The organism is Acidicapsa ligni, assembly GCF_025685655.1.
GTDB lineage: Bacteria > Acidobacteriota > Terriglobia > Terriglobales > Acidobacteriaceae > Acidicapsa > Acidicapsa ligni.
This window is the reverse complement of record NZ_JAGSYG010000003.1, coordinates 287,869-403,211: the sequence shown is the minus strand read 5'-3', so window position 1 is coordinate 403,211 and position 115,343 is coordinate 287,869. Positions and strand designations below refer to the sequence as shown.

The window sequence follows — 115,343 nt, the reverse complement described above, 5'->3', positions numbered from 1 at the left end:
GAGGCCGGCTCCGTGCTGGGCGGTGTCGTGAATGTCGTAACCAAGTCCGGTACGAATTCTCTTCATGGCACGTTGTGGGAATACATACGCAACGATGCTTTCGACGCCAGCTTGCCACTTACTCAGACTAACCCTCCTTTTCGTCAAAATCAGTTCGGCGCTTCTGCTGGTGGTCCTGTTGTGTTTCCCAAGCTGTACAACGGCCGAAATAAGACATTCTTTTTCGGCGCATATCAGGGCCTGCGTTATACACAGCCCAATGACAATCTACTGCTCGTTCCTACTGAGGCTCAGCTATCCGGAGATGAGAGTGCTTCGGCCTCTAATATTTACAACCCTTTTTCTACTCGCCCCGATCCAGCTAACCCAGGGCGATATATTCGCGATATTTTTCCTGGCAAACAGATTCCGAGCAACCTGATCGATCCGGCGATGGTGGCCTACGCTCAGTTTGTCTTTCCGAAAGCTGGAGCGACCATCGCAGGCACCCTGGATAATGCGATTGATAGTACCCCTGTGGTGCAGACGCAAAATGAGTGGACTGCGAGAGTCGATCAAACTTTCGGTGCGAGCAACTCGGCATGGTTCCGCTACAGCTTTATCAACTCCACGACTACGCAGTCCGGCGGTGTTCCGGGCTTGCCTAGCACCACCGCGATTCCAGCTCGTAACTGGGGTGGAAGTTATGTGCATACCTTTGGCCCGAGCCTGATCGTTCAAATCGATGCTGCGCACACAACAGTCCAGCATAATGAGACAACGCACTTTGCTACACCTTCGACTAATATCTTTACCCAAGTGGGATTTTCCACGGGTTTTGCTGGCTCTTTCAACGCAGCGAATGGAGGCAATCTGCTTCCTGATCCTGGGATTTCCGGGTATGCCGATGGTGGAGAAAGTGTTCAGAATACTCCAAAAGCAACTGACAGTACGCAAATCAGCGGCACGGTTACCAAGATCCTTGGAGATCATGAATTGCACTTCGGAGGCGGTTACATCAGCAACTCCTTCGCAAGTCCGATTGCATATGCCAATCTAGGTTTTCAGGCGCAGCAAACGGGAAATCCAGAAGACTCCAGCCAAGTAGGCGATTCGCTTAGTTCCTTTCTTCTTGATGTTCCCAACAGCGCAAATCGTCGTAATGTGAGTGAAACGACGCGTCCAGGAGGAGTGCTCAGTGCGTTTGTTCAGGACACGTGGAAGGCATCACCAAAATTGACGTTCAACATCGGTCTGCGCTACGATCTGACCTTCATTCCTCCCTATGGTACCGATGCCACAATAGGCAAAAATGGCGGCATCGAAACCGGAGATATGGACTTTAGCAATGGCACATATGTGCTGCAGAAGCTTCCACCATCGTGCGCTCAGCGAGGCTTCGCACCTTGTATCCCCGGTGATGGTACGTTGCCCGCTCACGTTGTCCTGGATCCACGCGGCAAGATCGCACACGACACATTCACTAACTTCGGCCCACGCTTTGGGTTTGCCTATCGCTTCGACGAAAAAACAGTTGTTCGCGGCGGCTTTGGAATTGTTTATGACAACTGGGCCGCGATCAGCCAGATGGCGCAGAACATTGAGGGCTCATGGCCTGATATCGGCCAGCTCATCAACAACAGCCTGAATATTCCTAGCACCGCTTCAGCGACGCCGACGGCAACTGCGCAAAATCCCTTTGCAGGTAGTACGAGCGGGCTTTTCCCAGCTCCGACGCCCTTCCAGCAGGTGCAATGGTTCTACGATCCGCACATCAAGAACGCGTACTCTGAACAATGGACTCTTGGTATTGAACGCCAGCTGGGTACATCAACCACCATTGGACTGAATTATGTCGGTTCAGTTTCCCGTAGAAATGATGTTGGCGGGTACTATAACACCGCTCTTACTCCCGGACCGGGAGATGCTCAGGCGCGAGCCTTGTATCCGTACATAGCTCCGACGTTCTATGACCGCAGCATCGGTTCTTCCAACTATCATGCCATGCAGTTCCAGTTAAACAAGCGCTTCAGCAATGGATTTTCGTACCAGGTAGCATATACATGGTCGAAAGATATCAATGTAGGCGGCGATGGATGGTTTGGTGTTGAGGGAACTGTCCCGCAGGATCCTTACAACCCATCCGGTTTCGGGAGCCGCTCGGTATCTGGAACGGATCTTACCAATGTTCTATCGGTCAATACTCTCTATCAAGTTCCCGTTGGTAAGGGGAGGATGTTCTCGACAGGGAATCGACTCTTCGATTACGTCCTGGGCAATTGGCAGATAAATAACATCTTTGTAGCTCATACTGGCCAGGTCTTTACTCCAGTTACCAGTAGCGATATTGCCAACACCGGCAATGGAACTACTTACGAAACATTGGACGTGATCGGAGATCCCAACAAAATAACTAAGCGGACAAGCCACGAGTACTTCAATAAGGCTGCTTACGTAACTCCTGACGCATATACGTACGGAACAGCGGGAAGAAACTCTCTTAGAACTCAGAATTTTTGGGAATTGGATGGGTCTGTATTCAGGCAATTTCCTATCCACGATTCGTTGAGTTTTGAATTTCGTGCGGAAGGCTTTAATCTCATGAACAACGTCGTCCTCGGTACGCCGGATGCGAACATCAATGACGGCGGTAACTTTGGTACAGTCAACAACACCGCTAACAAACCACGCATACTGCAATTTGCCGGAAAGATCATCTTCTAGGGTGGTCTAAATTCAAACGCTACAAATTTCGTGTGTCCATCTTTGTGCAAACTCATCGCACAAGGATGGACACACGATTATTCTTTCTGACGATCGTCAGTAAATTCAAAATGACCGGCGCGGGTACTGGAAGCACGTTCCCATATCAATTTTGCTATGCCTGTTAAGGCATGCACAAAAAATAGTTATTCTACGCAAATCTAAATTTCAGAGAAAAAAGTAACATGCGGCAAATTCGCTGAGCGTGATTAGCACACTTATGCTTGCTCAGAATGTTCCACGTGGAACATTCCCCAGTTAGAGGCTCACCTGTAGGTGCGATGCCTGGCAGAGTTGTGACTGAATGGGTTTTGATTCAGCCGTGCAATCTCTTACAGCGTTCTGAGTGCGACGACACTTGCATTCACGTCGGGTGCCTGAGCAGGGAGATCGATCTGAACTCCAGTTTCTGTCTGTTTGAATTTCAGTGGCTGGCCGGTGGCCAGCAGATGAGCGGAGATCACTTTCTTCTTCAACCCTGGAATATCCAATGGAGTGGATGGCCAATCGAAGATGCTGACATAAACTTTGTCGTGCTTCGCTGTCGTTCGAATGCCGTTGACGCCCTGGACAGGTCCATAGGTGGTGCCATAAATTGAGTCGCTATTGACAGCCATCCAATCACCTATGGCACGCAACCGTTCCTGGAACTCGGGTTGAATTTGTCCATCGGGCTGCGGTCCGACGTTGAGCAGAAAATTTCCTCCGCGACTGGCCACTTCAACGAGACCGCGGATCAATGTTTGCGACGACTTATAGTCATGGTCGTGCATGTTGTAGGCCCAGGTGTTGTTGATGGTCATGCAGGTCTCCCACAACTGGAAGTCTTCGGGGCGAGGTATTCCGATCTTCAACTCTTTTTCAACGTTTTGATCGGTGGCAAAGAAATGAGCTTGCTTGATGGGAATTGACTTCGGAATAAATTGCTCTGGAGTTACATAGTCGCCTGGCACACCAATGCGATCATTTACGAGTGTGCCCGACTGGAGCGAGCGGATTAGTTTTATGAATCGCTGGCCATCGTATTTTTCCTGATGGTACAGTCCGTCGAACCAGATAAGAACTACCGGGCCATATTTCGAAAGCAATTCCGTTAGTTGAAGCTGCATGTATTCGAGATATGTGGGCCATTCGGGGCGCTCCGGTTCGCCGTTCCAGTTAGTCGCGGCGAGCTTTGATGTATCGCGGAAGTCGGGGTGATGTAAGTCGGGCGGCGAGTAATAGAGGCCGAGACGCATGTCTCTTGCAGCACATGCGTCGGATAGCTGTTTCACAATATCTTTTCCGTATGGTGTCTTCGTGATCTTGTAGTCGGTGTAAGAAGAATCGAACATGCAGAAGCCGTCATGGTGTTTCGATGTGAAGACCATGTATTGTTGGCCAGCAGTGCGGGCAAGGTCTATCCATGCATCGGGATCAAACTTCGTTGGGTTGAAGCGTGCGGGGAGCGCGCGATAATCCGCTTCGCTAATGCCGTCGGGTTTGGGGCGCATGATAGGCCACGAAGCTTCGACGCTGGCGAGAGAATATGGACCCCAATGAATAAACATGCCGAATTTAGCCTCACGATACCATGAGGTGCGCTCGTCCTCAATCCCCGTTCCGAATGCAAATCTCGGAAAAAGCGGAAGCGAAGATGCTGCAAGTGCAAGCTGAAGAAAGTCACGGCGGTTTTTCTGTTGAGCGCTCATATATGGAAAACTTAGTATTTCCAAAACACGACTGTCAAGCAGTATTAAAGTGATTTTTTAGCTGTTTCAACTTGGGATGTATGCATTTTAAATTTCTATTTATTGAAATCTTTATGGCTCAATTTAAGCGCTTATTTGTATAATCACTTCAATTCGATATCAAGGAATTTATTCAGATCGTAGGGCTATGTTCATCAAAGAAGTCAGTACCCGCGATGCACGATTTCAGCTTGAGCCTGGCGAGGGTTCAGATGCAGTTCACTCTGCTCCGGAATATTCTTTTGCGGTAACTCAGATCACTCTCGACAATGGGTTAAGTGGAACTGGTCTTGTGCTTACCATGGGAGCAGGGAACGATCTGGTATGTGGCGCGATCGGTATGCTGGCGCAGCGCCTGGTTGGATTAGAACTCGAAGAGCTCATGGCCGAGTTTGGTGTGATGTTTCGTAAGCTGGCTGACGAACCGCAGTTGCGTTGGCTGGGCCCGCATAAGGGCGTGGTTCATCTCGCTCTCGCTTCGATTACGAATGCATGTTTTGATTTATGGGCAAAGGCCAGGCAGGAGCCGCTGTGGAAGGTGCTACTCGGTTTGTCGCCAGAGGCGTTCGTCGATCTACTTGATCTTAGTTTTCTTGAGGATGTACTCGATCGAGAGACGGCAATCCTTATGCTTCGCGAACAGCAGAGCTATCGGGAGAGCCGCGCAGGTGTGCTCGATCGTGGGTATCCGGGCTACGATACAAGTGTTGGCTGGTATCAATATGACGATGCACAGATTCGAGAGAACGTGCGGCGTAGTCTCGATCAGGGCTTTGGCGCATTCAAGTTAAAAGTAGGCGGATCGCTTGAGCGCGATTTAAAACGGGCTCAGGAACTCAGGCGTCTTGTTGGTCCAGAGGCAACGCTGATGTTCGATGCGAATCAGCAATGGTCATTGCCTGCCGCGTTTATTGCATGCAGAGAGCTGGCGAGCGTTAATCCTCTGTGGATTGAAGAGCCAACGCATCCGGATGATATCGAGGCCCACCGCAAGCTCGCTTTGGAGATCGCTCCGATCTCGCTTGCATTGGGGGAGCATGTGCCGAATCGTGTTGTCTTCAAGAATTTTCTTGAGGCAAAATGTGTTGGTTTTCTGCAGCCCGATTGCACGCGTCTTGGAGGCGTGAGCGAATTTCTCACTGTCAGTCTGCTGGCGCGCAAATATAACATCCCTGTAGTTCCTCACGTTGGAGATATGGGGCAGATTCATCAGCATCTTGTGTTGGTGAATCATATTGCCCTGGGACATCCTGAAATATTTCTCGAACATATTCCACACCTTAGTCGTTATTTCACTCAGCCGGTGCAATTGTCCGGAGGGCGATACCGCACACCGCAAGAGCCTGGAAGCAGTTCGGATCTGCTATGAGCAGCAGTGTTATTGGCATACTTCTCACGCTGTTCGGCGGATTGCTTGCGGGTAATTGCATGTTGCCGCTGAAGCGTGTTCGTACATGGCCGTGGGAATGTACGTGGCTTGTATTCAGCCTGGTATCGCTGGTTGCAATGCCGTACATGATCGCGGGTTTTACTATTCCGGAGTGGCCGCATCTCTATGCTGCGCTGCCTCTTGCTGCATGGCTTCCTTCTTTACTGTTGGGCTTTGGATGGGGTATTGCCCAGGTGTTGTTTGGCCTGGCAGTAGTGCGCCTGGGTATGTCTCTCGCCTTTACAATCATCATCGGTTTAGGCACGGTCTTTGGAACATTGATTCCATTGATTACGCTACATCGGGCGGAGCTTTATAGCCGGAACTCTGCGATTCTTTTTGCGGGCTGCGGTCTTACGATCGTTGGTGTTGCGCTTAGTGGATTTGCAGGAAAGCTGCGCGAGCGTCGAGTTGTAGATGACGGTGCGGGGCAGAGAAGTGTTCGCGGTGCAGATGGTGTTTATCTTATTGGACTTGGGATTGCGGTACTGTCCGGTGTTTTGTCATCCATGCTCAATCTCTCATTGACGTTTGGAGAGCCTATTGCACAAGCGGCAATACATGTTGGGGCGGAGGCTTCGAAGGCCGCGTTTGCGGTGTGGCCTGTGGCTTTAGCGGGCGGGCTCATTCCTAATCTCGGTTATGCAGCATGGCTGCTTTGGAAGAATCGTAACTGGAGGCTGCTCACTACTGGATGGGGAGATGCTTTTCTTAGCCTATCGATGGGGTTGCTTTGGTTCGGTGCAGTTGCTGTCTATGGCGTTTCGGTTCGCTACCTGGGCAGGCTTGGCGACTCGGCAGGATGGGCTATTTACGAGATTACTATCATGCTGACGGCGAATGTTGCAGGACTGATGACCGGTGAGTGGAAGCGCGCTTCGCGCCTCTCTATTGGTGTGCTTTCTTCTGGAGTGTTTATATTGATTATTGCGATCATTACGATCGCATTCTCCACGAGCTAAAATCACGCGCTTCCACAAGTAGGGTGGTCCGCGATATATATGAACGAACCTGTCTTATTCGAAAGCCTATGGTTCGTATTCAAAAAACAAATCGTGAAGAGTCGTCACTGCTGGTCAAACAGACGCTTGCCAAAAAGCTGCGTGAAGAGATTATTCGCGGTAGTCTTGTGCCCGGGCAGAGGATTATCGAGGGCAGTTGGGCTAGACAATTTGGAGTGGCGCAGACGTCTGTGCGAGAGGCGATTAACCTGCTTATTGGTGAGGGCTTCGTTACCAAGGCATCAGGGCGCAGTGCTCGTGTTACGTCTTATACGGAAGCGGACATTGCAGAGATTTATGAGTTGCGTGGAGCTCTTGAAGGACTAGCTGCTCGTCTCGTTACGCAGCGCAAGGTGGATCTGGCGCCATTGCAGGAAGCTTTAAAAGAAATGCGCAGAGCTACCAAGGCGGGCGAAATTCGACGGCTCATTGAGGCTGATCTGCGCTTTCATCTTTGCCTTTGCGAGTTGAGCGGAAATGGTTTTCTACAGGCGCAGGTCAGTACTCTACTGGTGCCGCTCTTTGCATTCGTCTCCATGCGTGCGGTTCAAGTACATCAAACGGCGAAGGCATGGGAGTCGGATCTGGGGCGTCATAAACGAATCATAGAGCTCATCAGCGAGGGCGATCCTGCTGCGGCTGAGTTTACCGTTCGGGCTACTATGCAGCAGTTTGCTGCCAGGGCATATGGGATATGGCAGGAGGCACGGTAGGACTGCGCAGATGTTCAAATCGATGTTCAGATAGTGAGAGACTGTCCATTCAATTATTGAAAGTGAATGTTCTTTTCAAGTGCAGTTTGCTGGGCTCGCTTGAGAATGGAGCTGGAGGATTCGTCGGTGTGCAATGCATCCACGATGATCTGATTTACGATCTCGGCAAACTCGGGTAGATCGGGCGAACGCGGCAGTTGGCGTGCGCCGTGCGAGATGGACTCAATCTCTCGGAAAGCGGGAACTGTGCGCTGTACCTCTGGATCTCGCCAGGTGGAGAGACGTACTCCTACGACGCCGTGACGCACTGCTTCGCGATCGCTCTCTGGCTGAGCGAGGAATCGTAGAAAGTCGTATGCGGCTTGCTTGTGCTTTGATCCGCTGCTGATGGCAATGTTCCAGAAGACGGATAATGAGGCAGGCAACAGGCCAGGATCACGGGGTATGGGAGCGAGAGAGACTTTGCCGTCCAACGCTCCTCCTGCGCAGCCTGCACGTGAGGCAAAGCCAAACCAGTTCACCATCATGGCGATGGTTCCGGAGAGAAAATTGTCTCCTGATTGTACTGAGTCGAAGTTTATTGAGTGAGGGTGGCATAACGCAGGATCGCGCACGATGCGGCGATAAAAATCGAGCGCCGCGACTGATTGATCGGTAAACAAAGAAGGCTTGCCGGAGTTATCGTGTAATTCACCTCCACGACTCCAGACTTGCAATGCGAAGTCATATAGCGTGTTGTGACCGTCCGGGTAGCAGGCGAACAGAGTGCCATAGAGCGCTGCCTCAGGACGGGTAAAAAAGCGGGCTATATCTTCAAACTGCTGCCAGGTTTGAGGTGGTTGCAGATCGTAACCGTAGGTTGTGCGAAAGGTCGCTTGTTCAGCATGAGACTCGAAGAGATCGCGGCGATAGATGAGGCTTTCTGGTCCATCATGCCAAGGGATGCAGTAGTATTTGCCTTCGAAATCAAGCGGCTTAATCAGTGAGCGAGCCCAGCCATCCGGCCAATCCGGGAGCGGGTTTGTATCCATGTACGGAGCAAGATTTTCAATGATGCCCGAAGCAACTGCATCGGCGAGCCAGTCGGTTACGACGAAAGCCATATCCCACTTACTTGAGGGGAGACCATCGCCGTTGAATAGTTCTGCGTAGAGCGTTTCGAGATCGAGTGGGACAGCTTCGATGAGGATGCCTGGGTTATCTGCTGTGTATTTTTCGATCAGGGCTGCCATCGCGTTTTCGAAATCTATATATTTACGAAGAGCAATTCGCAGAGTGGTCATTGATAGGGCTCCTGCATGAATGCATGCGCTGAAGTCAGGCCAAGTGCTGAGGTAATGCGGTCCGCATAGCTTTGAATGATGGGAATGAGTTCACGCTCTTTCCCATCATTTGCGGAGCCGGGCAGGAAAGGTACTCCGAGAGCTGCGAGCACTCCTATCTGCGGGTTGCCAACGATGCAGGAGGCGTCGAGTCCGGTGCGGCGGGTGCTGGTGGCGAGCAGGAAGCCTTCTCGCTGAATTTGTTTTAATTGCGTGGCTAGTTCTGCCCGTTCTTTTTTGCTTCGTGTTGTATACGTTGCATCTGCGGAGAGCAAACGCGTTTGCTCTGCTTCATCGAGAAAGGCAGTAAGGACGCGGCCTGAGGCGGTGCGCAATGGTTGAACCCGGTCGCCAACTTCGACTGATAATCGGACGGGTTCAGGGCTCTCGGCCTGGGCGATTACGACCAGCGTGGTGCCATTTAGAACGCATAGATGACATGACTCATGAATCTTTTCCGCGAGCTCGTACATGGGGATCATTGCGGCTTTCAGGAGTTGATCAACGGGAGAGTGCGTATGTGCAAGTTCATAAAGTTTGAGCGTGAGGTGATAGCCATCGGAGATGGGATCACGAGCGATGAAGGAACGTTTTTCGAGCGTGTCCAACATGCGAAATAACTCGCTGGGTGTGCGCTTTAGACGCCGTGCGAGCAACGTTAATGATTGCGGAACATGGGCTGATGCGAGGGCTTCGAGGATGTCGAGGCCCTTTTCGAGTGCGGGTACAGAGTAGGTGGATTTTTTGCCGGATTTCATCTCTTCAGGTTTTGCATGGGACGCTATGGAGGCATTTTTACGAGTGGATCTGGTTGTGCTCATGAGAGTCCAAACTCCTTGCGCAGTGCATCGGTATCCGCACCTAAACGGGGTGCTCCGCGCGAACTTTTCAATACTCCTCCATCGATCCGAATTGGGCAGCGTGTGGTGGTCATGGTCACTGCTTCGCTGCGGCCTACGGTCTGCAGCATATCCAGAGCCTGAAAGGCGGGATGGTCCATCAGCGTTGGCCATGTGAAGACATCGGCGCACCAGTAATCATTGGGTTCGAGTCGGGCTAGCCAATACTCAGTCGTGTGTTGCCGCAGGTGTTCGGTGAGGAGAGCCTTGATCTCATCGCGCTGATCAAATGCATCCTTTGGTCCGCTGTAGGAGAGTAGGGCGGGCAGTTCCAGCAGGGTTGATAGTGTTGTAAGCGAGCCCATGGCGAGCGCGAGATAACCATCTTCTGTGGCATAGATGCCGTATGGCGCGCCTAGATATGCATGGGCATTGTTGTGATGGCTACGCTGCGGTAGTTTGCCGCCATCATTGAGAAATGTTGTGAGTACTTCAAACTGAAAATCGAGAGTCGATTCAAGCAGGCTTACTTCAACCTTGCCGCCTTTACCGGTGATTCCTCTGCGTACGAGGCAGGCGAGAATTCCCTGGCATAAGTGCGCGCCTGCATAGAGATCGGCGATGGCAAGGCCGAAGGGAACCGGGGGCTGGTCAGCATCTCCGTTTAACCATGCAAGTCCAGAGAGTGATTGCACGAGAAGATCCTGCCCGGGCTTTTTGGACCATGGGCCGGTGCGACCGTATCCGCTGATCTCTCCATAAATGAGCTTTGGATGATGGATGCTCAGGCTTTCATAGTCGAGGCCTAGTTTCTCAATTACACCTGGGCGGAAGTTATGAAGAACTACGTCAGATTTTTCGATGAGGCCCAGTACAGAGGCCAGGCCTGCAGCCTCTTTGAGGTCAGCGACAAAGCTCTCTTTGTTGCGATTAATGGAATGAAAGAGTGTGCTGTCGCCATCTAACTCGAGGTTGGAGATATAGAGGTGACGGCATAAGTCGCCGGTGTCCGGACGTTCAATCTTAACGACACGGGCACCTAGATCTGCCAGGCGCAGCGAGGCCGAAGGGCCGGAGAGAAATTGACTCAGGTCGATAACCAGAAGACCTTCCAGTGGTTTCATCGGGTCTCATTTCTTTGCGAACTACGCGCCTTTTGCAATAGGTTGTTCATCTCTGCCAGGACATGTTCTTCGTTTCCGCCATGACGCAAATAATTATGCAGCAACTCGCCGGCGTCCGATTGAAAGTCAAGATAGCCGTCAAATCTGGGACGAACCCAGGCTCGATCCAGAGTGGGCAGTGTGTTCTTGAAGAATCCATTTGACCGCCGGTTTACTTCCTCATCGAGCCATGCTGTGCGATGCCCTGGTTGACCGCCTGCGTCGAAATACAGAGTCTTCTGGCATTGTTCTGCGGCAACGTATTGTGCATATGCTATGGCGGTGGTTATATCGCTGCACTGACTGGAGATTGCGAGACCGGCTCCGCCGAGCGTTGACTGCAAAGGCTTGCCATCGAATGTCACGAGGTCTCCGGCTTCGATCCCATGCTCTGCATAGCCTGCTCTGCTGTAGTTCGAATAGCCATAAGCGAATGGACAATAAACTACGTGATCGCTTTTCGCGAGCATGTTCCAGATCGCGATTGGATTCGCGTCCATGCATTCTGCGGGGCAGAGTTGGAGGAGATTTCGCAGCAGCCGCATCGCTTCTGCTCCAGTTGATGCGCTGACTACATGGGCCTGAGTTGTAAAGGGAGTTTCGCCCAGGGCGAGGCAGAGCATGAAGAAGTTCATCAGGCTATCGATGGCTAATCCAGGTGCAACAACCAGGCCCTCTTGTGCGAGCTGCATCAGCTCTTGCCATGTCGATGGGGCAGCGCACCCGGCCTTTTGGAGCAAGTCAGGACGATATGCGCTGATGGGTGCTGCGGTATCAATTGGGAGTGCCCATAGATGTCCCTCGTAGTCGTAGCTGGCATAACTTTGTCCGACGGAATGCTGCTCCTGATCGAGCAGGAACGACGCTGAAATTACTTCATCGAGAGGTGTAAGAAATCCCAAGGCTGCGGCGCGCCCGCAGGAGGGATGGTCGATGACCAACAGATCGTAATGTCTTGCCAGTACCTCCAGGGGCTCGTCGGCAAAGGATTGTAGAGATCGCGTCTCCCATGTGATCTGCACATCGGGGTTCATCTCTTCGAAGCGTTGTGCCGTGGCGAGCATGGGGAGCAGTCCACGGGTGTGTTTCCATGTGATTCCACGCAACAGGTTCGGTGAGGACTTGGTCATTGTGGATGCCGATTTCAGGTGTTAAAGTGGCTGCGTGATGATTTTATCAGCGAAAACACATTTCACAAGTAATTTGCTCAAAATCCTATTGATGAAAAGAAAGTGATAGCGATGAAGGTGCAAGAGATTTGTTTTGATGAGTACAAGATTGGAGAACAGCGAGTTACAAGCGGTAGAACGATTACCGAGGCGGATATCGTTTTACATGCAGGACAGACGGGGGATTTCTATCCGCATCACATGGATGAAGCGTGGTGCAGGACGCAGCCATTTGGACGCAGGATTGCGCATGGAACGTTGATTCTGAGTGTTGCTGTAGGCATGACTGCTGGCGACATCAATCCAATGGCAATGTCTTATGGCTATGATCGTGTGCGGTTTGTACGGCCAGTCTTTTTGGGTGACACGATCTATGTGACTGCGACTATTCGCGAGAAGCGTGACGATTCGAAGCGTCCAAAGCATGGCATTGTGGTGGAGCTAGTTGAAGTTAGAAATCAGGGACAGCAAATAGTTCTGGCCTGTGAGCACTTATATCTTGTAGAGAGGTGAATGAGGGTTGACAAATGGTAGTCTCGGCGTTCAAATCGCTGTGCAGTTCACGGCAGGAATATAGGTGCTCTTCTGTGTTGCGGCTCCGCTCAACGGAATGATGGCGTGCACAGATAACGATCGGCTTAATGAGAAGTGCGTATACGATTTCAAAAAGAGAGCTTGCACAACAGAGGACTTGCATGAGATTGACGAGACGGAAAGCACTGCAACTTATCGGCGGTACCATTCCTGCATTTGCAATGCGCGGCGTATTGGCGCAGGCATCGAACGATGCGATTCATCCAATGAGCGGTAAGTACACCAATACGCGTGAGTCTTTGAAGACTTACAGTATTCCGGATTGGTTTGCGGATGCGAAGTTTGGGATATGGTCGCATTGGGGTCCGCAATCGGCGATTGGCGCTGGTGATTGGTATGCGCGCAACATGTATATGGAGGGATCGCCGCAGTACGAATATCACGTCAAGCGTTTTGGGCCACAGTCGAAGTTTGGTTACAAGGACGCGATTCCGCTGTTTACGGCCAATAAATGGGATCCCGATCATTTGATGGATCTCTATGTGAAGGCTGGCGCGAGGTATTTCTTCAGCATGGGCGTTCATCATGATAACTACGATCTTTGGGACTCGAAGTTTCAGCCATATTGGAATTCCGTGAGTACTGGTCCGAAGAAGGATGTTGTTGGGATGTGGGCGGCGGCGGCGCGAAAGCGTGGCCTGAAGTTTGGCGTGAGCGAGCATCTATCAAACAGCTATGATTGGCTGGCTCCGGCACACCTTAGCGACACGAAGGGGCCGTTTGCAGGTGTTCCGTATGATGGTGCGAATCTCAAGTATGCCGATCTCTATCATGACTATTCGCAGGAATCACCTGACTTTGCGAAACATGCTGAAGCTATGGGGCGAGTGGCGCCGGATAGCTGGAAGAAACAATATTTTCTGAGAGTGAAGGATCTGGTAGATCAGCATCAACCGGATTTGCTTTATACGGATGGGCATATTCCGTTTGAAGAGTATGGGCTTGGCACTGTGGCGGAAGCTTATAACGTCGGTGGCGTGAGTTATCGCGGTGGCACGGAATCTGTCTACTTCAGCAAAACTGCGGAAGACTGCACTGTGGGAACCTGTGTTCTCGATCGTGAGCGCGGTGTTTCAGATGACATCTGGCCTACTCCGTGGCAGACGGATACGTGCATAGGCGACTGGCATTACAAGGCGGGACAAAAATATAAAACTGCGAAGAAGGTTATCGATCTTCTTGTCGATATCGTGAGCAAGAATGGCAATCTGCTGCTTAACTTTCCGTTGCCAGCTTCTGGAGAGTTGGATGCGGATGAAGTACGCACTTTGAATGGAATCACGAGTTGGATGGCGGTGAATGCAGAGGGCATTTATGCGACTCGTCCGTGGAAGATTTATGGCGAGGGAGCATCGACGAAAGTGGTGCAGAAGTCGGTGAGTTTCAATGAGGACGATAAGCCTGATCTGGGACCGCAGGATATTCGTTTTACGACTAAGGGCAAGACGCTGTATGCGTTTGTGCAGGGATGGCCAGCGGGTGAGGTCGTTATCAAGTCTCTGTCAGCGACTGGTCCACAGCAGTCAGAAAAGATAGTGGATGTGCGTATGCTGGGCAGGGATGCTGCGTGCAAGTTTGTGCAGGATGAGTCGGGGTTGCGCGTAACCCTGGTTGGGGAAAAGCCACAGACGGCTGATATTGGAATAGGGCTGCGGTTGAGGCTGGTGTAACTAGTCCGTATAAGTTTTAAGTTATAAAACGGAGCTGGAATGTATTCCTAAAGTCGGGAATACATTCCAGCTCTTTTACGATTCAATCGCTCTATCGGTAGATAGATTGGATATTGATCAGAATGCGTAATGCAGGCCGAACTGCATTACCCTTGGCTTGCTCAACGTCTGCGAATAGTAGCCTAGGGACGGTGCATAGAACAGGTAGTTGCTCAAAGAGCCAACATCCATGCGTACGGAGTTCGTTACGTTGAATGTATCCCAGGAGAAGCGAAGCTGCTGATTTCTCCATGTCTTCCATACTTTGCCAAGGCTGCCATCTATGCCGAAGTATCCGGGGCCGCGCAGATTATTTCGTTGTCCTGCCTCGCCGGGATAGGCATTGCGGAATGAGCTGATGGCCTTTATGCCGTTCTGGAAGACATTGGGATTTCCGGCGGCGTCATAATAAACGCCGGTCTTTGGTTTGGGGCCAGTCAGTACGGCTTTGCCATCCTGCTCGAAGTCGGTAGCAAAGGCGTAAGTAGAAATGCTGAAGGGATAGCCGCTGGACCAGCGTGTCAACCCGCTGAGTTGCCAGCCGCCTACGATTCCATCTATCAGGCGGCTTGATTCTGAGCCCCAGTGTTTACCTCGGCCGAAGGGCAGATCGTAGATCGCGTTGGCATTGATCTGATGCCGCGTATCGAAATCGGACGGGGCGTAGAACTGATTGGGGCTCCATGCGTTTACTACCTGTCCGCTGAATGCAACAGCAGCACCGCTGCCGTTTTCAAACTCGTTTACACGTTCGGCGTTGGAGTTTTCATCCAGTGATTTTGACAGGGTGTAATTGAAATCGGCGAGGAGTGATCCGACCTGCCTGCGAACGGTAAGTTCAAATGCGTTATAGCTACTGACGCCGGTTGAGCGCCATGAGTACAAGCTGGAGAATTGGTCGTCGTAGTAGGCGAATTGTCCGAGCTTGGAGCAGGCTGGAAAGCACTGCGTATCCATGCTTTGCAATGCCAGCGCGGCATTATCCGCGTAGCCGTAGTAGAGGTCATAGATGTTTTGAGTTGCGGTTGGATTTCCAGGCGCTCCGGGAGCGTATCCCGATGCTCCGCTTGCACCTGCGGCATTTGGGAACATGTTTTCCCAGTATGCAATCTTGCCCACACGATTCTCCGGTGTACCGGCATCGGCCATCTTTGTGATCAGAGTTGCGGCCTGGAAGTATGTCATTCCGGATTGCGGATCCTTGATGTTGAGTGGCGTGGCGAGATCGACCTCTTGCAGCAGGCGGCGTCCCAATCGCCCTACATACGAAAGTTCGAGCACGATGTGGTTGGGCATTTCGCGTTCGAACGATAGATCGAAGCCGTAGGAATAAGGAGTCTTCAACTTATCGTCAAGCCCAAAGCCAATTGCAAAACTGCCGTTGGTGTTCATACCCGGCGGCGTGTAAGGGAACCCTGCCATGGGGGGAGCGGGCAGCTCTGGTACGGGCGGACCGCCGAGCGAGGATGGGCATCCATTGGTACCGGGGATGGTGGTCAGACTTACAAAACGGACGGCGCAATCGGTGGTCGATATGGTGGATGGATTGGTCAGCGAGGTGGTAAGACCGAGCGAACCCTGTCGATCGAAGGTATTCACGATTCCTTCGCCGAAGTGATCGTAATAAATACCAAAGCCGGCGCGGATGGAGGATTTTCCTTTGTCTCCAAAGATGGTGTGCGCAAAGCCTGTGAGCCCGTTTGGCGAATAGGCAAGCGCTACGCGGGGCGCGATGTCTTTGTAGTCGTATTGCCAGTAGGGCAGGCTGCCATTGGCTTTGCCACTTGGAGTAAATGTGATGAGAGGACGATAGGTCTGTCCGAGTTCCATTGCCTCGCCACGCTTTTCGAAAAAGCTATTGAGACTCGGCGAAGGGGCAACCTGGTTTCCTTGTGTCTCATATGGAGGCTGGAGAAGCGTATAGCGTAGACCAAAGGTTATCTGTAGATTGGGCGACGCACGCCAGTTATCCTGCGCGTAAAACTCCAGTTCGTTGGCCTTGAAATGGCGCGGTACGAGCGCTTCCTGCGGGAGCAGTCCGTCCTTGGTCTGGTTGTAGGTGGCGGTGATGGAACCCAGAACTCCGGTTACAGCCGTGATAGCCGCATCATAGGATGCTCCGAAGTCGGCCCCGACAGGTTGCAGGTTTGGATTGATGGCAGGGTCGAGATCCTGGCCGGTGTTGGCGATTCCGCCTTGCTGCAGCCAGGTGGGATGAAGAGATGCGGATGTGAAGTTCTGCGCGTTCGAGAAACGATTGTTCTCAATGATGCGCCAATTCGCACCGAACTGAAAGGTGTGATTGGATACGGTCTTGGTCACATCTTCAAGGAACTGATTGACGGGTACATTCACATTTGTTGTTGGTGTGAAGGCAATCTGATTGCTGATGTCCCAGAAACTGACGTATGGATATTGATTCTGGCCGCCGGTGTTTACGCCTTGCCGCACGTAGGCATAGCGCAGATTGTTGATGAGCGTTGGACTTATAACTGAAGTGAATCCAACTGCGATGCCCTTGTTATTTGTGCGAATGATGCTGCTTGGCGCTTGCCCGGGAAACTGCGGGGGCGTGGATTCCGTGTCATCCTGAAGATTACCGCGCACAAATATTCGCTGGCTGCTATCCCCGGTCAGACTGTAATCGAGACGAGCTACAAATGTGTTCTGGTCGATTGGGTGAGGAGCGGCGAAGTTATAGCCCTGAATGTTAAGTCCGTCGGCACCGGATACGCTCGCGGAAAGATTGTTGGGCATTGGATAGGCGGGGATTGCCATGCCATTGGGTAGGCTGGCTTTGCCGGCCCACAACTGTAATACCGATTGATTGACGCCGTTGCCACTGGGGCATGTACCACTCGACAGGCAGCCTTGATCGATGCTGGCGATATCCGATTGGTTTAGAGTTGCTATACCGCCGTTATCGAGATCGTAGCTGACCAGGCCTTGCCGCAAGGCCGCACTTGGAACAGTTTCTGCAATCTGCTGTGTCTCGCGCAGGCGCTGTCCTTCATAGTTACTGAAGTAGAACAGTCTGTCTTTGCGAACAGGCCCGCCGAGAGTAGCGCCGAAGGTGTTGCGAATCAGCTTGCCTGGAATATCCGGAAGGCCATTCTGTAGCTCGGTATTTTTATTGAACCAGTCGTTTGCCTGGCCAATTGTCGACCGGTTGTATTCATAGAAAGAACCATGCAGTTGATTGGTTCCGGTCTTCGTCACGAGGGTGACCTGTGCTCCGGAAGAGCGGCCTGCGTCTGCATTTGCATCGGTGGTCGTAACGCGAAACTCCTGCAGTGATTCCATCGGAATGCGGAGTACACCGGTGAATGCGTTTCCAAGCAGTTGGTCGTTATCATCCAGACCATCGACTGTGATGTTGGTCTGGTCGCTGCGAGCTCCATTCACAGCGCCGCCTCGCGAATCGGCGGCGGTATCTACGTTGTTGCCGACGTAGCTTACGCCGGGTTGCAGGCTTAATAGATCGACAGCGTTTCGGCCTTCGGAGGGCAGTTCCAGGATTTGCTTTTCATTGAAGTCGTTGCCGAGAGATGCATCCGTGGCATTGACTGCCAGTTCGTCCTGCACCTGAACCTCGACTGTCTGGGTGCCTACCTTGAGATGAAAATCAAGCGTGGCCGGTGTGTTGACAACGAGTTTTATGCCTTTGGATGTAGTCGTTTCAAACCCGGCCGCTGTGACCTGAATAGCATATGTTCCAGGCGTGATTTGAAGGAACTGGTATGCGCCTGCGGCATTGCTTTTATTCATCTGGGTGAAGCCGCGTTCTGCTTCAAGCAGCGATATCTCAGCGCCGGGGATGACTGCTCCGGCGCCGTCATAGACTGTGCCACGCAGCGAGGTTGTTGCGGTTTGACCTAAGACAAGGGTGGTACTGAAGATCAGGAGAAATAAGATCAGAGGTAGTTTTTTCATCATCACTGGTATCCTCTGCGCACGGGCCTCTGTATGGGCCCGCGCGCTGCTCACGAGTAATTGCATAAGTTCCGCTCTGGTAAAACCGGCGGTCTAAGTAATCGGATTACTTGCCCGAAGACTGCGCAGATGAGCCCAGAACGCTCTGGATTGCGGGCGCAGCTTCGGGAACGTCGTGACGGAAATCCTGACCGAGAAATGCGGCGATTGTCGCAGCGATCTGAGCCTGAATTACAGGGGAAGTATTTGAACGCTCTCCGAGCGCTGGGGTGTCAGGGCCGATGATGCCCATCCAGATATTTTCGGAGCCTTTCTCTTCGACGCCATGTTCCTTCCATTCCGTGAGGCCATGTCCGCGGCCGTGATCGGTGGTGATAATGAAGGTGGTCTGGTCGTGATACTCGGGCATCGCCTGCATTGTGTTCCACAACTCTTCTACGAAGTGATCGAACTTGTTTGCGCTTTCGAGTACGAGGTCGTATCGTCCGGAGTGCGCCCAGTTATCAGTCTCTCCATAACCGACGAAGAGCACTTTGGGATGCTTGTTGCGCACGTAATCCAGCAGCGGAATCTGAAGAAACGAATCAAACGTATCGTCGGCATCGAAGCGGGTGGTGGTCTTGAACAGCTTTTCCAAGAGCTGCTGCTGGGAGGCATCGCCGCCAGGCATCTGCTTCAAATTCCATCCAGCCTGCATCACCAGATTGCTGCGCTTCTCGTTGAAGATGTCTTCGAAGACGTTCCATGTTGCGAATACTGCGACTTGACCGTGGTACTCCGGCTTGCGATTGAGCCACTCGAAGACGGTCAGGTTTGGATTCGTTCCGAACTCGTTACTGTCGATGCGAGGATCGGGATGGCCGGTCGTCATCTCGTTGTATCCGGGATAGGAAAAGGCGAGGCCGTTGCTGACTTGCGCTACGCTGCCGCGATGCTGGTTCCCATAGATCTGTCCTTCTTTGGCTACGGTTCCCCACAGAAAAGGCAACAGCATCTTGCGCCGCTCAACCGGGTCGTTGTTCCAGAACTGCTGGTTGAGAACTTTGGGATCGGCCCAGATGCCGCCGTCTTTTTCATTCATGAGAGTGGCGTCGGCGCCGGTGAATACATCTTCCCAGCGGAGGCCGTCCGTTACGATGAGCACAACATTTTTGGTCTTGGTCTGAGCCGTTGCAGCGGTTACGAATAATAGTGAGGAAAGGGATAAAAATGAGACGTACAGGAAACGTCGGATGCAGATTTTGGGGTTCATGCGAAGGGCACACCATTCTCATTCATTAATTACAGGCTCTTGATTGACAATGGGGGAGATTATCAATTCAGCGCTCTGAGTTCTCCATCCTTTGTAGAATGTTTCGTTTATCCTGTAAGTAAAGGAATGAGAATGCTGTGTTAATTAATGCCAGATGAAAAGCACCGTGCGGCTGGGAGCCTTGCGCACGAGTCGTTTCTGCTCTAGTTCTGAGGTCCAGTCTTTGAGAAGTTGACTGCTTTGATTGGCTCTCCTGACCCGCTTATTTAAATAGAGCTTTTATCTTTTTGAAGGAAGTTGTACCTGTCTTCGAGAAGGCAAGGTTGCCGGGAACTGCCAGTGTAATTTCAGTTCCAGTTATAGGAGAGCTTACCAGGGTAAATGTGGCTTCAATTCGCTGAGCACGCTTTCGCATGCCTTGTAACCCGATATGTCCCACGCTTCCATTGTTCGCTACGATCATATCTATGCCTACACCATTGTCACTTATCTTCATGCACAGGCCATGAGCGTAAATGAGCTCCACTGCTATGCGAGTTCCCAGGGAATGTATGCAGGCGTTACGAATGGCTTCGTACCCGATCCGATAGATCTCATCTCTGACAACTGGATGTATCTCTCTCGCGATGCCTATTACAGAGAATGTGGCCTGTATAGAGCCATTAGACGCGCACTCATCCGCTGCTCGCGTAAGAGCTTCGACCAGATCGTTTCTTTGCGTGGTGGGTGTGCGAAGAGAGTTTAGCGCGGCCTTTCCTTCCTGCATGGCCTGCCCCAGCCAACCAGACAGACGCTCAAGGGCTTGATGCATGCGAATGGGATCCGGAGACTGATCGAGTGCATCGTCGGCTACCATCTTGCTGCCCTGGATGGTCTGGAGAAGCGTATCGTGAAGTTCCCGCGCCAGGCGGGTGCGTTCAACCAGGCGCTCGTCAAGTTGTAGATTGATAGCTCTTGTAATCTGTCGAACTCTCAATATATGGAAGATGCAAATAAGCAATGCTCCGGCAGCAATGAGGATGAGGCGGAACATTGCCGATCGATCTTTGGCAGGCTTGGGGCTTGTGTTCTGGTTCGCACCCGCGTTTCGCGAAAAAGCGTTGTTGTCATACGCAATGAGGTGGAATCTGTAATTCGCGAAGCTGCGGTCATTCACAATATGCACCGGTGGTAGTCTTCGATGCGTTATCAGATATATGGGAGCCAGTGCGATGGTGGTCTCGGAAAGCTGTGCAAGTAGAGTGTCGTCCCATGTAGAGTCAGCATGGCGAGTGATGTGCAGGCCTGGATTGAGCACATAGATCGCGCTCACCCAGAGGAGGGATAGAGCAAGCGGAGGAAGCAATCGTATGCTACACAACGATCGCTCTATGACGACAAAATATGTGTGCTGCTTCTTTACAATATTCATAACTGGCCCTAGCTACCTCGCGAACAAGCTACGCATAACTGAACAAGCTAGAGGATCTTCAGGCTCACCGATGAGATCTACATTAAGCGGCATACTGTGCCTAGGATTTGCCTCCAACTGTAATGGATGCGCAGTTTTCGGGACACTCAGATATCTATAGTTCCTGACCTGTTGTTTTCTGCAGGACTGCTATTGCCGTTATGTTCGGGATAACTCAGGAGCTAGACGAGCGAAACTCCAGGTGAATGGCTAGCTATTTCCGTACACGGGTACAGCCGCGCCGTGAATCACTTTGGAGGCGTCGCTGCAGAGGAACAAGACAACTTTTGCGATGTCTTCAGGCTTCGGCCAATCTGCGAAGTTCGACCCGGGCATTGCAAGCCTGTTTGCATTCGTGTCGATGATGCTTGGGAGGATGGAGTTGACGCGTACTCCGGTGCCTTTGGTATCTCCTGCGAGTGAGTCCGTGAGGGCCAATGCTGCCGCTTTGGATGCGGCGTAGGCACCTGCTCCTGCACCGTGGTCCAATGCAGCTTTGGCTGAAATATTGACGATCGATCCATGACTGGCCTTGAGCATTGAAGGCAATACTGCCCGCGACAGGGCATAAACCGAGCGCAGATTGAGTGCCAGCATCTGATCGAATACTTTCGTACTCGCGTCCCACAACTTGACTCCGCCAGAGTAGCCACCGACCGCGTTTACAAGCGCGTCCAGTTTGCCATGCTTCGCGAGAATGGTGTTGATTAGTGCGTTGGCAGCGGCTTCGTCCGTTACGTCGACGGGATATCCTTCAAGAGCGGATTGGTTTATGCCCGCAGCGTTTTTTAAAGAAGCGAACTCGTTCTCATTGCGATAGGTCGTTATCACCTTTGCGCCCTCTTCGAGAAACGCAAGACTGATAGCGCTGCCCAGCCCGCCAGTGCCGCCTGTCACGAGCACTGCCCAGCCAGAAATATCGATTTTCATATTGTCTCCATTCTGAAAGTTATCTGACAATAATACTCACGAAAGCCGACTATCGTTTCCATGCATCAAGAGACTAGTATTTGAGAGAGAATGATTCACAATATACAAAGACATTTCTCTTGAATTAAAAGTTTCATGGGACTGAGAATTCAAGCAGGGAATTAGATCAAGTTATAAGGGTTTCGAATACTCATTCTTCGCATGCTGTAGAAAAATGCAGGATAAAATCTGCGGTTTCAATGGATGCATGTAAGTCATGGCTGACCTAACATTGCGCATGGATGTCTGCGCTACTTATATGCTGCCTGAAGCAGGCTGTAGCTATAAATGTTCCGAACCCAGTCTCATCGATTGCCGAGGAAATCGAGAATTAAAGGGGGAAATCTACGAGTGTGTTGAGCGAGAAGGTTGCCATCGTTGCGGTGGGCGCTCCGGCATTGCGTTTCCTGATTCAAATGCCGAGTGGATGGCTGGTCTTATGTCAGATCTGAAGAATGCCACGCCGGAGTGCGATGGACACTGCGTGTGTTCGATCATTCGCCTGAAGTTTGTCCACGAGATTTTTGATATGAAAGTTGACTGTGGTCTCGGCAATTGCGAGCTGATCTGCAATCTGTTTGTTGCGATATCCATCTCGAATGAGCCGGAGGACTTCCAACTCTCGCGATGTTAGATTGTCTTCTCCCATATGCTCGGCGAGGCGAGCGGCTACCTCAGGTGGGATATAGCGTCGACCGGAATGAACCGATCGGATCACGTCCAGGAGTTCTCCCTTCGGCATACTTTTGAAAACATATGCTGCGGCACCGGCTTGCATGGCACGTTGAATTTCTCCATCACTGTCCGAGGTGGTCAGCATGATGATACGAGTTTGCGGAAACTCTCCGCGGATTGCTATCAGGGCGTCTGTGCCGTTGGTACCGGGAAGCCGAAGGTCCATGAGTGTGATGTCGGGACGATGACGGCGGAATTCTGTGACGGCCTCTACTGCATTGGATGCTTGCGCAACAAGAACCATATCCTGCTGCGATCCGATAATCGTGCTCAGTCCTTCGCGGAAGACGGGGTGGTCCTCGACGCTCAGGATTCGAATTGATTGGAGTGAAGCCATGATTGACTGTCCTTGTCCCGCGAACTTTGCGGATACACTTTATGTTCTCATTCGGACACTAAATTGATCCGATATTCTCAATGATTATATTGATGCCCCCGAATTCGTCTTAATTTAAAGACAGGTAGTGAATCCCGCTATATCTCTTGAACCTGCAAGAGCAGGAAAATCTCAATGGAGCCGATAGGCAACGATCTCGGATTGCGAAGCGCTGCCGTTGAAGTTTCGTGATTCGAGGAGAATTTCAAAATGGGGAATTGAACCATCGGGGAGCGCTATCTTCGCGAGAAAAGAATCCAGGGATTTATCGACAAAAAGGAAGTCGCTGATCGCCTGGGTTCCTGCCACCGAGGTTCCCTCTACCAGCAGTACATTGCCCGTATTGCTCAGGTTGGGCAGGTACGAAAGAACGCCGTATTCGTATGGTCCGCAGGTATAGAGGGCCTGCTCTCCGGGATTCGGTTTTCGATTGGAGAAGGCGCGAACATGATTGATCAGGTCGTCGTGGAGGACGAAGTTCATCTGCGGTTCAAACAACTCAAGCCACGGGTTGGCGTCTTGCGAACCGGACAGAATGGCATTCGAACTCTTGAGGTCGTTGACGCTGATGTCTCGGGCATAGCGAATGCTGTAGCTACCAGCCAGGGCCTCGGGCAGATGCGTCAACCTATCGAAAAATTCGAGGTCCACGAACGAGGTGTAGCGCCGATTGACGATCGATAGGGCTGCCTCAGGGCGCATGCTGGTGGCATCTGGAATCTCTTTGCTGAAGTCTCTGGCGAGATATTCGGACAGTGTTGTGTTGTGCATTGTGGCGCCATGAAACATCGCGAGCCCGCTGTCGGCTGCTACGAGCATGGTGCCTGAGCTATTCCCGAAGAGGCCTTTCCAGAGCTGATGCCGGCTTGCGCTCCCGTGGATATTTCCTCGCTGCAGCAGAGGTCTCTTCAGTATCAATAATGTACCGAGGAGTATGCAGAGAAGAGTCAGGGCTATGCACGCTGCGATGAGACTCAACTGAGCGAGCCTGGATCTGAACCCGAATCTGAGCCCGGATCTATCAATATTGGCGGGAGCTGGCTTCGATGTGGGATGAGGCAGAGCGGAAGTTGGCGGCTGATGTGACGGGGCTGCAACTGCCGGGCGTACCTGCTCGAATGCGGGGACATATCCGCCCTTTGGCACGGAAATCTTTAGAGCTTCACCGGCTCCTTCATCCAGAAAATATACTTCCAACTTTTGCCGAAGCCGAAGCATGTGGGATCTGACGATTGTGTCGGCGGTGGGATCGAACTTTCCCTTTCGATCAAATACGACGGCAGCGATTTGTTGTTCCGTGAGATGGATGCCGCCATTGAGCACGTGCTCCTCGCAGAGATACAGGAGCAGGTGTGAAAGCCGAGGAGAGCGGGCAAACGTTACAGATTCGGATATCCGTTTGGCTAGAAGCCAGCGATGGTCATCGTGCGCGCGTGCTCTGGACGAATCTTGTTCTTCGGTACTGATAATAGAGGCGGCCATTCGAAGTGGTAGATGCATAAGTAGTAGAACGTATGGCAATTAAAATTTGATGAACGCCCTAGGTTCTCAAAAATCGAACATCCTTTGTTTTGTGTGATGTACGCGCATGTTACTTCATGTTTTGCGACATGTTTGCGCTGTGATTTGACGACGGTTCGTCTTTTGACCCTGCTACCAATGTGCCTGTAGCCGACGTACAACGCCATTTGTGGATGTGCAGAAGCTGTGCGGCCAAGCCTGGAATGATGCGGTTCTCTCTTCATCTGAAGAGGTTCTGGTCCGAAGCCGCTTTGTCATACGGTCTTGAAAAACGCATTCGAGTGCCTTTGCGAATAGCTTGCGAAGGGAAGGGAAACGTCCCCACGCGGGTGGTAACGGTCTTCTATGTTTCGATTTTGAGGGTGATGATGCGAAATAAACGATCTACCAATTCGATTTCCGGAGCGGTTCGAAGTGTGCTTCTGGTTCTTGGCCTCCTGCTTGTCTGGTCGTCGGCCAACGCACAGGAGTTCCGTGCGACTCTGACTGGAAGAGTGAGCGATTCGGCTGACAGAGTTTTAGTCAAGGCGACGGTCACGGCGGTCAACAATGAAACTCAACAGATGTATACGGCCACGACCTCGAAAGAGGGAGTCTATTACGTTCCCTATGTTCTTCCCGGGACGTATACGGTGAGCGCCACTGTAAATGGTTTTAAAACCGGTGTGCAGGATAGCGTTCTGGTTCAGGCTACAGAATATCGGAGTGTGAATTTTAAACTTCAGGTCGGTAGCATTTCCGAAAATGTAGTTGTGACAGACGCGCTTCCGCTGCTCGATATGGCGAGCGGTTCAGGGGGAACGGTCATTTCTCAACGTGAGTTGGAGAGTGCTCCGCTGAATGGCCGACAGGTTTATATGCTGCTTGGCACGACTCCTGGATCTCAGTTCACGACGACATCCTTCGGAGCATCGGGCAATTCCGGTACGCGTGGTTGGGATGTCACGAATGCATACATCGTTGGCGGCGGAGCCCAGGGCTACCAGCAGTTCACACTGAACGGCACCAACATTACAGAGCAGAGCACCGGCGGCAAGGGAAGTTGGGAGCTGGCCCCGAACGTGGATGCTCTTCAGGAAGTGAATGTGATGACATCCACTTACGATGCGCGTTATGGGCGCACCGGGGGCGGAACGGTGAACATGGTAGTGAAGTCCGGCACAAACGCGTTGCACGGAACGCTGTATAACTATCTTGAAAATGGCGACTTCAACGCCAATAACTTCGAGAACAATCGCGCCGGCATGCCACGCGAAGGCATGCATCAAAATCAATTTGGCGCAACGGTCGGTGGACCGATCATTCATAACAAGGTCTTCTTCTTTGGAAGCTATGAAGGATTCCGCGAGTCGATCGCATTCACGACACTCACCAGCGTACCGACGGCAGAGCTTCACCCGTCGAACGGGGGCGATGTTAATTTCACATCTACCGGTTACACCGTGTATGACCCCGCCACGACTCGTTGCTCGGTTGCAGGCGGCATGATTGGGAATTGCAGCGGAACTTATATTCGCGATCCTTTTCCGAATGACACAATCCCGGGTAATCGAATTAACTCTATTGGCGCGGCTGTTTTGAATTTGTATCCCCTTCCGAACATCAACACAACTTCAATTCAGAACAATTTCATTGCTAACACTCCGGATCAGTATGCCTATGACCAGGAGATGGGACGCGTTGACTACAACACCTCGGATAGAACGCGCTGGTATAGCTTGTTTGCTTATCAGAGCGGGAGTGAGTATCGCAACAGCAGTGGTTTTCCGTCGCCTGCAATGAATGGCAATATCAATGTCAGGCATCAGACGATGACCGCATCGCAGGATATGACGCACACCTTCTCACCGACGTTGATGCTTGATTTGAAAGCATCCTTTGCGAGATATGCGCTCTTTTCTCCTGATGGAGATTTGTCTCATCCTGTCGATCCAGCGACGATTGGGCTGAACATGCCAAGTCTTCCTACGACGAACCTCAAGCAACTGCCTGAGTTCACAACTTCTCAGTTCTATCCTCAAGTTGTGGGTAACGTTTTGACATCGGGTGTTTACAACGATATTTCCTTCAATGGCGATCTAACTAAGGAATTGAATACGCAGGCATTTCACTTCGGTGGCGAATATCACATGCTGCAGCATGGCACGCCTGGGCAGGCTGGGCATGCTAACGGAGACTTCTCCTTTGGAACATTTGCCACGCAACAGAACCCGCTGACTCGCAATGGTCTTGATGGTTTTCCGATTGCGGATATGCTCCTCGGTACTCCACAAAGCGGCGGAGTAGATTGGAATGCCAACGATTTCGTCTACTTTCCAACATGGGCTATCTACGTACAGGACGATTGGAAAGCAACCAAGAAACTGTCGCTTAACCTGGGCCTTCGTTATGACGTAAACGTCGGTGCTCGTTCTCGTCAGAATGGTTTGAATCGCGGAATGTGTCTCACCTGCGTTAATCCGACCACGACTAACCCGACATATCAGGCGAATCTTGCAGCAGCATCGGGTGCTCTTTCTGCAGCCGGAATCAATCCGTCGAGCTTGTCCACGGTTTACGGTGGTATTCAGTTTGCGGGAGCGAATGGGCAGCCTAGTGATGCCTATAACACGGACTTTGGGAATATAGCTCCGCGTATAGGCTTCGCTTATCAGATCAACTCCAAGACGGTGGTTCGAGGTGGTTATGGCTTGATGTATTCGATTGGCCTTGAAAACGGAACCTTCTCAGGATCGTCAGAAACGACGAGTTATAACGCATCGCTCAACGGGAACATTATGCCGACCAATTATTTTGCAACAGGTACACCGTTTCCGAATGGCGCCCAGCAACCGCTTGGCGCAGCAGGCGGCCTGTTGACTGCAATCGGTAACTCGCAGTCGTTGGATTTTCCTCAACGTAAAATTCCTTACGCAGATATCACATCATTCGGCGTGCAACGAGAGTTGCCGGATAGCATGACACTCGATGTGCGGTACTCGGGTAACTTCGCTTATCATCAGCGTGTCGGGACGACTCTCAACTCACTATCAGCTACTGCGCTTCAGGCAGGCATAGCTAATCCAAATATCTTCGATCGTCAGGTACCTAACCCCTATTACGGTGTGCTTCCTATCACATCGTCGATTGGTTCCTCACCGACCATTAAAGCTCTTACGCTCATGTTGCCTTACTCTGCGTTCGGGCAGGTATCATGGGATGCTGCTCCACTTGGCCGCAATCTTTACAACGCGCTTGAGGTAAAGCTGAACAAACGTCTTGGCGGCCCGGATGCTCTTAGCTTCCAGCTTGCCTATACTTATTCAAAGACCATGACTGCAGGCGGCTTTCAGAACTCATATCCGTACCAGGATGCTAACCTCAAGTACGAGATATCATCCTTTGATCGAACGCATATCTTCACGCTATCGGATCAATGGAGTCTTCCAGTCGGAAGAGGGCAGCGCTTCCTCAGTAATCCTGGAAGAGTAGTTGGCGCCGTCATCAACAGGTGGCAGTTCAGTTCTATTCTCTCCATGCAGACAGGCTTCCCTGTGTCTTTGAATACGAACTACTACTACAATTGCGATCACAGTTTCACGCCGCAGGGTGGCGCTTCTTTGAGTCACTACATCTATAACGACTACAGCAACGGGACTAAGCTTGGATGCTTCACCGCAATCCCTGAATATGCGCTGAAGAACCTTCCAGATCGGCTTTCTTCGTTGCGTCAACCTACGACTCCGAATCTGGATGCGACGCTGCAAAAGAGCATCGCTTTCACGGATAAGTATCATCTGACTATTCGTGCGGATGCCTTCAACCTGACCAACAGTGTTCTGTTCCCAGGACCGGATTCCAATCCTGCCGATGGGCCTCCAGTCGAACAGGCAAATGGTGGTTATACGGGGTTCGGCACCGTAACATTGAATCAGCAAAACTTTCCAAGGATACTGCAGTTCGCACTCAAGCTGGCATTCTAAACATGGCCTACGGAAGGCTGCCTCTGATCTTATTCAGCGGCAGCCTTTCGAGAATTCTGAACAGGTAATCTAACGCGAAATATTCAATAACCTACTCGTTACAGCTTCGAGTCGAAAGGTCTTTACAGTTGCACATTCGGTCTCTTGTCTCACGCGGCGTTATAGGATGCTTTATTCTCTTCGGTGCTTTGCTGGCGATGCCTCTCGTTGCCTTCTCAACTACGCCATATCGGCTCGTCGACCCAAGCGTGGGAACGGCAAATGATGGACAGACGATTCCTGTAGTGGGTTTTCCTTTTGGCATGACGGGTTGGACTCCGGAGACGCGACCGATAGAAGCTCACTGCATCTCCCCTTATTACTACAAGGACAGTCGGATTACAGGATTTCGCGGCAGCCATTGGATCAGCGGTAGTTGCACGCAGGACTATGGCAGTGTCACGCTTATGCCGACTGTTGGCGACGTCCGCGTCACGCCTGAACTTAGGTCTTCTTCGTATCGGCATGAAAGCGAAGTGGAGTCACCTGCCTATTACTCTGCGATTCTCGATGACTATAAGACGCGAGTTGAGATGACTGGCACAACTCGATCCGGCATGTTGCGTATCAGCTTTCCAAAAGGAGCGAAAGCAAATCTCCTGGTTGAACCGAATGTGAAACCGGGGGAGGGCTACATACAAATTCGGAGAGATTCGAACGAAATCGTTGGATACAATCCGGTGCATCGTCTCTATCAGGGAAATGGTAAATCGGCCGGATTCAGCGGCTATTTCGTCGCACGACTGCAACGACCTTTTGCGGAGTACGGAGTCTGGTGTGACTCTGAAGTTAGCAAGATGCAATCGGAGCAAAAGGTTGGCTGCAAACGCTTTGGAGCATATATAACTTTTCCTGACTGGAAGGGCGGCGCTCTGTTGGTGAAGGTGGGAACATCCTTCACAAGCCTTGAAGAGGCTCGGAAGAATCTTGATGCAGAGAATCAAGGATGGGACTTCGAGAGGGTTCAACGATCGGCAGAAAAAGAGTGGAGGACACTACTCGATCGCATTCAGGTCAAAGGTGGCTCGACCGATCAGCAACGAATATTTTATACAGCGCTTTATCATGCCTCGCTTGCACCTCATATCGTCAGTGATGCGGATGGAACGTATGCAGGATTCGGACAAGAGGGCAAGTTACACAACGCAGGCTCTGGCGTGTACTACGACGATTATTCACTTTGGGATACGTTCCGCGCCCTGCATCCGCTGCTGACGATCCTTGATCCACGCAGAGAAGAGCAGATGGTGCAATCGCTCATCGACAAAGGAGAGCAGGGAGGATACTTGCCGATCTTTCCTGCATGGAATAACTACACTCAGGAAATGATAGGCGATCACGCTGTTTCTCTTATTGTTGACGCTTATGCCAAAGGGTTACGAGGCTTTGATATCGACAATGCATATCGACTCATACTGCAGAGCGCGCAGATCACACCGCCGTTGGAGGCATATAAAGATGGCAGGGGCAGGCGAGGACTTCAATCCTATCTTCGTTATGGTTTTATTCCTCTTGAAGACAAGGTTTCCGATGCCTATCACCATCAAGAGCAGGTTTCGCGGACGCTTGAATACGCCTATGACGATTCTCTGGCGGCGGATTTCGCTGAATCAATGGGCCATGATGCAGAGGCAAAACAGCTTCGTGTACGCGGTGAAAACTGGAGGAATGTTTTTGACTCGACGATTGGGTTTGTTCGCGGACGACACGAAGATGGCAGATGGTCGGAGCCTTTTCAGCCCGATCATCAATATAACTACATAACTGAAGGAGTGCCGTGGCAGTACACCTTTTTTGTTCCGCAAAACATTCCCGGTTTAATCAAGGCTGTCGGTGGGAGCGAAGCATTCAACGCGAAGTTAGATGGCCTCTTCGGCGCGAAGCTTTATAACCAGGGTAACGAGCCGAGCCATCACATTGCATATCTCTATGACTACTCTGGCGCTCCATGGAAGACTCAGAACCATGTGCGAGAGATATTGGAAAACCAGTATCACCTTGGACCGAGTGGTCTCCCTGGCAATGATGATGCGGGGCAGATGTCTGCATGGTACGTGTTAAGCGCAATGGGTTTTTATCCGGTATGTCCGGGTAAACCTGTGTATGCCCTCAGTAGCCCGATCTTCGATCGTGTCGTGATCCATCAGTCGGATGGGAAGGCATTCACTATTCGGGCTAAGCATGCATCGACCTCAAACCGGTACATACAAACCACTCGATTGAATGGTCGTCTGTACTCGAAGTTTGAAATATCACATGCCGATATCCTGGGCGGCGCAACGCTGACATTCAAGCTTGGTCCTAAGCCACAGGCAGGCACACAATAAACTTGAACGATATTGCAGATGAGATTTATACGGCCCAAGTTGATTGCTTTAGATCTATTGATGCTTGAAAGTATGTACTCATCATTGATCGTTAGTGGATGTTGTTTTATTCGATTAAGAATTCAGGATCGACAGGAATCTGGAGGGCCGTCGCCAGTGCATTTGTCTCGGCGGCCATTCCGATTATAGAGAGCAGCTCTGCATGTTGTTCGCTGCTGAGACCTTTTGCCCGGGCCGAAGCGGTATGAGAGTGTATGCAATAGCTGCAACTGTTTGCAGTAGATATCGCAATGTAGATTAGCTCCCTCGTGAGCGGATCAAGCACTCCTGGTTCAATCATGACTTGCTTGACGCTTGACCAAGTCCTCTCCAGTAACGCTGGTTGATTGGCTAGAGCTCTCCAGAAATTATTTATGAAATCGGATTTACGTGTCGAACGAATGTCCTCAAAGACCGCGTTCACACGAGGATCTCTTGCGGCCTGCTCGTCTGTCCAAAGCTTTACTGTCGCCATATCGGGCTCCTCATATGCAGATACAAGCAGCTTGGCAGGTTGCATCCTAATAAGGCAAATCCAATGAGGAGACACGGTCATCGATGACCATATCTCCTCACTACAGTAGATCGTTTAATTGACGAAGAACTTACTTACCATTTAAATCTTTTGCATTGGATGTTGCAGTTATACAACATCACCCATGAGTGGATCGGTGAAACTGGAGAGGCCTGTTTCCACGCGGCCTGCATAGCGAACCTCGCCGGGAAGACCTTCGACTTTTACTGTAAAGTCGTACCAGTTGTGGCTTCGTTTCAGGGGAAGAATAATTGACTCTTGGTGCCTTGCGGTAATTGTTTTGCGAACAGCATCCGCTTTATAGCTTAGGTCCGCCAGCGTTATACCGAGTGGTTTGTCGCTTTGATTCTGTAGAAGCACTTCTATGTTTCCTGTGAGTCTGCCATTCTTCTTTTCGTAGGCGGTTTTGATTTGTAGTTGTTGCGTCGCAGGCTCGCCAGCGAAGGAACGATGAAAACCGTTTGGCCCGTGCACGTCGATAAGATAGCGGCCCTGGGGGAAAGCAGAGAGAGCAAACTCTTCAGTGATGGTGTCACCCGGCTTTACCGCATAGGTTGCAACAGCCATCTCTGTAGCGCTATGACGTAGATATACGTTGAATGGCGCGCCTGCCGAGCGGCTTCCATGTACCAGGTTTCCTGCTGTCATGCGTAGCTGAAACTTCGTGCCATCAGGAGAAGCGAGACCATCTGCGTACAGTTCATAGGGAAGAGCGCAGGCGGGTCTAACTCCTTTTTCCTGTCGGGAAGTGAGATCCGAACTACCATTTTTATTGATCGTTTCAATTTCTGCAGCACTGAGTTTTTTGTAGTTGGAGGGAATCTCCTTATAGCGAGCTTTTTGAATGCCGATGACGAACTGGTCCCGGTTGAGGAATTTGATACTTCCTGCCTGCTCATTATGAGGGCGGAAAGATGAGATTAGATTGCCGGAGATCGAACGGCGCCATGCACTGATGTTCTCTTCTTTTACAGTGTTGCCGTACTTATTCTCGATAAAGTTTTCGAGAAACATTAATGTCGATGTGTGATCGAAGAGCTGCGAGTTAACCCATCCGCCGCGCGTCCAGGGAGATGCAATGATCATGGGTACACGAAAGCCCATGCCGATGGGGCCGGAACGAGCATCCTGCTCTGAAACGCCTTGATCTAACTCGTCCTTTGCATAGGTATATTCGAGCCCGGTGTCGATCCCTTCAGATGCTCGTCCGGTTTCAGGACGCTTGGGGTCAGCGGCAACGAATGATGGCGCATGATCGAAGTATCCATCATTTTCGTCATAGGTGAGGATGAAGATTGTCTTCTTCCATACCTCGGGATTCTTGGTTAGAATGTCGACGATCTCAGAGACATACCACGCGCCATACCAGGGCGATGTGGGATGGTCGGAGAACTTCTCAGGACCACTGAGCCACGAGACAGTAGGCAATGTACCTTCATTCACATCCTTGCGGAATTGATAGAGGACGTCACCTTTAGGAACCATCATCTGCTGCTGCTTGCTCTGATCTTCAAAGGAGATTTCTTCGAGGCTCCTATAGTGTGGGTCGCCTGAATTTGTCGTAAATGCAGCATCATGCAGTGCGCGTTCAGACTTATTCATTTTTTGATACCGTGCTTCGCCGCTGTTCTCCAGTCCTGCCTTTAGCCGCTCGATTCGCTCCTGGGCATGTTGCAGCCTGGTGTGAAGAACTGCTACCGACTGTGCATTTTGTTCGGTTGACAACCGATGTTCCATCTCCTGCACTTGATGCGTCATTGCATTCAAGCGCTCCTGCATTCCAGAGACCGCACCAGGATATGCCTCTACGTTATAAGCAGAGAAGTTTTCGAGTAGATTGCAGCCGAAGTTTGACAGCCAGACATGCTCTTCATCTGTGAGGCCACCGGAATGGGTCAGCTCGTTCTGGTAGAACTTCCAACTGACTCCGGCTTCATGCAGCCGCTCCGGAAATGTCTTCCATGTCATGCCACCGCGTTCCAACTCATCATTTCGCATAAAGACTTTGGAGTCGGCGCGTTGTTCGTCTCGTACAGTACCTGTCCAGAAGCAACTGCGATTTGGTGTGGTGCTTGTCATCACAGAACAGTAGTTTTGATCACATACGGTAAAGGCATCAGCTAACGCATAGTAGAACGGAATGTCTTCTCGCGTGTAGTGTCCCATGGTAAGCGGGATATCGCCATAGCCGGGAACGTGGGATCGCTTAGCGTCAATCCATCCATCATGGCGACCGTCATTCCAGGCGTCTACCTGGCTGTTTCTGGAGTGTGGGACTGATCCCATCCATGTGATTCGAGTGTCCTTGATATCGAGACGCCAGGGCGCATAGGAGTTGCCGGCAGCATCGGTCTGCACAAACACGGAGTTGCCATTGCCCAGACGAATTGCGCGCGGGTCGTTGAATCCGCGCACACCTTGAAGAGATCCAAGCGAGTGATCAAAGGATCTATTCTCCTGCATCAGGATGACGATGTGTTCCGCATCCAGATAGGTAGATCCATGGGCGGGTTCGATCGCATATGCGCGTTTGATGGACTCCGGAATGAGTCCTGACGTTCCGGCGGCGCCAGACAACATTGCTGCAAGTTTGAGGAAATCCCGTCTCGTCTTCATAGGTATTCTTTTGATACAACAGTCCTATTATCAATTGATGAAAATGGCTTGTAACAGCCCTGGATGCTGACGTTTCTGACGATTAAAGGCCGCCACATTCTGAGGAAGTGTATTGATATAAAGAGCTCAACTTATGATTGACGTGTCCCTGCTGCGCGAAGTTTCACCCTGGTTCAGAGACTGAGTCTATGGATCTTTTACGACCGCCAAATTAAGCCGAAGATTATCTGAGATCAAAATGTGAAATAGGTTGTGAGCATGTGTGCAGGGTATTGCACAGTTTGAGCTATCGCGGCGATGGGACAAAGGGTTTCGAGCGAGTAAACTGCGCATCGGAATCAGCAATGTAGCGCCATCGATTGGCATTTGAATTGCACATGTAATTCAGAAACAACAGCAGTCAACTGTAGAAACACATGAAGACATGTTCAGAGACGCATGATGTGTTTTCGTTCGAGAATTGGCAGATTGATTCGAGTGTCATCTGATGTTGCTGGTATGCCAGTTTGAGAACCGTCATCGCGAAACATTTATGGAAACTCTAACCGTTGCAACATGCTCCACTTGAATGTGACTCCTACTATATGTCATCAGCATCTTGCGCTAAAGAGGCCTCAATTCCATCGACGTTGTCGCTACCCCAAGAGGTAGAGAGTGATACTGCGTCGAAGGGAACGTATGGACAGATTTTAAAATCGTCTGCATTGGTTGGCGGATCGTCATTGCTGAACATCGGAATTGGCATGATTCGCACTAAGATGATGGCGGTATTGCTGGGCCCTGCGGGGTTTGGATTGTTTGGGCTCTATGGATCTATTTCGACGCTGACTCAGACGCTTGCAGGGATGGGAATCAATAGCAGTGGCGTTCGCCAGATAGCCGAGGCAAATGGTTCAAATGATGCGCGGCGTATTGCGCAAACGACTGTAGTCCTGCGGCGAATATCTCTTCTATTAGGTCTTGTGGGTGCTGTCATCCTGGTGTTGTTTTCTCGCCAGATATCCAACGTAACTTTTGGAACTTATCAAAATGCCACGGCGATATCGGTCCTATCGATCGGGGTATTTTTCAGTCTCGTCTCAGCGGGGCAAGGTACGTTGATTCAAGGCATGAGGCGCATTGTGGATCTCGCCAAGATGGGAGTTTTGGGCGCATTTCTTGCAACAATTATCAGCATCACGATGGTGTATTATCTTCGCGAAAAAGGCATAGTCCCTGCGCTGGTCGCTATTGCGGTGATGACGACTCTTGTTTCATGGTGGTATAGCAGAAGGATCAAAATCCAGGTTCCTGCTATAGCGGTTTCTGACGTGCTTCGTGAATCCTCCGCTCTCTTGAAGCTTGGATTTGCTTTTATGATCAGCGGCCTTTTGACCATGGGGGTTGCATACGCTATTCGAATTACGATTCTTCGCAAATTCGGTGTTGAGGCTACTGGGCTGTATCAATCTGCGTGGACACTTGGTGGACTTTATGTAGGGTTTATTTTGCAGGCGATGGGGGCAGATTTTTATCCTCGACTTACAACCAGCATTCATGATCATGCTACCTGTAATCGCCTGGTAAATGAGCAGGCTCAAGTTGGATTGTTGATAGCTGGTCCTGGAGTAATCGCTACGCTGACTGTAGCTCCGCTGATTATCAGTTTGTTTTATAGTTCGAAGTTTATTGGAGCGGTGGAAATTCTTCGTTGGATTTGCCTGGGAGCTATTCTTCAGGTTGTCACCTGGCCCATGGGATTCATTATTGTGGCAAAGGCCAAGCAGGCGCTGCTTATTGCTTGTGAGCTAAGCTGGTCGGTATTTAGTCTTGGTCTCGCGTGGATCTGTATGAATCATTTCGGTCTCAAAGGTGCAGGGATTGCATTCTTTGGATCGTATGTTTTTCACGGCTTCATGATATACGCGGTTGTGCTCCGACTCAGTGGTTTTCGATGGTCTGCTGAAAGCAAGAGAACGGGGATTATATACGCGGTTCTCATTGCCATTGTATTTTCTGAATTCTATGTTCTCCCATTGTTATGGGCATCGGTACTCGGCATACTCATCGCGGTCACGAGTGGCGTTTATTCGCTACGTGTACTGCTTCATCTCGTACCGCTATATCGCATCCCACGCCCTATCCGCAAGGTGCTTGAATTGCTGCGCATGGCACCCTCGGCCTCATAGCATGGTTATGCTGTCCTCCATGTATGAACCATAGCTTAGTCGATGCACGGGAATATCTGGTATGCAAGAGGAGTTGGAGTTATGGGTAGCCCCTCGATCTCGGTGGTGATGAGCGTCTTCAACGCAGAGCGATTCCTGCGTGAAGCTATCGAAAGTATTCTGGAACAGAGCTTTCGAGACTTTGAATTCATCATCATCGATGATGGATCTACGGATGGATCGTCCTCGATTATTGAATCGTATCGGAGCAGCGATCCTCGTCTGTACGTTCACCGGCAGGAGAATAGGGGCTTAATTGAATCACTGAATCTTGGTTGCGGATTGGCGCGAGGCAAATATATAGCGAGAATGGATGCCGATGATATTGCCATTCGTGAAAGGTTCCACCTGCAGATCGACTTTATGGAAGCCCATCCTGAGGTCGGCGTCGTCGGTGGTGTAGTGGAGATCATTGATGCCAAGGGAAAGTTAGCGAGAGATCAGAGTACTGTTCCGCTGGACAATAGTGATATTCAGAGGGAACTGCTTGAGCATAGTGTCCTCTGGCATCCGACAGTACTTATGAGGAAGTCTACGTTTGTATCCGTTGGCGGATACAGAAAAATTACGGATGCTGAGGACTTTGATTTATGGCTACGGATCGCAGAGCAATCTCATCTGGCGAATTTACCAGAGGTATTGTTGAAGTACCGAATTCATCCTACGCAGATATCTGCAACCAAGTGCGGTAAACAGGTTCTCGGGGCAATCGCCGCACTGAATTCGGCCATGCTGAGAAGACGCGGGAGTCCGGAGCCATTTGACTTTAACCAGGCAATCACGCCTGCGTCGTTGATTGCAAGCGGTGTTAGCGAAAAGACGCTGCATACGACAATGGCCAGATCCTATCTCACGTGGATTCGCAATATGTACCGAGCTGGCGAATACTCAGCCGCTATTCATATGTTCGAGATACTGCGTTCCGCGCGTTGCGATCGTGCGGAGAGTTGGATCATAGCCGATTCAAACCTGTGGGCAGCAAGAGCTTACTGGCATGAGAAAAAATATTTATTGAGCATCATCCACGTAGGTCATGCATTGATCGCGCGGCCGGTCATGTTAGGTCGTCCGCTCAAGAAAATGCTTGCCTGGTTAAAGATGAGGCCACGAACTACGGTGCATGTTTCTGGTAACTCAATTCAATGACCATGAGCAGGGAATTGCAGTAGCGTGTAGTTCCTGGTCGAACTTACTGTTTTCGATTGCGATTTGCGCCGTATCCATAATTTCCGTAATAGGCGCTGCCGTTGATGGTGGCGTCATTGAGAACTACTCCCCACAATTTTGTTCCCAATATTTCAAGAGTCGGTCCGACGATAGATTTCGTTGTTTTGGCGGAGCGCACAATCATCAACGCACCGTCGACATGAGGAAGAACCTCGGCAACATCGGCCATGGGAATTGTTGGCGGCATGTCGAGTATCACCCACTCAAATCGATCTCGTAGTTCTTTCAGCATTGGTTTCAGGACCGCGGGACTGAGTTGATGCGAGGGGGATAGGATCGCATGTCTAATACCGAGTACATGGAGTCGATGGTTCTCAATCTGATGGAGCGCTTGCGAGACAGTGCATTGCCCGGCGAGAACTCCAACTACATCGCTTGTCCATTTTTCATAACCCAATGTACGGCCTACACCGGGAGCCCGAAAGTCCAGATCAACCAGGCATGTTTGTTGTCCGCTTTCTGCCAGGCACCATGCGAGGTTAACGGCGGTGAGGGTCTTGCCATCTCCAGAGCTGGGGCTTGTTATCATCAACATGCCGCCGGTTGGACTAGATGCGCAAAGCCGTCGCCGCAGCAGTCTGTATCGCTCTACTCCAAGTCCATTCGGATCGGTCACGAATACGAGACGAGAATCTTTACGGTATTCGAGACTAATGGAATGGGCAGTTAGCCTGGATCCGGAGGATGGAGCTCCAGTCTGGTCACGATCGAGGAATGTGTCTACTTCAGATTGAATGCTCATAGTATGGTGTGAACCTTCAACAGAAAGGTGATAAGTACTCCACATGCAATCAGGGAGAGAACTGCAGTTTGAAGGAATTTGAACTTGGTGCGTTGCGTGTCCGCATAGCTCTCAATGGGTGGTATCGTGCCGATGATGCGCACCTTTGGAGGAAGCATGGTGTTCAAATCCGCCTCGGATTTCACAGCACCTTTGAGTAAGTTGATGCCTACTGTTGCACCGACGGAAAGGATAACAGACAACACAATAGCGCCGGCGATGATCGGCAACCTCTTCGGTTTGTAGGGCTTTTCAGGAGTGCTGGCGGGATCTAAAACTGTGAAGCGCTCGGCCTGTTGTTTTCGCTCTAAATCTTCAGACATACCAGCAGACAGCGTCTTATCGAGCAATGATTGATAGCTCTGCCTTGATGTTTCATAGTTGCGTGTCAGCTCGGCAAGTTCGGTTTCAAGAATAGGCACGGACTGAACTTTACTTTGATACCCGGCAGTCTGTTGTTGCAACACTAAAATCTGTTGTCGATGTCTATCGATCTGCTTGCTGAGCATCCCGAGGCGCAACTGTGTTGCGGAGTCATACATCTCTGTTGAACCCACGACGGGTTCGGGCAGAGCAGCGAGGCGAGCATTCACTCTTTCCAGCTGGGCTTTATCCGTGACGACGTCTGGATAGCTGTCGGTGAACTGTCGTTTAAGATTCAATAACTCGTTCGTCAGACGGCTTTTCTCCAGCATCAATTGTCCGCGCTCTCCAAGCGTGGATGGAGTACGTGTTTCGTTCGGATTTTGCTGAGAGAGCAGGATTCGTTCTTCATCGAGGCGGCTGATTGCATCCTCATGTGATTGGACTTCGGCCTGGAGACGGGACAGGGCTTGCAGATTGCCATCGAGTTGATCCGGCGTTGCGCCAGAATGCTGCAACCGAAAGGACTGCAAGGCTGCTTCCTGTTCTTCAAGACTCTTTTGAGCCTTGTCCAATTCACTGGATAGAAACTGAGTGGTGATGAGGGCTTGCTGTTGACGAGCTTTCAGGTTCCATTCGATAAAGCTTGCTGCAAGTTGATTGGCGACGGGCGCAACAAGCTGACGGTTTTCATCATCGTATGAAATGCTGAAACTGCTAAGTCCCTGTTCCGATCCTTGCTTGAGTTCTATCTTGATTTTGGACCGCATGTAGTCGAGGATCTCTTCGCGGGATTTTGTTTTGCGCATCGCTGGATAGAGCTTCGCCTGGTTAATGATCTCTTGCAACCTGGATGCGCTCAGCACCTGCTGAGTCAGCGTGCTCAGATGTGCATCGGGATCGGATGTGACTGTCGATGCAACATAACGTTCAGGAATTTTTTGCGGATCAACCAGGATGGTGGTGGTTGCACGATAAACATTTGGTATCAGGGATGTACCTGCGATCCCAGCAATCGACAACAGAAGCGACGACAGAAATACAGCATGTCCATATTTCTTGAGGACCTGGACGGACTGTGTCAGCAACGCTAATGGGTCGCCCGAATTGTCTTGATCGTAATCCATCATTCTCCAGAACGTGATTGAGTTAGATTATTGAGACGGTGGCCGTGAATTCGGTGTCCATATGAGAGAAAGCAAAAGGATGTTACGGTTGAAGCCGGTAGCACCAGAGCTTTCGTCGTAGCTTCGATAGCTGCTTGCGATTGAGAGTCCTCGGGACAGCGTGTGCGTAAAGGATGAGGAGAAGTAAACTCCTCGATAAGAGCTGACGTTTTTCAGTGTGCTGCTGGTTACGAATCCTACGTCGAATACTATGACATTCGCGGAAGATATCTGCCGATGGTAGCCTCCGGAGAAGCTGTCTTCCCATAGGCCTGGTCCCAGATAGCCAGTGACAGGCTGGCGACCGGCTAACAGATAAAATTGTGATTTACCAGATAGCTTGGTCGCAAGGGACACACTATAAGAAAACCCCTGTTGACTCTTGCATATGGGTGCATTGATCTGTGGTCCGCCCTTCAATACAAGCATCGTGCTCTGAAGAGGCTGCCATCGAATGCCGGCTCCGCCTCCAAATGTTGTGCAGCTCAGAGTCCCGTAGTATTGCGAGGTTTGCTGGTATGCAAGGATCCCCAGTGTTGGCGAGAGGCCATGTGTGAAAAACAAGTTCGTAGTGGCGACGCTATTCTTTTGGTTCAAGGATGGCATGGAGCTAAAAGAATTCGCGAAGTCGAAGCCGAGGAAGTTTTTGGGGGAGAGATCATAGTGAAGATCGAGGCTTCCATCGATGTTTGTGATGGTGCCGGCATTTGGCAGGTAGGAGGATGAGTTTGGTCCGGTGCCTGGCACACTGCCGATTGGAATCGATTGCGTTGGGGCTAACAGACGGGCAGAATCCTGTCCATGGCTGCCGGATAATCCTAACGTCCATGTCAAGCGATCACTCGCACTGCTGAGGACTTTTGCAGAGGCTACCTGCATCGTGTTGCCGCTGTAGCCGCTATAGAAGTTAAATGTAGGCTCGTATTGCAACAGGTATTGAGTCTTGTTCGTGCTTGCCTGAAGGCTGAAGTAAGGACTCACTGTATAGAGAGCGGAGGCTGATCCTTTGGGAAGGTTTTCCGGGTTACTATCCCATCCGCTGGTGGTCGTTTCTCCCGCGAGAAAACGGAATCTATGATTGGTCCTCATTGAAACCAATCCCGTTCCATCTAATGCAGGAACAAACTGATTTCGCTGATCTTGATCGGGTGATTTTGAAGGGCCGGGGTCTGTCACTTCCGATGAGGTCTGTGACTGAGATGGGGCAGTATCGAGTGAAGTATCCGGCACCGATTGTGCCTGGATCCGTACTGCACACAGCCCCGCACAAAGTACGACAACGATGCGGATTAGCCATGGCGCGTTCATGATCTTCATCACTTTCTCTTCGAGCTACGGAACGACGACTGTGTCCCCAGGCTGCAGGTCAATATTCTGTTTGGCGTTTCCATGGATAACGTTGTTGTAGTTGAACGGAATTTTTTGCACGTTGTCTTTGGTCGCGCGAAGGATAACTATGCCCTTGCGGTTGGCGTAGGTATTCAACCCTCCAGCCTGGGCGATCAATTGAAGAACCGTGATTGGCGCTATCAGCGGATAGCCCCCTGGTTTGTTGACCTGGCCTAATACGTAGACCTGCCTGCTATGGATATCCACCACACTTACTGTCACCTGCGGGCTGACGATAAAGCTGCTTAGCCGCGATGCTATGACAGCTCCAAGTTCATTGGCGGTCATGCCGGAGACATGGACGTCTCCGAGTAAAGGGAGCGAGACAAAACCATCGGGACCGATGGTTACGGTCTGCGAAAGCTCGGTGTTCTTCCAGACATTGATGCGAATAATATCGGCCGCACCCAGGATGAACTGGGATACCGCGGGTGGCGAAGTTATGTTCGCGGCTGTGTTTGCATTTGCCGCCGGTTTAGACAGGGGACCGGGCGTGGCTGTTGCGATGTCCTGCGCGGACGCGTTGGTCAGCGCGAGGCAGAATGCAACCGAAATGACATACCGAATCTGATTTTGAAATCGCATAAGAAAATCGAACTCGATCGAGATTCAGCAAGTAGATAGCCAAACCGGGAGTTTATCTACGAAGCTCAAGGAAATAGGCGTTTTTGCGCTCCTGAGTAGCCGGATGTCCCAGAAGCCTGTCAATACGGTGTTCGCGTACAGGTATGAAAAGTCATCTACATAGAGATGGGCAACACTAGCGCCGACGAGTCTGCAAGTTTGTGCGAACTATGAACTGCTCTGCACTTTTAGCCCTGACTTACCTCTTCTGCTGCCAACCTATCGCGATATCCATTTCTCTGAATTCGGCGCACTGCCTGTCAATCTGCATGCGAATGCTGACGTGACGAAACTTTGGAACCCAAAATGCTTCTTCGGAGCGTGTCTGCATTCTATGTACGGATATGCCCATCGAATGCGCTGAAAAAGCGAGTTGGAATTGATCTGTAACAGCGAAAAGATCTGAACAAATACGCAAGCATTTGCATAAGTATGTGAATTTACTGGGTACACAGCAGGATGTCAGGGAGGGGAACGAGTGATCAACATCGGCGTGATTGGGTATGGATACTGGGGCCCGAATCTGGTTCGCAGTATGTTTGAGGCATCCGAGACGAATGTCGTCGCGGTAAGTGATATGCGCGAAGAGCGATTGAGACTACTGCATAGTCGTTATCCTTCGGTGGAAGTTACGACCGATTATCGGCACTTACTGGACAATCCGGAGATAGACGCAATTGCGATTGCGACTCCGGTTCACGCGCACTACGAACTTGCTTTGCAGGCATTGCAGAGTGGCAAACATGTCCTGGTAGAAAAGCCCATGACTTCTACGTCAGAGCAGGCGCGCAGGCTTATCGACGAGGCGGAAAGACGAAAGCTGGTTCTTCAGGTCGACCATACGTTTGTGTATACCGGGGCAGTTCGCAAAATTAAGGACCTGGTCGCGTCGGGGAAACTCGGAGACATCTACTACTACGACTCAACTCGCATCAATTTAGGACTATTCCAACGCGACGTGGATGTGATCTGGGATTTAGCAGTTCACGATCTCGCGATTATGGATTATGTCCTGCCATTTACTCCATGTGCTGTGGCAGCTACCGGTATCAATCATGTAAGAGGCGGCACGGAGAACCTGGCGTATCTGACTATGTTCTTTGAAGAAAACCTGATTGCGCATGTCAACGTTAACTGGCTATCCCCGGTAAAAATGCGACGTACGCTTATCGGCGGTAGTAAGCAAATGATCGTATATGACGATATGGAACCCAGCGAGAAAGTCAAAGTCTATGACAAGGGCATCACTGTAACAAGTGGAACAGATTCGCTGTATAACGCATTGGTAGGGTACCGGTCAGGCGATATGTTCGCACCGCAACTGGAGGTTGCAGAGGCGTTGAAGGTAGAGCTACAGCACTTTGCAAATTGTGTTGAGACTGGCGCTACGCCGATCACATCGGGCCACGCAGGGCTGCAGGTGGTACGCATACTGGAGAGCGCTTCTCTTTCCATGAGGCAGCGCGGCAAACTGATAGAGCTTGAATCGGATCAGTCGCGTATCTGCGTAGGAGCTGCATGATATGGCCGATACTTTTACCATCATTCACGGAAAGAAAACAGAGCGGAGCCAGGTGAAGCCTCGGATGCCAAAGTTTACACCGCCTGCTTTTAGTTGTATTGCTCCAGACGTCTTATTAGGTAAGAACGTGCGTATCTTTCCGTTCGTAAACCTGTATGGATGCATCATTGGCAATAACAGCAAGATAGGCACCTTTGTTGAGATACAAAAGAACGTAAGCATCGGTGCAAATGTAAAAGTCTCAAGCCATACCTTCATTTGCGAAGGTGTATGCATTGAGGACGATGTCTTCATCGGACATAATGTTTCGTTCATAAACGACAAGCATCCTCGCGCGACCAGCAACAGTGGCCAACTACAGACGGAAGCAGATTGGAAGGTTGTCAAAACCCTGGTAAAAAAGGGTGCGTCGATAGGGACCAGTTGTACGATTCTGTGCGGAGTCACAATCGGTCAGGGCGCGATGGTGGGAGCCGGCAGTGTTGTCACGCGTGATGTAGCCCCGTACACCGTCGTTGCAGGAAATCCCGCCAGACGCTTGCGAACGCTGGAGGCGAAATGAAGGTTCCTTTTGTCGACTTGAAATTGCTACATAGCGGAATCGAAGATGAGCTGCGTGAGGTATTCTCCCGGGTTCTCAGTAACTCTTCGTTTGTCCTTGGTCCAGAAGTTGAACAATTCGAAAAAGACTTCGCCACATATTGCGGGACAGCACATGCGGTTGCCGTTAACACCGGAACGGCAGCGATCCACCTTGTATTAGCGGGCCTGGGAATTGGGCCTGGGGACGAAGTTATTACCGTTGCTCATACGTTTATAGCGACGGCTGAAGCGATTAGCGCAGTTGGTGCTACTCCGGTATTTGTCGATATCAATCCCATTTCATTTTGCATGGATGCGGATAAGATCGAAGCTGCCATCACTCACCGGACTCGCGCAATCGTACCTGTTCATATTTATGGACAGGTTGCAGATATGGATGCTATCTCTGCAGTGGCGAAGCGTCATGGAATCCCCGTTGTCGAAGATGCATGTCAGGCTCATGGGGCAGAGTATAAGGGGCGCAAAGCAGGGTCATTGGGAGTCGCAGGATGCTTTAGTTTTTATCCTGGAAAAAACCTGGGTGCATGTGGAGAGGGCGGTGCAGTGACCACCGATGATGCCGCGCTCGCGCAGCGAATAAGAATGTGGCGCGATCATGGATCCCGCAAGAAGTATGAGCACGAATTTGCTGGACACAACATGCGTATGGAGGGACTGCAGGGCGGCCTGCTCTCTGTAAAATTGAAGTATCTGGATCACTGGAATAACCAACGGCGGCAGGCTGCTCGACACTACGCGAGATTACTCGCAGGTAGTCCCATCACTATTCCAGCAGAGATGGATTATGGTCGTCATGTATATCACTTGTATGTTGTTCAGGCGGTAGATCGGGATGGACTTAGACAGCAACTTGCAGATGCCGGAGTGGAATCTGGTCTGCACTATCCGACCCCGTTACATCTGCAGGAAGCATATCGTCATCTCGGATACAAAAAAGGCGATTTTCCGATAACGGAGAGCGTGAAGGACCATATCTTGTCTCTCCCTATCTATCCGGGAATAGCTCCCGAAGCAATCGAACATGTAGTCGCTGAATTGCAGGAGAGTTGTAATGTCGCTTGAGAGCGGAATAGACACCATAGTGGAAGAGCGTTTGGTCCAGGCGGTGTTTGGTGTAACTAACGTTATTGACGATGCAGCGTGGGAGTGGCAGTATGCCTCTCATCTGAAGGAAACTTATACTCCATCGGAGTTAATAGCGAGTTACTCCAGATACCGCGGAGATGAAGGTTCCTTTGAGACGAAACTCCGTCGTATTATCTTTCGCGCGATGTGCAAGCAGGCCGGTCATGCGCTGCGAGTTGAGCCAGAGGTAATACTCAAACATCCCGAGACAATGGTGTTGGGCGATGGGGTCTTTATCGGCGCGCATACGATGATTCAGGGGCGTTTTGATGGAACATGCCACATCGGCAATCACGTGTGGATTGGACCACACTCCTACTTCGATGCACGGAATCTAATTCTCGAAGATTATGTTGGATGGGGACCGGGAGCGAAGGTGCTTGGATCCGCGCACACAGGTGTGCCCATTGATGTTCCTATTATTGCGACCAGCCTCAAGATAGAACAGGTAGTTGTAGGCTATGGGGCAGATATTGGAACAAACGCGACACTTCTTCCTGGCGTGCGTGTGGGGGCTCATTCAATAGTGGGCGCTGGAGCGGTTGTTACAGAAGATGTGCCGGATTATTCCGTAGTAGCGGGAGTGCCAGCGCGAGTTATCCGCTATCGGAAGTGAGTGGTAATTGTTTTTGGAACGGATGGCTATATCAGAGCAACTGCTGGAATTGAATTAACAAGTGCGGGGAGAAAATATGAACCCAATTAAGGGTATGAAAATACTGATTACGGGCGGGGCGGGTTTCGTCGGCAGCACGACTGCCGACCAGCTTTTTGAGGCAGGCGCCGCAGAAGTTAGAGTGCTCGATAACTTCATCCGTGGCAATGCAAGAAATCTCGAACGAGCTGCAAGTAAAGGCGACCTGACCATCATAGAAGGTGATATACGTGACCAGGATGTGGTTGATGCTGCCGTTGATGGAGTGGATTACATCATCCATGAAGCGGCTCTGCGCATCACACGCTGCGCCGAAGCACCAAGAGAGGGAATTGAGGTGCTCGTCAATGGTACGTTGAATGTTTTGGAGAGTGCAGTGCGGCACAAGGTTAAGAAGATTGTTGCTGCCTCTTCGGCTTCGGTGTACGGTGATCCGGTCTATCTCCCGATGGATGAGAGTCACCCTTTCAACAACCGAACGTTGTATGGTGCGGCAAAAATTGCGAATGAGCAGATGCTGCGCTCCTATTACGAGATGTATGGTCTACCTTATGTGGCTTTCCGGTACTTCAATATCTACGGACCGAGGATGGATGTGGATGGTGTCTACACTGAAGTGCTGGTTCGGTGGATAGATGCAATACAAGCTGGAAAACCTCCGAAGATATTTGGCGACGGATCGCAGTCAATGGACTTCGTATATGTAGAAGACGTGGCGAGAGCGAACGTTGCAGGCCTGATGTCGGACGTTGTAGATGAGGTGTTCAATGTCGGCACAGGTGTACAGACTACGCTGGAAGAATTGAGCAGAATGCTGTTGATGATTTATGGATCATCTTTATCGCCTGAATATCATCCGGCACGCAATGTAAACAACGTACAGGCCAGACGTGCTGCGGTTGACAAGGCGGAAGCTTTGTTAGATTTCAAGGCAAGAGTGGATTTGGAAAGCGGCTTGCGTTCGTTGATCGAATGGCACAAGGAGATCCGGTCCGAGGAGACAGTTGTTGCTGGAGGTGTGAAATGACAACTCTGCTTAAGCCAGCTCCCGCAATGATTCCCGTGGCTCGTCCTTACATAGGAGAAGAAGAGGAGCGAGGAGTGCTTGATGTGCTTCGCTCCGGTTGGGTTACGCAGGGGCCGAGGGTTGCTGAGTTTGAGGCAAAGTTTGCAGAGTACGTTGGCTGTGAACATGCCATCGCTGTTTCGTCCTGCACTACAGCTCTGCAACTCTCACTGATTGTCAGCGGGATCGGGCCCGGCGATGAGGTTATTTGCCCAAGCCTCTCTTTCATTGCGACAGCCAACGCAATCGCCTGCATTGGCGCAACACCTGTCTTTGTCGATATCGACCTGTCTACATATAACCTGGATCCTGCCGCGGTCGAGGCACATATATCCACGCGAACCAAGGCCATTCTGGCTGTTCATCAAATTGGGCTTTCAGCCGAATTAAATACCCTGCATCTAGTTGCCGCAAAGCATGGACTAAAACTCATTGAGGATGCGGCCTGTGCGATCGGTTCGGAATACGATGGGCAATTGATTGGCAGGCCAGTCGGTGATATTGCCTGCTTTAGCTTTCATCCGCGGAAGATCATGACTACCGGTGAAGGCGGCATGATAACAACGCGCGACGCTGATCTCGCCGAGAGACTACGGCGATTGAGACAGCATGCAATGAGTATGTCAGACGTAACTCGGCACAATGCCAAGCAGATTGCGATCGAGACTTATGATGAGATAGGTTTCAATTTCCGTATGACCGATATGCAGGCTGCGGTGGGCATTGCGCAACTCGGCCGGCTCGATAGCATGCTCGATAAGAGACGCTCCCTGGCACAACGTTATTCAAATGCACTGGAGCATCTTTCCTGGCTACGGGTGCCGTATGTTCCCGAAAATTGCCGCCACAATTATCAGTCCTACATGGTTCTTTTGATTGGGGAAGCCGCGGCGCAACGGGATCATATTATGCAGCGTCTGCTGGAGAGAAACATCTCCACAAGACGAGCAATCATGGCGATACATCGAGAAGCGCCATATCGCTCTGCATCCTGGGAGGACAGCTTACCGCAAACCAGTCTTGTCACGGATACCGGGATGATTCTTCCGTTGTTTCATCAGATGACAGAGGAAGATCAGGATTACGTGATTGAAGCTATTCACGAAGTCCAACTGTGAAGTCGCTGATCGTTTGATGTAATCATCCCGCCGACAGGTCTAGATTTATTGATGCGAGCATGGAATAGCATCGAGACAAACTACGAGCGCAATGAAAATATATTTCATTGCGCTCGTAGTTTGATTCAAGCATATAAGGTGGGCTTGAGAACCGTTTAAACAGAAGACGGTTGATCGGAATCAGAGAGCGTACCTCGGTGAAAGTGCGGCGATGGCTTCTTCGTTTGTGGCTGAACCAGGACGTCGACGAGATCAAGATATTCGTGCATCTTTGCATCCCAATTGTTTAGCTGAATATACTGCAGGCCACGCTCGCGCATAGTTGCACATCGTTGAGAATCATTCATCAGCCGGAAGATCGCAGAAGCTAAGTCATCTACATCATCGGAAACGAAAAAGTCTACGAGGCCGCCGCTAAAATAGCGCTGGTTTATGAGCGTGTCGGATGCCAGCACTGGCACATCCATAGCCATGAATTCCAAGATCTTTGTGCTTAGGGCTTCGTTACCAAACGATCGCTTTCGCTTTGGTTCGACTCCGAGATCTACGTGTCTCATTACTTCGGCAACCTGTTCGAGTGCCACGCCGGCGCCTATCGTTACCTGGTTTTCAAGTCGATGCTCTTTAACGAGCGCTTGCAGCTTATCTCTTTCAGGGCCATCGCCAAAGACAAGCAATCGCAGATTAGGTGCTTTATCACGGAGCCTGGCGACAGCAAGGATGATCAGATCAACTCCCTGGTGCCAACTCAGTGTTCCGGGGTAACACATGACAAATTCGTCTGAATGCTGGGTTGCAGGGCCCTTGACGGAGTGGAAGATTAACGGATCTGGGTAGTTCAAAATTGTCGAACAACGTTCCAGGCTGGCAGACCTGCTTACTAATCTCTCGAACCATAAATGGTTCGCGATAATAACATGGTGTGAGTAGCGTACAGATAACTTCTCCATCCACACAAGCAGGCGGAAAGGGAATGATTTGATGCTGATCTTGAACTTGCTTGCATATAACTCGGGAACAATATCATGAATATCGAGGATGATTTTTGCACCCATCAAGCGTGGGATCAATGTTGAGAATACCTCGAAATCCGGAATCGAATGCACATGGATGAGGTCGTAGTGTCTACGAAGATGGTGTGTGGAAAGCATGTAGAAGGAACGAAGCAAGAAAAAAAGCAGTTTAGCAAGGTAGGTGAAGGGGTGTGTCTCATCGACCACTCGCTTTTGGATTCGATAAACATTCACGCCGCGAATAACATCGAATGGAGTCTGCCCCGGACGCCGAAGAACAATAGCGTCAACTTGATCTCCGCGCCTCACAAGCGTCTCCGCATATCGTCGAACGCGATTGTCGGTTTCATAGAATGTATATGCCACCATACAGGTTCTCATTGGTCAGACACTCCTTATTCGTTTGTCTCAATCCAGTTGGCAAAAATGATTAAACGGTTGGTACGAGCTTTTCCGTGTTCTGAACAACGGTTGCGAACGAAGTTACATAGTGGTAGAAGACCTGGCTATAAACCCAAGCGGGCAAGGGGACATGAGTATCGAGCAAAGGCCTTAGCATGGGGATGGCAAGTGACTTTAAAGGGGCAAGCATCTTCCTGGCCACCTGGTTGACACTATTCGCTGGCCGCTGTTTTCCGCCGCGCCACATTTCGAGAAACTGATAGCCTGCTTCTGTCTGTGCGAACTCAGGCCATGATCGGTAGAGTTTTTCGACCCGTTCAATTGCATCGTTCAGCGTCTCGTACTTGTTGTGATATCCACATGCGTCCGGGTTATAGCGTAATTTGTATCCCTTCTTCGCAAGTCGATAGCTTAGCTCGATGTCTTCGTATCCATAGGTCTTGAATGCCTCATTGAATGTTCCATGCTCGCGAAGAAATGAGGCATGAACGCTGGTGTTGCAAAAGTATCCGAACTGAAAGCCAAGCTCCTTGCCGGGTACGAAGTAGCCAAAGTTAAATTGCGGACCGTAGAGTGCGGACCACTTCATGAACGGTGTAGGACGAAGTTCGCTTAACCACGGCACATAACCAAGTACGCCACAGTTGTCTTCGGGGTTGATATCGTGCCACGCTATATGTTCAGCAGTCATGTTTGGCGTCGGTATGATGTCGTCATCTCCGAAGAGAATCAATTCGCCTTCGGCCTTGCGAATGGCATGATTTCGTGCAGCCGCAAGACCACGATTCGATTGCTTTAGATAGCGGACACGTCTATCCAGCTCGGCACACTCGGCTGCCACCGTCTGGGTATGATCCTTTGAACCGTCATCAACGACAAGGATCTCAAGGATTCGGTGATCCCCTGTTTGCTGAGAATATGCGTGAAGAGTCTTTCGCAGAACTTCAGCGCGGTTATAAGTGGGGATCACAACAGTTATTTGCATTGGCACTCCTGGCTTACATCTTTTACCTGGCTTACATCTTTTAGTGAGCACGTTTATAACCATTTGCGGAGACTAGTAGTGGGTGAATCTGATTTATATTTGGTCGGGTAGTTCCCACGAAATGCGTGCAGGTGACAAGACTCGCATAGTTGAATCTATGTCTCGATTCTGTAAGTCAAGGGGGATAGCGTTGCGCGATGCCGCTCTTTCTGCCCTTAACAAGGATGGGTAAATCATGGTCATTGCTATGATGACCCAGAGCAATATCGTTTGCTGACCCCAGCCAAGAATTGCAACATTGGTCATCTCGAAATAGAAGGCAGACAGGTTTGCAAAGAAGAGAATACACAACTGATCATTTGGCCGAGAGGCTCTTCGAAAGGTGCGAAACGCAGTCAGCAAAATATAGAGAAACACGAAGCCTATGAGAGAGATGCCAATGTATCCAGTCTCCACGAGCAAGGCGGCAATGGAACTGTCACAACTGACAAACTCCATCCCGCGTCCATTGATTGAGCCACTCAAGTGCAGGAACGGAAAGGACTGCGGCCCATATCCCCAAATAGCGCGGAGTGGGCTTTGGTCCAGTTTCTCCATAACTAAATGGTATAGCTCGTAACGGTATTGATAGGATTCTCCCTGAGACGAGTGGTCATCGACGGTAGCCATATAGTCGTTCCAGATTGTCTCCGTCACTCCGGGTCTCACCACTAATACTGTCACGGCGAATAAGCAAATTATGAGGATGTATTTTCTGATTCGGGGGAGGCCGAAAAATAAAAATGGAATGAGAGATAGAGTAAGTGCTATCCATGGGCCTCTGCTGGATGTTTTGAAAATGCACGTGAACATGAAGAGTAGCCCAATCCAGAGATAGATTTTCTGAATTCGCTTGCGGGCGGTTGCAATGAGATATAGCGTCATCGGAATACCCATTGCCAGCGCGCTGCCAAAGAGTATTGGATGTCCGAAAGTGGATTGGACACGAAGCCCTCTCGCATCGTCCAAATACAAAGCTCCGCTGGTTCCGAAGCGATGAACCTCTGTGGGGAAAAGCGTCACGACAGACCAATTAGCGTAGGCTTCGAGACATCCGAATACAGAGCATAGGATCAAACCTCCGGCGATGCCGAGAAGGATTCGACGCACTGTATTGACACTCGTAACATATGTGGCAAAGAGGAAGTAGATTACGAGGTAATCGAGGAATAGGGCGAGAAGAGCTTTTAAACTGTCAGTAAATGCAATGGAGTTGACTGTTGCCAGAGTCCACCAAAATGCGATTGCCAATATCCATATCTTCAGGGGTAACTTTCTGCGATGTGTTCCTGCTCGTTTTCTGCTAATTATGGCGAGGAAGATGAGAATGAGGGTGACGAGTCTCTGCGTTGTAATATCGAAAAGACCGAGGGGTACTTTAGATTCTTCTGGGAAAATAATGAGGAAGAAGGCTGCCATAGGCAGAGTCTCCTCGAAGCCTTTCTTCGCATTGACGTAGAAAAGAGAGATGAAGACAATAACATCGAGTAGGATTACAAAAATCATGGATTAGACTCGCTCTCTACTTATTCTGGTTACGTCTAAGATGCGTCGTTTGCGCTGGCGAAGTCCGTACCAGATGATTCCAAGCACGATCAGAATGCTGGCTGTTGATATATACCATCGTCTTTCAAGACGAGATTCAAGAGACTCTCCATTATGGATGTAATACGAACCAATGAGAGAACGCCCCCATGGGTGCCTGGACAAATACATATCTCGGAAGTCTGAAATCTGACGAAGGATGTAAGAGTGTAATGTTTTTCTTCTGAGATCCTGTGTCGTTGGGTTTACGCTGTTCGAGTAATTCACAACGATCGTTCTTGATTGATGTGAGGGTATGTCGATGCGTAAAGTTGGCTCGGCTGCAGTATTAATCGCGCCAGGAGCCCCGTTGATCATGACGCTGGAGATAGAAGCTGAGTCGGCGGAAGCCATGGCGACGATGTAGGTCGTATCTCGCGGTGTTGCATTCGTCAGGGTCATCTCATTTGAGAGCATGCGAACATCGAAATCGCCGTCCACTCGCTGGCGAAGTAAGTACATATGACGAGAGATATTTCCAAGGCTTGTCCACTGCGTATCGGGTTGCATGTGGTTTAAGGTATCGGCGATGGGATTGAACGCTTCGCTACCGCTGCGGAAAAAGGCCTCATGACCGTATAGCAGAATTGGGTTACCAAGGAAGGTTTGAATTGCCAGGTCAACGTGCGAGATAGGAGCTTCTACCGAGTATCGGGAGAGACTGAGAAAACGCGCGTATGCGGTAGTATATGGCCGAAGAATAAATAGAGAGCTTTTGGGGAAGCTTGAATCCAGCGGGACATCCAGCGAGTTTGCGGTACTTAGAAATCCATAGGACTTCAAGGCTGCGAAGGTAGCCTGGGGCGCGACTCCATGGGGAAAAACCATAACCCGATCGTAGTGAATGCCACTTGTCTGCGTGAATTTATCCATTCTCGCTACGCCTTGTTTCATATCTTCAACTTGCTTCGAGAGTGGGTTATCAGCTAAGTTTCCGAATTCGCGATGCGTATGATTGTTGCCATGCATACTGATAGAAAAGTAGCCCGGATTGTTTCGAAATAGAGAGACTATTTTGGGATCGCTACGGTCGAAATTCCAAGGTACAAATGCAATGGTCGTATGGAATTTATGCAATTGCATCTGTGCCAGAAGATCTGAATAGCTGAGATTGCCGTATGGCTCGGTTAGCCAGGGATCGTCAATGGTCAAATTGGCATAATGCGCATCCAGGTGCCATGCATAATCGCCTGCTCCTTGGCTGATAAAGATGATAAGCGGAGCAAGAGAAGAGAATGCCTGAGCCATGCCCCAGGGCTGGCCAATCCACGAATTATCGAAGAGCTGCGTATGGGCTGAAAAAAAAACATCGCCGTTTTTATTCGGAGCTCTCATTAGAACCGTACGGTTCTCTGATCCAGATACTGTGGTTAAGAGTTTGACATTCTGGATGGATGCACTCATCATCATTTGGCAGGTCGGCGCGCTGACTGCAGGCATGTCCAACCCCGATAGGGTTTTCAGCTCAGGCAGTGAAGAAGCATGAAGTATTTGAGGACGCGCTTCGACGTTGGAGTTTAAGCATCCCCGCAGAGCACCTCCTGACCATCGTTGTAGCTGCTTTGGATCGCTGCCGGCGTCGATTCCAAAGATCAACAATGGGATATCGCGACCATTTGGTCTGTGTAATTGTGCTTGGATATTCGGGTTTAGCGACGGTAGGGCACCGGCTGAAGTGGCGATTGCCAGAACATTTAACTTCTTCAGATGTGGAAGTTCATGAATAAGATCGCGCGGGGTTTCAACGTTGATAGTTAGAAGTTGCAGGCCGAAGAATTCGACAACATCCTGCACCTGTCGTTCTTCGGCCGGGTCGGCAGCATGATTGTGAATTAGAAGAACGTACTGAGCATGACTCGTCAAAAGCGCAGAAAACAAAATCAATACGAGAGTTATGGCGGACCGACGTATCATGATGTTTCCTTATGCGAGCGCTTAAATGAATGGGTGAATTTCATCAGGCAGGCCTTAAATAAAACTGCGCGGTATCACCCTGCTCCTGCGAGTTCAAGGATTTTGCCAAGCGCCTCATGCGCCGTAGTTGAGACTTATTGGGTTCAAGCATTTTACTTAGAGGTATATCGCGTTGATAAGATTCGCTTGCCCAGAATTGGAATTCATTGGAGTCATATACGACGCGTTCAATACGGAATCCACTCTTCTCCGCCAATAAAGAAAAGCTTTTGCGACTGTGGAGGAAAAAATGACGAGGAGCATCGAGCTGCGCCCAATCAGTTGTATAGCTTCGCCATGCCCAACCCAAAACAGGGATGCACACCACACACAAGCCGGAACGCTTGAGATGCTTAGTAACCATTCCAAGCATATTGATTGGCATATGCTCCAGGGAGTGGCGAAACAGAATAACATCGAATTTACTGTCAACTTCGGCAAGTGTCTTCCGTTCGACTCTGACACCAAAGCGATCACGAATATCACATGGTACGAAGGGATCTACTCCGCGGGCGTTATAGCCAAGTTCGCGCAGATCGGCCAGCAGGGTTCCCGATCCGCATCCTACATCGAGGAGAGCCATGTTCTTTTTTAATCCGATACGGCGGATAACATCCAGATCTGTTCTCTTTCGCCAATTGACAAGGAAAGATAGCCTGGAAAGGTAAAGATGGTCGCGTATCTTTCGCAAAAGTTTCGGAGTTCGAATTTGAAGACTGTAATAGTCTCCTGGATAGTACTTGCCAAGATCGGTTGGAACGGCTGTAAGCGACAAGCAACCGCAATCAGAGCACTCCCAATAGAGAAACTCATCCCTGGTGCCTAACATCATCTCTCGTACAGGATGAGAGATTCCAACCTGGGACTGACATATCTGGCAACAATTAACTTGCATTTGCCCTACCTGATCTTTCTGGGGTTCGGCATGGATTGATATCGAGCCTAATATCATGAGTAAAATTGTGCGTTCTCGCTGTTCATCCAGTGACATGTTTTATGGCTGGGTTTTGGGAGAATAACTGGCGACTTCGATCTGATCGTGAACCGAGTTCACCTGGGGCTTAATTCCTCGAGCAAGTCTTGAACCAGCATTCGCGGATAGAAGGGACTGCGTCTAAAAAGAGCGCGCCGCAATCGCTCTATCATCGCTAAACTTTTTGCGATAACGGCTGCACCGAGCAATTTGCTTTTACCAAATTGTGCGATCGACAGTTCACGCTTCTCACGCCGTAACTCGCGGCCAGCGGGTTTACGAAGCGTTACCAATGAAGGGTCATTCTCGATCGAAGCTGCCATTCTCATTCGTATCTGGACGAGATCTCGACGAAGACGTATTTCCTCCCGTAACGCGGTCTTTGCCCAACTCCCTGGACTAGCTTCGTGATAGATAACTAATTCATCTTGAATGATGGTCCAAGGGCCTTCTAATGCGAGACGAAAGGGAAGCTCATAATCCTCGCCGAAACGCAAAGACTCGTCGAAGTAACCAACGCGCTCCAGCACTTCGCGTCGAATGGCGACTGCTTGATTGAACATGACAAATCTGTTCAGCAGTACCTCAACTGGATTGAGCCATATGCCGGTAGCACAGCTCGGCATGGTGTCGGCGAGGGTGAAGGTTGAAGTTTTATTTCCATTAGCGTAGAGCACTGTACAGTTGCAGAGGGAGCAGGTCACTTCTGGGCCCGCGGCCTCAAGCGACTGGACCTGGCGCTCCAATTTTGTTGGCAACCATTGGTCGTCAGAGTCGAGAAAAGCAATGATATCGCCTGTGGCAAGCGCAATTCCGCGATTGCGAGCAATGGCCGGGCCTGCATTCTTCTGGGTTAGGAAGCGGATCCTATTTCCATATTCACGTAAGACCGTGGCCGTGTCATCGGTTGACCCGTCATCAACGACAATCACTTCCAACCGAGGGTGAGTCTGGTTAAGTACGCTATCGATACACTCACGAATATAAGTGGCCCGGTTATAAGTTGGGATGATAACGCTCACGAGCGGAACACTGTTCATGGTCAAAATCCTTTGCAATGGGATGACGAAGATGTGAGAGTGCCGACTGCAATCGACGATTGCCGCGTGTTTGTTGTGCGATTCGATGTAGTGCAGGGGGACGTTCAAACGAAGTTATAACTTATAAGGCCGGGACTTACATATAAGAGTTCGGCTTTGGTAGTGCTGCATGCCTGGATCGAATATCGATCCAGGCATGCAATAGTGCAATTACGTTATGTTAACTAGGCCTATTACAGGCGGTTAAATGAGAGCATCCCTGGGTTAGTGCACAACGCCAGTAAGAGCAGTAGGGGCTGCTGGTTTCGTTGTCGGGATATATTCATAGGCGCCAATATCAAAAGCAGGACCCTGCGGGCGAGGAGTACCGATTAGATCCACGGTCACTGTCGGACTAGTTGATACTCCAGCGTTGATAGCAGCACTCGTACTTTGGATGTTGTAATTGCAACCAATGCATTGTTCTGAAGAGCTACCTGTTCCAATGCTGACGATGGCAGGATTTTTGTTGACGATGTCTCCGGTAAAGGATCCCCCACTGAACGTTCCACTGGTAGCGTAGTCAAGGTTATTAGCCCCGGTTACGGTCGCCCCACTGGTCTGATATATGGATGTGTCATTGCCGAGACTGAAGAAGAGATTGTTTTTGAATTGGGCGCTTCCGTTGGTGCTTTCGAATCCTTCTGCCCCGTCAACACAGGTGTTATTGAAGAAGGTATTGCTCGTACCTAATGCTCCGTCCTGGAAAACCCAGCACCAGGGATGGACAGTTCCGGCTACGCAAAGGTGACCAGATCCATCGTCATATGGGCCATAAGCGAACACGTTATTGGTTACGGCCCAGTTAGATACGTCGCCATTCCCGGCATTGTCTTGGACTATCACGCCTTCGTGGTGGTTGAAGCAGACATTGCGATCAAACACCATGTTCTTGGAGACTTCTGTTCCATTTCCTGTCGTGTTCCAGGTCTGAATGCAATCCATGTGGCAGTCGTAGCCATTGCAGGAATTACAGGTATTTGCATGCATGTAATTGTGCCGAAAGGCTGTTCCTACTCCCCAAGCATCAATGTAATCGTGATCTGTTCCCGGCTCATCTCCGGAAAGCGCTGTAATCTCATTACCAGTAACAACGCAGGTACTGCAGGCTCCATACATGCCATTTGAAAGTCCGTGGATGTAGTTATTGGTGATGGTGTAGTTAGAGGCATATTGGCTGGATGAAACGCTTCCGACTCCAGCAAAATATATGCCGCCGCCACAGGAGGTACATCCGTGGCCATCCATTTCAATATTGCTGATAGAACCACCTACGGTACCGCTATTCACGCTGACGGCTCCCGACCCAGTCGATAGCATATGAAAGCAGTCGATAGCCACATAATTGGCTGCGATTGTAAACGCTCCGGAAAGGGTAACTGTTGAGGCTGGATGCGTCTGGGTTGGACTATTAACGTCGATGTCGGGCGTAGTTGGACAACCGGAACCACTCTGGCCTCGCACGGTAATGAGATTTCCTGCGGATCCACTATGGGATAAGGTTGGGCTCTCAGAATAAGAGCCCGCTGCAACCTGGACGATATCTCCCGCGGATGTTGCAAGCGTTACAGCATGTGAGATTGTAAGGCAGGGTGCAGAGGCGGTTGAGCAAACGCTGGAGTCGTTTCCGGTAGTTGCTACGAAGTAGGTAGTTGCACGTGCCTGTATGGTAATGCCTGCGACAAGCAAGATGAATGCGAATAGCCGAAACAGTGGGAATCTCATGATCCTCCTAAATACCTATGAAAAGATAACCAAGAGCCACTAAGTTCAACTATTCATTCGAAAGAGGCTGCGGGTGAGCCCAAGTTAAATGCATCCCACTAACGGAGTTTATCGGATGCCTAGAGCTAACCGACTGAATTGCATATTTACGTGCCTAAGATGTACACATCGAATACCTTGGATTCACAGCGAAATAGGAGGACTATTCACAAGGTCTAAAAAGTCGTGCTTAGTTAATTATAGTCACTTAGGGTTGGTTACGAAAGCACAAGCCATGATTACTTGAATGTCTTATGCAATTTATTTTGAGGAAGTCGAAAATTTAATCTGCCGGGCCCGAAGTACCAACCTTTGCGATGGAGAGCCTATGCATGCCGTCGCCTACTCCGACACTCCATTCGGCAATTCTCAGCCACTTGCGAAGGGTTATGGCATTAGTCTCTCGATCGACGGGAAAATTAAGGATGATAGAGAAAGGAGACATGCACGCCAACAGGATGAGTCGAAGAATGGCGCTTATTAAGAGGAAGAAACGATAGATTCGCGCGTAGAAGTTTCCACGTGTACGGCACAAGAAGCGATATACCGATTGGCGCATTGCAATGTCGACGAAGCCGTTTTCTCTCTTCTTCGTACTCTGGCCACCAAAGTGAATAATCTTCGCATCACTTGAATGCATAATTTTCCAACCAGCGCGACGGATGGCATAACAGAGCTCGACTTCTTCGGCATACATGAAGTATTCCGGATTGAAACCGCCGACTTCTTCGAATATGTTGCGGCGCACCATGATTGCTGCTCCGGACACGACATCTACTTCATGTATCACGCGAGGCCCGTTGTAATAGAGAGCCTGCTTTCCCCAGAGTGGCAGATTGGGCCACTTGCGTTGCAGCCAACTGAGCGCCAGAAACTGATTGAAGACGGTAGGGAATCGTTGAACGGAACTGGTCTGAAGAGTTCTATCTGGATTCAGAAGCCTGCATCCAATTGCACCGGCTTGCGGTGCTGCACTCAGTTCACAAAGCATTCGTCTCAGGGCATCTTCTAGAACCACAGTATCTGGATTGAGGAAGAATAAGACTTTCCCCGAAGAGTGCCGGACGCCCAGGTTATTGGCTTGTCCAAAGCCGATATTCTTTGCAGAAAGAATCAACTTTACCCAAGGGTATTTCTCGACCAGGCTCTGGCATGGAGCGTCTGCGGAGGCGTTGTCGACAACGATCACTTCGTAATCAACTTTAGGTGCGACCGCGCAGATCGACGCAATGCATTGCTCTGTAAATGCCAGGCAATTCCAATTAACGAGGATGATCGAAAGATTAGTCATCTGATATTCATCGGGCAGGCTGGATGTGCTTTGCATGCTCATCGCCAGATTGTGGGGCGGAAGAAAAGTCTGCGTAGCTGTTGGCCCTGGATGTAGCGAATGAGGTCTGGATCGTCAATGCGTGCAGTGCGTTTTGAGAAAGCGAGCATGTAGCCGTAAAACAATCCAGCGGCGCCTTTTCCGTGTGGCCTCTTGAATACGTGCTTCACGCATTTCACTGCCATAAAGAGTGGATGATATCCAGAGATATAGTTCCACTCGCCTTTCTTCACGGCGTTTTGCCACTTACCATTCGCCGCGCCAGTGAAGCGATAGTGGATTACTTGCAGATCAGGAAAACTTCGGCTGCTCCAACCGAGCATGTTAGCTTTGGTCTCGTCGAGAGTATCCCATCCGGCTCCGCGGGTTACGCCTCCAATGGCTTCCCAGCATGCTTGTCTGTAGATTTTTGTCGCACCGCGGACGTGGAACTGCGGATTGCGTTCCACTACGGTTTGATTGTCCTGGAGGTGACATATAACGCCGCCTCCGACACCCATTTTGGGATCCCTCTCGAACTCGCCAAAGCACTTTTCAAAGTAGTCATTATCAAAGCCGAGGTCGCCGTCGAGCTTGACCAGGAAATCCCAGTTAGTAACTTTTAGCTGTTCGTAACCGTGATAAAAAGCGAGGATCTCTTTGGCTTCGCGTGCTCGTTTTCCGCGTTCGTGATGATTTTCAGACTCTGCCGATGCTGGGCTAGTTATCCTGCTTGAGTCCGAGCGATGTATGGGCAGAATCCAGGGGTACTTGGCGGCCCAGCGTTGGATGATCTCCAGGGTAGAGTCGGACGAACCGTCATCGACGAGTATGTATTGCTCGGGGCGGATGGTCTGCTCAACAACGCACCGTATCGTCTCGTCAAGAAATTCGGCCTCGTTGCGGACCGGACTGATTATGACATATCGAACCGAGCGTGGGGTTGTCACAGAGGATGACGAGTAAATCATAATTCTCCTTACCTGGGAAGATGGAAGTTCAGCTTCCATGTTGATTGAGAAAAGATCGCATCTAGCAAGCGCCACGCCCGGATAACATAGCTGCTGGTGTTTGAAGCATGATGTTCAAGTCCAGCAAGCTGCTCTCGGCTTTTGCATAGCGGATGTCCATGCGTACCATCTCATCGAAGGTTGTACGAGATCGACCTTCGATCTGCCATAGGCCTGTAATTCCTGGTTTCTGCTCAAGCACACGACGTCTGTGCCAGACGCGATAGCGCTCAAACTCATACGGAAGTGGAGGGCGTGGACCAACGAGCGACATATCGTTGAACAGCACGTTGAAAAATTGCGGCAGTTCATCGAGGCTGGTCCGGCGCAGGAAGCGGCCGAGAGGAGTTACTCGCGGATCATTTGCCAATTTGTACTGGCCGCCGTTTTGTTCTGCTTCGACTCCACCTGCGATGAGCCTGGATACATATTCGCGATGGATATGAGGATCGTTGTCTGCCGCCATGGTGCGGAATTTGTAGAAACAGAATTCTCTACCGTATTGACCTACGCGTTTCTTGCAAAAGAGAATTGGGCCTTTTGAGGTGCACTTGATCAACATGGCAATTAACGTGAGGAGCGGCGAAAGCAAGATCAGTGCAGTCAGGCTGCCGAGGATATCGATGGTTCTCTTCAGGCCGTGATGCAGCTTGCTTGGCCCGCTTCGTTTCGATTCTTCAGGGTAGAATATCTTGTCGTTGGCATCGTTCGGATAGATGCGAACGACCATGGACAGACGGCAATATATCTCGGCACTTAGAGATCGCTGCAGCGCGCTCGATATCTTTCGAACGATCGCTTCAACAGTCTCTTTAGAGGGATCATTGATTTCCGTCAATGCGATCCCCAGCGTTGTGTGTGGCTTGTACCAGCCGAAGACGTCCGTCTCTCGGATACAGGAACCGATTGCCGTTACAACATTATCCGTTCGATCTGTGTTGCAGTTAGCTTGTAGATCTTCTCCGCTAATAAGCACCAGGATGAAGGCTCGGCCAGAACGTTCAGTACGCCGCTGCTCCAGACGAAGCATTTGTAAAAATGCCTCTTCTGAAACCAGTATCGGTGTGGCCTTATACGCCCCTGTGGCCCAACGGCTTGTACTGGAACCTTTTCGTTCCGGTCTCGAGGGCATCAGTTTAGTTGTAGCCATTCGTATTCTCCGTCTTGCGTTATCGGACGTTGATTGGTTGTCGTAGCGTCACGGGCCGTTCTACAGGAAAACGAAGATATGTATAACTGAGGAGAATCGCTTCCTGATCAGGCGGGGTGGATAAGTTGCTGGGTGTTACTTATCGGAGTAATGCAGGTTGGGGTGAGGATGAGTCTAAGGGCGATGCGTTCAATGATTCGAGCAAATGCGCATCAATTTCAACAGCTAAGGATTGATGAATCAAAGTTATTGAAACGACGATCCGGCATTGATTCTTGTGCCGAGTTACAACCCCTTCCAAACCCATGAGCGAGCCGGATTTCACTCGGACATGTTCTCCGGTTTTCAGAAAGGGATGTGGTTCCAACTTGTTACCAGCGGTTAGACATATCCGCACGGCTTCGATCTCTGCATCGTCGATCTCGGCTGGTTTTCCGTTGAAAGATAGCATGCGTACTACACCGGGGATGCTGAAAACGTTCTGTCGTTCGTGCAAGCCAATATGGGTGAAGACGTAGCCGGGAAAGATAGGACGATCAATGAGGACTCGACGATCTTTCCAACGGCTGGGAGTTGTTATGACGGGAAGAAACGCTTCAATCGACCGGGACTTGAGATGTTCGGTTACGACTTTCTCGTGGCGTGATTGAGTCGTTACCGCGTACCAGCGCGGCATGGCCATGAACGAACTCTGATGCGCCAAGTCTTCCTCAGAACAGAACATAGTTCGTAACATCTCACCTGGTAGGTTGGTGCCCGTGGAAAGATTTTGGGCAACGCTTCGCGATCGTGACCTACATCCAGTCACTGTGGAACATGCAAAATAACCTTCAAAACAGTCTTCGAAACAATCTTCAAAAAACGCAGATCTCGGGAAACCAGTTGCTTCGCAAAAGAAATGTCAGATCTCGCGTAGTTACTCGCGGATAGACAGATGGCATTGTCCGTCGTTTGATCCTTGCGGACTTCTACCTCACCATAAGCAATTTGAATGCCACCCAGATAGATCTGGTTTTGAGGTTGCATCGGCGGGGATTTAAGTAATTTGGGGCAATATCAGGGGCACGAGTCTAGAATTTATGATCTTGCGCGCGGATGCTTTACAGATATTCAACTGGGCTACAAAGTGGTGTTCCTTTATGTGCAAATAATTGCTAACTTGCTCACAACAATACTTCACACCAAGCGGATTGCGGCAAAGGTGGATATGAGCGGAATGGGCTACAAGGATTGAGCTTGATTCTGCGCACCTAAATAGGTGTTAGGGCAGGACTTGATAGAGGGCGACCATTCCTCCGTTAAAGTGATCTGTAACATGGCAGTGAAAGAGCCAGGTGCCTATATTGTCCGGAACCATATCGGCGCTGGCCATGGCCATTGGACCAAGAAAAATGGAATCCATTCTCATTTTGTTCCAGACGACTGTATTTCCATGCCAATGAGCCATATGTACGTCGTCCTCATTGCCATTTGAGAGTAGATACCAACGAATCCGTTCCCCTCGCTTCATTGTGAGTAATGGAAGGTTTCCCTCGATGTAGCCATTAATGGAGTAGAGCAGGTTCTTTTCGCGAAGCAGTGGGTCCGCGGCTTTGAGTCGAATCCCCCCTGGATCTCTTGAGGCGTTCCGCTCGAAGAACCAGCTCTCTGTTTCGTCAAAGACAGAAAAATCAGTGATAAATTCCTTGTCTACATCCCTTGGTGATCCGTCAGGTCGGGCCTTGCCGCGAGCAGTTACGATAATTGGGCCGACAAGACCGGTATTGATATCTTTGCCCTCGACAAAGTGAGAATGATACATCCATAACACCGAGCTCTCATCCATCTCTGCCGGTCCGCTTCTTTCCGGTGCGGTCCATATATATGTATAGGTTTTACCGGGAGCAATTCGGTCGTCCGATTTTGCAGCGCCTACTGTACCGTCGTTGTACGAGGCCCCTTCTGCATCTTTCTTATATTCAAGTCCATGCGGGTGCATGCTGACGGATAAGTGAGTGTTGTTACGGAAGGTAATGCGGATCGAATCTCCCACCTCTGCGCGAATGAGCGGTCCCAGGATTCCAAGGTGTTCCCATTGTGCAGGCCGGGGTTTAAGGGTTTTGAAGGTTGCATCGGTGTATTCGCGATAGATTGCTTTGCGATAGACGCGGTGGCCTAGGGTGCCTACATTATCGTCTTCGGTGGTTTCGACGCGCGGCAATCCGGCTATGTTGCGTCCGTGCGGAGTGTAATCCCAATCTACCTCGTCTGCGGCTATGAAATATGTTCTTACAATGCCGTGCTTTTCTTCTCCGACCTTGTTATCCGGGTTTACAGAGGGTGCCATTTTTCCCTGGTCCTGAGACTTCATTGCTCCGGAATGCTGTGATTGGGCGGTGAGTCCAGCGAGGGTCAACAGCAGTGTCACAACGATGCTTCGAAATAGAGAACGGCTCAAGTCTACTTCCTCCCCGATCTAAATGAACATACACCAGGTATCTTGCGAGTCGCAGGAAATAAAAGAGGAAGCTGGTTATAGCTTTAGCGATTCCAAGATATTCGCTCTCTCAAGAGCAATTGGGAGGCCGAAGTATCGCATAAATATCTGGAAGCCCATGACCCATGAAATGCATAAGGCCATGGACCTCCAGTCCCGAGTTGGATTCTTAAGGAATCGCTACCGAGAATTCGTTCGAGGCTGTGCTTTCTACCCCGTCTTCATCGACGCTCTTTGCTTCATAGCTGTAGGTCGTGCCGCCAACGACGGAGCTATCTACGTACGATGTCTGTGTATCGAGGGTGGAATTGAGCAGTGCGAAGGTTGTAGATCCGGCAACCGCGCGGTAGATATGATAGCCGGCGATTGGGTCGGTGGAAGCACTTGGCGCAGACCAGCTTAGGGTGACGGAAAACGTTGCTGCCGCCGCTCCTGTACCGGTGAGTGCTACTGTCGATGTGCTTCCAAGGGTTGAATTGCTGTTGATCGTCAGTTGACCAGTCGATGTTCCAGCCGCGGTAGGCAGAAATTCAATGGTCAAGGTTGCCGTTGCTCCTGGATTGAGCGAAATCGGGAAAGTCCCGCTCGCTAACGAAAAACGCGCCCCAGTGATTACAGCAGAGGAAATCGTCACTGGAGATGTTCCCGTTGAGGTGAGCGTGACCGATTCCATGGATGAGGAATCAAGCGTAACTGTGCCAAAGCTCAGGCTGGTTGCGCTTATCCCTAACTTTGGACTGGTTGCTGCTGTGCCGGTACCGGTAAGGGTGATAGCCGAAGTAGCTCCTGTAGTGGAGTTACTGCTGATCGTCAATTTACCGGTGACAGCTCCGGCTGCTGTGGGAGCAAACTTGACCTGAATAGTCAAAGACTGCCCGGCAGTCAGCGTTTGCGGCCAACTGCCAGCAACCAGCGAAAATCCAGTTCCGGTGATTGAGGCCGCACTTACGGTAACCGAGGATGTGCCCGAGGAGGTGAGCGTCAGTGAGAGCGACTTTGACGTTCCATCGGCAAGGCTTCCAAACGGAAGTGACGTTGCACTCAGCGTCAGTTGTGGAGTTGCTGCCGCTGTGCCTGTACCGGTAAGAGTGATTGCCGATGTAGCACCAGTGGTTGAGTTACTGGTAATCGTCAGTTTGCCGGTGACCGCTCCCGCAGACTTAGGCGCGAAAACGACAGGAACCACGAGTGTCTGGCCAGGCGTGAGTGTTTTGGGCAAGCCGCTGGCGGTGACGGAGAATCCGGTGCCGGTGATAGAAGCTGCACTCACAGTAACCGAGGATGTACCCGATGAGGTGAGCGTAAGTGACAGCGATTTCGTTGTTCCATCGGCAATGCTTCCGAAAGGAAGAGTCGTTGCACTGAGTGTTAGTTTTGGCGTTGCTGCCGCCGTGCCGGTACCGGTAAGGGTGATTGCCGATGTGGTGCCCGTGGAGGAGTTACTGGTAATCGTCAGTTTGCCGGAGACTGCTCCTGCTGCTTTAGGTGCGAAAACGACCGGAATGGCAAGCGTTTGTCCAGGCGTGAGTGTTTTTGGCAGCCCGCTGGCGGTGACAGAGAATCCGGTGCCGGTGATTGAAGCTGCACTCACGGTAACTGAGGATGTGCCCGAAGAAGTGAGTGTTAGTGAGAGCGATTTTGTTGTTCCATCGGCAAGGCTTCCGAAGGGAAGCGTCGTCGCACTCAGCGTCAGTTTTGGCGTTGCTGCCGCTGTGCCAGTACCGGTAAGAGCGATCGTTGATGTCGCACTCGTGGAGGAATTGCTGGTAATCGTCAGTTTGCCAGTGACAGCACCTGCAGCCTTAGGTGCGAAAACGACCGGAACCACGAGTGTTTGGCCAGGGGCCAGAGTCTTGGGCAATCCGCTGGCCGTTGCGGCGCTGGTGGTAACGGAGAACCCGGTACCGGTGAGCGAAGCCGCGCTTATGGTAACCGGAGATGCGCCGGAAGAGGTGAGCGTAAGGGAGAGCGATTTCGTTGTTCCATCGGCAATGCTTCCAAAGGGAAGTGTCGTTGCACTCAGCGTCAGTTGTGGAGCATCCACTGTCGACGCGGCTGCCGGCACAATCTCGCAAATGCTCAGATTAAATTGATCCGAAGCAGGCGCGGTATCGCCAAGCGTCATCTTGGTTCCTTTGAGCGACGTCCCAGCATTGATTTGCTGCACCCAATATGTGTCGCCCGTGGAAGTAAGATCCTGATGCAGCAATGTTTGACCAGCAATGAGCGTTCTGGCAACCGCCTGGTCAAAATCATTACCCACACCTATTACAAGCGAGTTGTTTTGCGTTGTAACCAGGCTGGCGGATGGCGTACCTTTAGCCGAATGACCGGAAGCGATAGCGCCAATTGCTCCAGAGCCATTCGTGCCAGACACGTTAACTCCGCTAAAGCTCTCCACTGTGAGAGACGAAACGACTGCCTGCGAAAGAGTTGCAGTGATAGTTGCGTTCTTCAGAACAGCCGGAGCGAAGGCACGCCAGATTTCCGATGTGCCGGACTGCGTATTGGTTCGAACCACCAGCGCCCAGGTCAGGCCGCCTCCGGTCACGCTGCGTACGGTCGTATTCGGTGTAGTCACGGCATCTGTGGATACAAAAGCCAACAGAAGATCGTTCGCAGATGTGGTTGTTAATGCGGGGGTTGTGATGGTTGTTGCTGCAGTATTTTGGTTGAAACTCACAGACGCGCCATGGGTAACTGCCGCCATCGCATGACTGCACACAAACACGAGCATAAGGGCGCTCCACCAGGACATCAGTCGAGACGCTTTTTTGATGTTCGCGTAGGTGTGAGAAATCTGTTTTGTCTTTGAGTCTGGGAAGATTGCGTGGCCTATGACAGAAAAACGGCCAGAGGAATAAAGACGTAAGTCGCTATTGAACAAGAGTTTTAACCTCACCAATGGTGCAAGAGCACCTGATTCACGCAAACACGAGGAAAATTGGCAAGGTTCTAGTTCAATGACCCAGCGACTGAGCGAGGTAGGATAGCGCTGAACAAAAAAAGAAATGATTTACTAACTGGCGAAAAGCATCGATCAATATCAATCCGACGATGCCTGATTTTCAGCAGTTACAAGACACTAACCCGGATGCCGGCTCCTGAGAAGGAGGTGGAAGGGGATGAACTCTGCGGGTACGGATCCTATCCAAACTATCGTGAACTAATTGAAAATGCTCTACTCGATGGCCCGGAAACCAAAATGGTTAGTTCTGGCTATAAACAAATTGTATATCAGCCTCAGCTTGATAGGAGAATCAAGGCGCACAAAAGTAATCTATTTTTAGTTACTTTTGTGTGCAGAGCGGTACGGTTTTAGTTTAGCATCGGCGAAGAATAAATCTCGCAATAACTATCTAACTCTATGTTATTAAACTGCTTATATTTATATCGCGAGGCAGGAAGCAACGACAATTTTTCTGTTTCTGGAATATTTATTGTCCTGAATATATGCAATTCCTCTCATATCTATTTTTGGTTAAATTCAAAATTCAGGATCTCAACCTATCTGACGGACGATCGAATCGACAATATATTTGGCAATTGACAAAGATGCAGTCGCTGCAGGAGAGGGAACATTGCGCACGTGAACCATGCCCTCTGTGAAGGAAATATGAAAGTCGTCCACTAGTTTTCCATCGCGATCCAATGCCTGGGCGCGCACGCCGGAACCTCCAACAACCAGGTCATCTGCCTGTAGCTCCGGCAGAAGACGTTGCAGGGCCTGTACGAAGGCTTTCTTGCTCCATGAGCGGTGATACTCGCCTACGGACATTCGCCAGTGTTTTGCAGCCATCTTCCAGAAGCCGGGAAAGGAAGCGTATTCGGCAATGTCCCTTATATTGAAGGATCGTTTCGAATAGCCCTCGAGTTTCAACGCCAGCACCGCGTTCGGACCAGCTTCTACGGCTCCGCCAATCCTCTTTGTGAAATGAACCCCCAGAAAAGGGAATTGCGGATCAGGAACGGGATAGATCAAGCCTTTCACGAGATACTCTTTCTCGCGCGAAAGTTGGTAGTATTCTCCCCGAAAAGGCACGATGGCAAGATCACGCTTTGAGTTCGTCATGCGAACTACACGTTCACTTTGTAGGCCGGCACAATTAATAACCGTCTTAGCTGCAATCTCGCCCCCCGTGGTTTCGAGAATGGTAAGACCGTTGGAGCGCTTGAGGCCGATAACTTCCTGCGAGACTCGCACGACTCCGCCTCGGCTCACGATTAGATCGGCATATTTTTCCGCTACTTTGAGGTAGTCCACGATCGCAGTTCCGGGCACATGTATTCCGCGAATTCCTGCCGCATTGGGTTCAATCTCTCTAAGTTCGCTGCCGGTTAATATCTTCAGCCCCTTCAGACCATTCGATTGCCCACGTCGGAACAATTCTTCGAGCCGCGGTAATTCGTTCTCGGCTGTAGCGACGATTAATTTGCCGCATATCTCATGAGGCACTTCGTTATGTTCGCAAAACTGTAATAAGGCTTGTGCTCCCTCAACGCAAAGCTGAGCCTTCAGGCTGCCGGGTTTGTAATAGATGCCAGAGTGAACGACGCCACTGTTATGGCTGGTCTGGTGACTTGCAACGGAGGATTCCTTTTCCAAAACCATGACAGAAGCAGCAGGGAACTGCCGGGTGATTTCGAGCGCGATCGCCAGCCCCACGATCCCGGCCCCGACAATCGCAAATCGTGTTTCAGTGGGCATAGAAGCCTTCTTTTGAGATCAAACCGAGGATCGCAATTGCTCTTCTCAATCCTGGATGAGTTCGTTTCGTTTGCGCCAAAATTTCTTACTATCACCCTATGCGTAGGTCGCTTGCCGGTCAACTGGTTAAGACAGCAGGTTCTGTTAATTGACGGCGGAAAGCTGTCGAGTCAAATAGCTATGTAACATGAACGTACCTTTACGTAGGTTACTTATTTACGACAAGTAACTTCTATGTATTTATAGGTTCGAGACTCGACGATGAGTTACAAGCAAATATAAAAGATAGAGCTGCGTTCTTTATTTTCATTTACTTAGATAGGCTTAAAAATCGGTTCATTGATAAATGTAGATGGTGCATTTTTTTACTTGACTCTTGCGCTATATGCGACTATTTTTTCGCTATTCCCAGTCGTGGTTTGTTTCATCCTTTTCCCCAGTTGTGGATCTGGAAGGCTGCTCTTACCAACGTTACGACCTAACAGGAATAACCCTAAATTGGACGAAGGTAATGACTTCTATCAAGCTCATTACTTGGATGATCACGACCTAAGTGTCGCAGGTTATGTACATACTTGAGGGATTGTTCATCTCAGGTAAAAGTCCTCGGGGTAATGAGCAATTATGCGGTTATCGCAGGCCGACGAAGCTCATATCTACTTGCTGAATATGTAACTTTTCCCACATCTACGTTGAGGTGTTCTTGTGTGCCTAGGAGTAAGACTTCTCGCTATTAGTGAAGATTTCCGTGTGCGCAATCTGATCCAAAACTTTCTTGAGGCTGAAGGTCATGAGGCGCTATGCGTCTCATCTTCTGACGAAGCCTTTGACGCATTGCGTGGAAACATGGAATGGGATCTTCTTTTACTGGATGTAGTAAAAGATGAAGATCTTGACCGCTTGTTTGCCCCCTCTCTTCTACAGCGCATCGGAATTGAGAGAGTTTGTCTTCTCACGGAGATAGGCGATACATCGTGGAAGGTTCAGGCGAAATCCTGGGGTATCAACCGTGTACTCAGCAAGCCATTTCTGCGTCAGGATTTAGAGAAACTGATTTCAGAATCCGCATGTTCTCAAGCGACATCTGGATATCCGCCGTCAATCAGCCCCAAGGAGCCGCCCTCTTTCCACCTGGAAGAATTGGACGATCACGGGTTCTTTCTTGCCGGGTGCCCTGCGATGATGCAGTTGCATAAGAACATCGGCATCCTTGCGACTGTCGACTATCCTGTATTGATTCTTGGTGAGAGCGGCGTCGGCAAAGAGGTTGTCGCCAGATTACTGCATAAGTATCACGTGCGATCGGGCAAGAAATTTGTAAATGTGAATACGGCCGCGATTCCCAGTGAGCTTCTTGAAAGCGAGTTGTTTGGTTACGAGGCAGGAGCTTTTACAGGGGCAGTGAAAGCTAAGCCGGGTAGCTTTGAACTCGCAGATCAGGGGACGCTGCTGCTCGATGAAATTGGCGAGATGAGTTTGCAGATGCAGGCAAAACTGCTTCACGTTTTGCAGGACGGGTCTTTCAGTCGTCTAGGAGCTCGATCCTCAACTCATGTTGACGTCCGGATTCTGGCAGCTACGAACGTGAACATTGAAGTCGCGATTAACGAAAAAAGGTTCAGGGAAGATCTGTACTATCGCATTAGCGCCTTCACCCTGGTCGTCCCATCACTTCGAGATCGACGCGAGGAGATACCGCTTCTTATCGAACAAATGATCAATCGTGGATCCGCGAGCGCGGGGCGTGAACCCTGCTCTTTCTCTAACAGGTTGATAGAGGCTGCACAGGAGTATCACTGGCCAGGAAACCTCCGCGAATTGCGCAATTTCGTGACACGCCTGCTTGTGCTTCAGGATCAGGACTCCGCTTATGAGGATCTGAGAAGAAAGACACAGACAAAGTCCACGCAGGCAATCACCGCGCCAAGTCAGCTTGGTATGAAAGGCGTGGTGAACGACGTGAAGCATCAGACCGAGAGCCGCATGATCAAAGAGGCTTTGACTGCATCCGGATGGAACCGGAGACGTGCAGCAAGCAATTTGAATATCAGCTATCGCGCCTTGTTATACAAGATTCAGCAACATGGGCTAAGCGCGTGAGCACGGCCTCTACTCCGTTTTGAAGTGACTTTGCAGGATTGTTCTTACGGATGAATTGGCGATGGCGTATTCCACCTCTTGCGGAGGATGGCATAGCCATTTCGATGTTCGGAATTGTGGGCGACTAAAGCATAACGATCATTGATCGTGAGGCTACGATGAAATTCGTAGACATCTGCCTGATTGATGTCTTCAAGAACTACAACTGTAGCTCGATCGCGATATTGTTCGTAGTGGGTGCTCGCCATCAGTTCGGACCCGTCAATGACCAATAAGAGCGATGCCTCGGGGGGCAATGGATCAGCGGGTTTTGTTATCTGGCTGACATTCGGATCTTGTGCGTAAATACGTTGCAATTGTTCGAACGAAGAGTCACTTTCACTAACGCAAATTACGGACGGAAAGCGTGGATTTTTTCTTAGTCCATGTAAGCAGCAATCCGTTACATAATTTCCATGGCGCGCACCAATGAGCACGACTGTGCTGACCTGCTCTTCACTCGACAATGCCTCGACTGCCTGGAAAAAGTCGTCCCGCGAGGCCTTCGAGACTTTGTAGGGCAAGAAATAACCCACACGGGTCTCAATCCTGCGCAAACCGCCGTTAATTACATGCCTCAGGCGTTTGAAGCCCCACCGTTGCAAACGTCTGATCGAACTTACCTTGTAGCTATCCCAATGCAACTTAGGCGGCGGGGTAGTATGATCTGCACGGACTTCTGCGCGAGTTGCCATAGATCCAAATGGATGGGTTACGGATGTCGCTGCTTGCGCGGCACGCTCCGCGATTCTCGACTGATCGCAGGCCTTCAGCATTCGGCAAACAAGATCGAACCACTCCTTGACATCGAGCTCAGGTAGTTTGTGGACTGAGTAGTTAGCGGGCGAATTGTAAGCCTTCGCAGCGTCTGGTTCAATGCCCCTCAATCTGTAAATCAGGAGCCTCACGCGATCCAGTTCGCGATGGTGTAATTGAGGAAACTCCATGGCCGCGGAAAGTGCTTCATCTTCCTTTCCACGGCATAACGTCATCAGGATGAAATATGCCCACTCCACTGGATCTGGCACGATGACATGCGGCTCTTCCAGCACGGTTTCGAGCATTCGGATGCACCAGCTTTGAGCTTGGCGCGCGTCGCCCGCAAGGAGATTACTGATGACCAGGCCGAGCTTTGGCTCAGGCATAATGTGGTAATTCAAGCATCGCAGGAAGGTAGTATTTGCTTCCGCATATCTGCCTGTCCATACCTGGAGATATCCACGCTTCAGTAGTTCGCGGTCTATCCCATTGGCGCAGACATGAGAATTACGGTCTGTCGCCTTGTCTGTTAGTACCAATCTTTCAAAGGGCCCAGGTTGGATTATTCTTTGATTCGGCTGTAACGCTCTTTGCAGGCAGAACCATTGATATAGCTGATCTCTATGCCGAATCGTATGTGCGGAGTGGACTAGATCATGCCCGGCTGAAGTTATCTGTTTTAACTCGTCGGAATGCGTAAAGAGATAGTCCAGCTTGTCTAGTACATTGTGCTCCTCAGCAAACACGCAATTTACCATGTCGACGAAACCGGCAGCTTCGAGCCCTTGCGATCGTTCTGCGAGCAGGCATGTCATGGATCCCGGTACTTCGAAATGCTTGCGAACAACTTCGTTTGCAATTGTGCCGCATGCCGGCACTATGGAACTGGAATTGAGTAGCCGGGCATACCTCTCGCCCGAAAGCATTCTGGCTGTGTCGGATTCGTGAAACCATCCAAAGTGTGGACAGGTTAAGGTTGGGTAATATTGGCTCACACGTCGATAGATCCTGTTACGCCATGGGTAGTGAATTCGAAGACTGCCTGTGAACAGTACCGGAATATTTTTGCTTTCCGAGTAATCTTTATAGACATTATCATCAGCGAAATTAGGCCAAACGAACAGTCGATCTGCGATTTCAGGTGTGTACTCTGCCATCGATACAGAGAGTGTAAAAAAGGTATCGACGCCCCAACTTGCCATATCCGCGAGAAACATTTTTCGGGACTTGCAATAAGCGTCAGCGTTAAGAAATCCAACCTTAGGAATCTCTGGATATGCGTCCGTGTTTCGAATTCTTCGAGATGAGTTTGAATAAACTCCCGACTCGAAGAGTGCAAGGTCTGGCTTATGCATCTCGCAGATCAACTTGTAATCACAGTCATGCTCTTCGACAAGAGAGACATCAAACGAGAGCGATAGACACTTCACATGTTCGTCCAGATGACGACGAACAAACTCGGGTGATTCATGAGTACCATTTCGAAAGAAGACGAGCTTCGGCCTCGCATTGGCTCTCTCAGCCGGGTTTGTTGTAAACCTCACGGAGTCTCCCATTATGCAGATGCATTAACTTAAGCAGCAATCACAGAGGATTCGAGAGACAGGCTAAGTTACGGTTATCGTAAATGTCTGCGTGCTCTTGGTTCCACTGGTATTGGTGTATGTTGCCACATAGGTGTTGGTACCTGTAGTCAGGCGAATGCCGTCAATTTCACGAGAGGTTGAAGTGAACCTATTCGGGCCTGACCAACTCCACGATCCGCCGGTAGAAGGTTGAGGCCCAAGATTTACAGTGGAGCCAGGAGCGACGGTTACGCTGGAGACCTGTTGCCAGGCTGCTCCGTTCACCTGGATAAAGGGCACGATTGGGGTACCAGCTGTGCTGAAATTAACCGTTACATTCGCGGTGCTGACAGTAACTGCCGTGCTAGTAGGCGTAAAGGTGAAGCTAGCCTTGCTCGGCGTCACCGTATACGAACCTGCAGCCACCCCGGTAAATGTATAAACACCGGATGCATTTGCAGTCACGGATGCTGTTGCTGCACCGCTCAAGCTAACAGTTGCTCCATTGCCACCGGCGCCGCTGATCGTTCCCGTGATGCTGTGAGTTGCCGCTGAGGTGAAATTGGCAGTTACATTCGCGGTGCTGACAGTAACTGCTGTGCTGGTTGGTGTAAAGATGAAGTTAGTTTTGCTCGGCGTCACGGTATACGAACCAGGCGCAACCCCGGAGAACGTATAAACACCGGATGTATTTGCGGTCGTAGATGCTGTTGCTGCGCCGCTCAAGCTGACTGTTGCGCCATTGCCCCCGGTACCGCTGATCGTGCCAGAGATGGTGTGTGTTGCCACCGAGGTGAAATTAGCAGTTCCGTTTGCCGTGCTGATTGTAACTGCCTGGTTTGGTGGAGTGAATGCAAAGCCCGTCTTTGTTACCGTTACGGTGTATGAGCCAACGGCTAATCCAGTGAAGGAGTAAGTGCCTGCGGAGTTAGCCGTTGTCGTTGCCGACTTTGTACCGCTAAGGGCTACTGTTGCGCCGTTGCCGCCGGTACCGCTGACTGTTCCCGTGATGGTGAAGGTCTGTACCGCCGAGGTGAAGTTAGCTGTAACATTTGCAGTACTGACGGTGACGGCCGTGCTCGCTGGTGTAAAGACATAGCCAGCCTTGCTTGGTGTTACCGTATAGGCCCCCGCAACCACGCCGGTGAATGTATAGCTGCCAAGGATATTTGCCGTGGTTGAAGCCGTGGCCGCACCGCCGAGACTTACCGTTGCTCCATTACCGCCGGCGCCGCTGATGGTTCCAGTAATAGTGTGAGTTGCCGCTGAGGTGAAATTCGCAGTCCCATTCGCCGTGCTGATCGTAACTGCCTGGTTTGGTGGCGTGAATGCAAAGCCCGTCTTAGTTACCGTTACGGTGTATGAGCCAACGGCTAATCCAGTGAATGAGTAAGTGCCTGCGGAATTAGCTGTTGTCGTTGCCGATTTCGTACCGCTGAGGGCTACTGTTGCGCCATTGCCACCCGTGCCGCTGATTGTGCCAGTGATGGTGAAGGTCTGTACCGCCGAGGTGAAATTCGCCGTTACATTTGCAGTACTGACAGTAACTGCCGTGCTCGCTGGTGTAAAGACATAGCCAGCCTTGCTTGGTGTTACCGTATAAGCCCCGGCAACTACGCCTGCAAATGTGTACACTCCGGATGCATTTGCGGTCGTAGATGCCGTCGCGGCACCACTCAAGCTGACTGTCGCTCCATTGCCACCAGCGCCGCTGATTGTGCCGGTGATGCTATGGGTTGCCACTGAAGTGAAATTCGCAGTTCCACTTGCTGTGCTGATCGTAACTGCCTGACTCGGCGGAGTGAATGCAAAGCCCGTCTTAGCAGGTGTGACTGTATACGAACCGCTCGTTACCCCGGAAAACGTGTAAACCCCAGATGCGTTTGCGGTCGTGCTCGAAGTTGCTGCTCCGCTCAGACTTACTGTTGCTCCATTGCCGCCTGCTCCACTGATCGTTCCCGTAATGCTGTAGGTCTGCGCTACCGAGGAGAAGGCCGTGGTAGCATTCGTGCCGTTTACGATGACAGACTGGCTGTTCGGCGTGATTATGTATCCAATCTTATTGGCCGTAACGATATAGGATCCGTTTGCCAGACCTGTAAACGAGAAGGCTCCTGATGCGTTTGCAGTTGTGGTTGCGGTCGCTGCTCCGCTCAGACTTACTGTTGCTCCATTACCGCCTGCTCCACTAATGGAGCCAGAAATAGTGAAGGCCGCTGTATTCGAGGTGAAGTTGAGTCCGAGGACATGCGAGTTATTGATCGTCGCGCTTTGAGTTGCGGGGCTAAAGCTATAGCCGCTTACACTTGGCGTGACTGCATAGGTGCCGTTCGCTAGTCCGCTAAATGCGAAGTTGCCTGAGGCGTCTGCAGTTGTGGTTGCAGTGGATGTACCCGTCAGAGTGACTGAAGCTCCAGGTCCGCCTGCTCCACCCAATGTTCCGGTAATGCTGTAGGTGGATGAGGGTGTGTAGATGACGTCCACCCAGTAGTTGATAGCGTTATTCAAGGAATCGACGTTAGGGAATGAACCGGTCGTAGCATAAACATATACGCCGTTAGGTCCATTGACTCCGTTTGCCAATGCCTGCAGAGGCGGCGTACTTACACCTGAAGTAGAGAAGTATGCCACGTCTGCTGAATAGTTACCTGCGGGAGCAAAATAGGAAGCAACATAGGTCGTGTTTGCCGCAACAGGTATCGGGGTTGAGAAGAAGACCTGCTGCCATCCGCTGTTGCTCTCGTTCGTGAACGTTGCACTTCCCAATAACGTTCCCGATGCAGACCAAATATGGCCTATGTGCGTTCCGGTATTTGCAAGCGCCTTGTAGAAGCGCAAACCACTGATATATGCGTCCGCACTTGCAGTAAATTTAACGCCAACTTCAACGGAACTATTGTCATTAGAGTCCGTCGTTGCCGGTGTTGGTGCGGATGGCCAGATGGTGTCACATGGGCAGTTCTGGGGTACAGTGAAATTCACGTTTACGGCATTGGCCCCGTTAAGCACCACAGTCTGGCTGCCAGGACTAAAAACTACGCCGGCAGAAATCGATGGCAATATCGTGTAAGTTCCTACAGTAACTCCAGTAAAGCTGTAGTTGCCCATAGAGTCGGCAGTGGTTGTGCTGGTTGATGTCCCAATCAGGCTAACTGTCGAACCTGCTCCTCCGCTAATTGTTCCACTCACCGAGTAAAGAACAGCCGCCGATGTGAAGTTCACACCACTGACCGCCGATCCGTTAACCGTCACACTTTGATTAAGTGGACTTACATTAAATGCGGGCCCGGACGGTGTCACGGTATAAGTACCATTTGGCACTGTGGCGAAGCTGTAATTTCCAGAGGCGTCAGCAATGGTTGTTTGGGTTGTTGCACCTGCCAATGTTACCGTGATTCCAGGGGCTCCTCCGACCGTACCCGAGACGGCGTACCCAAGCACAGACGCAGTGAAAGTGATAGCGAGATTATGGGCACCATTGATGGTGACCGTTTGACTTGCAGGGCTGAAAACAATTCCTGATTGGCTGGCCGTTACGGTATAGCTTCCATTGGCAATGTTAGTGAAGCTGTAATTGCCATTGGAGTCAGCGATCGTAGTAGCATTGGCTGCTCCGCTCAACGTCACGGTGGTACCTGCAGCTCCCGTTCCAGAGATAGTTCCGGCGATCGTGTACGTCCCAGTCGCAGCGTATATTACATCGACCCAGTAGTTATTTGCGTTGTAACTTCCAGTCGGAAGTGTACTTGTTGCGGAGTAAGTAAACACTCCATTTCCGCCATCTACTCCGTTCTCTAACGCATGGAGCGGCGGGCTATTCGTTCCAGTAGTCGCAAAGTACGCTGCGTCCGCTGCGTAGTGTCCTACTGGTGAAAAGTAGGAGGCGACATAGGGGGTATTGGCTACTACCGGAACTGGATTGGCAAACATGACTTGCTGCCACCCAGAGGCGCTCTCATTTACGAAAGTAGCCGTAGATAAGGGTGAAGTAGCTCCAGATCCCGACCATAGGTTTCCGATGTGAACACCGGTATTGGTTGCAGCCTTGTAGAAGCGCAGGCCGAGGATATATCCATCTGAGTCAGACTGAAGTTTTACCCCTACTTCAACTGACTCCGGGTCGCTCGAGTCGGCGACCACCGGTTTAGACGAAGGTTGCCAAATCGTGTTGCATGGGCAAACTTGAGGGACCGTAAAGTTAACCCCGGTAATGTTGCTCTGCGCGACCGTAACGTTTTGGTTGCCGGGCAAGAAGATAGCCCCTGCATTCGTTGGAGTGATCGAGTAAGTTCCCGAATAAACTCCATTGAAAGTAAAGTTACCGTTGGCATCAGCCGTTGTAGTCGCAGGAATAGTTCCACCAAGAGCTACAGTTGCTCCAGGTCCGCCGGCACCCGTAATTGTGCCACTGATGCTGTATGTCTCGGCTGCATAGAGAACATCAACCCAGTAATTCGTAGATTGATAACTATTCGTCGGAAAAGCGGCGGTCGACGAATAGATATAGATACCGTCGTGGCCACTAACACCATCGGCGAGAGCATGTAGCGGTGGCGAGTCGGTACCGGAGGATGCGAAGTAACCGTTTGTTGCAGAGTAGTGTCCATTGGGCGCGAGATACGACGCTATATAGGTGGTGCTGGCGTTCACCCATACAGGCGAGGCGAAGTAGCCTTGTTGCCATCCGGACGCGGTTTCGCTGGGGAATGTGGCTGTGCCTAGCAACACTCCTGTGTTTGACCAGAGGTGTCCAACATGCGTGCCTAGATTGGTGCTGGCCTTATAGAATCGGATTCCTGTCAGATAGGCAGGACTATCGGCTGTGAACAATACACCTACTTCAGTAGAGAAGACATCGCCGCTGTCTATCGTCGCTGGAGTAACGGATGATGGCCAGATTGAGATGCAGTTACATATCTGACCAGTGAAGTTTACCCCAGCCGCACTCCCACCAGATAGATTCACAGATTGCGTGCTAGGCATGAAGATGTAACCCGCTTCATCGGGTGTCACTGTATAGGATCCGCTTAGAAGCCCCGGGAATGAGTAGTTGCCTGAGCCATCGGCCGTGGCAGTTTCGGTAGTTGCGCCAGCCAGATTTACTGTAGCCCCCGCACCTCCACTAATGGAGCCCGAGATCGTTAATGGATTGGCTACGGTTGCTACAAAGTTGACTCCCGTCACTGCTCCAAAGCTCACATTTACGGTCTGACTGGATGGTGAGAATGAAACTCCGGGATTACTTACAGATACGCTGTACGAACCGTTTACTACACCGTCAAAGTTATAGTTTCCTGAGGAGTCTGCAGACAGCGTTAGATTTTCTGGACCACTTAAAACTACGGTGGCTCCTGGGCCTCCGATACCACCTATATTGCCACTGATGCTGTAGGTGTTAGAGGACGAAAAAATTACATCGACCCAGTAATTGGTGGAATTGTAGGTAGCGGTTGGAAAGCCACCTGTTGCGCCATAGAAGTACATTCCATTTCCGCCGTCAACACCATTTTGCAAACCATGCAATGGCGGATCGTCTGCGCCGGATTGCTGAAAATAGAAAGAGTCTGCCGAATAGTGACCAACCGGTGAGAAGTAGGACGCAACATAAACCGTGTTTGCAGTTGCCGCAATCGGTGTGGTGAAGTTGACCTGCTGCCATCCTGAAGCGGTCTCATTCGTGAAGGTTGCGGTACCGAGCAACTGTCCACTATCTGTCCAAATGTGGCCGATATGTGTGCCTGTATTCGTCGTAGCTTTATAGAAGCGAACGCCGAGAATTGAGCCATCGGCATCTGCTCGAAACTTGACGCCGACTTCGACTGCATAGGGATCAGCGCTATCAAGATTCGAGGGTATATTGGAGCCGAAGATAGTGCATGGGCAGACTTGTGGAGATACACCCAGAACCAGTCCAGGACTCGGGGTTTCCAGATTGCCGCTATCATCCACGGCTCGACTTAGAAGAGTATTGGAGCCAGCTACGGTCGGTGTCCAGGCATAACTCCAGCTGGTTCTTCCGGTGGCAGGATGCCAGGTCTGACCGCCATCTCCTGAAAACTCTACTCCTGCTACGACGCCTCCGACATCAGAAGCTGTTCCAGTAACAGTGACGGTGCTTCCAGTATCAATGGTAGCTCCAGCATTCGGACCAGTTATCGTGGAGTGAGGCGCTGTTGTATCTGTAGAGGGGCTGGCTGCAGAGAGACCAGGTTGTATGGTCGCTGGTTGCACACCCATGTCGGCAAACAGGTTTACTGTAGCCTGCTCCATGTTGATATCAGGATTAGGATTTTGCGACGCGAACGGATTATCGTGGTTGTTATTTAGACCATAGGCCCAATCAACTGTGCCTGCGCCGAAAACCAACGCACCGCTCGGCGCACGATACATCATCATGTGATGCGTGGCAGTGCCTGCACCGTAAGTTCCGCCATAGTCCAGCAGCAGGTCTGTCGTAAGCGCGTAAGCAGAGGTCGATAGATGGAAGGCGCCAGGCGGCCTAGCTCCGTTATCTGCATCTACATCCCATTCGTAGCCCAGGGAGCCCGGTACCAGCGTATAAGTCTTGCCAGCAGCAAGACTCGCAACCGCGGTGTTCCGCCAGAAACGCATCTGTCCATCGGCTTGCGGAACTAATATCGAAAGATTGCCGGAGTTATCTACATTGGGCCCGTTAACCATGAAAAGTGTTCCGGTTAAGGCATTTTCAGGCAAGCCTCCATCCGCAGGCGGGCTGAAGGTTGGATCGCGCCAGGTGCCGGTCCAGGTTGGTGGGTCTTCAGGATCGAGCTTTGCAAACGCAAGCGTCTCCTTGTAGCAGGCAAGAGTACGATACGCCGTGTTCGTTCCATCAATGCTGTTTTCCCAGCGAGTCTTCCAGAAAAATTCGTTACCGCTGAAGAATGCGAGGTTTACTCCGGCATCCCGGGCCGCTTGAATGTTAGTACGCGCCGGTCCCGATACATATTCATCGTGGCCGGAATCCATGTATACCTTGTGATTCAGGATGAGAGATCCATTGCGCGCCGCATCGAGAGCTGTTGAGTAACTAACATCGTAGCCGTTAGCCTCTAGCCACTGGACCATTGCAAACTCAGCTCCGAAGACCCATGTTGCAGATTCAGCTTGAAAACCGCGCGTTAACACTGGGCGGTTATAACTTACCTTGTAAGTACGGAGTGGAAGATTAAACGAGTTATAGCCTGGACCATAAAGGCTGCCATTTCCATAGTAGTTATAGGCTTGCCACGTTGTGTCCGAGGTTTGATACAGGATATTGGACTTACTGGAGTCATTTCTCACGATGAAAACGATGTGGCTGTCTCCACCTGTGTCCGTTCGGATTAAGTGCGCGAAATAGATGCCGGATGTAGCGGTTGCCGGGACTTGCCAGGAAGCAGATACTGCCCAATTGCCGCAGTCGGTCAGTCCTGTAGTCGCATCACTCAGGCATGCAGGCTGAGTCTGAGGCAGCTTTACAGACGGAGTTATCGTCGCGATTTTTCTTGCGCCATTGCCTGCGTAATACCCCATGCGATAGATATTGATTGTGTAAGCGGAGGCTGGCGTGTCGATTTTAAAGTTAATAGTGCCGCCCTGGTTCACACTTATATCGGTGGCAAAACCTTGAATCGTCAGATCGCCTGCATCGCTGGTACTTACATCCCACTCGTCGGAATCGTTTCCGGGAAGGCAATTCTCGGCAACAATCGGATTCGCAGCATTGCTGCATTGGGAAAATGCATGCGCTGAAAAACCAATCAAGGCAATGACAATAAGTCCAATGATTCTCACACTACTGCAATTCCACCGGAGTGGTAGGTTTTTATACATAGAACTCCCGCTTTCTGATCCACCCGTAATTTCAGACAAGAGCCGCGCTCAAATTCACAAGTCTGAATTCGCAGCTACATATCGGAACATTTCGCAGTAGCACGTATGGTGCCGAAAAATCGTGGCCCGGAATGCGAGGTAGATCGTTTTTTTAGCGCACTCAAGGAGTTCCTGGAGTGAGTAGCCCAACAGGCATTGTTCTGTAATTGAAGGAACGGTACTCAACGAAGGGATTGAGGATTGAGGCATCCCGTACTCTTTTCGTTTTGCGCTTAAGTTGGTGAAAACACTTTGGAACGCCAGCAAAACAGGCAGGATTAGACCGCCAGGAACAGCAGGTTCGTAACGACACTCACGTTATCTATAGAAGGTCGCCGCTAGAATTGCGGATCGAAAAGGCCATTCAGCAAAGCGTTGCTATTTCGCGGAGATTCGCAAGTAGAGTCAATGACATAACGCTCAACGGCGCAGATTTAGAGATGGCCTGCCGTCAATTGGAGCAATATGAAGATGGTTTGCAACCTTTGAGCGCAAAGTATGCAAGGTACTGCATATCGACTGCCGGCATTCCATCCCTGTGCGGATTTAACGGCTGCGCCACCGGTTAACGCAAGGAAAGACGAAGCACTCGCATCCAGTTTTCGTAGCCAATCTTTCTCAAAGAGGAGTCATCAAAACCGTATCCCCGAAGGGCAGCGATGAGTTTTGGAAGGCCGCTTGCGTCGGCGATGGCCGCCGGAATCCTTGTACCGTCAAAGTCGGAGCCGATTGCGACACGCTCTATACCGATGCGATTGGCCAGGTAAACGAAGTGCTTTGCAAGCATGTCGAGTGGAGTATCTGCTTCGCGGAGGCCATCGGGCCGTACGTCATTGACACAGAAATTGACACCGACGATTCCGTCCGACTCTCGAATTGCATCGAGCTGCATATCTGTGAGATTTCGGGTCGATGGGCAAATTGTATGGACGCATGAGTGCGTTGCTACGAGAGGCGCTGTAGTTAGCTTCTCTACGTCCCAAAAGCCTTGTTCGTTGAGGTGGGATAGATCAATCATAATACCGCGCCGATTACATTCTCTTACCAGGTCCTTGCCAAGCGATGTTAGTCCGGGGCCTGTGTCTGGCGAGCGCGGCCACGCGAATGTCACGCCATGTCCGAAGATGTTCGGCCGACTCCATACGATGCCCAGGCTGCGCAGGCCCGCATCATATAACTCCTCAAGTTCATGTAAGTCTGGACCAATAGATTCGGCGCCTTCCATGTGAATCACGATTGCGAAAGCATGATCCAGCCGGGCTTTCTCAATCTCATCGACGCTGGTAGCAATGCGAATCTTCCCGCACGCTCGTGCTTCCAGAGCTTTGAATGCAGCGAGCTGTTTGGCAATCTCGCGCTTAGCATGGACAGGATTGATTGCTTCCGGTAATCGGACCTCGTTGCTTGTCCCGGTAACGGTACCGTTGTTCTTAGGCGGTTGCTCGGCACGAACAAACATGGCGAATAGTCCACCAAACATTCCGCCTTCCTGGGCACGTTGCAGATCGAGGTGCCCGGTTGCCGAGCGCTCAAGAAAATCAACCCCATCGTGGGAGTATTCCTTGAAACGCTGTACAGAATCGTTATGTCCGTCAAAAATTTCTATCAATCTTTTTCTCCAGAGGGGAGTTATCCCCTCCAAATGGGAAGAGGATTTTCGGCAGGTATTCGGAGGGTCTGCAATAGTGCGTGGTCGGGGCTGTAGCGGCAGACAGGGTCGATGGCTTCAGCATCGCCGGTGAGCAGGAATGCCTGACAGCGACAGCCGCCGAAGTCCTGTTCCTTGCGGGGGCAGGCGAGGCAGGTTTCCGACATCCAGGCATCGCCTCGAAAGCGCTCAAACGCAGGGGAGTGTTCCCATATCCACGAAAGATCGTGTTGGCGCACGTTATCGAAGTGCAGGCCCGGAATGATAGCGGCGGAGTGACAGGGCAGTGCTTGGCCCACGGGGTCGATAAGCATCATTTGCCGTCCCCAGCCGCCAACGCATGCTTTTGGATAACTGCCGAAGTAATCCGGGAAGACGGCTTCGAGATGGATGCGGCCTTTCAACCGCTGTCTGGCCGCCTCGATGACAGGTAGAGATCGATCGACCTGTTCCTGGGTGGGCATCAACAGAGAGCGATTTTTCAACGCCCAGCCGTAGTACTGAACGTGAGCAATTTCCAGCCGGTCAGGAGCAAGATCTTCGGCCAGCGCGATGAACTCCTCAAGCCGATCCAGATTCATGCGGTGGACTACCAGATTCACCGTAAATGCGAGTGAAAATTTCTTGATCGTGGGAACCAGGGCCAACTTAAGTGCGTGAGCGCGCGCTCCGGCGATGTGATTGGCCGCAGCCTCATCCAGATCCTGAAAGCTGAGTTGCAGGTGCTCCAGGCCGGAATCAACCAACTCGGCGAGACGGTCTTCGGTGAGGCCGACGCCCGAGGTGATCATGTTCACGTAAAGCCCTGCGTCGCGTGCGGTACGGATCAGTTCAGGCAGGTCTTTGCGGGCCAGTGGTTCGCCACCGGTGAGATGCAAATGCAAAATGCCGAGTTGAGCCGCCTGCTGAAAAACTCGCTTCCAGTCATCCGTGGAAAGCTCATCTTCCGCTCGTTGCATCTCCAGTGGATTGGAGCAGTAGAGGCAATGCAAAGGGCAGCGGTGTGTGACCTCGGCTATGAGGGAGAATGGCCTGGGATGTAAGGGTGATTGGCTGTTAGCTGACATTATTCAAACCCGCCCAGACCCGCACCGCACCACACCACGCTGCTCCATACGCTGAAGCAGGCCGAGGACATCCTGCCGCATGTCGTCGCTATCCACGTCGGAGTATTGTTTGAGCAGTTCATCCACGATAGCCGCTACACTGCGCTTCCCGTCCAGATGGAACAGGATGTCGTGCGCAGGGCCTTCCAGATTCAACGCACCCTCAGGGATAAGCAGTACAGCTTCAGTAGGGTGCAGACGGCAGCCAGGTGCGAGTCGTGGAGTGGAGTTCAGGTCCATATCAGCCTCTTTCCACCAATGGGACGAAGCATCCGGGTGGTATGTTTCCGGGTACGACGTATGCGTAGTCGATTGCGTCGAGCTGGGCCCACAATATCGCGCATTTACGCTCAAGAGCCTGGATCACTTTTTCCTGCTCGGCGCGTGTGACGGCATGGGTGGAAACATAATCCAGAGCAAAAGCGGCGTCTTCAGGCGCCTGGGTGAGCCGTCCCTCAAAATAACTCAAGCCGTGAGCGAGATAGGGATAATGCAGGCGAAGCTGGTCCATGCGAAGAGAGATGAGTTTGCGCGAGAAGAGTTCCGTCAGGGAAGAGGCGACGGCAATCAGCAGGGGACTGTCTCGAACCAACGCAAGATAGGCATCCACGGCATAGATCACGCCCGGCAACGCGCCGGTGCAGGGAATTACCTGATCGCGCGAGAGGCCGGTGGCTTCCGCGAGCTGTATCCATTTTTCAATGCCACCATAACCGCTCTGGTCTCCATCGTGATCGAGGATTCGTTTTCTCCATGCGCGCCGGAACGCCGGATCATCGCTCTTGGCGAGCAGGAGCGAATCCTTGATGGGAATGCGGCTCTGGTAGTAGTAGCGATTGAGCGCCCATGCCTGTAACTGGCCGCGGGTAAGCTCGCCTGCATGCATACGCAGATGAAAGGGATGGAGATGATGGTAGCGACTTTCTCCTACAGCCTGGAGGCGACGGTGCAATTCCTCCTTTGAAAGAAGATTGCTGTCTTCGATAGTCGCAGGAGTTCCCACTAGTTGAGTTGCCATCCGTCTTGTCCTATTTGCCAACCGGCATCGATTACGGTTTTGTACTCGGCGCTGCGGGTATCAAGCACCGGGTTTGTGTTATTGATATGGACGAAGGTTTTTCGCGGCGATGTTATCTCGGCCAACAGGGCGATGGTCCCATCCTCTCCACTCATGGGGACATGGCCGATAGATCGTGCCATCGGCGTTCCAGAATGGGTACGGTTGAGTTCGGCATCGCTCCAGAAAGTGCCGTCTACCAGGATCGCATCGCAGGAGTTATACATACTTCGCAGGGTATCTGTGACCTCGGGGACCGAAGGCGTGTAGGCGAGGCGGCGGCCATCTGCTTCCAGCAGAAGACCGAGAGCTGCCTGACCAGGCTCCTTTGCGGCCAGATCCTCAATACCGGACTCATGGATACCGGACTTGCGTGCATAGAACGGAAGAGAACCGGGAATCGGTATCGGAGTGCAGATCACTTTGCCGTCCAAAGTAAATGCTTTTCCTGGATGTATTTCTACCCAGGTCAGCTGGTTCGGGACTCGCTCCAGCATGCGAAAAAAACTGTTCGCTTCGAGCGTGCGACGTATCAACCTGGTCGCGTAAACGGTAAGCGGCTGGAACTCCCGCAGCAGAAGCAGCCCGAGCACCTGATCCAGATCTGCGCTGGTCAGGATGATGCCTTGAATTGGAGTATTGCGCTTGCCGTGCAGGGCGGAGGGCTGCAGTTCCGGGTGCGTCTCAATCTGAAATCTCAGATCCGGCGAAGCATTGATCAGAAACCACTTCTCGCCATCGGAAGAGAATGCTGCCTGGAGTTGCAAACGAGGTCGCACGATCTCCGGGGACTTTCGGCAAAGATCACATAAATTGCAGGCGCAATTCCACTGGGGGAAACCGCCGCCTGCGGCGGTCCCCAGTAGTTTGAAGTTCATAAGGATTTAGATTTCCGCGGGAGCGTAGCAGTTAATCTCACAACCGAGGCTTACTTCTTTGAAATCAGGGCGCGTCCAGACTTTCGTTTTCATGTGTATCTCCCAAAGGATGAATTTTGGATGCAGAAAGCTGAGCGGCCTTTTGCTCATCTTTGCAACGATTGTAATCGATATCCCTCAACTCGCGCCCGGACCACATTGGGAATCGGAGCGTCAAGGGACCCCGATAACCTGCTTCAGCTTGATCTTCACCACGTCGTGGAATTTGTGTTGAGAGGGTCTTTTGCCAGGTGACCGGTCGGTCACCTGGTACGTGGATTTGACCATAAGTATCCGTTGAAAGTATCGAAAGTCATCGATCATTTCTGGCGATGTAAGACTTCATCCAAAGCGTTACTCTGTGATCTGCCTCTAGCAGACCGAGCGACACATGCAGGCTTTCGTACGCGAATTGAGTCCTCAGTTTGAAGCAAATCCAATCGATCAGGACGGAGATCATGACTCAAACGAATTCAACAGATCATGCAATTGCCTCAAATGATACTTCGCAGTTCAAGATCTTTGAGGAACTCTCGAAGTTTGAAGAGAGAAGGCCCTGGTCACAAGGCCATTTTGCGAGGACTCTTTTTAAGCAACCGGACTTCAGACTTGTATTGGTGGCTATGGATAGGGGTTCCAGGTTGCACGAACATCACGCAGATGGTACGGTCTCGGTGCACGTCCTGAAAGGCGTTCTTCGCGTACGAATGAGCGGACAAGCGCGGGATATCGATGCGGGAACCATACTGGCGATTGAATCTTCCATTGCTCACGATGTGGAAGCGCTTGAGGATTCGGCTTTTTTGCTCACGATGTCCTGGCCAAATGCGGAGACCCTGGATCGGCTTCGAAAGGCCGAGTAGAAAGATCAAGGCAATCATGGCGTAGCCGGGATGCCTTTCAATTCAATTTTCTTTGAAGGAATACGTATGAATCTCTACGAGGCGAAATCAATAGTTGGCACTTAACAAGCTTCGACACGAGCGTCATTCAACGCGAGAAAGAGGAGAGATATGGAAAGGCTGAAAGGCAAGCGAGCACTCATCACGGGCGGCACAACCGGAATCGGATTGGCTACTGCGCAGGAGTTTTTGCGTGAGGGGGCGCGCGTGGCAATCACAGGCACGAATCCTGAAACTCTGGTGTCTGCAAGGAGCGCACTCGGCAAGGACGTGCTGGTAATTTCCTCTGATGCCAGCGACGTTGGAGAACAGGCTGAACTTGCGAAGACGATTCACAATGAGTTCGATCAACTTGACGTGCTATTCATAAACGCCGGGATAGTGGATATGCGGCCCCTGGAGCAATGGGACGAGGCGGGATTTGATCGCTCCATCAGCGTGAACTTCAAGGGACCATTCTTTCTTATCCAGGCGCTATTGCCCTGGTTCGCCGATCCGGCTTCGATTGTGCTCAATACCTCAGTAAATGCACATATCGGAATGCCCAACACCAGCATTTACGGAGCAACGAAGGCTGCTCTTCTTTCGCTGGCACGGACACTCTCCGGAGAGCTGATCTCGCGCGGGATTCGATTGAATGCGGTCAGTCCCGGCCCTGTGACCACTCCTTTGTACGGCAAATTAGGACTGACGGAAGACCAGTTGAAATCGGTGGCTGCTTCGATCCAGAGCCAGGTACCAGCAGGTCGATTCGGTAATGCCGCTGAAATCGCGAAAGCCATCGTGTTCTTTGCATCGGATGAAGCAGCATACGCGGTGGGGAGCGAATTACTGATTGATGGAGGAATGGGAAATATCTAAAAACGGCTCGAAGCGGCTTATCGGAGCTTCGTATGCTCTATCGTCAGGTTTAACTCGAATTCATCGCCGATATAAGGTTTACTTATCTATATTCCATATTCTTTATCGTCTGTTCCCGGCCCAATAACGCCTGGGAAGCCTGCCTTTCTTCATTATTGATCCGGCTTTCCAAGCCGGTACAACCCGTAAATCTGGGTGTGTGGGGTAGTCGACGCCTGTCGAGTCCACGAAACTTGAAGATAATTGTGCCACGGGAAGAATCATGGTGTTTTATTAATCCAGGCCAATAGTTCCCAGGCTAATAGTTCCGATAGTTTCAAGATGATGTAGGTGGTCTCGGGGGTCGGGCTCGGGCACTCACATGGCGGGAGCCGTAAGTTTGAGATTCTGCTTATCCAGCATCTTCGAAGCAATTGGCCAGAGAGCTCTGGCAGTGGGTTTGCCGTGCCTATGGATACTTGTGAGCCTTGGGTGCGCTTCTCCTTTGTCAGCTCTCGATCCTGGCCAAGCAATTACGCAGTATGCACACCGGTTCTGGGGAGAAAAGGATGGATATCACGGACTCACTTATGCATTTGCGCAAACACGCGACGGGTTTCTATGGTTGGCAACCGATGCTGGTCTCTACCGATTCGATGGCATTCACTTCGAACATTATGAGCCCCCGGCAGGTCGCAAACTTCCCCACGGCCTTGTAACCAGCTTGCTCGCGCTCCCTGACGGCGGGTTGTGGATTGGCTACCCGACGGGCGCAAGTATTTTGCGGAATGGTCGGATCACGACCTACGGCGAAGCCGAAGGCCTGCCGGGAGGATCGAAACGAAAGATTGTCAGGGACCGCGATGGGACAATTTGGATAACCACGAACGCCGGGTTGCTCCGCTTCGACGGGCACCGATGGGCGGTGATGGGAAAGTCATGGAATTGCCCGCCGGGTAAGGCAAGAGCAGCCTTAGTTGACAGCCGCGGAACCCTTTGGGTCGCTATCGGCAATTCGATCCTGTATCTCAGGCAAGGGGCGCACCGATTCGAGGATACAGGTGAATTTGCCCTTGAAGCGCTATCGATTGCCGAGGCGCCGGACGGAGGGATTTGGATGGCGGACACGCAAATGGCTGTCCGTCCCGTTGGGATGCCAGGAAGCCCAAGACTAGCGACCGCACGGTGTGCAGCGGAAGCCGCTGCCAGGGGCGTACGTGTTCAGGGTCCTTACTGCAACAGCGCCAACCAACTGGAGATTCAGGTTGGTTCTGTGGCAATTTTATTTGACCGAAATGGATCTCTTTGGATTCCGACTCTTGGAGACGGACTACGCCGCTCCCGATCTCCTCTGAGCCTGCATAGCAAACCGATTGCGGAGTTCGGCGACGAGTTGGAGCAATTCACATCGAAGGAGGGTCTAAGTGCAGATTACACTTCCTCAATTTTCGAAGATAGGGAAGGGAATATCTGGGTGGGAACTCGAGATGGATTAGACGAATTCAGCAGTACCACACTCGTGCCAGTGGTTTTTCCGACAAAAGCCGCGGCGATCTCCATCGCTCCCGGTAAAGACGGCTATGTCTGGGCCACTAGCAACTTTGACCAGGCGGCAGAAATCTACGGCGACTCGATGAAAGTCCCGAGCTGGGGACTGCCGGGGGCCGCAACCTATCGGGATTCATTGAACAGAGTTTGGTTTCGCGGTAACACTTTTTTGAAGCGCTTACAGGATGGAAAGTTTGAGAAGGTGATTAAGTTTCCGGCATCTTCAGCAGATTTGACTGCAGGTCGCAAGGTACAAATTGCCGGTGACGACTCCGGCACACTATGGGCAATTGTTGGGGATTTAGGTTTTTTTTCACTTGATGGTGACAAATGGAAGAGTTTGAAGACACCACCAGAGATAGCCAAGCTGATGCCAAGCACCGCGTATACCGATCCCATGGGCCTTATTTGGGTCGGATACGAGGATGGCACAATCGCAACGCTGGAGAATGGAAAACTTACGGCATATCCTGCCAAGGAAACTGGTCTTAGAGTTATAACTTCCTTCTCCAGACATGGATCCCAAATATGGGTCGGGGGTACTAAAGGCGGAATCGCTCTCTTTGATGGCGGTCGGTTTCGGACCATCCGGCCCTGGGACGAGGAGGCGTTTTCGGGCGTCACTGGAGTTGTGGATGCAGGGGGCGACGGTCTTTGGCTCAACGATATTCATGGGGTCATACGTATTCCCGCGGGCGAGGTCCGCAACGTTGTACAGGATTCCTCGTATCGGGTGCATTACGACACGTTCGACTCCTCCGATGGCCTTCCGGGAAAGAGCCCGGATCAGGCACCCTTTCCTACCGCAATCCGAGGGACCGATGGACGACTCTGGTTTGTTGCCAGGCAAGGCGTTGCATGGGTGGACCCTGCGAAGATTCCGAAGAATCTTATTCAGCCGCCTGTCTCGATCACTAAGGTCTTGGCGGATAGTTCATCACTAGCAAATCTGAACAACCTGCGTCTGCCCGCACAGACAGCGACGATTCAGATCAGCTACACGGGCTTGAGTCTCGCTGTGCCGGAGCGCGTACGTTTCAAATATAAGTTGAATAAAGTAGACAAGGATTGGCAGGAGCCGGGCACAAGGCGCGAGGCCTATTATGATCACTTATCGCCAGGTCACTACCATTTTCAAGTGATCGCCTGCAATAACGACGGCTTATGGAACGAACAAGGAGACACGCTCGATTTCATCCTGCTGCCAGCCTGGTATCAAACGCTCTGGTTCTACGTACTCGAAGGTCTTATCGGGATTGGGATACTCTGGGCGATCTATTGGCTACGGTTACGGCAGATTGCACACGCTATCTCTGCTCGCTTCGATGAGCGGTTAGCGGAGCGTACTCGTATCGCAGGGGATCTTCATGATACTCTGCTGCAAAACTTTCAAGCTGTCCTGCTCAACTTTCATACCGTAGGTTATCTTTTACCTGACCGTCCGGCTGAAGCTGAAGATACACTCAAGTCTGCGCTCGGGGATGCCCATGACGCAATTACGGAAGCTCGAAACGCAGTCCAGGGCCTTCGAATATCCTCTGAGCCTGCGATTGATCTCGACCGGGCACTCTTACGCGTTCCGCAGGAATTGTGCCTACAGCATGTCGCCGACTTTCGAGTTACGGTAGATGGAATACCGCGACGACTTAGTCCTGCTATGCGCGACGAAATCTACTTGATCGCGCGGGAAGCCATAGCTAATTCATTCCGCCATACGGAAGCCTCTCTTATCGAAGTCGCAATCGTATATTCACCGCACGAGCTTTGTGTGCGCATGCGCGACAACGGTGGAGGCATAGATCCTCAGTATCTTCAATCTGGTCGTGAAGGCCACTGGGGGATCTTGGGGATGCGCGAACGTGCCAAGCGAATTGGTGCGCGGCTTACTTTTCATAACGATGTGGGCAGCGGGTTGGAGATAGAGCTACTCATTCCTGGCAGACTGGTGTTTGATGGCCGCGGGAGTCGTGCTAAGGAGTCTTTGATCAGGAATAACCAGTAAGATATCCCACGGCCGGAGCGACTTAATGGCTGGTGCGGGCTTTTGCTATAGAGAACATTTTCGATGAGGTGGGCTGCTGTTATACCCGTGACCTCTTTAGCGGCTGCTCATCGAGTCTCTGCTGTGTACTATTCCTCGTCGTTTCCAGGCAAGATAACCCGGCGATGACCGAACAGAATCGCATCGAGCGAATATGCTCCTGGGCCAATTATCGCCAGGGATGCAGTGACCAGGATTAAGGCGCCCAGGCGTACAGCCGCCATACCAGTGAGATTGACGAGGCCAGTTACTTCGACAATGCAGCAGGCAGCATACAGATATGGAGTGAGGGCTCCGCACAGTATGAGGAGGGCGAGAAAGCTCAAGGCTAAAGTGCCCCATGCAGAAGCCAACAAGCGTTCGAGCGGCAGAACATCCACCAGGAACAATGCGCCCACGCCGATCCGAAGAACCGCCAGAGAAAAGCCAACAGACCCGGTCGGGAACATTGAAAACGCTCTAAACATAGGAAAGAAGTTAGTCGATTTTCGGGAAAGCAACAAACGTCCAAATAGCGGCTATCATTCAATACTTTCGAGGGATGTATTGCAAGCCTAAGAGCAGCAGAATGAAGTCGTGCAGGGAAATGAGGCATGGTAGGAGTCTTAGCGAGTTCCGTGCCTTTTGTCTTCTAAGTAGACCGATTGACGCCCTATCGGACAATGTTGCAAATGCAGTTTGGACTTATCATGAGCGAGTCGGCCACACTGGCAACTTTACTCTCGAATCAACGAGTCAATAAGTTGGTCGATCCAGCTTTTCCTCAAGATTATTGGAGGAGCTACTGGTTTGGAGTGTTCTTTTTTATCCTGGGGCTGTTGGCAATATTTTACCTTGTCTTTGCCGCAATTCGCCTGGATCAAGCGAGGATACGGCGTCGATTACTTAAGGCGAGCGGGGCGAGGGAAGAAAGAGCTTTCGAAACGAGTGACATGCTTGTGCAGGGACTTCAGGCTATTGCCTGGTCAATTGAGAGTGCGACCTCACGTGTCGAAGGAATCGAACCGATGCGAGAGATTCTTGCTGACTCGTTGAAGCAGTCTGATGCTCTCATCGAAGAAGCTCAACGGAATATGATTGCTCTCGGCCTCCCTGGGCTTGATGACAATCTTCCCGGCGCGGTTGCAGTAGCAGGAAGGACGTTGAAAGATGGTGGGAAATCGAAATATAGTGTGATCGTCCACGGAGACATGCGCCACTTGCGGCCGATGGTTCGGGATGACGTTTACGGAATAGCTCGGGAGGCGCTTAGTAATGCCTTTCGCCACGCAGGAGCAAATGAGATTGAAGCTGAATTCTTCTATGAGCGCAATGAGATGCGGGTCTATGTTCGCGACGATGGCTGTGGGATTTCCTCAACTGCGCTATGGGGTCCGAACTGCCAGCGGCATAGAGGAATCCTGGAAATGCGGCGAAAGGCAAGGAGATCCGGAGCCGCGCTAGAAATTCGAAGCGGGCGGAATGCGGGTGCTGAAATAGAAATCAGGCTTCCATCCGCATTGGCTTATGAGGTTGATTAATCTGGGGCGAAATGCGTAGACTCAACGCGATTCGCCTGGCGGAAGGAGCGATGCAATGAACTCTTCAAATGTGATTCGGGTACTTACGGTCGACGACCATCCTTTGCTAAGAGGTGGAATAACGAATGCCGTCAACGCTCAATATGGAATGAGCGTTGTTGCAGAGGCTGCCGATGGAGAGCAGGCTATCGTCATGCATCGAAAGCATCGACCCGACATCACGCTGATGGATCTCCGGCTGCCAAAGACGAATGGAATTGATGCGATTTCGGCGATTCGAAGTGAGTGTTCAAACGCTCGTATTATTATCCTCACGACTTATGCGGGAGATGTGCAGGCGTTGCGTGCTATGAAGGCTGGCGCCCAAGGCTATCTACTGAAGAGTATGTTGGGGACGGAGCTGATCGATACCATCCGGCTTGTACATGCAGGGCATCGTCGAATTCCGCCTGAGATTGCTTCAGAGATGGCGCTTCATGCATCGGACGATGCTCTTTCAGAACGTGAGGTCGATGTTCTGCGAAGTGTGGCTGCCGGCAATTCGAACAAGACTGTGGCTGACGAGCTTTTCCTGTCAGAACACACAGTGAAGGGACATGTTAGGAACATATTATCCAAGCTCGGAGCCAATGACCGCACGGGTGCAGTGATGATTGCACTGAAACGCGGCATTCTCGAATTGTGATGAAATCAGGCTATTGATTGTGTTGTTCGTCTGCTGTAGACGCGTCAATCCTGTGGTGACGATTCGCGCAGCTTCTTCAAGAAGATCTGTAGCTTTGTCCACTGGTTCAGTGTCGCTTCGCGAAAGACAATTCGTCCTGGAACAGAAACGGTAATTTCAGTGCCGGTTTGAGATGAGCTCGCAATCGTGAGTTTTCCTTTTATATGTGCGACTCGTTCGCGCATTCCCTGCAACCCAAAGTGTCCATCTTTTCCTTTCTCCGCGACCATAGGATCAATGCCGATGCCATCATCGATGATGCTTATCGTTAGATCATGCGTGTACATGAGGCGCACTCTCAGGTGGCTTGCCTTTGAGTGTGCGTAAGCATTGCTGATCGCCTCATAAGCGATGCGGTAAATCTCGTCGCGCACGGCCGGATGTGTTTCTCGCATGTCGCCAGTTACAGCGAAGGTGGACTTTGTGATTCTTTGCATCTTGCATTCTTCTATAGCGCGGCGAAGAGCTTCCGGCAAATCACATTCGTCTGCGGATGCGGCGCGCAATGAATTGAGTGCGGCGCGGCCTTCCTCTGTTGCCTGCCCTAGCCAGCCTGATAACTGTTCCAGATCAAGAGCCCGGTTCATGGCAAGGGTGGTAGAGGGCTTCCGTGCTTCATCAACAGCCAACTTGCTGGCCTGGACTGTCTGCATGAAAGTGTCATGAAGCTCGCGCGCTACGCGGGTACGTTCCATAAGCTGGGTCGCGTACTGGACACGCACTTGTTTTGCGTTTTGCTCTATCCGAATGCGGAAAGCGGAGTAGATGCAAAGGAGTGCGACAAGAGCGACGAGCGGCAGGAACCACCAGGTTTGATAAAAGGCTGGAAGTATGCGCATCGTCAGCGAGGTTGGGCTTTCTGACCAAATGCCATTATTGTCCGTGGCTTCCACCTGGAACGTATAGGCTCCCGGATGGAGATTGAGATACGAAACAAACGTCAACTCATCGGCGTTCTGCCAGTCAGCTCCATTTCCCTGTAGTTTGTACCGATAATGAACTGACTCGGGTTCAGAGAGATTCACGGCATCGTATTCGATCCTCACATTGGATGTCCCTGCCGCTAAAAGCAATGGGCTGCCAACCGTTTGTCGTTTGCCGTCTGCCGTGATGGATCGTATGTTGACCAGCGGTTTGAATGTCGGCTTGACGGCATGGGATGGATCCAACCAGAAGACACCTTTCGTGGTCGAGAACCAGAGGCGCCCGTCGCTGCTTTGGATAGCTGAAGGCAACGGCGCGATCTGGGGCGCATATCCGAACAGCCCATCTTCCCGGCTGAACCGTTGTCCCGTAAGCCGGTGCGTATTATCCGCGATCGATAACTGCAATTCCTTTGCCTGAATATGCACGATTCCAGAGAGCCCATTCAACCACAGATCGCCATTCGGCATTCGGATGATTCCGGATATCCCGCGTAAATTCTCGGGGTTCACCGCATTCAGTCTGTGGAAGCGGCCATGATCGAAATGTACAAGCCCTAACTCACCGCCAACCCAGACATCGCCCTTGCTCACCTGGATAGCAGTGATGATTCCAATATCGAGTCCATCCGAGGGGCCGAAATTATCAGTTTTGCCGTCGCGGAAACGGGCGAGCCTGCTTTTAGTGAACCCGAACCAGATGTAGCCGTCGTCGTCTGTGTATTCAATGACCGGAACGCGCGAAGGAAGTCCTGAACTCTCGTCGATTCGAGTCCATGAGTCGTTGGATAGGCGATACAGGCCGCCTTGGTTAAACGTTACCCAGAGATTTCCCTGACGATCTGCCGTCATCTCTTCAACGTACGTGTTGATTGGTCTCAGCCTTGACGGTCTAAACGTCTGAACGAGTTTTCCGTCTCGCAAGTGCCAAAGGCTGGAGTTTCCAAACCAGGTGCTACCGTCAGGAGCTTTGTAAATACATTGAATTGCGTCGCCGAAGCCTCGGACCAGTTCCAGGCCGCTTCTCTTGGTTTGATAAATCGGCGCTAAGCCCTGCGGTGTGGATACTGCAACATAGATAGCCCCTTTAACAGAAGGAGCAATGGCTGGAAAGATCGCCTGGGATTTCAGCCGAAGCTGCCTCAGGGGAGTGTAGGAAAATCGGTGTAAACCGTCTGTATCCGCCATCCATATATGGCCTTCGTGATCGACCAATATGGAACGTGGCATGACTCGTCCGAAAGTCTGGATAGGCCTGAACTGTCTTACGTCTGGCTCTGCATTACTGCCCTCGTCGATTGAGAGGCGCATAGTTTTGTTCATGTTAAAGACCCACATGGTTCCGGTCTTGTCGATGAAACTCACTGTGGACATCGCTTGCAATCCCCTGTTGAATAAAGGGGAAGCTTTGGGTTGATCGGGCACAAGAGAGTTCGGAGCAACTGCATGAGTCCAAACTGTCCCATCTGGTCTTAGCGGAAGCTTTATGCTCGGATTCACATTGGGTCCCGGCAATATTTTGAAGCGAGTTGAATCAGGTTCAAGGTAAAAAAGGTTGAAACGGCTACAGGCCCAGAGTCTTCCTTCTTTATCAAAGGCTAAAGAAGACACAGTCCCTGGTGGAGGCTCCCATTTAGATCCGAGCAGTTGCCACGCTCCATCCACAAATCTCGCGACACCGCTCGTGGTAGCAGCCCAGAGATTGCCTTTCGGGTTCTCGGCGAACCCTATAACCATTCCCACGCGAACGGCACTCTCGTTGACGAAGTTTTGTATCTGTCCGTTCTGGACAAAACTTAACCCGCCAAACGTGTACGAGATCCAGAGCCCCCCTGATCGTGGAGCAAAAATCGTTAGAATTCCGGTAGATGGCAGTTCCTGGCCAGTAGCGGTTTTGAACCGCTGAAAGCGAATTCCATCAAAGTTATAGAGGCCTTGCTCCGTTGCGAGCCACAGCAGTCCATCGCTCGTTTGGGCGAGACCAGAGTTGCTTTGGGGCGCACCCTGAGCGGCGCCCCAAAAGGAATGAGAAAATTGATCCGGATTTAGACCCTCATCCGCACTTTGCGTCGGCTGAGCAGGCGGAGTAGTGGCGCTTACATGAGATCCAAAGCACATGCTGCATCCGAGGGCGAAGAAGAGCATAACGCGGGCCGAGGCTCGAATTCTGCTAATAACGCATGTCTCCTTACTTGCCATTCCGTTCGCCTTGCTTGAATGAGAACAATAACTAAATGAGTGAATCCTATCAAAGGCTCTCGCTATTCCATCCGAAAGAATTGCCCCGGCTGTTCATTTGCATCAGGCTTACGCGGCTCGCGTAGTGGGATTGTCGTAAGTCCGCAGCATTCTCGTCTTTCTGAGCAGATCTCAGATGTACCTTCGCCTGGTGTGTGTTGTTGGTGATAGCAGGCGAGATGCGCGGGCTCGGTGAAGGGTCGAGAGTTGACGGTCAGTACAGCTCGAAAGAGTGGGTATGGTTCCATCCGATCAGCGCTTTTGCTGATGCCGGTTTGCCCATACTGTCGTTGCAGAGGCTAAGGAAACGACATGCGGCGCAGACTCTGGAATAAGCTCATCCTGCTTAGCCCTGCTCTTCTCGGCGGAGCAGCGGCGCTTGCCCAGTACAACGCGCCTGCCACGCCGGCGCCATACAATCCGATTGCTGTGGCCGAAGTAACCGGGGCACCGCGCTCAGCCGTTCAAGCCGGGCAGAATAGTTATCAAAGCCTTTCGCAGAATCCATATCTCGGAGGAGTTGCTGCGGGAAAACTCAGCACAACGCCAGTGCCGCTTTCTCTGGAAGGTGCCGTTGCTCTTGGGCTTAAGCAAAATCTTGGAGGAGTGCTGGCCACCGATGTTGTCAGCGACGTACGAGGACAGCGATGGCAGGCTCTGAGTGAGTTGCTTCCCAATGTAGTTACCGATACGGGGTTTGGAGTGCACCAGGTAAATGTGAAGGCAGCCTTTGGCCTGACCATTCCTGGACAGCCTCAGATCATTGGCCCATTTGGCTATTTCGACGCGCGGGCTTATCTCACGCAATCCGTTTTTGATTGGTCATCGATTGAGCGGGCGCGATCTTCACAGGCACAGTTGAAGTCGGCAGAGTTCAGTGCCAAAGATGCTCGCGAGCTTGTGGTGCTGGTGATTGTCTCCAACTATTTATTGGTCATAGCGGACCAATCGGAGGTTGATTCAGTGACATCGCAACGAGATACAGCCAAGGCTCTTTTCCAACAGACATCCGACCAGAAGACTGCGGGCCTTGCCGCGGCCGTCGACGTTCTACGCTCGCACGTTCAACTGCAATCGCGCGAGCAGAAACTGATTGTCGCTAAAAATAATCTGGCAAAAGAAAAGCTGGTGTTGGCCAGAGCTATCGGGCTTCCTCTGGGGCAACAGTTCGAGATAACCACTCACGTTCCGTATCAAGAATTGACGCCCACGGGTCTCGATGAGGAGATTCAAAATGCCTACAGGGTTCGTCCCGATTTTCAGAGTCAGGCCAATCGGGTCCGGTCCGCTGAGCTTGCTAGAAAGGCCGCTTCTGCCGAGCGGTATCCATCGATCGGAGCAGAGACTGACTACGGTCTCTCTGGAGTCAACCCGGGATCTTCGCACGGTACTGTGGATGCGGCCGCGACGCTTCGCATTCCTATCTTTCAGGGTGGGAGAGTTCACGGAGATGTCCTCCGGGCCGAGGCCTCGCTAACAGGGGAAAGGCAGCGGCTGGAAGATTTGCGAGCCAGGATTGATCAGGAGGTTCGCGATGCTTATCTCGATCTGGAGGCGGCTGCACAGGAAGTTTCTGTAGAGAAAAGCGCGGTAACGCTGGCCACTCAAAACCTTGAACAATCTCGCGATCGATTCCTTTCGGGAGTTACGGACAACATTGAAATCGTTCAGGCGCAGGATGCGCTGGCAACTGCGAATGATGCCTACATTGCCAGCCTGTATAGCCACAACCTCGCCAAGATATCTCTGGCAAGAGCGACAGGCGTAGCGGAATCACATTTTGCTGCATATGTGGAGGGAAAATGAGTATGGCTGAGCAAAATCCGGCAACGGATCCACCACAGGCAATTCCGCCAAACGCACAAGTGAATACGAGTGACGCATCTGATTCATCCACTTCAACTTTTCCGAGGAAACGGTCCTACAAGCGTTGGATATTTCTTGCCACGTTCGTTATTGTGGCCGTCGCTTGCGTATTTCTCTGGCACTATTTTTCAGGTTTCGAATCTACTGACGACGCGCAGGTGGACGTCCACCTTTACCCTGTCAGCGCTCGCATTTCCGGATATATCCAGAAGGTCAACGTTGAGGATAACCAATGGGTCGATGCCGGTTTTACACTCGTCGAAATCGACACAAAAGATTATGAAGTGGCATTGGCAAGAGCCCAGGCAACGCTCGACACTTCAGAGGCTTCCGCGAAAAGCTCCAATATCGATGTGCCCATATCATCGGCTGATACTTCAAGCCAATTGAAAGCCACGGCCTCGGATATCAAAAATGCAGAGGCGTCTATCCAGGCAGCAGAGAAGCGAGTCGTCGCCGCGCATGCCCTCATTCTTGAAGCGCAGGCGGAAAACGTAAAGGCTCAGGATGACGTCACACGCTATCGCTTGTTGCTGGCAAAAGAGGAAGTGCCGAAGCAAATCTACGATCATGCCTATGCGACGGCAGCGACAGATGTGGCCGCCATAGCGGCGGCAGAGGCAGACGAGGCCGCAGCTCAACAAGCGGTTCTCGAAGCGCACAGCCGTCTCACTGAGGCTGAGGCACACTACGAAGATGCCCAGGCTGGACCTCAGCGCGTTGCCTCAACGCGCGATAAAGCGCTCTCGGCAGTGGGGGACGTAGGCCAGAAAAGAGCTGCGGTCGAACAGGCGCAGTTGAACCTGGGATACACCAGGATATTTGCGCCTGTCGCCGGAGAAGTCACGAAGAAGGTGGTCGTTGGGTTGAATGTTGATCCCGGTGAGCAGCTACTCACGGTGGTTCCGCTGGATCAGGTGTGGATCACTGCGAATTTCAAAGAGACCCAACTCAAGCACATACGCGTCGGCCAGAAGGCAGAGCTTGATCTTGACTCGAACGGCCGCACATACCACGGCCATGTGGACAGCATCGAGGGAGCAACGGGGCCAACCTTCAGTCTACTGCCACCAGAAAATGCAACTGGAAACTATGTGAAGATCGTTCAGCGCGTTCCCGTAAAGATTGTTATCGATCCAGGCGAAAATCGCGACCACCAGCTTCGACCGGGTATGAATGTCGAAGCGAAAGTGTACTTGCGATGAGTGCCACATCGCTGGCTCTTCCGTCAGGACAGGCCATATGGCGGCCTAAGATCAATCCCTGGGCGATTGCCGCGACTGTTTCGATGGCGGCGTTCATCGAGGTGCTGGATACAAGCGTTGCCAACGTTGCGTTGCCTTACATCGCGGGAGACCTGGGAGCCAGCTACGATGACAGCACCTGGGTGCTCACCTCGTATCTCGCTGCGAACGCGATCATCCTGCCTATCAGCGGCTGGCTTGCGGAGATGATCGGCCGCAAACGCTATTTCATGATTTCGCTGGCTATCTTCACCGTGAGTTCACTGCTTTGCGGCTTAGCGCCCAGCCTGCCGGTATTGCTGCTGTTTCGAGCTGTGCAAGGCATCGGCGGCGGTGGGCTGCAACCCATGGCACAAGCCATTCTCAATGATTCATTTCCTCCAGAGCAGCGCGGGTCCGCATTTGCTGTCTATGGCATTACTGCGGTTCTCGCTCCTACAGTCGGACCGATGCTGGGAGGCTGGATTACGGATAACTATTCCTGGCGCTGGATATTTTTCATCACCCTCCCGGTGGTCCTTCTCGCTCTCTATTTGACTCACACACTGGTCGAAGATCCGCCATTTCTTCATCGCTTGAAGAGTGGGGGCATCCGGGTAGACTACATCGGAATATCTTTCCTGGCGCTTGGTGTGGGTTCGCTGCAGATAGTTCTGGACAAAGGTCAGGAAGACGATTGGTTCGGCTCGCCGTTCATCACGACGTTGGCGATAACTGCGACGGTTTGCCTCATCTCCCTGGTCATCTGGGAATGGTTCCGCAAGGAGCCGATTATCGATGTCCGCATGTTCAAGAGCTTCAACTTCGCGGCAGCTAACTTAATGATGTTCATGATGGGCTTCATGCTGTTCAGCACTCTGGTCCTGATTCCAGAGTTTCTGCAATCGCTCATGGGTTACACAGCCGAACTTGCGGGCCTCGTCTTGTCCGGCGGTGGAGTTATCCTGCTCGTGATGATGCCCGTTGTCGGGCGGCTCACATCCAAGATTCAAGCCAGATGGTTGATCGCGACGGGATGGCTGTGTCTTGCTATTGGACTGTTCTATTGCGCGAACCAGATTGATTTGTTCATCAGCTTCAAGTTCGCGATGTGGCTGCGCGTTGCACAAGTTATAGGGATTGGGTTCCTATTCGTTCCTATCACCGCAGCGGGTTATATCGGAGTTCCACCTGAGAAGGGTAATAGCGTCTCGGGCATCATCAATTTCATGCGCAATATCGGGGGCAGTATCGGGACCTCCGTTGTGACCACGATGATCGTGCGACGGGCTCAATATCACCAGCAAATCCTAGTCGGACACATTACTCCAGATTCCCCTGCTTATCGTTCGTCACTCCATGCACTGGGCTCAAAAATCGCGCACTCCGGGCTTCGTGCCGGGGATGCGCGCGACCAGGCAATCGCCAGATTGTACGAATCGGTGCATCGACAGGGCGGCGCACTGTCCTACATGGACATCTTTTGGGTGTTGGGTGTGCTCTGCTCCATCATGTTTATTCTTGCGTTTTTCTTGAAGAAGAATGATCCAGGAGCAGGCGGAGATATAGCAGTCGGCTGAGGACAAACACAATGGTTCATGCCATCACAATTGAGCGCGAATTCGGCTGCGGAGCGTCCGAGATTGCCAGTTCGGTCGCCAGTCGCCTTGGATGGAGTCTGTGGGACGAACGGTTGACACAGGAGATCGCGCGACTGACTGAAAGTACGCCGGAGGCCGTCGAGCGGAGAGAGTGGCGAACGGATCCTCTCGTATACAGGCTTTTCCAGGACTTTCTTCGAGGCGGGTTTGAGGGTGGCTTGCAGCCAACTCAACGATTGCACCTGCTCGATGCGCGCCGCATCGCTGCTGTATCAGAAACAACGGTCAACACGGCCCATTCCAGCGGTCCGTCGGTAATTGTCGGTAGAGGTTCGCAATATTTTCTGCGCAATCGAAAGGATGTATTTCATGTGTTTCTTTATGCATCGAGGGATTATAAGATTCGCAGGATGATCGCTCGTGGCGTAACTCAGGACAAGGCCATCGAACAGATCGACACCACGGACAAGGCGCGAGCTGCATTCGTCCGTCAATATCTCGGATTGAAATGGCCGGAACCCCACCTCTACGATGTCATGTTCAATACTGAGATGGGCGAGTCTTGTACGGCCACTATGCTAGTTGAGTGTATTCAACAGTTCGAGCGCGCTGCTCCGCGGAAATCTTAACATCGGAGGTTTTGTCATGAAGGCTATTCAACTTCACACATTTGAAGGCGTATCCGCATTGATAGAATTGGACGTTCCTCGACCTATCCCCGCAAATAACGAGGTTTTAGTTCGCGTACATGGCGTAGGTGTTACGCCGTCTGAGATGCAGTGGTATACAACATCCCACACGAAGAGCGGTGCGAGAAGGGAACACGCTATTCCGGGTCATGAGTTTTCGGGTGTAATTACCGACGTCGGCGCGGCCGTAGTGGGGATCTCAATAGGAGACGAGATCTATGGGATGAATGATTGGTTTGCGGATGGGGGCGCGGCGGAATACTGTCTCACCGAACCGGCAAACATTGCGCCCAAGCCGCGAACTCTCACGCACGCTATGGCAGCATCTGTCCCGATAAGTGCTCTTACTGCATGGCAGGCGCTTTTCGATCATGCAAAGCTGAAGTCCGGCGAGAAGATCCTGGTGCTTGGCGGAACTGGAGGCGTAGGGCTTTTCGGTGTCCAACTGGCCCATGCTCGCGGAGCTGTTGTTTCCTCAACAGTCTCATCTCTCAACCTTCAATTTGTACGTCAACTCGGTGCCGATGAGGCGCTTGACTACAGTGCGTCTCCGTTTGAAGGAAGGTCTCAGGAATTCGACGTCATCTTCGACACGGTGGGCGGAGAGACACTGGCGAAATCATGGTCATTGCTTAAGGACTCCGGACGTATGGTCACGATTGCAACGGAGAGCGAAGGAACGGGAGATCTGCGGACTAAGAACGCGTTCTTCATCGTCGAAACAAAAAGCGATCAACTCGTGGAAATTGCGCGACTACTGGACTCGGGTAGCCTCATGGCCATGGTCAATGCTGTAGTACCGTTCGAAGAGGGACCGGCTGCCTTCGACGGACAAATTACGGAGAAGCGTGGGATTGGGAAGGTTGTTGTATCTGTGTTGCCGGATTGATATTGCTTCTCGATTAAATAGTCGATGATTTCTTCATGTATGGATGCGGCTTTAGCAAGAGAAGGAGCCGCATCCAATGGCGAGGTTAAATCAGCGTAGTGAAGAAGCCTGCTCTTGCGATTGCGGTGAAATTTCAGAAAACCATTCCAGACGTCGCGGTATGAAGTTCAAGATCTTCCGAGCTTTAGCATTGGAAGCGCCTCGCAACTTCGTACCGTAGTAGACCGCATCCTCTCCGGCCACCTTAGTTGCTTCTTCCACACTGAACTGAGGAGGCGGTGGAGCTCCTACGCTTCGTGCGAATGCAGGCAGCCAATCGCGCACGCTGGAGGGATCGTCGTCAACGATGTTATAGACTCCGGCCGGACTCGTCATGGCGGCGACGGTGGCGGTTGCCGCATCGTGAATATGTATAAATGACCAGACTCCGTCGCCCTCGCCGATTATAGGTAGTTCCTGGCGCCTGGCGTGATCGGCCGCCGCACCGTCGGGTGAGTACCAGGTGTTCGGGCCATAAAAAATGCCATAACGAAGCGCAACCCCTTCTATGTTCCCCGATCGCGCGAGTCGTTCTTCTACTTCAAAGTACACTCTGGCTGCCCCTGCGATCCCGGGGCTTGCGTCCAACGTCAGATCAGCAGCCTCATCCGCCAAGCCACCGGACGTCTGGAGAAAGTAGCCACTGGATTGTTGAATGTATCGCCGAACGCCAGCGGTCATAGCTGCCTGGTGAAGAATAGTTCCACCTTCCAGTCGAAGTTTACGATCGCCTTCGAATGCGCTCCCGTAGTCTGCCGGATCCTTTGGCAGGGAAGTTAACTCGTCGATGACGACTTCAGGCTGCGCGATTTTTATCGCATCTGCAACAGCCTTTGCATCGAATGCATCGACGATGGCGACCTTGGCGCCAAGTTTGGATAGTTTGATTGCCTGATCTTGCGATCGGGTCATTCCTGTTACTTCATGACCACTTCCTATCAACTCTGTAATGAGTGGAACTCCGATTGCGCCACTCGCGCCCGCTACAAAAACCTTCATGATGACCTCCTGTTTCAGGGTTGATACGGCGTTCGATAGATGGTTCGATTGGCGATAAGAGGATGCGTATTATTGAGCTTCATGGTGCTCTGGCATGAGTTGGTTGCTTCACGGGCATCTCGTCTGCTCCCCGGTCCGTTTCGGTTGCATTCCACCTTCAGTCGAGATGGGTTCGCGCTAAACTTTTTCGATCCGATGACTCGCGCGTTCTGCAGACATTTGCAAGAAGAAAGGCTGCCGCTGAGGCTGTAAATACTGAGTAGTTGAGAGGCGCCTTGATTCCCAAAGAGAATGACATCGCCAGTGCGAAAGCACCCAGAAGAAGCCCGCTAAGTATCGCCGCCCATCGGGTATAAAACCCAAGAACAAGAGCGATACCGAGAAGGATTTCGGCGATAGTCGCAATCCACGCCGTTGGAGCTATGAGCAGCTTCGGAAGGAAACCGTTCACCGATCCACAGTAGACTACAAAGTGCGCAAAGTCTCCCCAGGATACCTGCCTCGCCCCGTATGAACCCCAACCTCCAAAGCGATCGACTACAGCCGAGAGAAATCCTGTTCCCAAAGCCAGGCGTACTGCCAGTATCGTGAGCTTGTCAGTCTGAGCCCAATCGGTAATCTTCTGAATGGTCATGCATCCACGCTCATTTCTAACGTAAGGTATGCCGTTTCAGCAACAGTTACAAGCCTCGAAGGATTCATTATCGACGATACTTTCGACGGGTAATAGAGCGATCTGTGCATGGTGAGACAGGCAGACGCTTTGTGATGAGGGCTGTGCAGCTCGTCGGCCTTAAATGCTTTTGAAGATGTCGAGCGCCAACGCTGCTGCTCTGTGGCAGACAGAGCGATGATATACATGGTTCCAGAGCAAGTTCAAGACGCACTACACGAAGCGCGGCATACGTGTGCTGGTCAAGGCAAGTCGTCTGCGCGCACGATATAGCCTGGATTTCACAGCAGCTTCGGAGAGATCAAGCGTGCGTGCAACCTCTCTCAACGATCCATCCTGCCTCAAGTGCTCCTCGACGACCACGCGTAGTCGAGGGCCAAGCCTTTCAATCGCCTTCGTAAGCCTGAGATGTTCCTGTTTATTGCGATAACTCTGTTCTGGAGTAGGCGAGGTATCTTTGAAGTCGAAGGGAATCTCTTCTTCCTGAGAGTCATACGGAAGGTCGAGGATAAAGGCAGCACGGACGCGGCGCTTGCGTAAGACCATAAGAGCGGAGTTGATGGCGATTCTGGTCAGCCACGAGTAAAAATTGGCTCTACCTTCAAATCCCTTTATTGCCAGATACGCTCTCAAGAATGCATCTTGCATCGCATCTTCCGCGTCTTCTTTATTCTGAGTGATGGAGAGAATTGTCCTGTAGATTCGCCGTTCGTACAGACTGTGGAGTTCTGAAAAAGCAACGGCCGATCCAGATTGAGCTGCACATACCAAACTTGAGCTTAGTTGCACCTGGTTGGAATGCGATTCCTCACATGCGAAGGCGGTATGAGTCATGGTTATCCTCTCCGTGAGTGTCGCATCGAAGGGTTTCCAGGAATAGCCCTATTCGAGTGGTATTCAGCTCCCTCTATCTGCTTAGTGCGCCATCGTCCTATAGCATTGCGAAGAAGATTAAGGCTGCATCGATACGCCATATCGAACATTCAATGTTGTTGCAGGCGAAGGGTATTTTGCTCGTAGCAATCGAGCTGTGCAGTGCGGGCCGATTGCTAAAAGGTTTACTGCCCTGGGATGACAATCGGTGTGCCCTTGTCCTTCACGCAAAATACGAGAGTAAGGGCGCCACTCTGACGTCCTGAGCCGCTAACGATGTTGCGCTCAAGCATAGACAAAAAACAAAATTTTCACGGTGTCCTTTTGAGTATTGCTGGTGAATGGATGTCAACGTTGAAGATTTCGTTTCGCTTAAATCCATGACATGCCCTTTCGATGGTCAGGACAACAAGATTTCGCTAAGAGGGGCGTTTTGGAGCTGGAAGACTGATAGCTCTTTACGCATGGTCGCGATTATGTGCCTGCCCATAATCAACCTGCGTGACCGCTCGAATGGACTACGGATAATCAGATCGTTCGGCGCTTCTTCTTCATGGTTCTCCCCTCCACAATGAGGCTAGATTCAAGTCGACGAAGGTCACGGCTGGAATCGTGCTTGATTTGGAGGATTCCAGCGTATGGCTAACACGCAGCATTCCATCGCGGTCTTGTTCGCACCGGATGTTGTTCATGGACCGACGAGCATATTCTCTCCAGCGGGAACTCCAGCGCACTCGATCTTCGGCCTATCAATGCTCGTGCTTGGTGTTGCACTCTGCGTGTTTGTGATCGTAGGAGGTCTACTTGCCTATGCGATCATCCGCTATCGTCACCGGCGGCATGACGTGAAAGCTGGAGAGGAGCCAGCTCAAATCTATGGCAGCAACCAGATTGAGCTTTCGTGGACGGTGATACCGGTCCTCATTGTGGCGATGCTTGTCTTATCGAGTGCAAGGGTAATTTATTCCACGCAGCAAGCCGCGAAACCCACTGCCGCATTAGATGTCATCGTAATTGGACATCAATTCTGGTGGGAATACCGCTATCCCAAACTCGGCATTGTGACTGCCAACGAGTTACATGTTCCTGTGAGTGATCCCAGGCATCCTACACCCACTTATCTGACCTTATCATCGGCAGATACAGATCACAGTTTCTGGATACCACGACTGGCCGGTAAGACGGATCTCATTCCCAACCGCGTCAACATTATGTGGATTGATCCTCCTACTGCAGGCTTGTACCTGGGGCAGTGTGCGCAGTTCTGTGGTGCGCAACACGCGAAGATGCTTCTCCGTGTGTACGCAGATTCGCCCGAGGAATTTTCTAACTGGGTTAAACGCCAGCGCGATCCCGTTAAGGAAGATCCCAATACAGTCGAAGGCGAAGCCGTGTTTCAACACAACGCATGCATAAGTTGCCATACAGTAGCGGGCACGGTGGCGACGGGTAGGTTTGGCCCCGACCTCACCCATGTCGCAAGCCGCGACACAATCGGCTCGGGAGCGGTTCTGAATACACCTGCCAACCTGAGGCTGTTCGTCGATAACCCCGCGCATTTCAAGCCGGGGGCACTTATGCCTCCGATGCACCTGAACGAACACGACCTTGATGCCGTGACTGCGTACCTCTTAACGCTCAAGTAATAAATCGAAAGGAAGTGAATCCAATGTCAACACATACCTCGATGGATGGAACGCTCGTGGAGGCTGAAGAGATCGCGCTTCGCAATTCGGCGCTCCAGGTGCTGCACAATTGGGTGACCACAGTCGATCACAAAAAAATCGGTCTGATGTACATTGGCAGCTCGCTCCTATTTCTTGTGATCGCTGGCATTGAAGCCCTTGTGATGCGCATCCAGCTAGCGATTCCCAACAACACCTTCGTTTCGCCTCAAGCATTCAATCGCCTTTTTACAATGCATGGCACGACGATGGTCTTCTTCGTCGGTATGTCGATCTTGTTTGGATTCGGCAACTATCTCATCCCGCTTATGATTGGCGCTCGCGATATGGCCTTTCCGAGGCTCAATGCCTTCAGCTTCTGGTGTACTTTCTTTGGCGGAGTTCTGCTTTACTTTAGTTATGTCGGTGGGAATGGATTGTCGGGCGCAGGTAGTGCTCCCGATGTTGGCTGGTGGGCTTATGCTCCGCTAACCGCTCGCCCTTTTTCGCCCGGTCATAGTACCGATTATTGGACGCTTGCCGTCTTGCTGAGCGGCGTCAGCAGCATCGGGTCTGCAGTCAATATCGTGACGACGGTTGTCTCCATGCGTTGCCCTGGAATGACATTGGGGCGCATGCCGCTGCTTGTCTGGCTGTACACCGTGATGTCCATGATGGCCTTTGTTACTGTCAGTCCATTAACAGCGGCGCAGATCATGCTCATGCTGGATCGTTACGTGGGATCGCACTTCTTCGACACTCAAGCAGGAGGCTCAGCGGTGTTGTGGATGCACTTCTTCTGGATCTTCGGCCATCCGGAAGTGTACATCCTGATCATGCCGGCATTTGCATTTGCAAATGAGATTATCCCGGTGTTTTCGCGTAAAGCTATTTTTGGTTATCCCGCGATGGTTGCGGCTTCTGTCGGAATCGGTTTCGTCAGCCTGAGTGTGTGGGCGCATCATATGTTCACTGTTGGCATGAGCGCTGGCGCCAACACTTTCTTCGTGCTTGCGACCCTCACCGTAGCAATTCCCACCGGGATCAAAATATTCAATTGGCTTGCGACTCTGTGGGGAGGCAAGATTCATTTCACGACGCCGATGCTGTTCGCAATTGGATTTCTGTTTCAATTCCTGCTTGCCGGTTTGACGGGAGTTATGGTGGGTGCCGCTCCATTCGATTGGCAGCTAAGCGGCTCGTATTTTGTTGTTGCTCATTTTCACTATGTTCTTGTGGGTGCCATTCTCTTCATGCTCTTCGCTGCCTTTTATTACTGGTACCCAAAGATGACCGGCCGCATGGCGAATGAGGCTCTTGGCAAGTGGCACTTCTGGCTGTTTCTGATTGGCTTTCATGTCACCTTCGACTTCATGCACATTCCCGGCATACTTGGCATGCCTCGCCGTATTTATACCTATGAAGCCGAACGCGGCTGGATGGTCTGGAACCTGATCGTTTCGAGCGGTGCACTGATCCAGGCTGTCGCGACACTGATTTTTGTATGGAATCTTATCTGGTCTTATTTCAAAGGGCCTTTGGCTGGGCCCGACCCATGGGATGCCTGGACGCTTGAGTGGTCGACCTCTTCGCCGCCGCCTGAATATAACTTTGCCATAACTCCAGTCGTCGAGAGCCGCCGTCCGTTGTGGGATCTCAAACATCCTGAAGATTCCGACAGCTACTACGAATAGAAAGGCGCATACACTCCATGAATGAAGCAGCTTTGTTCACTGGCGATTCAAATGAAGCATGGGAATTGCCATCCCGCGGAATTGTGGGGATGCTTTGTCTCATCGTAGCCGAAGCTACAATTTTCCTGATCTTCGTTGTTGCTTATGTCTACTACCTGGGCAAGAGCCTCGCCGGCTCGACGCCGCATGACGTATTAAGCATTCCAATTTTCACCACGATTTGTTTGCTCTCGAGCAGTATCACCGTTCATCTAGCGGTATCCGCGGTACATCACGGAAGAAGCATGCTCGCGTCGATCTGGCTGGTAGCGACGGTGTTGCTTGGGACCATCTTCATCTCAGGCACAGCGATGGAGTGGTATCACCTCATCTATCGTGATGGCCTTACCATTCAGACCAATCTCTTCGGCACAACTTTTTATTCGCTCGTCGGACTGCATGCGACTCATGTGATCTTTGGGCTTCTCATGCTGTCCTTTGCATTTCTTTTTTCTTTGCGCGGGCATTTGACCACAGAGCAAAGCAATCGCATGGAAGTGCTCGCTCTGTACTGGCATTTCGTCGACGCAGTCTGGGTGGTTGTATTCCTTGTTGTCTATGTATTAGGCCGCTAGGCGGTCTGTGCTCGTAATCGATTGAGACATGAAGGAGATCTATGCAAAATCGCTTTCCGCAATCACAAACAAGAGCCGTATTCCTTCCATCTCCCACGCCGTGGCCAATGGTGCTGGCGCTTGGACTGTCATTGATTCTCACTGGATTAGTGACTCACCTTGTCCTTGGAGTGTTGGGTCTGGCTCTCATGCTGGTGGCAAGTGTTGGATGGTTTTTCCAGGTGCTGCCACATGAATCGCATGAAGTCATCGCTGTGAGCAACGACCAGATTCCAGTTGTGAGTACACGCACCGTGATGGACCGGCCAACGGCAGTCGGAATGCACCGCAGGATAGTGCCCGTAGAAACGTTTCGTTTCTCGACGGGTATACGCGGTGGTATTGCCGGGGGCATTTGGATGACCGTACCTGCCGCCCTGTTCGGCCTTCTGCGATATCACAGCGCCTGGTATGCGGCTAACCTGCTGGCTGCGGGCGGGTTTGTCAGTTGGGCAAATGCAAGCGATGCATTCCTGAGTCAGTTTCATATGCAGGGGTTGCTGGCTGCACTTGCAATTCACAGCCTGGTTTCGCTTGGCGTGGGAATGCTCTACGGTGCGCTGTTACCAATGTTTCCGCGCTATCCAGTCCTTACCGCAGGCTTCATGACGCCCTTGTTGTTTACCGGAATCATGTACTCCGCGCTGGGCATCATCAGTCCCATTTTGAATGAGCGGATCGACTGGTTCTGGTTCGTTCTCTCGCAGCTTACATTTGGCCTGGTCTGCGGCTTTGTGGTGAACTTCCATGCAAAAATTCGTACGCCTCAATTTCGATCGCTGCCGCTTTCTGTTCGCGCAGGAATTCATTCCAATCGTCCCTCTTTATCAGACGAGTCTGCGGAGATAACCGGACAGGAGGAACCGCCTCAATGACGATCTGCTATCTCCGAATCTTTCTGCTTGTATTCGTTATAAGTTGTGCGGGTACAGGCTGCATAAACGCACCAGGGAAACCATCCCTGCACTCCGAAGCGCCCCGTCCCGAACAGGTGCTTGAACCGATGACACTGTACAAACATAACTGCGCGGGCTGTCATGGCGATCAGGGAAGAGGGGGTGTTGCAATCTCTCTCGCAAATCCCATTTACCTTGCGACTGCAGGGATAGACAACATCAGACGGATCACGACGCAGGGCGTGCCTGGAACCATGATGCCCGCATTCGGAAAGGAACAAGGAGGTCTGCTGACGGAGGAGCAGATCAGCATTCTCTCCAAAGGCATGTTGGATGCGTGGGCGCATCCGGATGTGCTGCACGGTTTACTCCCGCTCGCCTATGCGAAAGCCCAGGAAGGCGACGCCGCGCGAGGACAGCTAGCGTTTGCAGTCTCCTGTGCGCGCTGTCACGGAGCAGATGGCAAGGGAACTGACGCCGGCGCATCTTTGCACGGTGCATCGATTGTCGATCCCTCTTATCTCGCGTTGATCAGTGATCAGGGCCTGCGCAGCATTATCATTTCCGGCCAGCCGGAACGTGGAATGCCCGATTGGCGCACCGACATTCAGGGCTCTCCGCTGAGGACAATGACAGGTGAGGAGATTAGCGACATCGTAGCGTGGCTTGCGGCTCATCGCACGCAAACACCTGGCCAGCCGTATGCCGAAGTGAAGTGAACTCCACGAACTCCAAAGGAGAAAACATGAACGATCAAATCGAAAATTCCGGAGAAGAGACAAGCGCGGACCGCGAGTTGGAATCGAAGTCCATTGTCCACTCCCGCAGGGTATTTCTCTTCAAGATCTCAGTTATATTGAACGCCGCGTTAGGAGCAGTCCTCGCGGTTCCTCTCGTCGGATATCTGTTTGGCCCTGCGTCGAAGAGAGACTCCGAAACTGGATCGTGGGTTGACCTTGGATCGCTCGATGGGTTTCCCGTCGGGCAGACTAAATTGGTGAATTTTCAGAGTCCAGTATCTCGACTCGGCGACGGCGACACGGCCAAGGTCTCATGCTGGGTTCGCCGTATTTCGACTCAGAGCGTTCAAGTCTTTGCTGTGAATTGCGCGCATCTCGGCTGTCCGGTACGGTGGTTCTCTCAGTCGCGGCTTTTCCTTTGTCCCTGTCACGGCGGAGCCTACTACGAAGACGGCTCTCGCGCTTCTGGCCCTCCGGAAAGAGGTCTTTTCGAATACAAAGTACGGTTGAACGGTAACTCCCTGGCAATCCACTCAGGCAATATGCCAACGCTGGCAACACAAGCACGCTGCAGTGAGAAGCCTTTGATTCAGATTGAACCAGCCGTAACGACAGAAAGGTCGAACCCATGGCAAGCATAGGATTTGGTTCGAAGGGAATAGCGGGAAGAACCCTGCAATGGTTAGAGCATCGGCTCGGACTCATTCAGCCCCTGGCGCAGGCTGCAACGCATCCAACGCCGGCCAACAACGCAAGCTGGCTCTATGTTTTTGGAAGCGCCGCAACAGTTCTCCTCATTCTGCAAGTCATGACAGGCATCCTGCTGGGCCTGGTGTATAGCCCATCTGCAAATGAAGCGTGGGGCAGTCTTCAACTGCTTAACCACTACGCTCCGCTCGGATGGTATCTGCGCGCACTTCATGGATGGGGATCGAACTTCATGGTCGCCGTTGTCATCATTCATCTGGTGCAAGTGTTTCTCTTCGGAGCGTATAAGTTTCCTCGCGAATTGACGTGGATGGTCGGAGTACTGCTTCTTCTCCTGACGCTTGGAATGGCCTTCACTGGACAGGTTTTGCGATTCGATCAGGATGCATACTGGGGGCTTGGCATCGGTGCTTCGATTGTTAGCCGAGTGCCTTTGGTTGGAGCGCCTTTAGTTCACCTGCTATTAGGAGGACCGATTCTCGGAGCAGCGACTCTCTCGCGCTTCTTCGCTTTACATGTCTTTGTCATTCCGGGCCTTTTGCTGGCGGGTGTGGGTGTGCACGTCTGGATGGTGCTTCGTCATGGGGTGAGTGACTGGCCCATGCCTGGCAGAATCGTCACGAAGGCGACCTATGAGCGCGAATATCATGAACTGACCGACAAGACTGGGATTCCCTTTGTCCCCGATGCTGCCTGGAAAGACGCAGTCTTCGCCATGGCAATCTTGTTCGCCGTCATGGCCTGCGCTTTTTTCTTCGGACCCTTCGGGCCCGGCGGACCACCCGACCCAACGATCATTCAGACTGCACCGAAACCCGACGCTGCTTTTCTCTGGATCTTCTCCGTATTGTCTCTCCTTCCTCCTTCGCTCGAAACACCGGTGATTTTGATTGCGCCCGTGCTCATCATTGCGGCCATGCTACTGCTTCCAGTATTTGCCGCAGAAGGCGAACGGCATTGGGCGCGGCGACCCGTAGCGGTGCTTACGCTGGCCATAGTTGCTATCTCGCTCGGTATCTTCACGCATCTCGGTACTTACACGCCCTGGAGCCCTGTTATGGATGCGTGGGCAAGCGATCCGGTGCCTGTGAAGTACCTTCGCAACCGAACGCCACTGCAATGCCAAGGAGCGCTTGTTCTTCAGTACAAGCAATGCCGAAATTGTCATGCGCTCGATGGTGCGGGAGGTATGCGCGGCCCGGCGTTGGATACGGTTGCTTCGCGCATGACCGAAGACCAGATGATTCGCCAGGTCTTGCAGGGAGGCGGCAATATGCCCGCTTACGGCAATGCACTCAGTCCAGCTGAGACAAAGGCGCTTGTGAGCTTTCTCGTCACCCTGCGTAACAACTACCAGGCGCCAGCGATAGATGCCTCGCGAAGCCTTGGCACTATGGTTGCCGGCAGTTCACGGCCACAACAGGAGCAATCCGGAAGGCTGCCCTAACTATGTCAGACAGTGTAAAAGAAGTCCTGGCAGACTGGGAGTTTCCGATTTGGCTCACCTTATCCATAGCGATTACGGCGATCATTTACCTGCGCGGGTGGATCAAGATTCGAAAAACCAGGCCCTCCCAGTTCACTAGCTTTCAGTTACTCTCATTCCTCGCCGGGCTGGCAATCCTCTGGATGGCAGTCGGATCCCCCATGGACGGTTTCGCCGATGCTCTTCTGAGTGCGCACATGGTCGAACACCTCCTGATCATGTCTGTCGTGCCCCCACTCCTGCTCCTCGGATTGCCTGGAGTACCGCTTCTGCGAGGTCTGCCGCTGATTTTCCTGCAATTGTTTGTCGGGCCCCTGATGCGCCTCTCATGGATGCAAAGGTACGCCAGATGGCTCACGTCTCCAGTTGCGGCGTGGATGGCTATGAACCTGACTTACCTCGTATGGCATACTCCGGCGGCATACGATTTCGCTTTAGAACATGAAGCGTGGCATGCAGTCGAACATCTGTGCTTCTTGTTCACATCGTTGCTTTTTTGGTGGCACATTGTGCAGCCGTGGCCTTCTTCGCCGCGCCTCAAAGGCTGGGGCGTACTGATTTATCTCGTTTCGGCGGACGTGATAAACACACTTCTCTGCGCTTTTCTTGCCTTCTGTGACCGCCCGATCTACGAGTTTTATGTCAGAAATTCAAATCCATTTCACGTTTCGCTCGTGGACGATCAGGTGTTAGGTGCCGCCATCATGTGGGTGATTGGGTCGCTGGCGTTTCTTTTACCGGGCATCGTTTGTACTATGCAACTGCTACGTCCGGTACACCTGACTGAGGTGAGTGTTTCTTTTTCATAGTTAAGTGAATTGATACTAAACTTCGCAGAAACGGAGCTGCTTATGTCAGTCCCGCACTCCTGCAATCCATATGCCTTCACTCCAAAGCTCTAACAATCAATCTGAAGACTCAGTATCGAAAAGTGAAGAACCACGAGTCATGATAGAACGGCGCTAGTTGAAGGCGGCTAGGGTGATCGAGGTGTTTTGGAGAGCACCTTGGGCGTCCTGTTTCGCCGGGTGGCGGATTTCAAGATAGGTCATCAAGATCATGGCCGTCATTGACCTGATAAGCGGCTTGAGGTTCGGATGATAGGGGGAACTGTTCTATCTCAGATCGTGCCGGGGAAAAACGCGGCATGGTGGCGAACGCTCAAGCAACTTGGCGATGTGATCGTTAGCGCCTCCGGTTCACAAGTACTCCATCCCGGTAGCGCAGTTTTGAATCGCCATGCATCCCGGGATGGAGGGGTTTTAGGGACGAATCAGTACCTTCACTACTCCGTCCTTCTTGCCGTAGAAAGTTGCGTATGCCTGATCTACGTTGGATAGGGCGAATTCGTGTGTGAAGTATTCTTTTGGATTGATGATGCCCCGCTTTAGCATCGTCAGCGCCTGCGTAATCGACGGTCTCACGTTGGCTGTACCATTCGTACGAAGATCGATATTGCGCGTGGTGAAATAGATAGGGCTGATGGTGAAGGAGTCGTCGCAGAAGACTCCGATCGCCGAGATGATTCCCCCGCGCCTTACGATATCCAAGCTAATCTGCAGAGCTTCAGGCATACCGACGACTTCGATGACTTTGTCGAATCCACGGCCCTGAGTTTCTGCGAGAGCGCGTTCTTTCCAGTCCTCGTCGTCAATGTTGATCGTGACTGCGCCCTTTGCTTGAGCTACAGCCAAACGATGCGGAACTCGGTCCAGAAGGACAACCTTGCCCGCGCCGCGAAGAAAGGCACAGTCCATTGTCATCAGCCCGGTAGGTCCGCAGCCTACGATCGCGACCGTATCGCCGAGTTGAACATCTGCTTCGGTTACGCCGACGATGGCCGATGGCAGATTGCAGGACAGGGTGAGAGCGGCCTCGGCCGGGATATCTTCGGGAACCTGCATTGCGTTTGCGTCGGCATAAGGAATGAGAATGTACTCAGCCTGGGTTCCGCCAAGGTCTCCTAGCGGAATGCCGAAACCTATGATGGCTCCGTTTGTCGTCTCACAGTGACCTGTCTGGCCTGCTTCGCACATGTAGCAGTAGCCGCAGGATACTGAGTAAGGCGTGGTGATGCGATCACCCGGCTTGAATCTTGTGACCTGTGGACCGACCTCAACAACACGGCCTACGAGTTCATGCCCGGTCGAGGAGTGGCCCTTTTGCATGAGGAAATCGAGAGCGCCGCGATAGAGGTGTAGATCTGATCCGCAGATCGAGGTTGCCTCGACCTGGACAAGTATCTCGTGGCCTAGTGAGATTTCAAGAGGCTTGATCTCCGCACAGCGGATATCGAATGGACCATAATAGACGGCGGATTTCATGTTAGCTTTGTACTCTCCTTGGAGTGGGTTTGTTACCGAAACCTGGGTAGTGAGGCAGCAGCTCTTTCGTC

The 115,343-nt window shown here is 51.4% G+C and carries 81 protein-coding genes (2 of these 81 only partly in view); 35 read left to right on the top strand and 46 right to left on the bottom strand.

Annotated elements, in window-relative coordinates; all coding sequences use genetic code 11:
• Window positions 1-2,703, top strand: partial view of a TonB-dependent receptor gene (locus OHL19_RS12105; protein ID WP_263357956.1) — the 3' portion only. The gene continues 759 nt to the left of window position 1, outside the view; the window shows 2,703 of its 3,462 coding nt (coding positions 760-3,462); its start codon lies off the left edge, out of view; it ends in the stop codon at window positions 2,701-2,703.
• A 371-nt stretch (window positions 2,704-3,074) separates the two neighbouring features.
• Here the strand turns inward: OHL19_RS12105 and OHL19_RS12100 are convergent, their stop codons facing one another.
• The gene (locus OHL19_RS12100; protein ID WP_263357955.1) at window positions 3,075-4,433 is read right to left on the bottom strand and encodes an alpha-L-fucosidase; all 1,359 of its coding nucleotides are present in this window, start codon (window positions 4,431-4,433) and stop codon (window positions 3,075-3,077) included.
• A gap of 187 nt (window positions 4,434-4,620) precedes the next feature.
• Between OHL19_RS12100 and OHL19_RS12095 the strand changes: the two genes are divergently transcribed.
• From OHL19_RS12095 to OHL19_RS12085, 3 genes are all read left to right on the top strand, one after another.
• Window positions 4,621-5,841 (top strand): enolase C-terminal domain-like protein, encoded by a 1,221-nt coding sequence (locus OHL19_RS12095; RefSeq protein WP_263357954.1) that lies wholly within the window; start codon window positions 4,621-4,623, stop codon window positions 5,839-5,841.
• Window positions 5,838-6,863 carry an L-rhamnose/proton symporter RhaT gene (locus OHL19_RS12090; RefSeq protein WP_263357953.1) on the top strand — a complete coding sequence of 342 codons (1,026 nt, stop codon included), beginning with the start codon at window positions 5,838-5,840 and terminating at the stop codon, window positions 6,861-6,863. Before OHL19_RS12095 ends, OHL19_RS12090 begins: the two co-directional genes overlap by 4 nt.
• Before the next feature lie 68 nt (window positions 6,864-6,931).
• The gene (locus tag OHL19_RS12085) at window positions 6,932-7,615 is read left to right on the top strand and encodes a GntR family transcriptional regulator (protein WP_263357952.1); all 684 of its coding nucleotides are present in this window, start codon (window positions 6,932-6,934) and stop codon (window positions 7,613-7,615) included.
• Window positions 7,616-7,668: 53 nt separating this feature from the next.
• On the opposite strand, the gene OHL19_RS12080 is transcribed toward OHL19_RS12085, so the two are convergent.
• The 4 genes from OHL19_RS12080 to OHL19_RS12065 are packed head-to-tail and all read right to left on the bottom strand — an operon-like array spanning window position 7,669 to window position 12,069.
• Window positions 7,669-8,898, bottom strand: a complete 1,230-nt coding sequence (locus OHL19_RS12080) for an ABC transporter substrate-binding protein (protein WP_263357951.1) — start codon at window positions 8,896-8,898, stop codon at window positions 7,669-7,671.
• Window positions 8,895-9,758 (bottom strand): IclR family transcriptional regulator, encoded by an 864-nt coding sequence (locus OHL19_RS12075; protein ID WP_263357950.1) that lies wholly within the window; start codon window positions 9,756-9,758, stop codon window positions 8,895-8,897. The genes OHL19_RS12080 and OHL19_RS12075 overlap by 4 nt, the downstream gene beginning before the upstream one ends.
• Complete coding sequence (locus tag OHL19_RS12070) at window positions 9,755-10,900, bottom strand: CaiB/BaiF CoA transferase family protein (RefSeq protein ID WP_263357949.1); 1,146 nt, start codon at window positions 10,898-10,900, stop codon at window positions 9,755-9,757. Before OHL19_RS12070 ends, OHL19_RS12075 begins: the two co-directional genes overlap by 4 nt.
• Complete coding sequence (locus tag OHL19_RS12065; protein ID WP_263357948.1) at window positions 10,897-12,069, bottom strand: ABC transporter substrate-binding protein; 1,173 nt, start codon at window positions 12,067-12,069, stop codon at window positions 10,897-10,899. The genes OHL19_RS12070 and OHL19_RS12065 overlap by 4 nt, the downstream gene beginning before the upstream one ends.
• 111 nt (window positions 12,070-12,180) lie before the next feature.
• On the opposite strand from OHL19_RS12065, the gene OHL19_RS12060 reads away from it, so the two are divergent.
• Both OHL19_RS12060 and OHL19_RS12055 read left to right on the top strand, forming a co-directional pair.
• Window positions 12,181-12,621, top strand: a complete 441-nt coding sequence (locus OHL19_RS12060; protein WP_263357947.1) for a MaoC family dehydratase — start codon at window positions 12,181-12,183, stop codon at window positions 12,619-12,621.
• A 182-nt stretch (window positions 12,622-12,803) separates the two neighbouring features.
• Window positions 12,804-14,372, top strand: coding sequence for an alpha-L-fucosidase (locus OHL19_RS12055; protein ID WP_263357946.1), 1,569 nt, complete (start codon window positions 12,804-12,806; stop codon window positions 14,370-14,372).
• Window positions 14,373-14,489: 117 nt separating this feature from the next.
• Here the strand turns inward: OHL19_RS12055 and OHL19_RS12050 are convergent, their stop codons facing one another.
• The 6 genes from OHL19_RS12050 to OHL19_RS12025 form a co-directional block, all read right to left on the bottom strand.
• Window positions 14,490-18,347: a TonB-dependent receptor gene (locus OHL19_RS12050; protein WP_263357945.1), complete on the bottom strand. Its 3,858-nt coding sequence runs from the start codon at window positions 18,345-18,347 to the stop codon at window positions 14,490-14,492.
• 103 nt (window positions 18,348-18,450) lie between these two features.
• Window positions 18,451-19,596, bottom strand: a complete 1,146-nt coding sequence (locus OHL19_RS12045) for an alkaline phosphatase family protein (protein WP_263357944.1) — start codon at window positions 19,594-19,596, stop codon at window positions 18,451-18,453.
• A gap of 262 nt (window positions 19,597-19,858) precedes the next feature.
• Window positions 19,859-21,007: a sensor histidine kinase gene (locus OHL19_RS12040; RefSeq protein ID WP_263357943.1), complete on the bottom strand. Its 1,149-nt coding sequence runs from the start codon at window positions 21,005-21,007 to the stop codon at window positions 19,859-19,861.
• 249 nt (window positions 21,008-21,256) lie between these two features.
• Window positions 21,257-21,976: an SDR family NAD(P)-dependent oxidoreductase gene (locus OHL19_RS12035; RefSeq protein WP_263357942.1), complete on the bottom strand. Its 720-nt coding sequence runs from the start codon at window positions 21,974-21,976 to the stop codon at window positions 21,257-21,259.
• Between the two features lie 481 nt (window positions 21,977-22,457).
• The gene (locus OHL19_RS12030) at window positions 22,458-23,087 is read right to left on the bottom strand and encodes a response regulator (protein WP_263357941.1); all 630 of its coding nucleotides are present in this window, start codon (window positions 23,085-23,087) and stop codon (window positions 22,458-22,460) included.
• 171 nt (window positions 23,088-23,258) lie between these two features.
• Window positions 23,259-23,945, bottom strand: coding sequence for a hypothetical protein (locus OHL19_RS12025; RefSeq protein WP_263357940.1), 687 nt, complete (start codon window positions 23,943-23,945; stop codon window positions 23,259-23,261).
• A gap of 1,118 nt (window positions 23,946-25,063) precedes the next feature.
• Here OHL19_RS12025 and OHL19_RS12020 point away from each other — a divergent pair.
• Both OHL19_RS12020 and OHL19_RS12015 read left to right on the top strand, forming a co-directional pair.
• Window positions 25,064-28,609, top strand: coding sequence for a carboxypeptidase-like regulatory domain-containing protein (locus OHL19_RS12020; protein ID WP_263357939.1), 3,546 nt, complete (start codon window positions 25,064-25,066; stop codon window positions 28,607-28,609).
• Window positions 28,610-28,806: 197 nt separating this feature from the next.
• Window positions 28,807-30,975, top strand: coding sequence for a GH92 family glycosyl hydrolase (locus OHL19_RS12015; protein WP_263357938.1), 2,169 nt, complete (start codon window positions 28,807-28,809; stop codon window positions 30,973-30,975).
• 106 nt (window positions 30,976-31,081) lie between these two features.
• Here the strand turns inward: OHL19_RS12015 and OHL19_RS12010 are convergent, their stop codons facing one another.
• Complete coding sequence (locus tag OHL19_RS12010) at window positions 31,082-31,570, bottom strand: carboxymuconolactone decarboxylase family protein (protein WP_263357937.1); 489 nt, start codon at window positions 31,568-31,570, stop codon at window positions 31,082-31,084.
• 87 nt (window positions 31,571-31,657) lie between these two features.
• Window positions 31,658-34,165 (bottom strand): phosphocholine-specific phospholipase C, encoded by a 2,508-nt coding sequence (locus OHL19_RS12005; protein WP_263357936.1) that lies wholly within the window; start codon window positions 34,163-34,165, stop codon window positions 31,658-31,660.
• 584 nt (window positions 34,166-34,749) lie between these two features.
• On the opposite strand from OHL19_RS12005, the gene OHL19_RS12000 reads away from it, so the two are divergent.
• On the top strand, window positions 34,750-36,333 hold the full coding sequence (locus tag OHL19_RS12000; protein WP_263357935.1) for an O-antigen translocase: 1,584 nt from the start codon (window positions 34,750-34,752) through the stop codon (window positions 36,331-36,333).
• Window positions 36,334-36,414: 81 nt separating this feature from the next.
• The gene (locus OHL19_RS11995) at window positions 36,415-37,518 is read left to right on the top strand and encodes a glycosyltransferase (RefSeq protein WP_263357934.1); all 1,104 of its coding nucleotides are present in this window, start codon (window positions 36,415-36,417) and stop codon (window positions 37,516-37,518) included.
• 43 nt (window positions 37,519-37,561) lie between these two features.
• Here the strand turns inward: OHL19_RS11995 and OHL19_RS11990 are convergent, their stop codons facing one another.
• Genes OHL19_RS11990 through OHL19_RS11975 form a run of 4 tightly spaced genes read right to left on the bottom strand, consistent with a single transcriptional unit; the run spans window position 37,562 to window position 41,883 of the window.
• Window positions 37,562-38,341, bottom strand: a complete 780-nt coding sequence (locus OHL19_RS11990) for a tyrosine-protein kinase family protein (RefSeq protein ID WP_263357933.1) — start codon at window positions 38,339-38,341, stop codon at window positions 37,562-37,564.
• Window positions 38,338-39,873 carry a GumC family protein gene (locus OHL19_RS11985; RefSeq protein ID WP_263357932.1) on the bottom strand — a complete coding sequence of 512 codons (1,536 nt, stop codon included), beginning with the start codon at window positions 39,871-39,873 and terminating at the stop codon, window positions 38,338-38,340. Before OHL19_RS11985 ends, OHL19_RS11990 begins: the two co-directional genes overlap by 4 nt.
• Window positions 39,874-39,897: 24 nt before the next feature.
• Window positions 39,898-41,226, bottom strand: coding sequence for a hypothetical protein (locus OHL19_RS11980; protein WP_263357931.1), 1,329 nt, complete (start codon window positions 41,224-41,226; stop codon window positions 39,898-39,900).
• 15 nt (window positions 41,227-41,241) lie between these two features.
• Complete coding sequence (locus tag OHL19_RS11975; protein WP_263357930.1) at window positions 41,242-41,883, bottom strand: polysaccharide biosynthesis/export family protein; 642 nt, start codon at window positions 41,881-41,883, stop codon at window positions 41,242-41,244.
• Window positions 41,884-42,400: 517 nt separating this feature from the next.
• On the opposite strand from OHL19_RS11975, the gene OHL19_RS11970 reads away from it, so the two are divergent.
• From OHL19_RS11970 to OHL19_RS11945, 6 genes are all read left to right on the top strand, one after another.
• Window positions 42,401-43,444, top strand: coding sequence for a Gfo/Idh/MocA family protein (locus OHL19_RS11970; RefSeq protein ID WP_263357929.1), 1,044 nt, complete (start codon window positions 42,401-42,403; stop codon window positions 43,442-43,444).
• A gap of 1 nt (window position 43,445) precedes the next feature.
• Window positions 43,446-44,006 carry an acyltransferase gene (locus OHL19_RS11965; RefSeq protein WP_317890569.1) on the top strand — a complete coding sequence of 187 codons (561 nt, stop codon included), beginning with the start codon at window positions 43,446-43,448 and terminating at the stop codon, window positions 44,004-44,006.
• A complete protein-coding gene (locus OHL19_RS11960; protein ID WP_263357928.1) occupies window positions 44,003-45,109 on the top strand; it encodes a DegT/DnrJ/EryC1/StrS family aminotransferase in 1,107 nt (368 codons plus the stop codon). The genes OHL19_RS11965 and OHL19_RS11960 overlap by 4 nt, the downstream gene beginning before the upstream one ends.
• Window positions 45,099-45,788, top strand: coding sequence for an acyltransferase (locus OHL19_RS11955; protein WP_263357927.1), 690 nt, complete (start codon window positions 45,099-45,101; stop codon window positions 45,786-45,788). The genes OHL19_RS11960 and OHL19_RS11955 overlap by 11 nt, the downstream gene beginning before the upstream one ends.
• 76 nt (window positions 45,789-45,864) lie before the next feature.
• A complete protein-coding gene (locus OHL19_RS11950) occupies window positions 45,865-46,854 on the top strand; it encodes an NAD-dependent epimerase/dehydratase family protein (RefSeq protein ID WP_263357926.1) in 990 nt (329 codons plus the stop codon).
• Entirely contained in the window at window positions 46,851-48,011 is a 1,161-nt protein-coding gene (locus tag OHL19_RS11945; RefSeq protein WP_263357925.1) for a DegT/DnrJ/EryC1/StrS family aminotransferase, read from the top strand. Before OHL19_RS11950 ends, OHL19_RS11945 begins: the two co-directional genes overlap by 4 nt.
• Before the next feature lie 155 nt (window positions 48,012-48,166).
• Here OHL19_RS11945 and OHL19_RS11940 read toward each other — a convergent pair whose 3' ends face one another.
• From OHL19_RS11940 to lhgO, 14 genes are all read right to left on the bottom strand, one after another.
• Window positions 48,167-49,393, bottom strand: coding sequence for a glycosyltransferase (locus OHL19_RS11940; protein ID WP_263358372.1), 1,227 nt, complete (start codon window positions 49,391-49,393; stop codon window positions 48,167-48,169).
• A gap of 61 nt (window positions 49,394-49,454) precedes the next feature.
• On the bottom strand, window positions 49,455-50,411 hold the full coding sequence (locus OHL19_RS11935; RefSeq protein ID WP_263357924.1) for a glycosyltransferase family 2 protein: 957 nt from the start codon (window positions 50,409-50,411) through the stop codon (window positions 49,455-49,457).
• Window positions 50,412-50,504: 93 nt separating this feature from the next.
• Window positions 50,505-51,956 carry an O-antigen ligase family protein gene (locus OHL19_RS11930; protein WP_263357923.1) on the bottom strand — a complete coding sequence of 484 codons (1,452 nt, stop codon included), beginning with the start codon at window positions 51,954-51,956 and terminating at the stop codon, window positions 50,505-50,507.
• A 3-nt stretch (window positions 51,957-51,959) separates the two neighbouring features.
• Complete coding sequence (locus OHL19_RS11925; protein WP_263357922.1) at window positions 51,960-53,948, bottom strand: hypothetical protein; 1,989 nt, start codon at window positions 53,946-53,948, stop codon at window positions 51,960-51,962.
• A gap of 43 nt (window positions 53,949-53,991) precedes the next feature.
• Complete coding sequence (locus OHL19_RS11920; protein ID WP_263357921.1) at window positions 53,992-54,978, bottom strand: class I SAM-dependent methyltransferase; 987 nt, start codon at window positions 54,976-54,978, stop codon at window positions 53,992-53,994.
• 59 nt (window positions 54,979-55,037) lie between these two features.
• Window positions 55,038-56,000 carry a glycosyltransferase family 2 protein gene (locus tag OHL19_RS11915; RefSeq protein ID WP_263357920.1) on the bottom strand — a complete coding sequence of 321 codons (963 nt, stop codon included), beginning with the start codon at window positions 55,998-56,000 and terminating at the stop codon, window positions 55,038-55,040.
• A gap of 264 nt (window positions 56,001-56,264) precedes the next feature.
• The gene (locus OHL19_RS11910; protein ID WP_263357919.1) at window positions 56,265-57,764 is read right to left on the bottom strand and encodes a choice-of-anchor Q domain-containing protein; all 1,500 of its coding nucleotides are present in this window, start codon (window positions 57,762-57,764) and stop codon (window positions 56,265-56,267) included.
• A gap of 322 nt (window positions 57,765-58,086) precedes the next feature.
• Window positions 58,087-59,130: a glycosyltransferase family 2 protein gene (locus OHL19_RS11905; protein ID WP_263357918.1), complete on the bottom strand. Its 1,044-nt coding sequence runs from the start codon at window positions 59,128-59,130 to the stop codon at window positions 58,087-58,089.
• Window positions 59,131-59,132: 2 nt separating this feature from the next.
• A complete protein-coding gene (locus tag OHL19_RS11900; RefSeq protein ID WP_263357917.1) occupies window positions 59,133-60,083 on the bottom strand; it encodes a glycosyltransferase in 951 nt (316 codons plus the stop codon).
• Between the two features lie 61 nt (window positions 60,084-60,144).
• A complete protein-coding gene (locus tag OHL19_RS11895; RefSeq protein WP_263357916.1) occupies window positions 60,145-61,272 on the bottom strand; it encodes a sugar transferase in 1,128 nt (375 codons plus the stop codon).
• A gap of 139 nt (window positions 61,273-61,411) precedes the next feature.
• Window positions 61,412-61,948 carry a transcription termination/antitermination protein NusG gene (gene nusG / locus OHL19_RS23070; protein ID WP_396126768.1) on the bottom strand — a complete coding sequence of 179 codons (537 nt, stop codon included), beginning with the start codon at window positions 61,946-61,948 and terminating at the stop codon, window positions 61,412-61,414.
• A gap of 585 nt (window positions 61,949-62,533) precedes the next feature.
• Window positions 62,534-63,709 (bottom strand): multicopper oxidase domain-containing protein, encoded by a 1,176-nt coding sequence (locus OHL19_RS11885; RefSeq protein ID WP_263357914.1) that lies wholly within the window; start codon window positions 63,707-63,709, stop codon window positions 62,534-62,536.
• Window positions 63,710-63,917: 208 nt separating this feature from the next.
• Window positions 63,918-66,458, bottom strand: a complete 2,541-nt coding sequence (locus OHL19_RS11880) for a choice-of-anchor D domain-containing protein (RefSeq protein ID WP_263357913.1) — start codon at window positions 66,456-66,458, stop codon at window positions 63,918-63,920.
• A 792-nt stretch (window positions 66,459-67,250) separates the two neighbouring features.
• The gene (lhgO, locus tag OHL19_RS11875; RefSeq protein WP_263357912.1) at window positions 67,251-68,456 is read right to left on the bottom strand and encodes an L-2-hydroxyglutarate oxidase; all 1,206 of its coding nucleotides are present in this window, start codon (window positions 68,454-68,456) and stop codon (window positions 67,251-67,253) included.
• A 750-nt stretch (window positions 68,457-69,206) separates the two neighbouring features.
• Here lhgO and OHL19_RS11870 point away from each other — a divergent pair.
• Window positions 69,207-70,556 (top strand): sigma-54-dependent transcriptional regulator, encoded by a 1,350-nt coding sequence (locus tag OHL19_RS11870; protein ID WP_263357911.1) that lies wholly within the window; start codon window positions 69,207-69,209, stop codon window positions 70,554-70,556.
• A 44-nt stretch (window positions 70,557-70,600) separates the two neighbouring features.
• On the opposite strand, the gene OHL19_RS11865 is transcribed toward OHL19_RS11870, so the two are convergent.
• The 8 genes from OHL19_RS11865 to pqqA all read right to left on the bottom strand — a co-directional run bounded on the left by OHL19_RS11865 (window position 70,601) and on the right by pqqA (window position 85,573).
• Window positions 70,601-72,571 (bottom strand): glycosyltransferase family protein, encoded by a 1,971-nt coding sequence (locus OHL19_RS11865; RefSeq protein ID WP_263357910.1) that lies wholly within the window; start codon window positions 72,569-72,571, stop codon window positions 70,601-70,603.
• Window positions 72,572-72,961: 390 nt separating this feature from the next.
• Entirely contained in the window at window positions 72,962-80,713 is a 7,752-nt protein-coding gene (locus OHL19_RS11860; protein ID WP_263357909.1) for a DUF4082 domain-containing protein, read from the bottom strand.
• Window positions 80,714-81,356: 643 nt separating this feature from the next.
• Window positions 81,357-82,400, bottom strand: a complete 1,044-nt coding sequence (locus OHL19_RS11855) for a dipeptidase (protein WP_263357908.1) — start codon at window positions 82,398-82,400, stop codon at window positions 81,357-81,359.
• Window positions 82,401-82,420: 20 nt separating this feature from the next.
• A complete protein-coding gene (gene pqqE, locus OHL19_RS11850; RefSeq protein WP_263357907.1) occupies window positions 82,421-83,506 on the bottom strand; it encodes a pyrroloquinoline quinone biosynthesis protein PqqE in 1,086 nt (361 codons plus the stop codon).
• Window positions 83,507-83,509: 3 nt separating this feature from the next.
• The gene (pqqD, locus tag OHL19_RS11845) at window positions 83,510-83,785 is read right to left on the bottom strand and encodes a pyrroloquinoline quinone biosynthesis peptide chaperone PqqD (RefSeq protein ID WP_263357906.1); all 276 of its coding nucleotides are present in this window, start codon (window positions 83,783-83,785) and stop codon (window positions 83,510-83,512) included.
• A gap of 1 nt (window position 83,786) precedes the next feature.
• Window positions 83,787-84,563 (bottom strand): pyrroloquinoline-quinone synthase PqqC, encoded by a 777-nt coding sequence (gene pqqC / locus OHL19_RS11840; protein WP_263357905.1) that lies wholly within the window; start codon window positions 84,561-84,563, stop codon window positions 83,787-83,789.
• Window positions 84,548-85,480, bottom strand: a complete 933-nt coding sequence (pqqB, locus tag OHL19_RS11835; RefSeq protein ID WP_263357904.1) for a pyrroloquinoline quinone biosynthesis protein PqqB — start codon at window positions 85,478-85,480, stop codon at window positions 84,548-84,550. The genes pqqC and pqqB overlap by 16 nt, the downstream gene beginning before the upstream one ends.
• 6 nt (window positions 85,481-85,486) lie before the next feature.
• Window positions 85,487-85,573, bottom strand: a complete 87-nt coding sequence (gene pqqA, locus OHL19_RS23065; RefSeq protein WP_396126767.1) for a pyrroloquinoline quinone precursor peptide PqqA — start codon at window positions 85,571-85,573, stop codon at window positions 85,487-85,489.
• A gap of 587 nt (window positions 85,574-86,160) precedes the next feature.
• On the opposite strand from pqqA, the gene OHL19_RS11830 reads away from it, so the two are divergent.
• The 3 genes from OHL19_RS11830 to OHL19_RS11820 all read left to right on the top strand — a co-directional run bounded on the left by OHL19_RS11830 (window position 86,161) and on the right by OHL19_RS11820 (window position 90,811).
• Window positions 86,161-86,382, top strand: a complete 222-nt coding sequence (locus OHL19_RS11830; protein ID WP_263357903.1) for a cupin domain-containing protein — start codon at window positions 86,161-86,163, stop codon at window positions 86,380-86,382.
• A gap of 150 nt (window positions 86,383-86,532) precedes the next feature.
• Window positions 86,533-87,282, top strand: coding sequence for an SDR family oxidoreductase (locus tag OHL19_RS11825; protein ID WP_263357902.1), 750 nt, complete (start codon window positions 86,533-86,535; stop codon window positions 87,280-87,282).
• A gap of 460 nt (window positions 87,283-87,742) precedes the next feature.
• Window positions 87,743-90,811, top strand: a complete 3,069-nt coding sequence (locus OHL19_RS11820) for a sensor histidine kinase (protein WP_263357901.1) — start codon at window positions 87,743-87,745, stop codon at window positions 90,809-90,811.
• A gap of 128 nt (window positions 90,812-90,939) precedes the next feature.
• Here OHL19_RS11820 and OHL19_RS11815 read toward each other — a convergent pair whose 3' ends face one another.
• Complete coding sequence (locus OHL19_RS11815) at window positions 90,940-91,299, bottom strand: hypothetical protein (RefSeq protein WP_263357900.1); 360 nt, start codon at window positions 91,297-91,299, stop codon at window positions 90,940-90,942.
• 558 nt (window positions 91,300-91,857) lie between these two features.
• On the opposite strand from OHL19_RS11815, the gene OHL19_RS11810 reads away from it, so the two are divergent.
• Both OHL19_RS11810 and OHL19_RS11805 read left to right on the top strand, forming a co-directional pair.
• Window positions 91,858-92,370, top strand: coding sequence for a sensor histidine kinase (locus tag OHL19_RS11810; protein WP_263357899.1), 513 nt, complete (start codon window positions 91,858-91,860; stop codon window positions 92,368-92,370).
• 55 nt (window positions 92,371-92,425) lie between these two features.
• Window positions 92,426-93,055: a response regulator gene (locus tag OHL19_RS11805; protein WP_263357898.1), complete on the top strand. Its 630-nt coding sequence runs from the start codon at window positions 92,426-92,428 to the stop codon at window positions 93,053-93,055.
• Between the two features lie 44 nt (window positions 93,056-93,099).
• Here the strand turns inward: OHL19_RS11805 and OHL19_RS11800 are convergent, their stop codons facing one another.
• On the bottom strand, window positions 93,100-95,391 hold the full coding sequence (locus OHL19_RS11800) for a sensor histidine kinase (RefSeq protein WP_263357897.1): 2,292 nt from the start codon (window positions 95,389-95,391) through the stop codon (window positions 93,100-93,102).
• Between the two features lie 1,176 nt (window positions 95,392-96,567).
• Between OHL19_RS11800 and OHL19_RS11795 the strand changes: the two genes are divergently transcribed.
• From OHL19_RS11795 to OHL19_RS11775, 5 genes are read left to right on the top strand one after another with little or no spacing between them, the layout of a single operon-like run.
• Window positions 96,568-98,061: a TolC family protein gene (locus tag OHL19_RS11795; protein WP_263357896.1), complete on the top strand. Its 1,494-nt coding sequence runs from the start codon at window positions 96,568-96,570 to the stop codon at window positions 98,059-98,061.
• Window positions 98,062-98,063: 2 nt separating this feature from the next.
• Window positions 98,064-99,326: an HlyD family secretion protein gene (locus OHL19_RS11790; RefSeq protein ID WP_263357895.1), complete on the top strand. Its 1,263-nt coding sequence runs from the start codon at window positions 98,064-98,066 to the stop codon at window positions 99,324-99,326.
• A complete protein-coding gene (locus OHL19_RS11785; protein ID WP_263357894.1) occupies window positions 99,323-100,924 on the top strand; it encodes a DHA2 family efflux MFS transporter permease subunit in 1,602 nt (533 codons plus the stop codon). The genes OHL19_RS11790 and OHL19_RS11785 overlap by 4 nt, the downstream gene beginning before the upstream one ends.
• Window positions 100,925-100,935: 11 nt before the next feature.
• Complete coding sequence (locus tag OHL19_RS11780; RefSeq protein WP_263357893.1) at window positions 100,936-101,574, top strand: cytidylate kinase-like family protein; 639 nt, start codon at window positions 100,936-100,938, stop codon at window positions 101,572-101,574.
• Between the two features lie 16 nt (window positions 101,575-101,590).
• Window positions 101,591-102,523 carry an NADP-dependent oxidoreductase gene (locus OHL19_RS11775; protein WP_263357892.1) on the top strand — a complete coding sequence of 311 codons (933 nt, stop codon included), beginning with the start codon at window positions 101,591-101,593 and terminating at the stop codon, window positions 102,521-102,523.
• Between the two features lie 90 nt (window positions 102,524-102,613).
• Here OHL19_RS11775 and OHL19_RS11770 read toward each other — a convergent pair whose 3' ends face one another.
• The 3 genes from OHL19_RS11770 to OHL19_RS11760 form a co-directional block, all read right to left on the bottom strand.
• A complete protein-coding gene (locus OHL19_RS11770) occupies window positions 102,614-103,561 on the bottom strand; it encodes an NAD-dependent epimerase/dehydratase family protein (RefSeq protein ID WP_263357891.1) in 948 nt (315 codons plus the stop codon).
• A 157-nt stretch (window positions 103,562-103,718) separates the two neighbouring features.
• Window positions 103,719-104,195 (bottom strand): DoxX family protein, encoded by a 477-nt coding sequence (locus OHL19_RS11765; protein WP_263357890.1) that lies wholly within the window; start codon window positions 104,193-104,195, stop codon window positions 103,719-103,721.
• Window positions 104,196-104,447: 252 nt separating this feature from the next.
• A complete protein-coding gene (locus tag OHL19_RS11760; protein ID WP_263357889.1) occupies window positions 104,448-105,068 on the bottom strand; it encodes an RNA polymerase sigma factor in 621 nt (206 codons plus the stop codon).
• Window positions 105,069-105,745: 677 nt separating this feature from the next.
• Between OHL19_RS11760 and coxB the strand changes: the two genes are divergently transcribed.
• The 8 genes from coxB (at window position 105,746) to OHL19_RS11720 (ending at window position 113,757) form a co-directional block, all read left to right on the top strand.
• Window positions 105,746-106,753, top strand: a complete 1,008-nt coding sequence (gene coxB / locus OHL19_RS11755) for a cytochrome c oxidase subunit II (protein WP_263357888.1) — start codon at window positions 105,746-105,748, stop codon at window positions 106,751-106,753.
• Window positions 106,754-106,794: 41 nt separating this feature from the next.
• The gene (ctaD, locus tag OHL19_RS11750) at window positions 106,795-108,465 is read left to right on the top strand and encodes a cytochrome c oxidase subunit I (RefSeq protein ID WP_396126766.1); all 1,671 of its coding nucleotides are present in this window, start codon (window positions 106,795-106,797) and stop codon (window positions 108,463-108,465) included.
• A 17-nt stretch (window positions 108,466-108,482) separates the two neighbouring features.
• Complete coding sequence (locus OHL19_RS11745) at window positions 108,483-109,079, top strand: cytochrome c oxidase subunit 3 (RefSeq protein WP_263357886.1); 597 nt, start codon at window positions 108,483-108,485, stop codon at window positions 109,077-109,079.
• Between the two features lie 41 nt (window positions 109,080-109,120).
• Window positions 109,121-109,993, top strand: coding sequence for a hypothetical protein (locus OHL19_RS11740; RefSeq protein ID WP_263357885.1), 873 nt, complete (start codon window positions 109,121-109,123; stop codon window positions 109,991-109,993).
• A 128-nt stretch (window positions 109,994-110,121) separates the two neighbouring features.
• On the top strand, window positions 110,122-110,733 hold the full coding sequence (locus tag OHL19_RS11735; protein WP_263357884.1) for a c-type cytochrome: 612 nt from the start codon (window positions 110,122-110,124) through the stop codon (window positions 110,731-110,733).
• A gap of 26 nt (window positions 110,734-110,759) precedes the next feature.
• Window positions 110,760-111,395 carry a QcrA and Rieske domain-containing protein gene (locus tag OHL19_RS11730; RefSeq protein ID WP_263357883.1) on the top strand — a complete coding sequence of 212 codons (636 nt, stop codon included), beginning with the start codon at window positions 110,760-110,762 and terminating at the stop codon, window positions 111,393-111,395.
• Window positions 111,383-112,909, top strand: coding sequence for a cytochrome b N-terminal domain-containing protein (locus OHL19_RS11725; protein ID WP_263357882.1), 1,527 nt, complete (start codon window positions 111,383-111,385; stop codon window positions 112,907-112,909). Before OHL19_RS11730 ends, OHL19_RS11725 begins: the two co-directional genes overlap by 13 nt.
• A gap of 2 nt (window positions 112,910-112,911) precedes the next feature.
• Entirely contained in the window at window positions 112,912-113,757 is an 846-nt protein-coding gene (locus OHL19_RS11720; protein WP_263357881.1) for a cytochrome c oxidase assembly protein, read from the top strand.
• A gap of 453 nt (window positions 113,758-114,210) precedes the next feature.
• On the opposite strand, the gene OHL19_RS11715 is transcribed toward OHL19_RS11720, so the two are convergent.
• Together OHL19_RS11715 and OHL19_RS11710 are read right to left on the bottom strand one after the other, a co-directional pair.
• A complete protein-coding gene (locus OHL19_RS11715) occupies window positions 114,211-115,272 on the bottom strand; it encodes an alcohol dehydrogenase catalytic domain-containing protein (protein WP_263357880.1) in 1,062 nt (353 codons plus the stop codon).
• Between the two features lies 1 nt (window position 115,273).
• Window positions 115,274-115,343, bottom strand: the 3' portion of a protein-coding gene (locus tag OHL19_RS11710) for a cupin domain-containing protein (protein WP_263357879.1). It continues 515 nt past the right edge of the window; 70 of the gene's 585 nt are visible here — the last part of the coding sequence; its start codon lies off the right edge, out of view — the gene reads right to left on this strand; the stop codon is at window positions 115,274-115,276.

What these genes read in the sequence shown, in the direction of transcription:
- nusG (WP_396126768.1), bottom strand. Translation starts at nt 61,948, where the DNA reads ATGCCGCGCTGGTACGCGGTAACGACTCAATCACGCCACGAGAAAGTC.
- OHL19_RS11775 (WP_263357892.1), top strand. Translation starts at nt 101,591, where the DNA reads ATGAAGGCTATTCAACTTCACACATTTGAAGGCGTATCCGCATTGATA.
- OHL19_RS11730 (WP_263357883.1), top strand. Translation starts at nt 110,760, where the DNA reads ATGAACGATCAAATCGAAAATTCCGGAGAAGAGACAAGCGCGGACCGC.
- OHL19_RS12010 (WP_263357937.1), bottom strand. Translation starts at nt 31,570, where the DNA reads ATGACCGTGTCTCCTCATTGGATTTGCCTTATTAGGATGCAACCTGCC.
- OHL19_RS11880 (WP_263357913.1), bottom strand. Translation starts at nt 66,458, where the DNA reads ATGGCGGCAGTTACCCATGGCGCGTCTGTGAGTTTCAACCAAAATACT.
- OHL19_RS11810 (WP_263357899.1), top strand. Translation starts at nt 91,858, where the DNA reads ATGCGAGAGATTCTTGCTGACTCGTTGAAGCAGTCTGATGCTCTCATC.
- OHL19_RS12095 (WP_263357954.1), top strand. Translation starts at nt 4,621, where the DNA reads ATGTTCATCAAAGAAGTCAGTACCCGCGATGCACGATTTCAGCTTGAG.
- OHL19_RS11995 (WP_263357934.1), top strand. Translation starts at nt 36,415, where the DNA reads ATGGGTAGCCCCTCGATCTCGGTGGTGATGAGCGTCTTCAACGCAGAG.
- OHL19_RS12070 (WP_263357949.1), bottom strand. Translation starts at nt 10,900, where the DNA reads ATGAAACCACTGGAAGGTCTTCTGGTTATCGACCTGAGTCAATTTCTC.
- OHL19_RS11715 (WP_263357880.1), bottom strand. Translation starts at nt 115,272, where the DNA reads ATGAAATCCGCCGTCTATTATGGTCCATTCGATATCCGCTGTGCGGAG.
- OHL19_RS11760 (WP_263357889.1), bottom strand. Translation starts at nt 105,068, where the DNA reads ATGACTCATACCGCCTTCGCATGTGAGGAATCGCATTCCAACCAGGTG.
- OHL19_RS11915 (WP_263357920.1), bottom strand. Translation starts at nt 56,000, where the DNA reads ATGAACAGTGTTCCGCTCGTGAGCGTTATCATCCCAACTTATAACCGG.
- OHL19_RS12055 (WP_263357946.1), top strand. Translation starts at nt 12,804, where the DNA reads ATGAGATTGACGAGACGGAAAGCACTGCAACTTATCGGCGGTACCATT.
- OHL19_RS11935 (WP_263357924.1), bottom strand. Translation starts at nt 50,411, where the DNA reads ATGCAAATAACTGTTGTGATCCCCACTTATAACCGCGCTGAAGTTCTG.
- pqqB (WP_263357904.1), bottom strand. Translation starts at nt 85,480, where the DNA reads ATGAACTTCAAACTACTGGGGACCGCCGCAGGCGGCGGTTTCCCCCAG.
- OHL19_RS11865 (WP_263357910.1), bottom strand. Translation starts at nt 72,571, where the DNA reads ATGTTTCTCGCGGATATGGCAAGTTGGGGCGTCGATACCTTTTTTACA.
- OHL19_RS11940 (WP_263358372.1), bottom strand. Translation starts at nt 49,393, where the DNA reads ATGGTGGCATATACATTCTATGAAACCGACAATCGCGTTCGACGATAT.
- OHL19_RS11975 (WP_263357930.1), bottom strand. Translation starts at nt 41,883, where the DNA reads ATGCGATTTCAAAATCAGATTCGGTATGTCATTTCGGTTGCATTCTGC.
- OHL19_RS11950 (WP_263357926.1), top strand. Translation starts at nt 45,865, where the DNA reads ATGAACCCAATTAAGGGTATGAAAATACTGATTACGGGCGGGGCGGGT.
- coxB (WP_263357888.1), top strand. Translation starts at nt 105,746, where the DNA reads ATGGCTAACACGCAGCATTCCATCGCGGTCTTGTTCGCACCGGATGTT.
- OHL19_RS11800 (WP_263357897.1), bottom strand. Translation starts at nt 95,391, where the DNA reads ATGTCCACAGTGAGTTTCATCGACAAGACCGGAACCATGTGGGTCTTT.
- OHL19_RS11725 (WP_263357882.1), top strand. Translation starts at nt 111,383, where the DNA reads ATGGCAAGCATAGGATTTGGTTCGAAGGGAATAGCGGGAAGAACCCTG.
- OHL19_RS11900 (WP_263357917.1), bottom strand. Translation starts at nt 60,083, where the DNA reads ATGATTTACTCGTCATCCTCTGTGACAACCCCACGCTCGGTTCGATAT.
- OHL19_RS12045 (WP_263357944.1), bottom strand. Translation starts at nt 19,596, where the DNA reads ATGAACCCCAAAATCTGCATCCGACGTTTCCTGTACGTCTCATTTTTA.
- OHL19_RS11735 (WP_263357884.1), top strand. Translation starts at nt 110,122, where the DNA reads ATGACACTGTACAAACATAACTGCGCGGGCTGTCATGGCGATCAGGGA.
- OHL19_RS11955 (WP_263357927.1), top strand. Translation starts at nt 45,099, where the DNA reads ATGTCGCTTGAGAGCGGAATAGACACCATAGTGGAAGAGCGTTTGGTC.
- OHL19_RS11785 (WP_263357894.1), top strand. Translation starts at nt 99,323, where the DNA reads ATGAGTGCCACATCGCTGGCTCTTCCGTCAGGACAGGCCATATGGCGG.
- OHL19_RS12090 (WP_263357953.1), top strand. Translation starts at nt 5,838, where the DNA reads ATGAGCAGCAGTGTTATTGGCATACTTCTCACGCTGTTCGGCGGATTG.
- OHL19_RS12005 (WP_263357936.1), bottom strand. Translation starts at nt 34,165, where the DNA reads ATGAAGACGAGACGGGATTTCCTCAAACTTGCAGCAATGTTGTCTGGC.
- OHL19_RS12080 (WP_263357951.1), bottom strand. Translation starts at nt 8,898, where the DNA reads ATGACCACTCTGCGAATTGCTCTTCGTAAATATATAGATTTCGAAAAC.
- OHL19_RS11980 (WP_263357931.1), bottom strand. Translation starts at nt 41,226, where the DNA reads ATGAAGATCATGAACGCGCCATGGCTAATCCGCATCGTTGTCGTACTT.
- OHL19_RS11920 (WP_263357921.1), bottom strand. Translation starts at nt 54,978, where the DNA reads ATGTCACTGGATGAACAGCGAGAACGCACAATTTTACTCATGATATTA.
- OHL19_RS12100 (WP_263357955.1), bottom strand. Translation starts at nt 4,433, where the DNA reads ATGAGCGCTCAACAGAAAAACCGCCGTGACTTTCTTCAGCTTGCACTT.
- OHL19_RS12025 (WP_263357940.1), bottom strand. Translation starts at nt 23,945, where the DNA reads ATGCTCGTAGCAGCCGACAGCGGGCTCGCGATGTTTCATGGCGCCACA.
- OHL19_RS11985 (WP_263357932.1), bottom strand. Translation starts at nt 39,873, where the DNA reads ATGATGGATTACGATCAAGACAATTCGGGCGACCCATTAGCGTTGCTG.
- OHL19_RS11895 (WP_263357916.1), bottom strand. Translation starts at nt 61,272, where the DNA reads ATGGCTACAACTAAACTGATGCCCTCGAGACCGGAACGAAAAGGTTCC.
- OHL19_RS12030 (WP_263357941.1), bottom strand. Translation starts at nt 23,087, where the DNA reads ATGGCTTCACTCCAATCAATTCGAATCCTGAGCGTCGAGGACCACCCC.
- OHL19_RS12065 (WP_263357948.1), bottom strand. Translation starts at nt 12,069, where the DNA reads ATGACCAAGTCCTCACCGAACCTGTTGCGTGGAATCACATGGAAACAC.
- OHL19_RS11990 (WP_263357933.1), bottom strand. Translation starts at nt 38,341, where the DNA reads ATGAGCATTCAATCTGAAGTAGACACATTCCTCGATCGTGACCAGACT.
- OHL19_RS11765 (WP_263357890.1), bottom strand. Translation starts at nt 104,195, where the DNA reads ATGACCATTCAGAAGATTACCGATTGGGCTCAGACTGACAAGCTCACG.
- OHL19_RS12015 (WP_263357938.1), top strand. Translation starts at nt 28,807, where the DNA reads ATGCCTCTCGTTGCCTTCTCAACTACGCCATATCGGCTCGTCGACCCA.
- OHL19_RS11780 (WP_263357893.1), top strand. Translation starts at nt 100,936, where the DNA reads ATGGTTCATGCCATCACAATTGAGCGCGAATTCGGCTGCGGAGCGTCC.
- OHL19_RS11945 (WP_263357925.1), top strand. Translation starts at nt 46,851, where the DNA reads ATGACAACTCTGCTTAAGCCAGCTCCCGCAATGATTCCCGTGGCTCGT.
- OHL19_RS11740 (WP_263357885.1), top strand. Translation starts at nt 109,121, where the DNA reads ATGCAAAATCGCTTTCCGCAATCACAAACAAGAGCCGTATTCCTTCCA.
- OHL19_RS11805 (WP_263357898.1), top strand. Translation starts at nt 92,426, where the DNA reads ATGAACTCTTCAAATGTGATTCGGGTACTTACGGTCGACGACCATCCT.
- OHL19_RS11965 (WP_317890569.1), top strand. Translation starts at nt 43,446, where the DNA reads ATGGCCGATACTTTTACCATCATTCACGGAAAGAAAACAGAGCGGAGC.
- OHL19_RS11910 (WP_263357919.1), bottom strand. Translation starts at nt 57,764, where the DNA reads ATGAGATTCCCACTGTTTCGGCTATTCGCATTCATCTTGCTTGTCGCA.
- OHL19_RS11815 (WP_263357900.1), bottom strand. Translation starts at nt 91,299, where the DNA reads ATGTTCCCGACCGGGTCTGTTGGCTTTTCTCTGGCGGTTCTTCGGATC.
- OHL19_RS12000 (WP_263357935.1), top strand. Translation starts at nt 34,750, where the DNA reads ATGTCATCAGCATCTTGCGCTAAAGAGGCCTCAATTCCATCGACGTTG.
- OHL19_RS11770 (WP_263357891.1), bottom strand. Translation starts at nt 103,561, where the DNA reads ATGAAGGTTTTTGTAGCGGGCGCGAGTGGCGCAATCGGAGTTCCACTC.
- OHL19_RS11925 (WP_263357922.1), bottom strand. Translation starts at nt 53,948, where the DNA reads ATGATACGTCGGTCCGCCATAACTCTCGTATTGATTTTGTTTTCTGCG.
- lhgO (WP_263357912.1), bottom strand. Translation starts at nt 68,456, where the DNA reads ATGCCCACTGAAACACGATTTGCGATTGTCGGGGCCGGGATCGTGGGG.
- OHL19_RS11795 (WP_263357896.1), top strand. Translation starts at nt 96,568, where the DNA reads ATGCGGCGCAGACTCTGGAATAAGCTCATCCTGCTTAGCCCTGCTCTT.
- pqqC (WP_263357905.1), bottom strand. Translation starts at nt 84,563, where the DNA reads ATGGCAACTCAACTAGTGGGAACTCCTGCGACTATCGAAGACAGCAAT.
- OHL19_RS11790 (WP_263357895.1), top strand. Translation starts at nt 98,064, where the DNA reads ATGGCTGAGCAAAATCCGGCAACGGATCCACCACAGGCAATTCCGCCA.
- OHL19_RS12085 (WP_263357952.1), top strand. Translation starts at nt 6,932, where the DNA reads ATGGTTCGTATTCAAAAAACAAATCGTGAAGAGTCGTCACTGCTGGTC.
- OHL19_RS11905 (WP_263357918.1), bottom strand. Translation starts at nt 59,130, where the DNA reads ATGCAAAGCACATCCAGCCTGCCCGATGAATATCAGATGACTAATCTT.
- OHL19_RS12075 (WP_263357950.1), bottom strand. Translation starts at nt 9,758, where the DNA reads ATGAGCACAACCAGATCCACTCGTAAAAATGCCTCCATAGCGTCCCAT.
- pqqE (WP_263357907.1), bottom strand. Translation starts at nt 83,506, where the DNA reads ATGTCAGCTAACAGCCAATCACCCTTACATCCCAGGCCATTCTCCCTC.
- OHL19_RS11825 (WP_263357902.1), top strand. Translation starts at nt 86,533, where the DNA reads ATGGAAAGGCTGAAAGGCAAGCGAGCACTCATCACGGGCGGCACAACC.
- OHL19_RS11745 (WP_263357886.1), top strand. Translation starts at nt 108,483, where the DNA reads ATGAATGAAGCAGCTTTGTTCACTGGCGATTCAAATGAAGCATGGGAA.
- OHL19_RS12060 (WP_263357947.1), top strand. Translation starts at nt 12,181, where the DNA reads ATGAAGGTGCAAGAGATTTGTTTTGATGAGTACAAGATTGGAGAACAG.
- OHL19_RS12035 (WP_263357942.1), bottom strand. Translation starts at nt 21,976, where the DNA reads ATGAAAATCGATATTTCTGGCTGGGCAGTGCTCGTGACAGGCGGCACT.
- ctaD (WP_396126766.1), top strand. Translation starts at nt 106,795, where the DNA reads ATGGATGGAACGCTCGTGGAGGCTGAAGAGATCGCGCTTCGCAATTCG.
- OHL19_RS11960 (WP_263357928.1), top strand. Translation starts at nt 44,003, where the DNA reads ATGAAGGTTCCTTTTGTCGACTTGAAATTGCTACATAGCGGAATCGAA.
- pqqA (WP_396126767.1), bottom strand. Translation starts at nt 85,573, where the DNA reads ATGAAAACGAAAGTCTGGACGCGCCCTGATTTCAAAGAAGTAAGCCTC.
- OHL19_RS11720 (WP_263357881.1), top strand. Translation starts at nt 112,912, where the DNA reads ATGTCAGACAGTGTAAAAGAAGTCCTGGCAGACTGGGAGTTTCCGATT.
- OHL19_RS11930 (WP_263357923.1), bottom strand. Translation starts at nt 51,956, where the DNA reads ATGATTTTTGTAATCCTACTCGATGTTATTGTCTTCATCTCTCTTTTC.
- OHL19_RS12050 (WP_263357945.1), bottom strand. Translation starts at nt 18,347, where the DNA reads ATGATGAAAAAACTACCTCTGATCTTATTTCTCCTGATCTTCAGTACC.
- OHL19_RS12040 (WP_263357943.1), bottom strand. Translation starts at nt 21,007, where the DNA reads ATGAATATTGTAAAGAAGCAGCACACATATTTTGTCGTCATAGAGCGA.
- pqqD (WP_263357906.1), bottom strand. Translation starts at nt 83,785, where the DNA reads ATGGACCTGAACTCCACTCCACGACTCGCACCTGGCTGCCGTCTGCAC.